130 protein-coding genes and 1 tRNA gene are annotated in these 110502 nt (G+C 65.5%); 63 read left to right on the forward strand and 68 right to left on the reverse strand.

The annotated features are described in order from the left end of the window. Window positions 1–517: 517 nt before the first annotated feature. Window positions 518–1483, forward strand: a complete 966-nt coding sequence (locus VKF82_08265) for a S8 family serine peptidase (GenBank protein HME82054.1) — start codon at window positions 518–520, stop codon at window positions 1481–1483. On the opposite strand, the gene VKF82_08270 is transcribed toward VKF82_08265, so the two are convergent. Next, a complete protein-coding gene (locus VKF82_08270) occupies window positions 1480–1815 on the reverse strand; it encodes a hypothetical protein (GenBank protein ID HME82055.1) in 336 nt (111 codons plus the stop codon). The genes VKF82_08265 and VKF82_08270 overlap by 4 nt on opposite strands. Window positions 1816–1938: 123 nt before the next feature. On the opposite strand from VKF82_08270, the gene VKF82_08275 reads away from it, so the two are divergent. Then, window positions 1939–2913 (forward strand): hypothetical protein, encoded by a 975-nt coding sequence (locus tag VKF82_08275; GenBank protein ID HME82056.1) that lies wholly within the window; start codon window positions 1939–1941, stop codon window positions 2911–2913. Window positions 2914–2925: 12 nt separating this feature from the next. Here the strand turns inward: VKF82_08275 and VKF82_08280 are convergent, their stop codons facing one another. Further along, window positions 2926–4437: an AMP-binding protein gene (locus VKF82_08280; protein ID HME82057.1), complete on the reverse strand. Its 1512-nt coding sequence runs from the start codon at window positions 4435–4437 to the stop codon at window positions 2926–2928. A 65-nt stretch (window positions 4438–4502) separates the two neighbouring features. On the opposite strand from VKF82_08280, the gene VKF82_08285 reads away from it, so the two are divergent. The 8 genes from VKF82_08285 to VKF82_08320 are packed head-to-tail and all read left to right on the forward strand — an operon-like array spanning window position 4503 to window position 11060. Beyond that, entirely contained in the window at window positions 4503–4961 is a 459-nt protein-coding gene (locus VKF82_08285; GenBank protein ID HME82058.1) for a PadR family transcriptional regulator, read from the forward strand. After that, window positions 4958–6166 carry a thiolase family protein gene (locus tag VKF82_08290; protein HME82059.1) on the forward strand — a complete coding sequence of 403 codons (1209 nt, stop codon included), beginning with the start codon at window positions 4958–4960 and terminating at the stop codon, window positions 6164–6166. The genes VKF82_08285 and VKF82_08290 overlap by 4 nt, the downstream gene beginning before the upstream one ends. Before the next feature lie 4 nt (window positions 6167–6170). Then, complete coding sequence (locus VKF82_08295) at window positions 6171–7031, forward strand: 3-hydroxyacyl-CoA dehydrogenase family protein (protein HME82060.1); 861 nt, start codon at window positions 6171–6173, stop codon at window positions 7029–7031. A 6-nt stretch (window positions 7032–7037) separates the two neighbouring features. After that, window positions 7038–7355, forward strand: a complete 318-nt coding sequence (locus VKF82_08300) for a 3-hydroxyacyl-CoA dehydrogenase family protein (GenBank protein HME82061.1) — start codon at window positions 7038–7040, stop codon at window positions 7353–7355. Next, window positions 7355–8152, forward strand: coding sequence for an enoyl-CoA hydratase-related protein (locus VKF82_08305; GenBank protein ID HME82062.1), 798 nt, complete (start codon window positions 7355–7357; stop codon window positions 8150–8152). The genes VKF82_08300 and VKF82_08305 overlap by 1 nt, the downstream gene beginning before the upstream one ends. Before the next feature lie 14 nt (window positions 8153–8166). Beyond that, window positions 8167–9336 carry an acyl-CoA dehydrogenase family protein gene (locus VKF82_08310; protein HME82063.1) on the forward strand — a complete coding sequence of 390 codons (1170 nt, stop codon included), beginning with the start codon at window positions 8167–8169 and terminating at the stop codon, window positions 9334–9336. Window position 9337: 1 nt separating this feature from the next. Continuing rightward, the gene (locus VKF82_08315) at window positions 9338–10102 is read left to right on the forward strand and encodes a hypothetical protein (GenBank protein HME82064.1); all 765 of its coding nucleotides are present in this window, start codon (window positions 9338–9340) and stop codon (window positions 10100–10102) included. Window position 10103: 1 nt separating this feature from the next. After that, complete coding sequence (locus VKF82_08320) at window positions 10104–11060, forward strand: 4Fe-4S binding protein (protein ID HME82065.1); 957 nt, start codon at window positions 10104–10106, stop codon at window positions 11058–11060. On the opposite strand, the gene VKF82_08325 is transcribed toward VKF82_08320, so the two are convergent. Together VKF82_08325 and VKF82_08330 are read right to left on the reverse strand one after the other, a co-directional pair. Continuing rightward, on the reverse strand, window positions 11057–11614 hold the full coding sequence (locus VKF82_08325) for a hypothetical protein (GenBank protein ID HME82066.1): 558 nt from the start codon (window positions 11612–11614) through the stop codon (window positions 11057–11059). The genes VKF82_08320 and VKF82_08325 overlap by 4 nt on opposite strands. Next, entirely contained in the window at window positions 11611–12852 is a 1242-nt protein-coding gene (locus VKF82_08330; GenBank protein HME82067.1) for an acyltransferase, read from the reverse strand. Before VKF82_08330 ends, VKF82_08325 begins: the two co-directional genes overlap by 4 nt. A 76-nt stretch (window positions 12853–12928) precedes the next feature. Between VKF82_08330 and VKF82_08335 the strand changes: the two genes are divergently transcribed. After that, window positions 12929–13858, forward strand: coding sequence for a hypothetical protein (locus tag VKF82_08335; protein ID HME82068.1), 930 nt, complete (start codon window positions 12929–12931; stop codon window positions 13856–13858). Between the two features lie 11 nt (window positions 13859–13869). Here the strand turns inward: VKF82_08335 and VKF82_08340 are convergent, their stop codons facing one another. The 9 genes from VKF82_08340 to tsaE form a co-directional block, all read right to left on the reverse strand. Further along, window positions 13870–14796 (reverse strand): metallophosphoesterase, encoded by a 927-nt coding sequence (locus tag VKF82_08340; GenBank protein ID HME82069.1) that lies wholly within the window; start codon window positions 14794–14796, stop codon window positions 13870–13872. Further along, the gene (locus VKF82_08345) at window positions 14793–15155 is read right to left on the reverse strand and encodes a cupredoxin family copper-binding protein (GenBank protein HME82070.1); all 363 of its coding nucleotides are present in this window, start codon (window positions 15153–15155) and stop codon (window positions 14793–14795) included. Before VKF82_08345 ends, VKF82_08340 begins: the two co-directional genes overlap by 4 nt. A 201-nt stretch (window positions 15156–15356) precedes the next feature. Then, entirely contained in the window at window positions 15357–15926 is a 570-nt protein-coding gene (locus tag VKF82_08350) for a TPM domain-containing protein (protein ID HME82071.1), read from the reverse strand. Window positions 15927–15943: 17 nt separating this feature from the next. Further along, window positions 15944–16081: a hypothetical protein gene (locus VKF82_08355; protein HME82072.1), complete on the reverse strand. Its 138-nt coding sequence runs from the start codon at window positions 16079–16081 to the stop codon at window positions 15944–15946. Then, window positions 16078–16617 carry a ribosome silencing factor gene (rsfS, locus tag VKF82_08360; GenBank protein HME82073.1) on the reverse strand — a complete coding sequence of 180 codons (540 nt, stop codon included), beginning with the start codon at window positions 16615–16617 and terminating at the stop codon, window positions 16078–16080. Before rsfS ends, VKF82_08355 begins: the two co-directional genes overlap by 4 nt. Beyond that, complete coding sequence (gene yqeK, locus VKF82_08365) at window positions 16601–17149, reverse strand: bis(5'-nucleosyl)-tetraphosphatase (symmetrical) YqeK (protein ID HME82074.1); 549 nt, start codon at window positions 17147–17149, stop codon at window positions 16601–16603. The genes rsfS and yqeK overlap by 17 nt, the downstream gene beginning before the upstream one ends. 74 nt (window positions 17150–17223) lie before the next feature. Beyond that, window positions 17224–17736, reverse strand: a complete 513-nt coding sequence (gene rimI / locus VKF82_08370; protein ID HME82075.1) for a ribosomal protein S18-alanine N-acetyltransferase — start codon at window positions 17734–17736, stop codon at window positions 17224–17226. A 36-nt stretch (window positions 17737–17772) separates the two neighbouring features. Then, entirely contained in the window at window positions 17773–18453 is a 681-nt protein-coding gene (tsaB, locus tag VKF82_08375; GenBank protein HME82076.1) for a tRNA (adenosine(37)-N6)-threonylcarbamoyltransferase complex dimerization subunit type 1 TsaB, read from the reverse strand. Beyond that, the gene (gene tsaE / locus VKF82_08380; GenBank protein ID HME82077.1) at window positions 18450–18908 is read right to left on the reverse strand and encodes a tRNA (adenosine(37)-N6)-threonylcarbamoyltransferase complex ATPase subunit type 1 TsaE; all 459 of its coding nucleotides are present in this window, start codon (window positions 18906–18908) and stop codon (window positions 18450–18452) included. Before tsaE ends, tsaB begins: the two co-directional genes overlap by 4 nt. A 180-nt stretch (window positions 18909–19088) precedes the next feature. Between tsaE and gyrA the strand changes: the two genes are divergently transcribed. Genes gyrA through selB form a run of 4 tightly spaced genes read left to right on the forward strand, consistent with a single transcriptional unit; the run spans window position 19089 to window position 25197 of the window. After that, complete coding sequence (gyrA, locus tag VKF82_08385; protein HME82078.1) at window positions 19089–21557, forward strand: DNA gyrase subunit A; 2469 nt, start codon at window positions 19089–19091, stop codon at window positions 21555–21557. A gap of 52 nt (window positions 21558–21609) precedes the next feature. Beyond that, a complete protein-coding gene (gene trxA / locus VKF82_08390; GenBank protein ID HME82079.1) occupies window positions 21610–21942 on the forward strand; it encodes a thioredoxin in 333 nt (110 codons plus the stop codon). 13 nt (window positions 21943–21955) lie between these two features. Then, window positions 21956–23311, forward strand: coding sequence for an L-seryl-tRNA(Sec) selenium transferase (gene selA, locus VKF82_08395; GenBank protein HME82080.1), 1356 nt, complete (start codon window positions 21956–21958; stop codon window positions 23309–23311). Next, entirely contained in the window at window positions 23299–25197 is a 1899-nt protein-coding gene (gene selB / locus VKF82_08400) for a selenocysteine-specific translation elongation factor (protein ID HME82081.1), read from the forward strand. The genes selA and selB overlap by 13 nt, the downstream gene beginning before the upstream one ends. On the opposite strand, the gene VKF82_08405 is transcribed toward selB, so the two are convergent. Then, the gene (locus tag VKF82_08405; GenBank protein HME82082.1) at window positions 25172–26422 is read right to left on the reverse strand and encodes an FAD-dependent oxidoreductase; all 1251 of its coding nucleotides are present in this window, start codon (window positions 26420–26422) and stop codon (window positions 25172–25174) included. The two genes, selB and VKF82_08405, sit on opposite strands and share 26 nt — an antisense overlap. A gap of 109 nt (window positions 26423–26531) precedes the next feature. On the opposite strand from VKF82_08405, the gene msrA (VKF82_08410) reads away from it, so the two are divergent. From msrA (VKF82_08410) to VKF82_08430, 5 genes are all read left to right on the forward strand, one after another. Next, on the forward strand, window positions 26532–27017 hold the full coding sequence (gene msrA / locus VKF82_08410) for a peptide-methionine (S)-S-oxide reductase MsrA (protein HME82083.1): 486 nt from the start codon (window positions 26532–26534) through the stop codon (window positions 27015–27017). Between the two features lie 4 nt (window positions 27018–27021). Continuing rightward, window positions 27022–27966, forward strand: coding sequence for a glutathione S-transferase family protein (locus tag VKF82_08415; protein ID HME82084.1), 945 nt, complete (start codon window positions 27022–27024; stop codon window positions 27964–27966). Window positions 27967–28031: 65 nt separating this feature from the next. Further along, a complete protein-coding gene (gene msrA, locus VKF82_08420) occupies window positions 28032–28694 on the forward strand; it encodes a peptide-methionine (S)-S-oxide reductase MsrA (GenBank protein HME82085.1) in 663 nt (220 codons plus the stop codon). A 39-nt stretch (window positions 28695–28733) separates the two neighbouring features. Next, a tRNA-Sec gene (locus tag VKF82_08425) sits at window positions 28734–28827 on the forward strand. A 29-nt stretch (window positions 28828–28856) separates the two neighbouring features. Further along, entirely contained in the window at window positions 28857–29618 is a 762-nt protein-coding gene (locus tag VKF82_08430) for a hypothetical protein (protein ID HME82086.1), read from the forward strand. On the opposite strand, the gene VKF82_08435 is transcribed toward VKF82_08430, so the two are convergent. Continuing rightward, window positions 29595–30194, reverse strand: a complete 600-nt coding sequence (locus VKF82_08435; GenBank protein ID HME82087.1) for a GNAT family protein — start codon at window positions 30192–30194, stop codon at window positions 29595–29597. The genes VKF82_08430 and VKF82_08435 overlap by 24 nt on opposite strands. Between VKF82_08435 and VKF82_08440 the strand changes: the two genes are divergently transcribed. Further along, window positions 30193–31818, forward strand: a complete 1626-nt coding sequence (locus tag VKF82_08440) for a retropepsin-like aspartic protease (protein HME82088.1) — start codon at window positions 30193–30195, stop codon at window positions 31816–31818. The genes VKF82_08435 and VKF82_08440 overlap by 2 nt on opposite strands. Here VKF82_08440 and VKF82_08445 read toward each other — a convergent pair. The 15 genes from VKF82_08445 to speD all read right to left on the reverse strand — a co-directional run bounded on the left by VKF82_08445 (window position 31807) and on the right by speD (window position 44777). Beyond that, entirely contained in the window at window positions 31807–32151 is a 345-nt protein-coding gene (locus VKF82_08445) for a PilZ domain-containing protein (GenBank protein HME82089.1), read from the reverse strand. The genes VKF82_08440 and VKF82_08445 overlap by 12 nt on opposite strands. Continuing rightward, on the reverse strand, window positions 32148–33095 hold the full coding sequence (locus VKF82_08450) for a TIM44-like domain-containing protein (GenBank protein HME82090.1): 948 nt from the start codon (window positions 33093–33095) through the stop codon (window positions 32148–32150). Before VKF82_08450 ends, VKF82_08445 begins: the two co-directional genes overlap by 4 nt. A gap of 47 nt (window positions 33096–33142) precedes the next feature. Then, window positions 33143–34003: a deoxyribonuclease IV gene (locus VKF82_08455; protein ID HME82091.1), complete on the reverse strand. Its 861-nt coding sequence runs from the start codon at window positions 34001–34003 to the stop codon at window positions 33143–33145. Further along, window positions 34000–34794 carry a methyltransferase domain-containing protein gene (locus tag VKF82_08460; protein ID HME82092.1) on the reverse strand — a complete coding sequence of 265 codons (795 nt, stop codon included), beginning with the start codon at window positions 34792–34794 and terminating at the stop codon, window positions 34000–34002. Before VKF82_08460 ends, VKF82_08455 begins: the two co-directional genes overlap by 4 nt. Next, window positions 34791–35462: an SMC-Scp complex subunit ScpB gene (scpB, locus tag VKF82_08465; protein ID HME82093.1), complete on the reverse strand. Its 672-nt coding sequence runs from the start codon at window positions 35460–35462 to the stop codon at window positions 34791–34793. The genes VKF82_08460 and scpB overlap by 4 nt, the downstream gene beginning before the upstream one ends. Beyond that, entirely contained in the window at window positions 35446–36123 is a 678-nt protein-coding gene (locus VKF82_08470) for a segregation/condensation protein A (protein ID HME82094.1), read from the reverse strand. The genes scpB and VKF82_08470 overlap by 17 nt, the downstream gene beginning before the upstream one ends. A gap of 162 nt (window positions 36124–36285) precedes the next feature. Next, window positions 36286–37356, reverse strand: coding sequence for a DUF3048 domain-containing protein (locus VKF82_08475; GenBank protein HME82095.1), 1071 nt, complete (start codon window positions 37354–37356; stop codon window positions 36286–36288). After that, window positions 37353–37817: an NUDIX domain-containing protein gene (locus VKF82_08480; GenBank protein ID HME82096.1), complete on the reverse strand. Its 465-nt coding sequence runs from the start codon at window positions 37815–37817 to the stop codon at window positions 37353–37355. Before VKF82_08480 ends, VKF82_08475 begins: the two co-directional genes overlap by 4 nt. A 6-nt stretch (window positions 37818–37823) precedes the next feature. Next, entirely contained in the window at window positions 37824–39290 is a 1467-nt protein-coding gene (gene gcvPB / locus VKF82_08485) for an aminomethyl-transferring glycine dehydrogenase subunit GcvPB (GenBank protein ID HME82097.1), read from the reverse strand. Next, window positions 39271–40620: an aminomethyl-transferring glycine dehydrogenase subunit GcvPA gene (gene gcvPA, locus VKF82_08490; protein HME82098.1), complete on the reverse strand. Its 1350-nt coding sequence runs from the start codon at window positions 40618–40620 to the stop codon at window positions 39271–39273. The genes gcvPB and gcvPA overlap by 20 nt, the downstream gene beginning before the upstream one ends. Before the next feature lie 2 nt (window positions 40621–40622). Then, window positions 40623–41012, reverse strand: coding sequence for a glycine cleavage system protein GcvH (gcvH, locus tag VKF82_08495; GenBank protein HME82099.1), 390 nt, complete (start codon window positions 41010–41012; stop codon window positions 40623–40625). A 20-nt stretch (window positions 41013–41032) separates the two neighbouring features. Beyond that, complete coding sequence (gene gcvT, locus VKF82_08500; GenBank protein HME82100.1) at window positions 41033–42136, reverse strand: glycine cleavage system aminomethyltransferase GcvT; 1104 nt, start codon at window positions 42134–42136, stop codon at window positions 41033–41035. A 56-nt stretch (window positions 42137–42192) separates the two neighbouring features. Beyond that, a complete protein-coding gene (locus VKF82_08505) occupies window positions 42193–43440 on the reverse strand; it encodes a serpin family protein (GenBank protein HME82101.1) in 1248 nt (415 codons plus the stop codon). A gap of 25 nt (window positions 43441–43465) precedes the next feature. After that, on the reverse strand, window positions 43466–44365 hold the full coding sequence (locus VKF82_08510) for a hypothetical protein (protein ID HME82102.1): 900 nt from the start codon (window positions 44363–44365) through the stop codon (window positions 43466–43468). Next, on the reverse strand, window positions 44331–44777 hold the full coding sequence (gene speD / locus VKF82_08515; protein ID HME82103.1) for an adenosylmethionine decarboxylase: 447 nt from the start codon (window positions 44775–44777) through the stop codon (window positions 44331–44333). Before speD ends, VKF82_08510 begins: the two co-directional genes overlap by 35 nt. 230 nt (window positions 44778–45007) lie before the next feature. Between speD and rplU the strand changes: the two genes are divergently transcribed. The 4 genes from rplU (at window position 45008) to VKF82_08535 (ending at window position 46647) form a co-directional block, all read left to right on the forward strand. Continuing rightward, window positions 45008–45319: a 50S ribosomal protein L21 gene (gene rplU, locus VKF82_08520; protein ID HME82104.1), complete on the forward strand. Its 312-nt coding sequence runs from the start codon at window positions 45008–45010 to the stop codon at window positions 45317–45319. After that, complete coding sequence (locus tag VKF82_08525; GenBank protein HME82105.1) at window positions 45300–45692, forward strand: ribosomal-processing cysteine protease Prp; 393 nt, start codon at window positions 45300–45302, stop codon at window positions 45690–45692. The genes rplU and VKF82_08525 overlap by 20 nt, the downstream gene beginning before the upstream one ends. A gap of 7 nt (window positions 45693–45699) precedes the next feature. After that, window positions 45700–45954 carry a hypothetical protein gene (locus VKF82_08530; protein ID HME82106.1) on the forward strand — a complete coding sequence of 85 codons (255 nt, stop codon included), beginning with the start codon at window positions 45700–45702 and terminating at the stop codon, window positions 45952–45954. Window positions 45955–46050: 96 nt separating this feature from the next. After that, a complete protein-coding gene (locus VKF82_08535) occupies window positions 46051–46647 on the forward strand; it encodes a lytic transglycosylase domain-containing protein (GenBank protein ID HME82107.1) in 597 nt (198 codons plus the stop codon). Here VKF82_08535 and VKF82_08540 read toward each other — a convergent pair. Continuing rightward, a complete protein-coding gene (locus tag VKF82_08540) occupies window positions 46644–47003 on the reverse strand; it encodes a twin-arginine translocase TatA/TatE family subunit (protein HME82108.1) in 360 nt (119 codons plus the stop codon). The genes VKF82_08535 and VKF82_08540 overlap by 4 nt on opposite strands. 110 nt (window positions 47004–47113) lie before the next feature. On the opposite strand from VKF82_08540, the gene VKF82_08545 reads away from it, so the two are divergent. Further along, on the forward strand, window positions 47114–47593 hold the full coding sequence (locus tag VKF82_08545) for a hypothetical protein (GenBank protein HME82109.1): 480 nt from the start codon (window positions 47114–47116) through the stop codon (window positions 47591–47593). On the opposite strand, the gene VKF82_08550 is transcribed toward VKF82_08545, so the two are convergent. Next, window positions 47590–48075 carry a tetratricopeptide repeat protein gene (locus tag VKF82_08550; GenBank protein ID HME82110.1) on the reverse strand — a complete coding sequence of 162 codons (486 nt, stop codon included), beginning with the start codon at window positions 48073–48075 and terminating at the stop codon, window positions 47590–47592. The genes VKF82_08545 and VKF82_08550 overlap by 4 nt on opposite strands. Between VKF82_08550 and trmD the strand changes: the two genes are divergently transcribed. The 4 genes from trmD (at window position 48062) to VKF82_08570 (ending at window position 50330) form a co-directional block, all read left to right on the forward strand. Further along, window positions 48062–48775: a tRNA (guanosine(37)-N1)-methyltransferase TrmD gene (gene trmD, locus VKF82_08555; protein HME82111.1), complete on the forward strand. Its 714-nt coding sequence runs from the start codon at window positions 48062–48064 to the stop codon at window positions 48773–48775. The genes VKF82_08550 and trmD overlap by 14 nt on opposite strands. 133 nt (window positions 48776–48908) lie before the next feature. Next, window positions 48909–49265: a 50S ribosomal protein L19 gene (rplS, locus tag VKF82_08560; protein ID HME82112.1), complete on the forward strand. Its 357-nt coding sequence runs from the start codon at window positions 48909–48911 to the stop codon at window positions 49263–49265. Then, the gene (lepB, locus tag VKF82_08565; protein ID HME82113.1) at window positions 49262–49954 is read left to right on the forward strand and encodes a signal peptidase I; all 693 of its coding nucleotides are present in this window, start codon (window positions 49262–49264) and stop codon (window positions 49952–49954) included. Before rplS ends, lepB (VKF82_08565) begins: the two co-directional genes overlap by 4 nt. Window positions 49955–50015: 61 nt before the next feature. Beyond that, the gene (locus VKF82_08570) at window positions 50016–50330 is read left to right on the forward strand and encodes a hypothetical protein (protein HME82114.1); all 315 of its coding nucleotides are present in this window, start codon (window positions 50016–50018) and stop codon (window positions 50328–50330) included. A 2-nt stretch (window positions 50331–50332) separates the two neighbouring features. On the opposite strand, the gene VKF82_08575 is transcribed toward VKF82_08570, so the two are convergent. Continuing rightward, window positions 50333–50623 (reverse strand): hypothetical protein, encoded by a 291-nt coding sequence (locus VKF82_08575; GenBank protein HME82115.1) that lies wholly within the window; start codon window positions 50621–50623, stop codon window positions 50333–50335. Window positions 50624–50945: 322 nt separating this feature from the next. On the opposite strand from VKF82_08575, the gene VKF82_08580 reads away from it, so the two are divergent. Together VKF82_08580 and VKF82_08585 are read left to right on the forward strand one after the other, a co-directional pair. Next, window positions 50946–51488 (forward strand): GIY-YIG nuclease family protein, encoded by a 543-nt coding sequence (locus VKF82_08580; protein HME82116.1) that lies wholly within the window; start codon window positions 50946–50948, stop codon window positions 51486–51488. Window positions 51489–51514: 26 nt separating this feature from the next. Next, window positions 51515–51694, forward strand: coding sequence for a hypothetical protein (locus VKF82_08585; protein ID HME82117.1), 180 nt, complete (start codon window positions 51515–51517; stop codon window positions 51692–51694). A gap of 714 nt (window positions 51695–52408) precedes the next feature. On the opposite strand, the gene VKF82_08590 is transcribed toward VKF82_08585, so the two are convergent. Both VKF82_08590 and VKF82_08595 read right to left on the reverse strand, forming a co-directional pair. Then, window positions 52409–52543 (reverse strand): hypothetical protein, encoded by a 135-nt coding sequence (locus VKF82_08590; GenBank protein HME82118.1) that lies wholly within the window; start codon window positions 52541–52543, stop codon window positions 52409–52411. Between the two features lie 276 nt (window positions 52544–52819). Next, window positions 52820–54073 (reverse strand): MFS transporter, encoded by a 1254-nt coding sequence (locus VKF82_08595; protein ID HME82119.1) that lies wholly within the window; start codon window positions 54071–54073, stop codon window positions 52820–52822. 63 nt (window positions 54074–54136) lie between these two features. Between VKF82_08595 and lepB (VKF82_08600) the strand changes: the two genes are divergently transcribed. From lepB (VKF82_08600) to VKF82_08635, 8 genes are read left to right on the forward strand one after another with little or no spacing between them, the layout of a single operon-like run. Continuing rightward, window positions 54137–54814 carry a signal peptidase I gene (lepB, locus tag VKF82_08600; protein ID HME82120.1) on the forward strand — a complete coding sequence of 226 codons (678 nt, stop codon included), beginning with the start codon at window positions 54137–54139 and terminating at the stop codon, window positions 54812–54814. Continuing rightward, window positions 54795–55607: a YlqF/YawG family GTPase gene (locus VKF82_08605; protein ID HME82121.1), complete on the forward strand. Its 813-nt coding sequence runs from the start codon at window positions 54795–54797 to the stop codon at window positions 55605–55607. The genes lepB (VKF82_08600) and VKF82_08605 overlap by 20 nt, the downstream gene beginning before the upstream one ends. Next, a complete protein-coding gene (locus VKF82_08610) occupies window positions 55604–56263 on the forward strand; it encodes a ribonuclease HII (protein HME82122.1) in 660 nt (219 codons plus the stop codon). The genes VKF82_08605 and VKF82_08610 overlap by 4 nt, the downstream gene beginning before the upstream one ends. Continuing rightward, complete coding sequence (locus VKF82_08615) at window positions 56260–56637, forward strand: YraN family protein (protein ID HME82123.1); 378 nt, start codon at window positions 56260–56262, stop codon at window positions 56635–56637. The genes VKF82_08610 and VKF82_08615 overlap by 4 nt, the downstream gene beginning before the upstream one ends. Continuing rightward, window positions 56637–57647 carry a protein kinase gene (locus VKF82_08620; protein HME82124.1) on the forward strand — a complete coding sequence of 337 codons (1011 nt, stop codon included), beginning with the start codon at window positions 56637–56639 and terminating at the stop codon, window positions 57645–57647. Before VKF82_08615 ends, VKF82_08620 begins: the two co-directional genes overlap by 1 nt. Before the next feature lies 1 nt (window position 57648). After that, window positions 57649–57858 carry a hypothetical protein gene (locus VKF82_08625; protein ID HME82125.1) on the forward strand — a complete coding sequence of 70 codons (210 nt, stop codon included), beginning with the start codon at window positions 57649–57651 and terminating at the stop codon, window positions 57856–57858. Window positions 57859–57865: 7 nt separating this feature from the next. After that, the gene (locus VKF82_08630; GenBank protein HME82126.1) at window positions 57866–58483 is read left to right on the forward strand and encodes a universal stress protein; all 618 of its coding nucleotides are present in this window, start codon (window positions 57866–57868) and stop codon (window positions 58481–58483) included. 5 nt (window positions 58484–58488) lie between these two features. Beyond that, window positions 58489–59178: a hypothetical protein gene (locus VKF82_08635; protein ID HME82127.1), complete on the forward strand. Its 690-nt coding sequence runs from the start codon at window positions 58489–58491 to the stop codon at window positions 59176–59178. Window positions 59179–59198: 20 nt separating this feature from the next. Here the strand turns inward: VKF82_08635 and VKF82_08640 are convergent, their stop codons facing one another. From VKF82_08640 to VKF82_08675, 8 genes are all read right to left on the reverse strand, one after another. Beyond that, the gene (locus VKF82_08640; protein HME82128.1) at window positions 59199–59537 is read right to left on the reverse strand and encodes a hypothetical protein; all 339 of its coding nucleotides are present in this window, start codon (window positions 59535–59537) and stop codon (window positions 59199–59201) included. Window positions 59538–59543: 6 nt separating this feature from the next. Continuing rightward, window positions 59544–60602, reverse strand: a complete 1059-nt coding sequence (locus VKF82_08645) for an ABC transporter permease (GenBank protein HME82129.1) — start codon at window positions 60600–60602, stop codon at window positions 59544–59546. Beyond that, a complete protein-coding gene (locus VKF82_08650; GenBank protein ID HME82130.1) occupies window positions 60599–62116 on the reverse strand; it encodes a sugar ABC transporter ATP-binding protein in 1518 nt (505 codons plus the stop codon). The genes VKF82_08645 and VKF82_08650 overlap by 4 nt, the downstream gene beginning before the upstream one ends. A 5-nt stretch (window positions 62117–62121) precedes the next feature. Next, window positions 62122–63096, reverse strand: coding sequence for a substrate-binding domain-containing protein (locus VKF82_08655; protein ID HME82131.1), 975 nt, complete (start codon window positions 63094–63096; stop codon window positions 62122–62124). 253 nt (window positions 63097–63349) lie between these two features. Then, the gene (locus VKF82_08660) at window positions 63350–63793 is read right to left on the reverse strand and encodes a hypothetical protein (GenBank protein ID HME82132.1); all 444 of its coding nucleotides are present in this window, start codon (window positions 63791–63793) and stop codon (window positions 63350–63352) included. Then, a complete protein-coding gene (locus VKF82_08665) occupies window positions 63790–64269 on the reverse strand; it encodes a hypothetical protein (protein HME82133.1) in 480 nt (159 codons plus the stop codon). The genes VKF82_08660 and VKF82_08665 overlap by 4 nt, the downstream gene beginning before the upstream one ends. Window positions 64270–64353: 84 nt before the next feature. Beyond that, window positions 64354–64986 (reverse strand): hypothetical protein, encoded by a 633-nt coding sequence (locus tag VKF82_08670; GenBank protein ID HME82134.1) that lies wholly within the window; start codon window positions 64984–64986, stop codon window positions 64354–64356. Window positions 64987–65118: 132 nt separating this feature from the next. After that, complete coding sequence (locus tag VKF82_08675) at window positions 65119–65595, reverse strand: nuclear transport factor 2 family protein (GenBank protein ID HME82135.1); 477 nt, start codon at window positions 65593–65595, stop codon at window positions 65119–65121. A gap of 142 nt (window positions 65596–65737) precedes the next feature. Here VKF82_08675 and VKF82_08680 point away from each other — a divergent pair, with 142 nt between their 5' ends. Beyond that, a complete protein-coding gene (locus VKF82_08680) occupies window positions 65738–67276 on the forward strand; it encodes a YifB family Mg chelatase-like AAA ATPase (protein ID HME82136.1) in 1539 nt (512 codons plus the stop codon). Here VKF82_08680 and VKF82_08685 read toward each other — a convergent pair. Further along, window positions 67240–67806: a hypothetical protein gene (locus tag VKF82_08685; protein HME82137.1), complete on the reverse strand. Its 567-nt coding sequence runs from the start codon at window positions 67804–67806 to the stop codon at window positions 67240–67242. The genes VKF82_08680 and VKF82_08685 overlap by 37 nt on opposite strands. A 154-nt stretch (window positions 67807–67960) precedes the next feature. On the opposite strand from VKF82_08685, the gene VKF82_08690 reads away from it, so the two are divergent. The 3 genes from VKF82_08690 to metX all read left to right on the forward strand — a co-directional run bounded on the left by VKF82_08690 (window position 67961) and on the right by metX (window position 71054). After that, on the forward strand, window positions 67961–68770 hold the full coding sequence (locus tag VKF82_08690) for a hypothetical protein (GenBank protein HME82138.1): 810 nt from the start codon (window positions 67961–67963) through the stop codon (window positions 68768–68770). A gap of 256 nt (window positions 68771–69026) precedes the next feature. Next, window positions 69027–70013, forward strand: a complete 987-nt coding sequence (locus VKF82_08695; protein HME82139.1) for a homoserine dehydrogenase — start codon at window positions 69027–69029, stop codon at window positions 70011–70013. Between the two features lie 6 nt (window positions 70014–70019). Next, window positions 70020–71054, forward strand: coding sequence for a homoserine O-acetyltransferase (gene metX / locus VKF82_08700; GenBank protein HME82140.1), 1035 nt, complete (start codon window positions 70020–70022; stop codon window positions 71052–71054). 1 nt (window position 71055) lies between these two features. Here the strand turns inward: metX and VKF82_08705 are convergent, their stop codons facing one another. Further along, on the reverse strand, window positions 71056–71457 hold the full coding sequence (locus VKF82_08705) for a hypothetical protein (protein HME82141.1): 402 nt from the start codon (window positions 71455–71457) through the stop codon (window positions 71056–71058). 14 nt (window positions 71458–71471) lie between these two features. Then, window positions 71472–72125 carry a DsbA family protein gene (locus tag VKF82_08710; protein HME82142.1) on the reverse strand — a complete coding sequence of 218 codons (654 nt, stop codon included), beginning with the start codon at window positions 72123–72125 and terminating at the stop codon, window positions 71472–71474. Between VKF82_08710 and VKF82_08715 the strand changes: the two genes are divergently transcribed. The 3 genes from VKF82_08715 (at window position 72118) to VKF82_08725 (ending at window position 74604) form a co-directional block, all read left to right on the forward strand. Next, the gene (locus VKF82_08715; protein ID HME82143.1) at window positions 72118–72699 is read left to right on the forward strand and encodes a hypothetical protein; all 582 of its coding nucleotides are present in this window, start codon (window positions 72118–72120) and stop codon (window positions 72697–72699) included. The genes VKF82_08710 and VKF82_08715 overlap by 8 nt on opposite strands. A gap of 57 nt (window positions 72700–72756) precedes the next feature. Beyond that, on the forward strand, window positions 72757–74013 hold the full coding sequence (locus tag VKF82_08720) for a DNA-3-methyladenine glycosylase I (GenBank protein ID HME82144.1): 1257 nt from the start codon (window positions 72757–72759) through the stop codon (window positions 74011–74013). 147 nt (window positions 74014–74160) lie between these two features. Then, a complete protein-coding gene (locus VKF82_08725; GenBank protein ID HME82145.1) occupies window positions 74161–74604 on the forward strand; it encodes a hypothetical protein in 444 nt (147 codons plus the stop codon). A gap of 7 nt (window positions 74605–74611) precedes the next feature. On the opposite strand, the gene VKF82_08730 is transcribed toward VKF82_08725, so the two are convergent. The 4 genes from VKF82_08730 to VKF82_08745 are packed head-to-tail and all read right to left on the reverse strand — an operon-like array spanning window position 74612 to window position 76719. After that, window positions 74612–75646, reverse strand: coding sequence for a 2-dehydropantoate 2-reductase (locus VKF82_08730; protein ID HME82146.1), 1035 nt, complete (start codon window positions 75644–75646; stop codon window positions 74612–74614). Between the two features lie 6 nt (window positions 75647–75652). Next, window positions 75653–76105, reverse strand: a complete 453-nt coding sequence (gene dut / locus VKF82_08735) for a dUTP diphosphatase (GenBank protein ID HME82147.1) — start codon at window positions 76103–76105, stop codon at window positions 75653–75655. Beyond that, complete coding sequence (gene nrdR / locus VKF82_08740) at window positions 76105–76557, reverse strand: transcriptional regulator NrdR (protein ID HME82148.1); 453 nt, start codon at window positions 76555–76557, stop codon at window positions 76105–76107. The genes dut and nrdR overlap by 1 nt, the downstream gene beginning before the upstream one ends. A gap of 33 nt (window positions 76558–76590) precedes the next feature. Next, the gene (locus VKF82_08745) at window positions 76591–76719 is read right to left on the reverse strand and encodes a DUF5679 domain-containing protein (protein HME82149.1); all 129 of its coding nucleotides are present in this window, start codon (window positions 76717–76719) and stop codon (window positions 76591–76593) included. A 94-nt stretch (window positions 76720–76813) separates the two neighbouring features. On the opposite strand from VKF82_08745, the gene VKF82_08750 reads away from it, so the two are divergent. The 4 genes from VKF82_08750 to argS are packed head-to-tail and all read left to right on the forward strand — an operon-like array spanning window position 76814 to window position 80874. Continuing rightward, on the forward strand, window positions 76814–77518 hold the full coding sequence (locus VKF82_08750) for an HAD-IA family hydrolase (protein ID HME82150.1): 705 nt from the start codon (window positions 76814–76816) through the stop codon (window positions 77516–77518). Window positions 77519–77578: 60 nt separating this feature from the next. Continuing rightward, complete coding sequence (dprA, locus tag VKF82_08755; protein ID HME82151.1) at window positions 77579–78664, forward strand: DNA-processing protein DprA; 1086 nt, start codon at window positions 77579–77581, stop codon at window positions 78662–78664. A 23-nt stretch (window positions 78665–78687) separates the two neighbouring features. Beyond that, window positions 78688–79128: a 23S rRNA (pseudouridine(1915)-N(3))-methyltransferase RlmH gene (locus tag VKF82_08760; GenBank protein ID HME82152.1), complete on the forward strand. Its 441-nt coding sequence runs from the start codon at window positions 78688–78690 to the stop codon at window positions 79126–79128. Window positions 79129–79182: 54 nt separating this feature from the next. Continuing rightward, entirely contained in the window at window positions 79183–80874 is a 1692-nt protein-coding gene (gene argS / locus VKF82_08765) for an arginine--tRNA ligase (protein HME82153.1), read from the forward strand. 10 nt (window positions 80875–80884) lie between these two features. Here the strand turns inward: argS and VKF82_08770 are convergent, their stop codons facing one another. From VKF82_08770 to VKF82_08815, 10 genes are all read right to left on the reverse strand, one after another. After that, entirely contained in the window at window positions 80885–82045 is a 1161-nt protein-coding gene (locus tag VKF82_08770) for an AI-2E family transporter (GenBank protein ID HME82154.1), read from the reverse strand. Continuing rightward, window positions 82042–82518, reverse strand: coding sequence for a GNAT family N-acetyltransferase (locus tag VKF82_08775; protein ID HME82155.1), 477 nt, complete (start codon window positions 82516–82518; stop codon window positions 82042–82044). Before VKF82_08775 ends, VKF82_08770 begins: the two co-directional genes overlap by 4 nt. Then, window positions 82518–83918 (reverse strand): diguanylate cyclase, encoded by a 1401-nt coding sequence (locus tag VKF82_08780; protein HME82156.1) that lies wholly within the window; start codon window positions 83916–83918, stop codon window positions 82518–82520. Before VKF82_08780 ends, VKF82_08775 begins: the two co-directional genes overlap by 1 nt. 66 nt (window positions 83919–83984) lie before the next feature. After that, the gene (locus VKF82_08785; GenBank protein HME82157.1) at window positions 83985–84803 is read right to left on the reverse strand and encodes an IclR family transcriptional regulator; all 819 of its coding nucleotides are present in this window, start codon (window positions 84801–84803) and stop codon (window positions 83985–83987) included. A 106-nt stretch (window positions 84804–84909) separates the two neighbouring features. Further along, entirely contained in the window at window positions 84910–85611 is a 702-nt protein-coding gene (locus VKF82_08790) for an ABC transporter ATP-binding protein (GenBank protein HME82158.1), read from the reverse strand. Beyond that, entirely contained in the window at window positions 85604–86380 is a 777-nt protein-coding gene (locus VKF82_08795; protein ID HME82159.1) for an ABC transporter ATP-binding protein, read from the reverse strand. Before VKF82_08795 ends, VKF82_08790 begins: the two co-directional genes overlap by 8 nt. Further along, window positions 86377–87336, reverse strand: a complete 960-nt coding sequence (locus tag VKF82_08800) for a branched-chain amino acid ABC transporter permease (protein ID HME82160.1) — start codon at window positions 87334–87336, stop codon at window positions 86377–86379. Before VKF82_08800 ends, VKF82_08795 begins: the two co-directional genes overlap by 4 nt. Window positions 87337–87338: 2 nt before the next feature. Continuing rightward, window positions 87339–88244: a branched-chain amino acid ABC transporter permease gene (locus tag VKF82_08805; GenBank protein ID HME82161.1), complete on the reverse strand. Its 906-nt coding sequence runs from the start codon at window positions 88242–88244 to the stop codon at window positions 87339–87341. Next, window positions 88216–89466 (reverse strand): amino acid ABC transporter substrate-binding protein, encoded by a 1251-nt coding sequence (locus VKF82_08810; protein ID HME82162.1) that lies wholly within the window; start codon window positions 89464–89466, stop codon window positions 88216–88218. Before VKF82_08810 ends, VKF82_08805 begins: the two co-directional genes overlap by 29 nt. A 67-nt stretch (window positions 89467–89533) precedes the next feature. Next, a complete protein-coding gene (locus tag VKF82_08815) occupies window positions 89534–90748 on the reverse strand; it encodes a M48 family metallopeptidase (GenBank protein HME82163.1) in 1215 nt (404 codons plus the stop codon). Window positions 90749–90754: 6 nt separating this feature from the next. Between VKF82_08815 and VKF82_08820 the strand changes: the two genes are divergently transcribed. Further along, a complete protein-coding gene (locus tag VKF82_08820; GenBank protein HME82164.1) occupies window positions 90755–91168 on the forward strand; it encodes a secondary thiamine-phosphate synthase enzyme YjbQ in 414 nt (137 codons plus the stop codon). Between the two features lie 2 nt (window positions 91169–91170). Here the strand turns inward: VKF82_08820 and VKF82_08825 are convergent, their stop codons facing one another. Beyond that, window positions 91171–94284 carry a hypothetical protein gene (locus tag VKF82_08825; GenBank protein ID HME82165.1) on the reverse strand — a complete coding sequence of 1038 codons (3114 nt, stop codon included), beginning with the start codon at window positions 94282–94284 and terminating at the stop codon, window positions 91171–91173. Window positions 94285–94396: 112 nt separating this feature from the next. On the opposite strand from VKF82_08825, the gene VKF82_08830 reads away from it, so the two are divergent. From VKF82_08830 to VKF82_08840, 3 genes are all read left to right on the forward strand, one after another. Continuing rightward, a complete protein-coding gene (locus VKF82_08830; protein ID HME82166.1) occupies window positions 94397–94528 on the forward strand; it encodes a hypothetical protein in 132 nt (43 codons plus the stop codon). Between the two features lie 101 nt (window positions 94529–94629). After that, entirely contained in the window at window positions 94630–94851 is a 222-nt protein-coding gene (locus VKF82_08835; protein HME82167.1) for a hypothetical protein, read from the forward strand. Window positions 94852–95004: 153 nt separating this feature from the next. Next, window positions 95005–95553 carry a DUF1203 domain-containing protein gene (locus VKF82_08840; GenBank protein ID HME82168.1) on the forward strand — a complete coding sequence of 183 codons (549 nt, stop codon included), beginning with the start codon at window positions 95005–95007 and terminating at the stop codon, window positions 95551–95553. On the opposite strand, the gene VKF82_08845 is transcribed toward VKF82_08840, so the two are convergent. The 6 genes from VKF82_08845 to VKF82_08870 are packed head-to-tail and all read right to left on the reverse strand — an operon-like array spanning window position 95518 to window position 102673. Then, window positions 95518–96429 (reverse strand): hypothetical protein, encoded by a 912-nt coding sequence (locus VKF82_08845; protein HME82169.1) that lies wholly within the window; start codon window positions 96427–96429, stop codon window positions 95518–95520. The two genes, VKF82_08840 and VKF82_08845, sit on opposite strands and share 36 nt — an antisense overlap. 9 nt (window positions 96430–96438) lie before the next feature. After that, window positions 96439–97674 carry a sensor domain-containing diguanylate cyclase gene (locus VKF82_08850; protein ID HME82170.1) on the reverse strand — a complete coding sequence of 412 codons (1236 nt, stop codon included), beginning with the start codon at window positions 97672–97674 and terminating at the stop codon, window positions 96439–96441. Between the two features lie 5 nt (window positions 97675–97679). After that, on the reverse strand, window positions 97680–99041 hold the full coding sequence (gene glmU, locus VKF82_08855) for a bifunctional UDP-N-acetylglucosamine diphosphorylase/glucosamine-1-phosphate N-acetyltransferase GlmU (protein ID HME82171.1): 1362 nt from the start codon (window positions 99039–99041) through the stop codon (window positions 97680–97682). Beyond that, a complete protein-coding gene (gltX, locus tag VKF82_08860) occupies window positions 99038–100558 on the reverse strand; it encodes a glutamate--tRNA ligase (GenBank protein HME82172.1) in 1521 nt (506 codons plus the stop codon). Before gltX ends, glmU begins: the two co-directional genes overlap by 4 nt. A 14-nt stretch (window positions 100559–100572) precedes the next feature. Beyond that, window positions 100573–100980: a cobalamin B12-binding domain-containing protein gene (locus VKF82_08865; protein HME82173.1), complete on the reverse strand. Its 408-nt coding sequence runs from the start codon at window positions 100978–100980 to the stop codon at window positions 100573–100575. A gap of 1 nt (window position 100981) precedes the next feature. After that, window positions 100982–102673 (reverse strand): methylmalonyl-CoA mutase family protein, encoded by a 1692-nt coding sequence (locus VKF82_08870; GenBank protein ID HME82174.1) that lies wholly within the window; start codon window positions 102671–102673, stop codon window positions 100982–100984. Between the two features lie 112 nt (window positions 102674–102785). Between VKF82_08870 and VKF82_08875 the strand changes: the two genes are divergently transcribed. The 8 genes from VKF82_08875 to VKF82_08910 all read left to right on the forward strand — a co-directional run bounded on the left by VKF82_08875 (window position 102786) and on the right by VKF82_08910 (window position 109747). After that, window positions 102786–103112 (forward strand): cupin domain-containing protein, encoded by a 327-nt coding sequence (locus tag VKF82_08875; protein ID HME82175.1) that lies wholly within the window; start codon window positions 102786–102788, stop codon window positions 103110–103112. 259 nt (window positions 103113–103371) lie between these two features. Next, the gene (gene infC / locus VKF82_08880; GenBank protein ID HME82176.1) at window positions 103372–103974 is read left to right on the forward strand and encodes a translation initiation factor IF-3; all 603 of its coding nucleotides are present in this window, start codon (window positions 103372–103374) and stop codon (window positions 103972–103974) included. Next, window positions 103967–104170 (forward strand): 50S ribosomal protein L35, encoded by a 204-nt coding sequence (gene rpmI, locus VKF82_08885; protein HME82177.1) that lies wholly within the window; start codon window positions 103967–103969, stop codon window positions 104168–104170. The genes infC and rpmI overlap by 8 nt, the downstream gene beginning before the upstream one ends. 62 nt (window positions 104171–104232) lie before the next feature. Beyond that, window positions 104233–104604 (forward strand): 50S ribosomal protein L20, encoded by a 372-nt coding sequence (rplT, locus tag VKF82_08890; GenBank protein ID HME82178.1) that lies wholly within the window; start codon window positions 104233–104235, stop codon window positions 104602–104604. A 5-nt stretch (window positions 104605–104609) separates the two neighbouring features. Then, window positions 104610–105428 (forward strand): RNA methyltransferase, encoded by an 819-nt coding sequence (locus VKF82_08895; protein ID HME82179.1) that lies wholly within the window; start codon window positions 104610–104612, stop codon window positions 105426–105428. Window positions 105429–105717: 289 nt separating this feature from the next. Next, complete coding sequence (locus VKF82_08900; protein HME82180.1) at window positions 105718–106740, forward strand: phenylalanine--tRNA ligase subunit alpha; 1023 nt, start codon at window positions 105718–105720, stop codon at window positions 106738–106740. Continuing rightward, the gene (gene pheT / locus VKF82_08905; GenBank protein ID HME82181.1) at window positions 106740–109220 is read left to right on the forward strand and encodes a phenylalanine--tRNA ligase subunit beta; all 2481 of its coding nucleotides are present in this window, start codon (window positions 106740–106742) and stop codon (window positions 109218–109220) included. The genes VKF82_08900 and pheT overlap by 1 nt, the downstream gene beginning before the upstream one ends. Beyond that, window positions 109217–109747, forward strand: coding sequence for a CvpA family protein (locus VKF82_08910; GenBank protein HME82182.1), 531 nt, complete (start codon window positions 109217–109219; stop codon window positions 109745–109747). The genes pheT and VKF82_08910 overlap by 4 nt, the downstream gene beginning before the upstream one ends. A gap of 58 nt (window positions 109748–109805) precedes the next feature. Here the strand turns inward: VKF82_08910 and VKF82_08915 are convergent. Then, a partial coding sequence (locus tag VKF82_08915; protein ID HME82183.1) for a hypothetical protein occupies window positions 109806–110502 on the reverse strand: 697 nt, incomplete at its 5' end.

Genomic DNA, 110502 nt, shown 5'->3' on the forward strand with positions numbered 1-110502 from the left:
CTACGGACGATGAATGTTTGAGAGAGGCGACAGTCGTATGCTCCCGAAGTTCCGGCCGATGGTTCCGCGCCTGATCGCGATGCGATTTGGTATCACCATGGGTTCCTTGGTGTTACTCGCGATTCTTATTGTCTCGTGCGCGGGCGGCGGCGGCTCAAGCCCCGCTGCTGTTGGTCCTCAGCAGGTCGTGCCGACGCCAACACCGCATCCAACGCCGACTCCCTCCGGACCCGCCGACTGCACGACGTCAAAGGCCGTCCGGTACGCGCACGCGATGGCACGCCTTATGGAGGCGGCCCGTATCCCGGCGCGTCGGCTTATGACCGCTCGCGTAGGCCGCGGACCGGCGTCGCGCGTTTGCCCGGATCAGGCCGTCGGTCGCATGAGTTGCCGGTCTTGGGTCCGCACCGATCTTTCGCCGAGACTCCCCATGGGTTACGGGCCGAATGAGCTACAGTCGGCTTATAATCTTACCTCTGCGTCAAGCTCTAAAGGCGTGGGTCAAGTCGTCGCGATCGTGGACGCCTTCGACGATGTCAATGCCGAAAGCGACCTCACGTTTTACAGATCAGCCGCCGGATTGCCCGCGTGCACGACAGCTAACGGCTGCTTCATCAAGGTGAATCAAATTGGAATCGCTAGCAACTACCCGTCTGGAAATGGGGGATGGGCGCTAGAAGAATCTCTTGACCTCGACATGGTGTCTGCCGTGTGTCCGAAATGTGACATCATCCTCGTCGAAGCGAATACGAACAACAACTCGGATCTCTACACAGCTGAGGACACGGCTGCGACGACGTGTGGAGCAAATGTCATTTCCAACAGTTGGGGCGGCGGAGAGTATCCCTCAGAGACAAGTGATGAACTCCACTTCAATCGTCCGGGAATCATGATCACCTTTGCAAGCGGCGACAATCAGGCGCAAGCGAGCTATCCGCCGGCTTCCCAGTACGTGACATCTGTTGGTGGAACGACCTTGAATCTTGGCCCATACAGCGAAACAGTTTGGCCGGACTCTGGAAGTTGGTGCAGCCAATATATCGCGCAACCGTCATGGCAGGCGTTACTTGGTTCGTCATATACCAGCGTTTGTAGCGGGCGGATGTATAACGATGTCGCCGCGGTCGCAGATCCCGGCACCCCTGTAGCTGTGTATGACACCGCACCCGGCGGTTGCGGGGGCTGGTGTGGCGTGGGTGGCACTAGTGCGGCGACTCCGATCATTGCAGGCGTGTACGCTCTAGCTGAAAACGAAGGCTCGATCACATCCGGGTCATATTCATACAGCCACGCCGGCTCGCTGAACGCAATCACGATGGGGAATAACGGTCCCGAAACCCCCACGCCACCGACCCCGACTCCACCGGGAACCCCGCCACCGAACGGTTGCCCGCCGTATACCGGAACATTCATATGCAATGCCGGACCCGGCTACAATGGGCCCGCAGGCAATGGCTCGCCGAACGGGATCGGCGGGTTCTAGCTCCCCGAACAGGACATCTTGGTGTTGATGGTGCTCGCGCTCTCGGGCCAGCGAGCATAGAGCGTCGTCGAACCCTTGGGCTTGATCGGCCCGATTACCAATCTTGGGCCCTCGCTGCTCGTGCCGTTGTCATTGACGTAGGTCAATTGTAGGCTCGCTTTGGGCGACGGCGCATTGTCACTCGTGTTCTTCACGACGATCTCGACCGTGCCGGCGCCGGTCGGCTTCATGCTTGCAACTTGGGGGTTAGTGCAGACCGCATCGTCTGCGAAGGCCACGTTCGAGAGTCCCAGCAAAAGCGCGGCGAGCAACAAGCCCATAAGTACTTTCATGGTCCATCCTTTGAGCCGTTTCGACGAAGTCCTGGTGATCGGTCACCGCTTGGCGGGTGACTAAGGCGGCAAGCTTGGAACGCCGATATCCAAGCCATATCACTTGTAACGTTGGAGAAGGATATGATCGTTTCGCGCTCCCGCATTGCCTTCGTGCTCGTCATCGCTGCCGCAACGCTCGTTCAGGCCTGCAGCTCCTCGTCGACGTCTCCCTCTGCGACGGCCCCACCGGGAGCGACGACGATCTACGTCGCCAACCGCAACGGCGCTGACGTTCTTGAGTTTCCCATCACCGGAAACGGCAACATTCCGCCGACCGCCACGATCTCAGGCGCGAATACGCTGCTCACCGATCCCGATTCGCTGGCCGTGGACAGCAATGGGCTCGTCTACGTCCAAAATGACAGCGGCACGGATATCATGATCTTCAATGCGACAGGCAACGTCGCGCCGAGCGCTCAGATCGCAGGATCAAATACGGGGTTGGCCGCCTCGGTGGGATTGGCGGTTGACAGCGCGCTCAACATCTACGCGACGTCATACACGGCCAACACGCTCACGGAGTTCCCGCCCGGATCAAACGGCAACGTCGCGTTCTCCCACCAAGCCGTCGGGGCTGCGACCGGGCTCACGGGTGCGACGACGGTCGCCATATTCCAAGGCACTGCATACGTGACGAACCCGTCCACCGATACAGTGGTGGGGCTCACCGTTCCCGCGAGCGGCAATCAGGCGTACGTGTCCCTGCTCAGCGGGGCTGCCACGGGTTTGAACCAGCCATTCGGGATCGCGTTCGACACGTCTGGCAATATGTACGTCGCGAACGAGTCGGGCAACAGCATCACGGTCTTTGCACCGCCGTACAACGGCAATGCCGCGCCGATCCGAACGATTTCGGGTGCGGCCACTGGGCTCAATGCGCCGGACGCGGTGGTCCTGGACATTTCAAACAAACTCTACGTCGGCAACTACCCAGGGGCGGGCAACAGCTCGATCACGGTGTACGCGCCCGGCGCGACGGGCAACGCCGCACCGATCGCGACGATCAGCGGTTCGAACACGACGCTCGCCGGCCCATCGGGTATCGCACTGCACTAGGGTCCGCGGCCACTAAGCTTGTTTGGCATGGCCACGCAGGTCGCGTATTCTTAGCTCTTTCATCTGCGTGTCTAAGCCGAGACGCTCTTCGAGCTGCTCGAGCGGCAGCACTTCAATCCGGTTGGGCGACACCTCCGTATCGTTGAGGACCTTGCGGGCGACCTTCTCCTTGATCGCCGTGTGATCGACGTGCGCCGCGACCGCGATGTACAGATCGAGCTCGTCAAGATCGTTCGGATCGTCGTTGTGTTTCTTGACGATGAGCTGCCACTCCAGCACTTCCGGTATGCCGGCCATCGCGGGCAAAAAGTTGTTGAGATCGACCAGCGTGCCGCGGATCTTGGTGAGGTTCAGCTCGCCCATGTCGCTGCGCCGCGACAGCGTGGTTGACACCCGCGGCACCACGCGCCCGCAGCCAGGGCACGGGTCGTACACGACGCCGGTCTCGGCGATATCGCCGGTGCGATAGCGCAGCACGCACGAGCCTCGACCCTCAAGGTTCGTGTACACGATCTCGCCGCGCTCTCCCGGCTTGACCGGTTCTCCCGTGTCCGGATTGACGATCTCGAAGACGTCCAGCTCAGGATAGGTGTGGAAGCCGTACGACCTGTCGTAGTCGGGCGGCGGGCACTCGGCCCAGCATTGACGCGCCTCAGTAAAACCGTAGATGCTGTGCACCCGCACGCCCGGGCGGCCCATCTGCGCGCACATCTCGCCCAGCCGGGCGCGCAGCGGAGCGGGCACGCGCTCGCCGCCCAGCGCAATGCACTCCAAGTTCTGCAGCTTCAGGCCGTCGCTTGATGCTTGACGCAACATGTGATAGACGTATCCGGGGACGCCGATAAGCACGTTCGGCTGCATGCGCATCAGCGCGGTGATGTTGCCCGCGGTGCCGAGCACCTTGCCGCCGCCGGTGTGCAGCATCAGGCTGCCGCCAGCCGTACCCACGGCGTAGGTCTGCCAGAACGCGAGGTGCGGCGCAAACGGGAAGACGTTGAGCGATCGTCCGTCTTCAGCGATGCCCACGACGTCTTGAATGCGCCGGCCGACCCGGTAGAAGCGATCCATATCGCCGCCGGCATAGACGAACTGCGTCGGCAGCGCCGTGCGACCAGTCGTGAAGATGATCTGCACCGGCGCATATTCCGAGCGCACCTTGTGGGTCATGGCGGCCTCGCCGCGCATCAGCCGGGTCAGCGCGAGATCGAGCACTTTCATCTTCGGCGCGTAGCGGCGGATCTTCTCGGCGTCGGGCTGCAGGATCAGATCGAGGTGGCGCGTCGGATTTTCGGCGGTCGGCGCTATGTCCATTTTGGTGGTGAACGGGATGCGCCGCAGGTCTTCGAGCGAGCGGATGCTGCGCGGGTCGATCTTATTGGCGTCGAACAGCCGACGGTAAAACGGGCTGTAGGGATAGAGCTGCTCGTTGATGTGCCGGTGCAGGCGCGCGTTGCGTTCCGCCTGCCAGTCTGTCCATGGCCGCGTCGGCTTCCAGAGCGGCGCGTCGCGGATCTCGTCGAGCATATCGAATCGCTGTTCGCCCTTGACCCGGGCGACCCTGGGAGCTATACTCGCATCGTGCTATTTGTATGATTATTAAAAGTAATAGTGTCCCGGCCCAAGACGCCGTCTTCGGCTCGGCGATTTTCCGCGGCCCGGTCAAGACCAAGACCATCGTGCCGCTGCTGATCCTGCATCTGCTCTCCAAGGGGCCCGACCACGGCTACGGCCTCATCGAGCGCATCGACCGCATGACGGCCTCGGTCATGCCGGTGAATCCCAACACGATGTACCCCTTGTTGCGCCGCCTTGAAGAGCGCGGCTTCGTCATCGGGACATGGGAGCACCCTGACCGCCGCAGCCGGCGCATCTACCGCATCACCCGCGCGGGCCTGGAGCGCTACGAACAGATAAAAATCCGCACCCGTCCCCATTTGGACGCCCTTATTGAAGCCATGCTGCGGCTGCGCAGCGAAGTGCTTAACTCTCCCCCGCCAAAGACGGCGCGCCGGCGCAAGGTCCGTGCCGCCTCGGAGTCAGCATCGTGAAGAACGGAACCCTCAAAGACCGCGACGTCGTCGTCCTCAGCGCCGCGCGCACCCCAGTCGGCAATTTCGGCGGCGCGTACCGCGAATACGACGCGTTGCAGCTGGGCACGACTGCGGCCAAAGCCGCGATCGAGCGCGCCGGCATCGCTCCCGAGCAGATCGACGAAGTCATCATCGGCAGCGGCGGCCAGCCGATCGAGTTCGCCAACATCGCGCGCCAGATCTCGCTCGAAGCCGGCATCCCGATCGGCACGCCCGCATACAGCGTGCAGCGCAACTGCGCGAGCGGCGTGCAGTCGATCGCCAACGCGATGCAGGCAATTGCGTCAGGCGACGGCGACGTGTATCTCGTCGGCGGCACCGAGAACCAGTCGATGGCACCATATGTCATCCCGTCGGCGCGTTGGGGCGCGCGCCTACGTCCGGCAGAGATGCTCGATCCGATCTGGACCGGGCTGACCGACCATCACACCGGCATGCTCATGGGCGCCACCGCCGAGTTGCTCGCCGACGAGTTCGGCATCACGCGCGAACAACAGGACCAACTCGCGGTCGAAAGCCACAACAAGGCGTTTCGCGCCCAGCGCACGGGCAAGTTCAACGACGAGCTCGTGCACGTCCAAGTCCCAAAGAAGCACGGCGAACCCGAGACGGTGGCCAAAGACGAGGGCCCGCAAGCCGGACTCTCGGTGCAAAAGCTTGCGCTCTATCCCGCCGTTTTCAAGAAAGGCGGCACGGTCACGCCGGGCAATTCGTGCCCCATCAACGATGCGGGCGCGGCGCTGATCGTGTCGAGCTACGCCAAAGCGCGCGAGCTCGGCAAGACGCCGCTTGCCGTCATCCGCTCGTATGCATTCTCGGGCTGCGATCCGCGCACCATGGGCCTGGGCCCGACCGTCGCCACGCCCAAGGCGCTGGCGCGTGCGGGCATCACGCTCGACGACATCCAACTCGTCGAGTTCAACGAAGCGTTTGCCGCCCAATACCTCGCCTGCGAGAAGATCATGGAGCTTGACCGCAGCATCGTCAACGTCAATGGCGGGGCGATCGCTCTTGGCCATCCGATCGGAGCCACGGGCTCGCGCCTGACCACGACGCTGGTCTTCGAGATGCGCCGCTCCGGCAAGCGCTACGGCCTGGTGACCATGTGCGTCGGCGGCGGTCAAGGCGGTTCACTGGTCATCGAGAACACGGAGGCCGCGTAGTCAGATGTACATCTTCAAGTGCGCCGTCGTCGGCGCCGGCGCCATGGGCGGCGAAATCGCGCAAGTCGTCTCGTGGGCCGGCTTGCCGGTGCTGCTCAAAGACGTCGACCAAAAAGCGCTCGACCACGGCATCGCGACCGCGCGCGCGGTCTACGAGCGGCGCGTCAAAGCGGGCAAGCTCACCCAGGCCGAGATGGACGAGAAGATGGCGCTCATCACGCCGACGCTCAGCTACGATGAGTTCGGCGACGTCGACTTCGTCATCGAAGCGGTACCCGAGAAACTCTCCATCAAGCAAGCGGTCTTCGGCGAGCTCGATAAGGTCTGTCAAAGCACCGCGATCCTGGCCAGCAACACCTCAGCGCTCTCGATCACCGCGCTGGGCGCCGCCACCAAACGTCCGGGGCAAGTCGTCGGCTTCCACTTCTTCAATCCGGCGTCGGTGATGAAACTGATCGAAGTCGTCGCGGGCCAGCAGACGAGCAAGGACACGATGGACACCGCGGTGTCGTTCGCCGAAGAGCTGCGCAAGATCCCGGTCAAGGTCAAAGAGTGCGCGGGCTTCGTGGTCAACCGCGTGCTGATGGCGTCGATGGTCGAGATCATCAAGGCGCGCGAGGAGCTGGGCGTGGATCACGAGGCGGTCGACAAGATCGTCGTCGAGCGCGGCGGCGTGCCGATGGGCCCGTTCCTGTTGTCCGATATGTTGGGACTCGACATCGCGGCCGACGTCGCGTCGACGCTCGAAAAGGCGTACGGGCCGCGCTTTGCGGCTCCCAAGGAGTTGGCCGACCTCGTCGCCGCGGGCGATCTCGGCGTCAAGACCGGCAAGGGCTTCTACACGCACACCAAGGCGGAGGTCTAGGGGACCATGGCGATCACACAAGACAAAGAGACGGCGCTGGTCGAGCGTTTCAGTTACGCGGCAATCGCGGAAGCGGGCCGGCTGCTCGACGAGCAGATCGCTAGCGCTAAGGACATCGATCTGGCGATGCGCGCCGGCGCAGGCTTTGCGACCGGTCCTCTCGAGCAGGCCGACACCATCGGGCTCGATACGGTGCTCGAGACGCTGCGCCGCCTACACGCGCAGTACGGCGACAACTACAAGCCGAGCGCGACGCTCGAGGGACTCGTCGCCAAAGGCGCGCTCGGCAAGAAGACCGGCCGCGGCTTTTTGGAGTATTCGTGATGGCTGATACCGCGACGGCGACCTATTCGAACATCCTGGTCGACATCCAAGGCGGCGTCGCGCTCATCACCATCAACCGGCCGCCGGCCAACGCGCTCTCCAAGGCGACGCTCGAGGAGCTCAAAGCCGCGTTCGATGCGCTCGAGGGCGACGCCAATGTCCGCGCGATCGTGATCACGGGCGCGGGCCAGTACGTCTTCATCGGCGGCGCGGACATCACCGAGTTCGTGGGGCTCGACGAAGCCGGTGCGCGTGCATCGGTGCAGCGCGGCCACGACCTGTTCAACAAGATCGAGCATTATCCGAAGCCGGTCATCGCCGCGATCAACGGCGTGTGCGTCGGCGGCGGCAACGAGCTGGCGATGGCGTGCGACATCCGCATCGCCGCCGAGAGCGCGAAGTTCGGCCAGCCAGAAGTCAACTTGGGCATCATCCCGGGTTGGGGCGGCAGCCAGCGTCTGCCGCGCTTGGTCGGCAAGGGCCGCGCGCTCGAGATGATGCTGACCGGCGACCTCGTGAAGGCCGATGACGCCGCGCGCTACGGCCTGGTCAACAAGGTCGTGCCCGACAACGAAGTCCTCACCCACGCGCGCAACCTCGCGCGCAAACTCGCCATGGGCGCACCGCTGGCGATGAAATACATCAAGGCCTCGACCAACATCGGACTCGAGCAGGGCACCGCGGCGGGCCTCAAGGCCGAATCCGAGGCCGTGGGCACCATCTTCGCAAGCAATGACGCCAAGGAAGGCGTCGCGGCGTTCCTCGGCAAGCGCCGGCCCAAATTCACCGGCACATAAGGAAAGGCATCATCATGGCTATCGCCACCAAACCCGAAGGTCTCAACTACGAACTGCCTGAGGATCTCAAGCTGCTGCGCCGCTCGATCCGCGAGTTCGTCGAAAAAGAGCTGTGGCCGGTCGGCCAGCAGGTCGAGGACACCGACGAGATACCGAAGGCGACCATCGACAAACTCAAAGAGATGGGCATGTTCGGCTTGCCGTTCTCCGAGGAGTACGGCGGCGCCGGCGTCGGCGAACTCGGGTATTGCATCGCGCTCGAAGAGCTGGGTCGCGCCAACGCGTGCTTCTCCAACCTCATCGGCGCGCATTGCAGCATCGGCGCGATGGCGCTGTATCTCGACGGCAGCAAAGAGCTCAAGGACAAGTATTTCCCAGATCTGTGCGCCGGCGAGAAGATCGCGTGTTTCGCGCTGTCCGAACCCGCCGCCGGTTCGGATGCCGCCAACATCCAGACGAGCGCCGTGCGACAAGGCGACGCCTTTGTGCTCAACGGCGTCAAGCATTTCATCACCAACGGCGACCTGGCGGATTTCGCGACGGTGTTCGCCGTCACCGACAAGAGCCTAGGCGCGCGCGGCGGCATCACCGCGTTCTGGGTCGATCTCAATCAGCCGGGCGTCAAGCGCGGACCCAACGATAAGAAGATGGGCCTGTACGGCAGCCATACGTGCGAGTTGATCTTCACCGATGCCAAGGTGCCGGCCGATCACGTCATCGGTCAGGTCGGGATGGGCTTCATCACCGCGATGAAAACGCTCGACATGGGACGGCTTTCGTTGGGTGCCGGCTGCGTCGGCGCGTCGCAGTTCGCGCTCGAGCGCGCGATCGGGCACGCGAAGGAGCGCGTGCAGTTCGGCAAGCCGATCGCCAAGCAGCAAGCGGTGCAGTTCATGCTCGCGGACATCGCGACCGAGATCTACGCCGCGCGCAACATGGTGTATAACGGCGCGTGGAAGGCCGATCGGGGCGAGCGCTTCTCGATGGAAGCCGCGATGGTCAAACGCTACTGCTCCGACATGGCGATCCACGTGGTCGACCGCGTGCTGCAGATCTTCGGGGGCATGGGCTTCATGAAAGAGACGGGCATCGAGCGCGGCTATCGCGATGCGCGCATCCTCGCCATCTACGAAGGTACGAACGAGATCCAACGCATGATCATCGCCGAGGAACTGCTCAAGTAGCGTGCGCCTCGCGGTCTGCGTCGCAGCGGTCCCAAATCCCGCAAAGGTGAAATGGGATCGCTTTCGTCAGTTGCTCGACGTCCAAGACGCCGAGCCGGTGCTCAACCCGGCCGATCGCAACGCGCTCGAACTGGCTGCGTCGCTTGCCAAAGCGACAGGCACGACCTTTGATGTCTATTGCGCCGGGCTGGGCGCGTCGGCAGCGCTGCGCGAGGCTGCGGTGTTCGGCGCTGACCGCTTGGTCGCGATCGGCGACCCGCGCCTCGAAAGCGCCGATGAAGCCGGGATCGCGGCTGCACTGTCCGACTCGATACGGCACGATGGCGGTGCGGACGTCGTCTTCTGCGGCGCTGCGACTGCGTCGCTCGGCAGCGGCGCCGTGCCCGGCTACTTGAGTTCGTCGCTTGAGGCCGGCCTGCGGTCAGATGTCGTGGACGTGCGCGCCGAAAGCGATGCGTTAAGCGTGGTGCTCATCGATGGTCCTTCGCTCGTGCGTTCGGACGCCGCGACCCCGCTGGTCATCGCTGCGGCGCGATACGGCATCCAGGTGCGTGCCGTGTCGCCGATCCTGCTGATGCGCGCGTCGAAGAAGCCGATCGAAGAGGTCTTGCTCGACTACCCCGCTCCGTTGCCCAGCACGGGCGCGACCGATGGACCGCTCGAATCCAATCGCAAGCGCCGCTTGAATGAGACCGTCGACGGCCCCGACGTTACCGCCCGCGCGATCACGCTCGTCTCCGCACTGCGCGAGCGCCAACTGGTCTGATATGCCGGTCACCGTCGACCTCGAGAAATGCATCGGTTCGCGCGACTGCCTCAACGCCTGCGCGTTCAACGCGATCGACGTCATCGACGGCAAGGCGGTCATCTACGAGAACTGCGTCGACTGCGACGCGTGCGTGCGCGCCTGCCCGACGCACGCCATCATCTCGGCCACGCCCGCAGAAGCGGCCGGCGGCGCCATCCTCGTCGTCGACTTCGCCGAGCGTTCCGGCATCAATCCGATCGTCGACCGGACCGCAAGACGAGCGAACGCAAACGCGGCGGGTGTGCGCGTCGACCCGACGGATGCGGGCGCAGCCAGCACGGCGATCATCCAAGAAGCGCAGACCAACGAAACGGGTCTGATCGTCTTGCCGCACGATGGTGCCGGCTCTGCCGTCGCGGCCCGCGTGGCGGCCGGTTTGAACGCTGCGCTGCTCAGCGGCTGCAGCGATTTCACGGTCGATGATGCCGGCGGCGTGCGAGCGACTCGGCTGCGCTACGGCGGCATCGTCAAGACTTCAAGCCGCACCGGCCCAGGCAAGACCGTCGTCACGTTGGTGCCTCGAGGACCCGCGCAATTTGCTGGGCGCCCGCTTGACGCCGGCGCCCCGGCGGAACGGATCGGCGACGCACCGAGTCCGCCGGTAGAGCTGGCTCGCATCGTCGTCGCGCTCAGTCCGGATCTTCCGCCAGAAGCGCTTGAAGCAGGCCGCGCGATCGCGCGTGCGCTCGGCGCGGAGACGATCGATGCAACCGCGCTTCCCGGGAACGCGCTCTCACCCGAACTGTATGTCGCGATTGGCGTCGCCGGCTCCACTGAGCATAACGCGGCGATCAGCGGCGCGGGCACCGTGGTCGCGCTGGTCGCAGACGCGAACGCTCCCATCGCCCAAGCGGCCGACTACCTACTGGTCGGCGACGTGAGCGCGCAGGCCAAGGCGTTGTTGTCCGCGCTTTAGCGCTGATCGGCTTTGAGCCACACGTCCTCGAGCGGCATGTGGGCAACGCCCGCCGGGTAGTCTCCTTGGGGATGGTTGACCGTCCATTCCTGGCAGATGCGTGCGAGATATTCGAACTGATCCCATAACGCTGGACCGTCGACGCGCCGCATGATCGCGAGCGCCGGGCCCAAGGCTTGCCAATTGCGCACCACGACGGCCGCCCACAGCGATGTGCAGATCTCGCGGTCGATGATGCCGTGGCGGACGAACGTTCCCAAGGATTCGAAGAAATTGCCGACGACCGTCACCGGGCGCAGCTGCTCGTCGATCGGGCTTTTCAAGAGCCGGTGGCGCACCTCGGGGTCCTTGAGCAGCTCGGGCAGATCGTAGGCCACGAAGCGCTGCGCCTCGGCGAACTCGGGCGACTCGAGCACCTCGCGGCTTTCCGTCAACGCGGAAATAGAGTTCGAACCGCTCAGATGGCGCAGCTGCACGAACGCAGCCACAGCGGTCGCCGCGATGACCAAGAGCGTGCCGATCGATGCAAGCGTCGTGATGAGTTCGAGACTCACGTCTTCACCTCGACGCCCGGTTTTGCCCTCACCGCCGGCTTCGCCTTGAGCCGGAACGGCGTTCTAAGAACCGCCCAACCATGGTCCAAGAACGGACGCTCGATCAAGTACGTCGTCGCGATCGCTACCAGAATGGCGGCGCACAGCGGCAAGAGATTGGCGATGAGCGTCGAGTGCGGCCACGCACGGAAAAACGGCAGCACGTGGACCGCGACCCAGACGATGACGAACTTATTCCACAGATACAAATTGTACGAGATGAACGCGAAGTAGACGAACACGGGATTGGCGATGATGCGTTGCCACGCGGACGCACCGAGCATGCCGCTGACCGCGAAGACGGCCAGCAGAAGGCCGAAGATCGATCGGTACGTGTTCTGCCACTGCCACGCGGCCGGCCCTGCGCCGGTGTGGATCAGGTTCGCGAACATCGCGTTGATCCCGAAAGCCGCAAGCAGCGAGATCGCGGTGAAGAGCGGCCACCAGCGGTGCAGCTGCGGAAAATGGGAGCGGAACATGACGATGAGGTACGAGCTGCCCATGCCGAACGCGAAGAGATCGAGGAAGCCCGGCAGTTGATACACATAGAACGAATCGCCCGCACCGCCGTGCAGCGCCAAATGCAGGCGATACGCCTGCGCCGCGGCGATCAACGAGAGCGGCGTGGCCAGCGGCCAGCGACGGAACGCCCATGCGATCGCTGGGAAGAGCACGTAAAATTGGATCTCGACCGCAAGCGACCAGAGCGGGCCGTTGATCGCGAAGAACGTGCTCTTGTAAATCGAATGCGCGAAGACGAGATGTAAGCCGTAGCTCTGCAGCAGCTTGAGGGCCGCGTCCATCGCCGCGGGCCTGGGAAGCTCCAATGCCAGCACGGCGGTCATGAACGTCAGCGAAAAAAGGTAGCTTGGCAAGATCTTGAGCGCCCGGCGGTCCACGAAATGCGCCACCGTCTGAAGCGGCTTGCCCTCGAACAGCGTGCGCGCATACGGATAGAACAGCACGAAGCCGCTGATGAAGAAAAACACCTCGACGCCGAGGAAGCCCGCGCCCGCAAACGTGTTGATTCCAAAGGACACCGCGCCGAGGCGCAGGTGGAGATCGGTCGCCAGCGCTTCCTTGAGATGGTAGATCAGCACCATGAGCACGGCAACGCCGCGCATGCCGTCCATGAAGGCGATGTGCTGCGTGCCCTGACCCCCACGCGGCAATGCAGCGGCTTGAGATGACGCCATCATTGAAGATATCGGCAGAAAGGCCGCTTGCCGCCCCTAGGAATCGGCGTGCGCCGCGACGCACAGGGTCCATATGCTGGTGCGTCGCTTCATACCGATCATCGCGCTCGCGCTGCTCGTCGGCTGCAGCCAAAACTCGACGAGCCCGCTGCCGCAGGCACCGTCGAACCTGTACGTGGCGGATTTCTTCGACGGTTTCGCCGTGTACGCGACGCCGTTCTCCGCCGCATCGATGCCGTCCGCAAAGCAGACGATCACGGGCGGCGGAGGCGACGTGGCGCTCGATGCCAACGGCGATTTCTATGTCACGGCGCCATCGTCGGTGGAGATGTTCGTGCCGCCGGTCTCGAGCACGAGCACGCCGTCGCTGACCATCGGGCCGATCGCCGGCGCGCTCAACGTCATCGGACTGGCATTCGACTCAGCGGGCGGCCTGTACGTCGCGGACGCCTTTTCGAAACAGATCTTCTATTTCGCGCGGCCGCTCGGCTCGGCGATCCCGACGACGACGTTCACGGCCACGCAGCCATTCGATCCCACGTATCTCACCTTTGACGCCGCCGGCAGCCTGTACGTGTCCAACTTCACCGGCAGCGCGATCGACGTGTTCCACCCGCCGTTCACCGGCGGCGTCAACGCGCCGGCCGCGATCATCGCGATCACCAAGTCACCGCCGTTCGGCGTCAAGCTCGACAACGCTGGACAGCTCGTCGTCGGTCTTGTCGACGGCGAGCTTGCGGTTTTCAATCCGCCGTTTGCCACCGGCTCGACGCCGGCGTTCTACATCGCGGCGCCCACGATCAATGGCGCCGCCGCGGCCGAGGCCGGCGGTGAGACGATCGACTCGTTCGGCAACTTCTACGTGCCGTATGGCTCGAACGGCGGAGCGAACTCTGGCGCGAACGCGGGTGTGGGCGTGTTCGCCGCGCCCCTGAGCCCGGCCAGCACGCCGTCTCTGGTCATCAGATCAGGTCTGATCCAGCCGACCGGCACCGCCTTCGGGCGTTAGCGTCCGCCGAACTACACGAGCGAAGCGTCGGCGACCGCGATCGAACCGTCGATCTGGTGCACCGTCACGTCGCGGATCCCGAGGTAGCTCGCGAGCTGACCGGCAGGCACCGTCAGCGGTCCAGGTTTGGGCCGGCTGCCGGGCGTGGGCTGGGGGAACGCGGTCGACGCGGCGGTGTAGAACTGCACCTTGCCATCGTTCTTCTGGAAGACCTGATGGATGTGGCCGTTGAGCACGGTGACCGACTCGAAGCGCTGCAGATGCGCGAGCAGCTCCGCGTAGTCGTCCGTCGTCCAGCCCCAGTCAGGATAGACCGCGGCAAGCGGGATGTGCGCGAAGACCACGATCGGAGTTGACGGCTTCTGCGCGGCTAGATCGGCTCTAGCCCACTCGAGCTGATCGCGTCCGAGAAAGCCGCCGGCCGTGATGTCGATGACGTTGGTCAGCGCCAGCGCGTGCACGCCGGCCATGTCGAACGAGTACCATGGCGTCGGCGACCCGGCTTGGAACATCGAGAAGTACATCTTGCCTTTGTCGTTGATGACGTCGTGCTCGCCCGGCACGCTGAAGAACGAGCCGGTCCTGATCGTTCCGAGCATCTGCTTGACCGTGTCGAACTCCTCGGGCTTGGACAAGTGGCTCAAATCGCCGGTGTGCATGACGAAGTCCGGCCGGCGCGGCAGTGCATTGATCTTGTCGATCGCCGCTTGGAATGTGCCGATCACATCGCCGTTGGCCTCGCCGTGAAAACCGATGTGCGTGTCGCTGATCTGCACGAAGGTCGCCGTCGAGCCCGGGATGTCCGCGGCGGCTGCGACGTCCACGGCGCCGAACGGTTTGCCCACCAGCCCAGCCGCGGTCAACCCGTAGACCACGCCCGTGCCGCACCAGGCCATGCACTCGAGGAATTTGCTGCGATCGATCGTCGGCTCGCTCATTTGGACGTCTCCACGATGACGACGCCCTTCATGTACGGATGCGCCGAGCAGTGATACGGGTACGTGCCGGGCTTGACGAACACGTAGCGGAACGTATCGCCTTGCCCAAGTCCTTTGGAATCGAACGATCCATCGTCCGCGGTGACCGTGTGCGGATCGTCGTCTTGATTTTTCCACACGACGGCGGTGCCCGCGACGATCGTCACCTTCGGCGCTTTGAACGCGTAGCCGTCGATCACGACATGCGTATCGGCGGCGGCGGTGGTGCTCGCGCCGTCTGCCAGGGCTGAGTTGCAGGCGAGCCCGACTCCGGCGATCAGCGCTCCGAGCGCGACCACGATGAATGTATTTCTGCGCATGAACATCTCCATGACGACCGGCTAAAGGTGGCCGCCATGTGATGTATGCCGCCGGCGCCCCGGCGGTTCACATCAAGAGGAGAGGTTAAGCGTCCTCGCCAGGCTCGGAGTCCGGCGGAAGCGGTACGAATACGAGCGCGATCGCGTACGCGATCACGATGAAAGCGATGAGCGAAATGGCGATGATCGCAAATGAGTCCATCAGGCGGCACCTCGACGAGCAAAGACGATGCGCAAGAGCACGATGACGACGATGAACCCGAGGATCCACCAGATCCAGCTCACGTCGGCCCCATCCGCGTCGAAGCGCCGCTGCGCGGCCGCCACTTGCGCAGGTGCGGGGCCGTGGCCGCCTGACGGACCGCCTTCGATGACGTCGGCGATCGTGCTGACGGCCTCGATGACGCCGCCGTCGACATCCCCCGACTTGATCGCGGATCGCAAGGAGCGCCGTACGGCCCCTGGGAGCGCGGGCGGCACGAGCCCAGCGGTCTGCGGATCGAACAGGATAGCTTGATCGCCGTCCTGCACGATATAGACAAGCGCGCCTTTGGGCGCGCGCAGGTGTGCCTCCCGTAGCACCGTCTCGATCGCAAGCACGCCACCATGAGACCTGACCGTCACGACCGCGACGCTCTTGCCGGTTCTTGCCGCGAGCGCGTCGTCGATCGAGTCGATGCGCACGATCGCAGTTTGACTTAGCATGTGCGCGCCGTCGTCGACGTGACTCGCCGCCGCGGCGAGCGCCAGCACGGCGCCAAAGACGCGCATGCACGTGAGCACGGGGATCAGCGCGTTGTGACCGGTTGGAAGATCATCACGGCGGCCGCTGCGACGACCGACAGCACGAACGCGACCAAGAACACGAGCGTGAACCCGCGGTAGATCTTCTCACGCGTGCTCTTCTTGAACTTGCCGAATATCATGAGGCGGCTCGCTTCGCCGCCGAAGCCGGCTTGCCCCACAACCGTTCCAGATTGTAGAACTCGCGCGTCTGCGGCAAGAACACGTGCACGATGACCGGTCCGTAGTCGACGAGGATCCAACCGCCATCGGCGTAGCCTTCGGTGCGGATCGGCGAACCGAAGCGGTCCTCGCACGCTTCGACGACCGCGTCGGCGACCGCGCGGGCCTGGATGAGCGAGCGGCCGGTCGCGAGCACGAAATAATCGGCGAAGTTGGCAAGCTTGCGGATATCGAGCATGACGACATCCTCGGCCTTCTTGCCCTGCGCGGCGTCGCGGCACAGGCGCGCCAGCACGAGCACATCGGCATCGTCAAGCAAGCCGATGGTCGCGCGCGTGCTCGCGATGCCGTTGCGCTGCGGCGCGAGCAATGCAGCGGGTACCGCCGCGCGCGCGACGGGTTTGTGCTTGGCGCCGATCGCCGTGCGCGGGCGCCCGGCTTTGGTTCGACCCGGCTTGGCTCGGCCGGGCTTGCCGCGCTTAACTCGTTTGGCCATGTAGTCGTACCAAGTCGTTATAAACCTCCAGCGTTTGCGGCGCGATCGGGACTCCGCGCGCGAGCAGATATTCCATGGATGCTTTCACGCACGCAAGCATGCCCTCGTCGAGCGAGCGCATGGCGGCAGCTTCGAGCGAGGCGCGGCCGGCGAAGGTGCGCGACGGCTCGAACGAATCGGCCAAGAAGACGACCTTCTGCAACGGCGACATGCCGGGCACGGCGACGGTGTGTGTCGCGATGGCGGCGAGCACGTCCTCGTCCATCACGCCGAACTCGCGACGAGCGATATCGGCGCCGACCGCAGCGTGCAGCAGCACCGGAGCGGCGGCCTCGATTTCGCTGATGGCGATTCGGTGTTCGCGCGCGTATGCGAGCAGATCGTCTGCGGTCCATTCACGCGCAAGATCGTGCAGCATGCCGGCGGTGCGAGCCGCTTGCATGGACAGTCCGTGGCGGCGCGCGAGCTTCTCGCCCATACGCGCGACGCCGAGCACGTGTTTGTAGCGTGCACCGGCCAGCCGCGAGCGCACGATCGCGCATAGACGGATGAAGCGGATACCGGCTCCGGCGGTCTGCGTCGTGGCACGCGGTTCCAGGTGGGCCGTCAGCGCAAGCTCTCTTTCAGCGTGGCCAGCCGGTTCCGATAGATCGTGCCTTTGAGATTGCCCGCCCACATGACGAGCGCGTTCTCGTCGTTATCCGAATAATAGCCGCGGCGCGTGTTCACGACGGTGAAACCGTACTTCTTGTAGAGCTTCTGCGCGGTCAGATTCGATTCGCGCACCTCGAGCGTGACCCACGACGCGCCGCGATCGATCGCTTCGTCGAGCAGCCATACGAGCATGCGCTCGCCGTAGCCGCGTCCTTGGAACGCCGGATCCACGGCGACGGTCGTGATGTGCGCGTCTTCGAGGATGACCCAGAGGCCGCCGTAGGACACGATGGCGTCCTCGAAGCGGCCGACGAAGTAGTGCGCGAGCTTGTTCTCGGTCAATTCGTTCTGAAACGCGTTCCGCGGCCACGTCGTGGAGAAGCACTGCGCTTCCACGCGCAGGACCTCGCCGACGTCCTCGACCCGCATCGCCGTGATGTCGAGGGTCCGGGATAGCGATTTCATGGGGTCAGGTTCGCGCCCGCGTACACCCCTCCATTCTTAAGGGCGCGCCCGGGTCGCTTCCCAGTTGATGACGGCGTTGGGACGCTGGCCGTAGTCGATGGCGATGCGCCGCCAGTCGGCATCGGCGCCGTCGCGCAGGCGTGCCGCACCGAGGCGCGCGACCGCCCGCGCTCGGTCGCCTGGGCCGCGCGATGCGAAGCTGCCCGCGGTGACGGCATCGCGCCGCGACGAGACCGCGTCGCACTCGCCGTGGAGCATGACCGGCCGGCCGCTCTCGCGCGCGAGCGCTTCGACCGCCTGCGAAATCGCGGGCGCGTCGCCGCGCGCGAAAATCGTTTCAGCCTCTTCGCCGGCGCGCAGCCGAGCATAGTAGTAGCCCTTCTTGCCGGTCACGATCGCCGCACGCGGATAGAGCGCCCGGCTGCCGGCCTCCGCCACGTCGTACGCAGACACGCCGATGCATGGCAGATCCCGCGCCTGCGCGAGCCCCTTCGCGAACGCGACGCCGATGCGCAAACCGGTGAACGATCCCGGGCCGGCGCACACCGCGATTGCGCCGACGTCTGCAAGCGCGGTCTCCGCCTCGCCGAGCGCGGCGGTGATGCAATCGAGCAGCGATGAAAGCGCCTGACCTGCACCGGCGATCGCGGACGAGCGCTCATCGCCGACGATCGCCGCCTCGACCGGCCCGGAGGTCGTGATGCCGAGGACGATCATACCGACACCGCGTCCGCGTGCACGCCGAATCCTTCGATGTGCGCCACGCGGGCCTCGCCGTCGATCTGCAACTCGACCTCGATGCGATCGGCAGGCCACGCAGCGGGCGCGCGCTCGGGCCACTCGACCAGCGTGATGCCGTCCGCCGGCACGTACTGCGACAGCTCCAGATCTTCGACGTCGCGCGGATCTTCAAGCCGGTACAGATCGAGATGCGAGACCGGCATGGTTCCGCCGGCATAGTAATGGGCGATCACGAACGTGGGGCTGGCAGCACGACCGGCGCCCAGCGCCTCAACGACGCCCTCCACCAATGTGGTCTTGCCGGCGCCAAGCGGGCCTCGCAGCAAGACAAGCGTGCCGGGCGTGCTCGAGGCCGCAAGGCGAGCTCCGAGCGCTCTTGTCGCGGCGGCGTCGGATAGTGATAGTGTCAGATGTCCCAAAGCAAGGCTCATCTTCACCGACCATCCAGCGCGCCCTGCGGGAGGGTTTGGGGCCCAAATCGAACCCTGTCGTGTTGATCCTTTGCGCGTCGAAACCACGCGCTACTACAGAAAAGGCGCACTCTATCCTTGTGTCCAGCTGACGACGACGCCCGCTCCAAAGACGGCGGCGGTAGGAAACCGCGCGCCGACATGAGCTTCGAAGAATACCGGCACACCACGCCCTCGGATCGCGTCCTGACGGTCAATATCGAGGACGAGATGCGCAGCTCGTATCTCGATTACGCCATGAGCGTGATCGTGGCGCGCGCGCTGCCCGACGTCCGCGATGGCCTCAAACCGGTCCACCGGCGCATCTTATACGCCATGTCGCAGCTCGGGCTCAACCCCGATAAGCCGCACCGTAAATCCGCCGGCACGGTGGGCGAGGTGCTCAAGAACTATCACCCGCACGGCGACGTCTCCGTGTACGACGCGCTGGTGCGCATGGCGCAAGATTTCAGCCTGCGCTATCCATTGATCAACGGCCACGGCAATTTCGGTTCGATCGACGGCGACCCGCCGGCCGCCATGCGCTACACCGAGTCGCGCCTCGCGCCGCTCGCGCTGGAGATGCTCGCCGACATCGATCGCGAGACGGTCGACTTCGTCCCGAACTACGACTCGTCGTCGCGCGAGCCGTCGCTGCTGCCCGCGCGCCTGCCCAATCTGCTGGTCAACGGATCGTCGGGCATCGCCGTCGGCATGGCGACCAACATCCCGCCGCACAACTTGGGCGAGATCTGCGATGCTGCGATCGCGATCATCGAGGACCGCGAGCTTGACGACGAAGCGCTGCTCAAGATCGTCACCGGCCCGGACTTCCCGACCGGCGCGCTCATCTTGGGGCGCGAAGGCATCCGTCAGAGCTATCTGACCGGCCGCGGTTCGATCGTTCTGCGCTCCAAACACGAATTCGAAGAGCTGCGCGGCGGCCGCCAAGCGATCATCGTCAACGAGATCCCGTATCAGGTCAACAAGTCGCGCCTGCTCGAGTCGATCGCCGAGATGGTGACGCTCAAGAAGACCGCCGGCATCGCCGACCTGCGCGACGAGAGCGACCGCAAAGGCATGCGCATCGTCATCGAGCTCAAGCGCGACGCCTCGGCCCAGCTCGTGCTCAACCAGCTCTACAAGCACACGCCGCTGCAGACGAGTTTCGGCGTGAACAATGTGGCGCTCGTGGACGGCCAGCCGCGCACGCTGACGCTGCGCGAGATGGTCGTCGAATACGTCGAGCACCGCAAGGTCGTCATCACGCGCCGCGCGCAGTACGATCTGCGCAAGGCCAAAGAGCGCGCGCACATCTTAGAAGGTTACCGCATCGCGCTCGAGCATCTCGACGCGGTCATCAAGCTCATCCGCGCGTCGCAGACCACCGATGAAGCGCGCACCGGCCTGATGAAGAAGTTCGAGCTGACCGAGATCCAGGCCAACGCGATCCTCGACCTGCGCCTGCAGCGCCTGGTCGCACTCGAACGTCAGAAGATCGAAGACGAGTACGTCCAGCTGCTCAAGACGATCGCGGGCCTTGAAGAGCTGCTGCGCAGCCAGCGCCGCATCTATGGCGTGGTCAAAGAAGAGATCAACGCGCTCAAAAAGCGCTTCGCCGACAAACGGCGCACGCAGATCGTCGAAGCCGAAGGTGAATTCGCGATCGAGGACCTCATCCCCGATCAGCCGGTCGTCCTCACCGCGACCGCTGGCGGCTACATCAAACGCCAGAACGTCGATGTGTTCCGCGCGCAAAACCGCGGCGGCCGCGGCATCTCCGGACTGGCGTTGAAGAAGGAAGACGTCGTCAGATTCTTGTTCTCGGCGACGACCCACCAGCACGTGCTCTTCTTCTCCAACCGCGGGCGCGTGTACCGGTTGCGCGCGCACGAGATCCCCGACGCGTCGCGCCAGGCACGCGGTACGGCGCTCGTCAATCTGCTGACGCTGCCGCCGGGCGAGATCATCACCGCCGTCATGCCGGTGCGCCAGCTCAAGACCGAAGAATTCTTGGTGATGGTCACCAAGAAGGGCTTCATCAAGAAGACGCACTTGTCCGAATTCGGCAACGTGCGGCGCAGCGGACTCATCGCCATCAATCTCATGCCGGGCGACGAGCTGCTCTCGGTCGCGCTCACCAACGGCAAAGCGGAGATGCTGCTCGCGACGACCGCCGGCTTTGCGATCCGCTTCGACGAAAGCAAAGTACGTCCGATGGGTCGCGCCAGCCGCGGCGTGCGCGCAGTGCGTTTGGGATCGCGCGATCTCGTGCGGGCCATGGACGTGGTCTCCAAAGATCGCCGCGAGGTGCTGGTCATCACGACCAAAGGCTACGGCAAGCGCACCAAGATCGATCTGTATCGAAAGACCAATCGCGGCGGCAAGGGCATCAAAGCGTTTGCCAAGACCGCCAAGAACGGCGACATCGTCGAGCAGCTGCTCGTCAAGCCCGACGATGAGATCATGCTCATATCGTCAAAAGGTGTGGTCATCCGGACCAAGGTGTTCCAGATCCGCGAGACCGGGCGTGCCGCGCAAGGCGTGCGCGTCATGAAGCTCGATGAGGGAGACGTCGTGACCGGCGCGGCCAACATAGGCCAGCGCACGGAGGAGATGGAACGTCTCTAACATTAAGACAGTGGCGCGTTTTTCGAAACGCGCTGAGTAAGGAGAAACCACGTTGAGTTCCGCACAAGCCGTCAACCAAGGCAATTTCGATGCCGAAGTCCTCAAGTCGTCCGAACCGGTCCTCGTAGATTTCTGGGCGGACTGGTGCGGACCGTGCAAGATGATCGCGCCGATCGTCGACAAGGTCGCCGACCAGTACAAGGGCCGCCTCAAAGTCGTCAAGCTCGACACCGATGACAATCCGAACCTCGCCGCGCAGTACGATGTGTCCGGCATCCCATGCCTCATCCTGTTCAAGGGCGGAGCGCCGGTCGACCGCATCGTCGGCTACGTGCCGGAGAAACATCTCTCCGCGATGGTCGAAAAACACCTAGCCGCGGCTTAACCGCGCGCGGACGATGCGAGAGATCCCGGCCGTCCATCGTCTTACCACCGACCCTGCGATCGCGACGTACGCGCCGCTCCTCGGACGCGGCGCCGTGCGCGAACACGTCCAAGCGGTGCTCGACCAGGCGCGCGAGGGTACCGATGTCCCTGCGTTTGATGCGTTGCGGGCCGGCGTGCTCGCGCGGCTGGCGGCCGCACAAGCCGAAGGTCTCATCGGCGTCATCAACGGCACGGGCGTGCTTCTGCACACCAATTTCGGCCGTGCGCCCTTAGCGGCCGGCGCGCTCGCAGCGGTCAGCGCACTTGGCGCGGGCTATACCAATCTCGAGTATGATGTCACCACGGGCGAACGCGGCAGCCGTCACGATCGCGTGTCGTCATTGCTGCGCGAGGTCTCGGGCGCGCAGGCGACGCTGGTCGTCAACAACTGCGCCGCCGCGGTGCTGCTCGTACTCGACACGTTCGCACGCGGCCGCAACGTCGTCGTCAGCCGCGGCGAGCTGATCGAGATCGGGGGCGGGTTCCGTCTGCCCGAGGTGCTCGCCAAGAGCGGCGCGACCTTGGTCGAGGTCGGCACGACCAACAAGACCTACGCGCGCGACTATCGCGACGCCTGGACTTCAAACACCGCGCTGTTCATGCGCTCACATCCGAGCAATTATCGCGTCACAGGCTTCACCGCCAGCGTGCCGGCGCCGGCGTTGGCCGCGCTCGCGCGCGAGCTCGACGTCATCTCGTTCGAAGATCTCGGCTCCGGCGCGTTGGTCGATCTGTCGCAGTTCGGTCTGCCGGCCGAGCCCACGCTCGCGCAGACGATCGCAGCGGGGCTCGACCTGGTCAGCGTTTCGGGCGACAAGCTGCTGGGCGGGCCGCAGTGCGGCATCATCGCCGGGCGCGCGGACCTCATCGCGACACTCAAGCGCAATCCCCTGCTGCGCGCGTTGCGCGTCGACAAGATGACGCTGGCCGCATTGGGCGCCACGCTCGCGGCGTATGTGGACGGGCGTCTCACGGATATTCCATTGTTCGCGATGCTCGCGCTCGCGCAGGATACGTTGCTCGAGCGCGCGCAGCGTTTGTGCTCGGCGGTCACCACGCGTACACCGGCCGCTCGGATCGAAAGCGTACGCACCTGCGCGACCACCGGCGGCGGCACGCTGCCTGACGTCGAGATCCCGTCGGCCGGGGTCAGCGTGCGCAGCGGCGACGGACCTGACGCATATGCCGCGCGCCTGCGCGCGGCTCGGCCGCCCGTCGTGGGCCGCGTCGAAAACGACCGCTTCGTCGTCGACTTGCGAACGGTACGGGAGTCCGAGCTCGAGGTGCTAGCCGCCGCGCTGGCGAGCGCCTTCACATGCACATCGTAGGCACTGCCGGACACGTCGATCACGGCAAGAGCTCGCTCGTCATCGCGCTGACCGGCCACGATCCGGACCGGCTCATCGAGGAACGCGAGCGCGGCATGACGCTCGACCTCGGCTTTGCTCCGCTGCACCTGCCCGACGGCGCGGAGGCCGGCATCATCGACGTGCCCGGCCACGAGCGTTTCTTGCACAACATGCTGGCCGGCGCGGCAGGGATGGAACTGCTGTTGCTGGTCATCGACGCCGCGGAAGGGCCTCGGCCGCAGACCTTCGACCACCTGCGCATCCTCGATTTCCTCAACGTCCGGCGTGCGATCATCGTCTTGACCAAGCGCGACCTCGTCGATGCCGAAAGTCTCGCGATAGCCGAAGCGCTCTCGCGCGAAGCGGTCGCGGGTACGGTCGCACAGGACGCGCCCGTCGTGGCGGTCTCCAGCCTGACCGGCGAAGGCATCGAACAGCTCAAGACATTGATAGGCCAGGCGTTGGCCACATTGCCCTCTCGCGGTCCGGACGCGCCTGCGTATCTGCCGGTCGACCGCGTCTTCGCGCTGCCGGGTCACGGCACGATCGTCACCGGTACGCTGATGCAAGGCACGATCAAGGCCGGCGACATGTTGATGCTGCAACCCAGCGGGCTCGAGGTGCGGGCGCGCAGCATCCAGACCTTCGGACGCAAGGTCGAGTCGGCGAGCGGCGGCGCGCGCGTCGCGGTCAACCTGCCGGGCGTCGAAGTCCACGCCATACGTCGCGGCGAAGCGCTCGTCGCTCCGCGTGAGTTCGTGCCGTCGTCCGAGCTGCACGTCGAATTCACGCCGCTGCCGCAAGCCATCCGCCTGCTCAAACGGCGCACGCCGGTGCGCGCGCACATCGGTTCCGATGAGATTCCCGGCGTCCTCATCTTCGAGGGATCGGCGCCGACCGACACGACGCCGGTCGCCGCCCGTCTCGTGCTCACGCGCCCGACGGTGTTCTATCCAGGCAGCCGCCTCATCGTGCGCCGGATGAGCCCGAAAGATCTGTTGGGTGGCGCGGTGGCGCGATCGCCCGGCGCACGTACGCCGGACGATAGACACGAGGTGCGAGATGGTGACGGCGCAGCCGGACCGAGCCGCGCGCTTGGCGCGATCGAAGCGGCCGGCCTCGCGCCTCTCGATAGCGCGCACATCGCCGCGGCCCTCAACGTGGTGCTCGCCAAAGCCCAGGATGAGATCGACGAGCTCGTCGCCGCAGGCAGCGTCGTCGCGCTCTCCAAACCGAGCGCGTATGTCAGCCGAGCAGCAAGCGATCGCGCATTTGAGCGCGCCGCGCGTTTGCTCGAGGAACGCCGTCGCCGAGCGTCGTGGGTGCTGGGCGCCAGCGCCTCTGACATCGCGCACGATCTTGCCATACCCGAACCGCTCGCGGCCCGGCTGTTGGCGGCGTGGCATGACGACGGCCGGCTTGCGTTGACCGGACGGTTCTGGCATCTGCCGGATGCGTCAGTCACGTTGACTGGAGAGCAGCGCGACTTCTTCCTGCGCGAACTGCGCGAGGATGCCGCCAACCCGCTCGTCCCCACCTCCTTCGATTCATTGATGGACCGCTCGCGCGCTGCGCGGATCGATGGTCTGCCCGAAGCGATCGAGACGCTGCTCGCAACCGGTGCGCTGGTGCGCATCGGCGACGACGTCTACCGGCGCGCGCAGATCCAACGCGCTCGCGCGCTGCTCGCAGACGTATTGAAGGATGGCGCGGGCGCCACCATGGCGCAGGTGCGCGATGCTTTCGGCACTTCGCGCCGCTACGCGTTGCCGCTGATGGAGTACTTCGACGGCGTCGGGCTCACCATCCGTGATGGCGACATCCGACGCCTGCGCAAAGTCACGCCGGTGAAGGCGGGCGGTTGACGTCGGGTGTCCGGATGTGCTCGGGCCGCACCCCGATGCCGACGAACGCGGCCGGGAGCCGGCGCAGCAGAGGCCAGCGGCCCAACAAGCGGATGGGCCACGGCGGTGACATCGGCTGGTCGACTCCGAGTACTCGGCGGATGACGTTGTTCTGGATGAGCACTTGTACCCGCTGAGTGACGCGCGTAGGGAACTCGCGGCGGCGCTGGACCTGCTCGAGCAGTTGCGCGGGCACACGCCGCTCGAGCAACGGCCGCCATAGCTCGTTCGCGGCAGCGACAGCGTCTTGAATCGCTAGATTGATCCCGACGCCGCCGATCGGCGACATCGCATGCGCAGCATCGCCGATGCACAGCAGACCGGGCCGATACCAGGTGCGAAGTCTGTCGACCGCCACGGTCAGCAGGCTCACGCCGCTCCAGTCGCGGACTTCCACCATCCGCTCGCGCAGGAACGGCACCAAGCTCACGACATCATCGCGAAAAGCCGCCACTCCGCGCGCCACGATCTCCTCGAACGCTCCCTTGCGTATCAAGAAACCGCACTGGTAGTAGTCGCCGCGATCGATCATGATGATCACTTTGCCGCGATCCATCCGTCCGAGGACCTGGCCCGGATCGCCGGGGGAGCGCGCGACGCGGAACCACACCACGTCCATCGGCGCGCCGAAGTCATCCGCGGTAAGGCCTGCTTTGGCGCGCACGGTCGAATGCCGGCCGTCGGCGCCGATCACGAGATCGGCGCGCACCTCGAACGCGCCGCCGGCGCCGGAGCCGCGCACGCCGGCCACCCGGCCATCTTCGATGATGAGATCGTCGACCTCGGCCTGCATGCGCAGCGTGAACACGCCGTACGATCGTGCTTGGGCCGCGAGGAAGTCCAAGAAATCCCACTGCGGCATGAACATGAGGAACTTGCAATGCGTCGGCAGATGCGTGAAATCGCCGACCGGCGAATACATCGGCCCTATCCAGGCTCCGATCTCGCGCACTTCCTGGTGCGGCAGCGCCAAGAACTGATCCAGCAGGCCGAGCTCGTAGATGAGCTCAAGGGTCGACGGATGGATCGTGTCGCCGCGGAAATCGCGGAAGAAATCGGCGTGTTTTTCTAGGACGGTCACGCGCACGCCCGCGCGCGCCAGCAAGAACGCCAGCATCATGCCTGCGGGGCCGCCCCCGGCGACGCAGCATGCCGTCTCGATCTGCTGGGCGCCCGTCTGGGACATCACGCCGAGCCTGTTGTGCGCGCGGCCCAGGGTAGACCTTCCCCCAAGGTCCGGCATCCGAAAACGCCGTACCCGACGTATCTATAGATGGAGTAGGAGACCACACGACATGCCAGACGGACTGCAGACAGCCACCTTCGGCGCCGGATGTTTCTGGGGCGTCGAATCCAATTTTCGCCAGATCCCCGGCGTCGTCGACGCGCGCGTCGGCTACCTCGGCGGCACGCTGGAGAATCCGACCTACGAAGACGTGTGCACGGATCGTACCGGGCACGCTGAAGTCGTGCAAGTGACGTACGACCCGCGGCATTTGACGTACGAGCAGCTGCTCGACGCGTTCTGGAAGATGCACGACCCGACGCAGCTCAACCGCCAGGGGCCTGATTTCGGGCGGCAGTACCGCTCGGCGATCTTCTTCTACACGCCCGAGCAAGAGGCCGCCGCCAAGCGTTCCAAGGAAGAGCTTGAGAAGTCAGGCCGTTTCCGCAAGCCGATCGTCACCGAGATCGCGCCGGCATCGAAGTTCTATGAGGCTGAGGACTATCATCAGCGCTACTTCGAAAAGCGCGGCATCGCCCCGACCTGCCATATCTGATCGCATGACGATCGCGCCGCAGTTCCCAGACGAGCAGGCGGAGGACGGCAGTTTCGTACGGCAACAGGACATGTTCCGGGACTGCGTCACCGCGGACGGCCGTTCGGGCTATCCGGCGGAAGCCGGCCGATATCACCTCTACGTCTCGCTCGCCTGCCCGTGGGCCTCTCGCATGGTGATTCTGCGCAAGCTGCTCGGTCTGGAAGATATCGTCGGCATGACGGTCGTCGATCCGGTGCGCGATGAGCGCGGTTGGGCCTTTCGCGACGGCCCCGGCTATTCGAAAGACCCCATCAACGGCTTCGCGTACCTAAGCGAAGCGTATTTCGCCACCGATCCGGGCTATCGCGGTCGCTTCACGGTGCCGGTGCTTTGGGACACGAAGACCAAGCGCATCGTCTGCAACTCCGACGACGACATGATGCGCATGTTCGAGCTCGAGTTCTCGGCCTTTGTGAAACACGATCTCGATCTCTATCCGGCGGAGCACCGCGCCGAGATCGACGCGCTCAACGTCTGGATCTACGAGACGTTCAATGACGGCGTCTATCGCGCGGGGTTCGCCACCGCACAAGGACCGTACGAACGAGCCGCGCGCAGCGTCTTCGAAACCCTCGATGCGCTCGAAGATCGTCTCGCCAAACGCCGGTACCTCTTCGGCCCGCGCCCGCTCGAGACCGATTGGCGGCTTTTCGTCACGCTGGTGCGCTTCGACCCGGTCTACTACGTCCATTTCAAGTGCAACATGCGGCTCGTCGCCCAGTATCCGAACCTTTTCGGGTACCTGCGCGACCTCTACCAGATCGACGGCGTCGCCGACACGGTGAACTTCGACCACATCAAGCGCCACTATTACATCACGCACGACGACATCAACCCGACCCGGCTCGTGCCGATCGGTCCGGCGCAAGACCTCAACGCCCCGCACGGACGGGAGCGGCTGGCGTAGGCGCGGCGTTGAGCTGGCGCCCGCTCGGGCGCATCCATTTCAGCGCCTGGCCCGTATCAAGAGACATGCTACGCAAAGACTTTATCCGACCCGTTCTCGCCCTCGCGCTCGCCGCCTCATGCTTTGCCTCTGGCGGTCTCGCCGCGCGCGCAGCAGCCGCGCCGGCGCACCCCGCGCCTGCCCCGGCGACCCAGAAAGTCGTCCTCGCGGGCGGATGCTTCTGGGGAATGGAGTGGGTCTTCGAATCGCTCAAAGGCGTGACCGGCGTTGTCTCCGGCTATTCGGGCGGCAGCAAAGAGACCGCGCACTACGACATCGTGAGCACCGGCACGACGGGCCACGCGGAGTCGGTGGAAGTCACGTACGACCCGGCGCAGGTCTCGTTCCAGCAGCTCCTCGAGGTGTATTTTCTCGTGGCGCACGATCCGACCCAGCTCAATCGTCAAGGGCCGGATGACGGTACGCAATACCGTTCCGCGATCTTCTATGCCACCGACGATCAGAAGCGCGAAGCGCAAGCGTACATCGCACAGCTGACGCAACAGAAGGTCTTCAGTGCGCCGATCGTCACACAGGTCGTGCCGCTCGTCGCCTTTTATCCTGCGGAGGCGTACCATCAGCACTTCGCGGCGAAGAACCCGTACTATCCGTACATCCTCTTCAACGACAAGCCGAAACTGGTCCATCTGCAACAGCAATTCCCGACGCTGGTCAAGACCCAGTCCTAGGGGAATTCCGCCCGGGCGATAATAATGGCCATCCACGCTGGGAGAAGCATGGGGCTGGTGCCCCTGCTGGTCTTCAAAACCAGATGGTCTTCGCAAGGGGACCGGTAGGTTCGATTCCTATCTTCTCCCGCCAGATCGAGCCAACACGTCGTGGGGGACCGCATGCGAAATCTCCTCGCCCTGATCGGAGCCGTTCTTGCCGCCGGTGCTGCCGTTGTGGCGCTCACCCCGGCGCCCACCATGTCGGCGTCGTCGGCGGTGTCTGCGCCCGCAGACGAGTATTTCGGCAAGATGAAGCTGAGCTATCTGGGCATCAACAACTCGCTAAAAGACGCGACGATCATGGCCGGCGACCATACGGATTTCGGCGGCGTGATCCAAAAGGTCCAGTTCGCCGAGAACGCCTTCCTCGATTGGCAGTCGAAATATCCCAAGGATCCGCAGCTTCCGCGCTCGATGTTCTTGATGGCCCGCGCATACGCGAAGATCTGGACCGCAGACGGCCAGCAGAAAGCGGCGCTCTACTATTTCACCTTGCGCGACCAGTATGCGGCGACGTACTTCGGCAAGCAAGCGAAGGCAGATACGAGCAAAGGTCTGACGCTGCACGTCTACTCGGCCATACAGCCCTGCTATCCGGTGCCTGGACAGCCCACGCCGACACCCGCGCCGGTGCCGACGGCTGATCCGAAGCGGAATATCAGCGTGCAGATCGAGCCCTACCCGAGCTGCTCGACGCCTGCGCCGACGCCGGCCGTGTCCATCCCGACCGTCGCGCCGCTCTCGACGTCCGCGCCCGCGACGCACGCAACTCCGACCGCCGTGCCTGTGCCCACATCGGCGCCCGCGACACCGGCCACACCGGCCGCTCCGTCGGCGGCCCCGCCGGCGGCCAGTGCGTCAGCGACGCCGGCGCACACCTGACGAGCGCGGCCGCTTGCCTGCTCGGCGGGTAGCGGCCCACTCCTCGTGCAGCACGCTCATGAGCACGACGTCTGCATAGGACCCGTTCTGGTAGATGTAGCGCCGCATCACGCCCTCGCGCGCGAACCCGGCCCGCTCGTAGCAGCGGATAGCCCGCGCATTTTCAGGTAGCACGGTCAGCTCGATGCGCACGAGCGGCCGCGCGCGGAACGCTCCGTCCACTAGCGTCCGCACCGCGTCGGTGCCCAGGCCGCGGTTCCAGTAGCGTTCTTCGTGGATCGCGATGCCCAGCGTGGCGCGCGCGCCTTCGATCTTCAGCGCGGTCGTGCCGATATCGATGCCGTCGAGCGTCTGGATCACGTAGCAGGGCGTGTTGGGGTTGACCGCTGCGTTCGCGGCCCAGTCGCGCTCGGCTTCGAGCGACATCGGCATGCGCGTCAATATGAAATCACGCGCCGGACCCGCGTTGATCCAACGCTGCAGCATGTCCACGTCTGCGGGCTCGATCGGACGCAGGCGCACTTTATCGCCGACGAGCCAGGTCGGGGCCGCTTCGCGCGGCGAACGTTTGCGCATGATAGCCGTCTGGATTGGCGGCGGCCTTGCAGCGTCCATGCTGGCCGTTGCGACGCCGGCTCCGACGGCGTCGCCTCCGGCTCCGCCGCCGACGGCCGTCCGCTCCCCGCAACTCGACGCCCTCCTCGAGCGCCACAGGCGCGCGCTCGGCCATATGCAGTCGGAAAGCGCCTCGTGGAGCGGCGTGATCACCCAAGACGGCGCGGACACCCCGTTCAGCGAGAGCGCCGACGGCGACGGGCGCTGGAAATCCAGCCTCACGCTCCCCTTCGGGCAGCACGTCGACGGCAACGACCTCGCCGTCCAGTGGGTCCAAGACCTTAACGGCAACGTCACGTTCATCCCGATCACGCGCCGGCGTTCGCTGCTCGCGCGCCTGCTCGGCTTCAACGCGGTGCTGCTGGACCCCGACATCGCCTGGGTGATCGACGGCCCGCTCACGATCGACGGGCGCCCGGTCATCCGGCTGCACGCGAAGCTCGGCACAGCCGATGCGGTGGTCTATCTCGATTCGCAGACCGCGCTGGTCAACGGCGCCCAGCTCGGCGATCGCGCCATCCGCTACGTCCAATATCAGACCTTCGACCAGCTGGTCGTGCCGACGAAAATCGTCGAGACGCAGCAAGACGAACAGGTGGCGACCACGATCAGATCGGTCACCTTCCCGCCGCTGGCTGCTGCGGACTTCGCACCCCCGCCGCCGCGCAGGCCGCAGTTCCCGTCTGGGGCTACCGAAGTCGGACTGGACTTCGAGTCGCCGCACTCGTTGATCGTCGTGCACGCCAAGGTCAACGGCACGCTGGTCAACTTCTTGCTCGACTCAGGCAGCTCGGCGTCGCTGATCGACCAGGACGAAGCGCGCGTGCTCAAACTGCCCACCGCGGGCAGCGTGCGGGTCGTCGGCGCGACCGTGCTGCGGGGCACCGTCGCACGCGCCGACGTGCTCGAGCTGGGCGGAGTGCGCTTCACGCCGTTCGTGCTCGAAGCGGTGCCGCTAGGGCTGCCGGCATCTCTGCGCGGCTTCGGCATCACGGGCATCTTAGGGTACGACGTATTCGCCCAAGTCGTGGCGCGCATCGACTATGGACGCGCGCACATCAGGCTCATCCAGCCGAGTACGTTCAGCTACAACGGCACCGGCGCGGTGCTGGCGCTGGATGCTTCATCGCGTTTACCGCGCGTGCCGGCCACGCTTGGCGAGCAGGACCCGACGACCTTCACGGTCGACACCGGCAGCGATTCGGGCCTCACCCTATATCAGGATTTCGCGCAGTCGCACGCGCGCGATTTCCTGCGCCCGGGCGATCTCGCCTCGGAAGAGTCCTCCTATCCGCAATCCCCTCAGAATCCCCAACCGCCGAGCACGCCGGATCCGGCTAGCTTCTTCGGCGATCTGATGCAGGCCAGCGGCGCGGGCGGCGCGATCCACGTCAAGACCGCGTACATAACGCGCCTCAACCTGGGCAAGTTCTCGGTCGACCGCGTCTTCACGGAGATCGTGCTCAATCCGAGCGGCGCGTTCACCCCGGCCACATCGGACGGGTTGCTGGGCGCCTCGGTCCTATCGAAGTTCGGCGCGGTGTTCTTGGATTATCCGGGCGGGCGTTTCATCTTAGAGCGCTGAGCGCGCTTCCACCAAAGCCGTCACGCGTTCGAGCTCGTCTTCGGTCATCGAGACGAATGCGACGCCGAACTCGCCGACCACCGACGTGCGCACGATCTGCGCGTTGACGTCGAGCCAGCCCCCGCCGCGCGCCGGCAAGTGCACGACGACGCGCGTGCCCTGCGCGAGCGCTTCGTCGGTCAGCAAGAGCACGCCGGCTAAGCTGATGTTATCGACCATCGCGCGGCAACGCCGCGACTCGTCCACGACTGTGAACTCGACGGGCAGCTTGATGTTGAAGCGCGGGTAACGGCGCCGGTCTACGTGCAGCTCGCCCGCGTCGCCATCGCTCAAAACGACTGCTCGATCTGGTCGACGACCCATTCCGAGGACGAGGTGCGCACCGGTGCGCTGCAGTACGAACACGCGCCGTTGACGAGCTTGAGCGGCGCACCGCACGATGGGCAGGTCGACGCAAGGCCGGTCTGGCCGACCGCGGTCTTGGCGTCGGCGCGGCGGATGAACGACCAGAATTCGGTGAACGTGGTCGGCACGCGCTGCCCGTCGACGAGCTGCTTGGTGTTCTCGTCGATCGTATAATCGGTCATGCTGGCCGTGAAAGCGACGACGATCGTGTCGTACGGGGTCGCTGCGGTCACATCGACCACTTTGGCGTGCCCGATGACGATGTTCTCGAGCATGTCGATCTGGTGCGCGGCGATGAGCTGGTCGGTCTGCATCTTGTGGCGCTCGTAGAGCGCGTCGCTCATGACGTCGCGCGCAAGGTCTTGGTTGCGCGCCATCCACGCCTGTTGGATCTTGAAGAACGCGGTCTGAGCGCGGTCGAGGAACGAGCGCTCGTCGAAGCCGGGGTCGCGCGCCTTGATGGCCGCCTCGCCGGTCGCGATGACTTGGGGATCCACCGTTCGGGTAGGTTGGTCCATGTACTGCGTCGTGGCGGCGGGTTGGAACAGGGTTTGTGTGGCGGCCTGGCCGCCCATCTGCGATTGCGCGTTGGTTTGCGCGCGATTCCATAGGTAATAGATCACGACCAGCGCGATGATGACCCAAAAGCCTGTGCCGTGGCCCAAGAACAGCAGGGGCCAGAAGCTGAACCCGCCGCCAAAGCCGCCGCCGCCGTAATTGCCGCCGCTGCTGCCGCCGTGATATCCGCCGCCGCCATAGTGGCTGCCGCCGCCGGCGCGCGCAAATGCCTCCAGCGGCCCAGCCAAGACCAGAGCCGCGCCAGCAAGCGCAGACGCCGCAGCCGGAAGAGATGACGTCTTGAGAGCGTTCATACAGGAGCCTCTACTTCTGATATGCCCAAAAGGTCGCGTCCCGGCGTCTACGCTTTGGTTTTGCCCTGCCGGACACCCGCGAGGCGGCGGGCGGTTGCTATGTTCATGCGATCGTCCTCCGGGGTCTTGGGCGTCTCGCAGATCACCGCGACGTGCGAGAATTCGGGACGGCGCAAGAGCGCGCGAAAGCCGGCTTCGCCGATCCGGCCTTGGGCGACGTGCCAGTGCAGATCGCGCTTGGCGCCGAGCGCGACCTTCGTGTCGTTGAGATGCAGCGCGCGCACGCGCGCGAAGCCGATGTGCGTGTCCACCGCCGCCATGAATGCGTCGACGCCCTTGCGGTCGTGGATATCGTATCCCGACGCCCACGCGTGCGCAGTGTCCAGACACACGCCGACCCGCTTGTCGCCGACCGCCTTGAGGATCGCGCCCAGCTCCTCCATCGTGCCGCCGCACAGGTTGCCGGCGCCGGCCGAGTTCTCCATCAGCAGCATCGGACCGGGTTTGGCGGCGGCGATGAGCTTGCCGATGGTGGCGCTCACGCGCGAGAGGCCCTTCGTGCGCGTCTGCGCGCCGTAACTTCCCAGATGCGTGTTGACGTACTCGATGCCGCCGCGCGCCGCCACCTCGAGGTCGTTGGCGACAAGCGTCGTGCTGTTCTTATGCAGGACGCGGTTCGTGGTCGTCAGGTTGACCAAATACGAGCTGTGGATGACCACGGGTTGGATGTCGTGCTCCTTGCGCAGCACCCGGAACTCTTGCCATGCGCGCGCGTCGTAGGGCGTGCGCCGCCAACCGCGCGGGTTGCCGGCGAAGATCTGGATGCACTGGCAGCCGGCTTCAAGCGCTTGTTCGATCGTCTTCTTCGGGAAGTTGCCGCCGATGCCGACGTGGACGCCGAATCTCACGGCTTGCGCGCGCAGTACAAGAACTGATCTTGTTCGACTTCGAATTCGTGCGACGGCGGCGCGAGCTCGATGATGCGCTCGCGCGCTGCGGCGAGGAACGCCTCTCGCTGGTCACCGAGCGCGATGCGCAGGTTCTCGCGCGAACGATGATAGCCGACGTATGAATCGACGGTGTAGTGCAGACCGAACCGCAGCATGCGCAATTCGCCGTCGCGGAACAGCGCGTCGGGAGGCTGTTCCGCGCCGCGTTCGACCTGCGACCAGAAGCCCGCGAGCGAGTCGCGAAAACTGCTCTCGAGCGGCGCTTCGGCGCGGCCGGTCCATTCGGTGAACAGCGTGCGCACCGCGCGCGCGTAGGGATCGTCCGGACGCGCGTGCTTCCAGAAGATGGCGAGCGCACCGCCGCTGACCAGGACGCGCGAGAACTCCGCGAGCGCAGCGGCCTCGTCGAACCAGTGGAAGGCCTGGGCGCAGATGATGCCGGCGAACGCGTTATCGGCGAACGGCAGCGCCTCGGCGCGGCCGACGTAGAATGCTGCGTCGGCTCCTGCCGGCAGACTCGAGCGCGCCACTTCCAACATCCGTTGCGCGACGTCGATGCCGGTCACGGCGAACCCGCGCTTGAGCATGCCGACCGCCGAGAGCCCGGTGCCGCAGGCGGCATCGAGGATGCGCTTGGCGCTCGGCGGCCCGATGAAGGCGGCCAGCGCGTCGAACAGCTCGTCTGAGTAGGAGGTGCGGTAGCGCGCGTAGTCTTCGACCAGCGTGTCGAAGTCCGAGGGATGTCTCACTCTTCGAGCGCGTGGGCGAGTTCGTCTGCGACGCTGTGCTCGAGTTTGGACTGGGAGTGCGGCACTTGATCGCCCTCGTGGCCCTCGACCGATTCGTGGATCTGGCCCAGCGATTCTTCGCGTGCGGCGCTCAGCGGCAGCGGGATGACCTGTCCGTTCACGCGCCGCGGCGCGCCTTCGGGCAGCGGCGGCAGCTCCGCAAGCGCGCGCAGCCCGAATGATTCGAGGAAGCGATCGGTCGTGCCGTAGATGATCGGCCGGCCCACGGTGTCCTTGCGGCCGAGCTCTTTGATGAGCCGGCGATCTTCGAGCGTCTGCATCACGCCGTCGACGTTGACGCCGCGCAGGCTTTCGACTTCGGCGCGCGTGACCGGCTGGAGATAGGCGACGATCGAAAGCGTTTCGAGCGCGGCTTGCGACATGTATGTCTTGGGCGGCAGCAAGAAACGCTCGACGTCTTCACGGCACTGCGGATCGGTCGACAGGCGCCAACCGCCCGCGACCTCGCGCAGCACGATACCGCGCCCTTCGAAAGACGCGGCGATCTCGCGCAGCGCCGCACGGACTTCCGCCGGCGGCGCCTTCGCCGCCTCGCAGATGTCGCGCTCGCTGGCCGGCTTGTCCGCGACCAGCAAGATCGCCTCGACGCGGTTACGCAGACTTGCCAAGTTGATCCGTGGCTCCCTTGGGCGCGGGCGTGACGACGATGTCGGAGAACAATGTGGGCTGCGCGCAGATCACCTTGCGCGTGCGCACGAGCTCGAGCAGCGCCAAGAACGTGACCACGACTTCGAGCCTGCGGCAGCCCGCGATCAACTCGGAGAAGGCGATGGTCGCGCGGTCGCGCACGAGGCGCAACACGTAGTTCATCTTGACGACCATCGAAAACGTCTCGCGCTTGACCACCGCCGGTCGCGCTTCCGCGTTGGCGAACGCGCGCGCCAGCGCGATCGCGAGGCTGGGCGCCTCGAGCCGGTAGTGCTGCACGAGGCCGTCTTCGCGTGCGGGCGCGCCCGGATAATACGCCGCATTCTCGTCGAGGCGGATACGGAGCTGCTCGCCCAAACGCTTGAAGTGCGCATACGCGATCAGCCGCTGGCGCAGCGACTCCTCGGCCAGCGCCGCCTCATCTTCGAGGTCATCGGAGAACGGCGGCGGCGGCGGCGGGAGCAGCTTCTTGGACTTGATGAACAGCAGGGTCGCGGCGATCACCAGATACTCGCTGGCGACGTCGATGTCCAGGCTCTCCATGACGGAGAGATACGCGACGTACTGGTCGCAGACGGCGGCCAAGCTGACGTTGGTGATATCGAGGTCTTGCTCGACCACCAGGTGGAGCAGCAGATCGAGGGGGCCGTCGAAGACGTCGAGTTTGACCAGCAGCTTGGTGCGGTCGTGCGCTTGAGCGGCCGTCGCGGCCGCGGTCGCCGCGCTTGCGGTTATTGCGTTAGCCCCCTTCGAACCCGAGCCGTGCCCAGGCGCTCCACGTGGTCAATGCGTGAAGCTCTGTTTCCCGATTTTCAAACTGCTGCCCTGCGGCATGATCTCGACGTAGATCTGGCCCGGCGTCAGACGCATCGGCGAACCCGAATCGTCTTCGAGTCGCGGCAGCGACGTTGCACCGCCCGCGACCCATTTGCCCGCGGTCGCGTGGCCGTCTTGCACCAAGACGGCAGGATAGGAGCCGTAGACGTCCATGCTCAGATCGCCGATCGAGTCGAGCACCTTAGCGGGGATCCAGACCACGACGATGTCGCTGACCTCATACGGACGGTCGTCGTCGCGATCGTGCTGCGCCTGGCCGTCGATGAAGCGCTGATATGCCACGCCGTCCCAGACGAAATGGACGTCGTATTCCAGCCAGAACGACACGATCGCCTCAGGCACAAGGCCCGGCGTCGCGCTGGGCGACGGCTGCGGCGAGTCCACGGCGGACGGCGATGCGGTCGGTGTGCGGTCGGCGTACGAGAATTGATCCTCAAAGTGCGGTTTGTCGGCGTATCCGTACGTGGGCCCGACCTTGCGGATGCGCACGACGCTGGTGTACAAGTTATGCGGCATGTCGCGCGTGTCGTCGCGCCAAAACGCTTCAGGCGTGTGTTGGATCTCGTCCATGTCGGCGAAGCCGGCGGCGCGCAAGCCGGCCAGGAACTCGATCACGTCGTCGTTCTGACCGGCGTGCGCGAAGAACGGGTCGTACGGTCGCGCGAGGTCGACGAAATACGTGCGGGCGCTGCGCACCGGGCCGACCTCGGACGCGGGCGTGCCCAAGAACAGCGCGAGGTAGCGCGTGATGCCGCCCTCGGCCTCCACCTCGTACACGACGTCGGCGTCGTGCAGGCCGCTCTGCGGGCGCGCGTCGGGGAAATTGTCGATCATGACCGCCGCGATGCGGTGCGCGACCGCTGCCGGCGGCACGAGCGTGCCGTTGAGCGGATCCGCGACGGCGGGCGTCGGGACCGGCGAAGGCGACGCTGAGGGCGCTGGCGCGGCCGCATGTCGCGCGCAGCCGGCGCACAGCGCCATAAGCGCGACGAGCGCGCAAAGTCTGCGCGGGGTCAAAAGCCGAGTTCGGCGGCGGATTTCTCTTGGACGATCTTTTCCACGAGGCCCACGAGGCGCCGTTCGTTGAGATGGGTCATGCGCTTGCCCATTTCGGCGAGCGGCACCCACACCACTTCGTCGACCTCACCCTCCTGCGGCACCGGCGTACCGCGCTTGTAGCGCATGAGATAGAAATGCACGATCTTGCTGTGCTTGAGCCGGCTGCTGTAGAACCAGTACTTGATGTCGGCGAGTTTGTCGATGATCACACCCTCGACGCTTGTCTCTTCGAGCACCTCGCGCGTGGCGGTGTCCTCGACGCGTTCGCCGGGTTCGACGTGCCCTTTGGGCAGCGACCAGATGCGCGGCGTCGCGCGCCCGATCACCAAGCCGCAATACGACGCACCGTTGCGCTTGAGCACGAAACCGCCCGCCGAGCGCTCGTGTTTGATCCTCGTCGGGCGGCGGCGCGGCTTCACGGCGGGCTAGCTCTGGGCGTCCGAGGGCGGCGACCAGCGCAAGCCGATGCCTTTGTTCGCAAGCCTGCCGACCTGCGCTTCGTCCACCCGGCGCACCGGCGTGTGCAGCGGCATCTGCTGCACCGCGGCTGGATCCTCGTGCGCCCGTGCGACCAGCGCGCGCAGCGTTTCGACGAAGGCGTCGAGCGTGTAGCGGCTCTCGGTCTCGGTCGGTTCGATCATCAGACATTCGGGCACGACGTGCGGCCAGTACATGGTGGGCGCATGGACGCCCGCATCGAGCAATCCCTTGGCGAGATCGAGCGCGCGCACGCCGGTCTCTTTCTTGAGCTCCTCAGCGGAGCAGACGAACTCGTGGCGGCAGTAGTCCGCATACGGCACGGTGAGGAATTCTTTGACCTTGGCACGCAGATAGTTCGCGTTGAGCACGGCGAGCCGGCTGTTGGAGCGCAGCCCCTCTGCGCCATGGACGATGACGTACGCGTACGCGCGCACGATCGCGAGGAAGTGCGCAGGGAATGCGCGCACCGCGCCGATGCTCTTGGGCCGGTCTTCATCCCAGAAATACGTGCCCGACGCATCGCGCGCCATCAGCGGCGCAGGCAGATACGGCGACAGCCGCGCGCTCGCACCGACCGGACCAGAACCTGGGCCGCCGCCCCCATGTGGTACCGAGAACGTCTTGTGCAGGTTGAGATGCATGAGATCGAACCCCATATCGCCGGGGCGCGTCAGGCCGACGATCGCGTTCGCGTTGGCGCCGTCGTAGTACATAAGCCCGCCGGCGTCGTGCACGGCGCGCGTCATGTCGACGATCTCGTCTTCGAACAGACCGAGCGTGTTGGGATTGGTCATCATGCACACCGCGGCCGTACCGTCGAGCTTGGCCCGCAGCGTGGCAAGATCCGTGCGCCCGCGCGCGGTGGAGGGGATCGAGACCACCTTGTAGCCCACCATCGCGGCGCTGGCCGGATTCGTGCCGTGCGCGGTGTCGGGCACGAAGCACGTGAGCCGTTCGTGCTCGCCGCGGTCTTTGAAGTACTTCTTGGCCATGAGCATGGCGGTGATCTCGCCGTGCGCACCGGCGGCCGGCATGAGCGAGAACGCGTCCATCCCGAACAGACTCGACAGCGTGCGCTCCATGTGCCACAGCAGCCGGATGGCGCCTTGCGCCCCGTGGTCGGGCGCGAACGGATGCAGATCCGTGAAGCCGGCGAAACCCGACACCGCCTCGTTGAGCTTGGGATTGTACTTCATCGTGCACGAACCGAGCGGATAGAAATTCGTGTCTACCGAGAAGTTGCGATGCGACAGCTCGGTGAAATGGCGCGCGACCTCGAGCTCGGTGAGATCCGGCAGCGGCAGGTCGGCGCGCAGCGCGTCCGGCTCCAAGAATTGCTTCGGAGCGCCTGCGTCGCGCACGAAGTCGCTGCCGCGCCCGGGCGCGCCTTGTTCAAACAGCAGCGACGGCATGCGTATGTTCCTCGGTCAGGGCGCGCGCGAAATCGGCGATCTGCGCGGTGGTGGTCAGCTCGGTCGCGCATACGAGCAGCGCGTCGGTGAGCTCGGGGTAGAACTTGGACAGCGGCAGGCCGGCGAGGATGCCGCGCTTTTCGAGCCGCTCGGCAAGTTCGGCTGCCGGCAGCGGCGTGCGCACGACGAATTCGTTGAAGAACGGCGCGCGATCCGCGACGCCGAAGCCCGGCACCGCGGCGATGGCGGACGCAAGCGCTCGCGCGTTGGCCATGTTGGCGCACGCGATCGAGGTGAGGCCCTTGCGGCCTACGGTCGCGAGATAGATCGTCGCGATGAGCGCGCACAACGCTTGGTTGGTACAGATGTTCGAGCTTGCAAGCTCGCGCCTGATATGCTGTTCCCGACCCTGCAGCGTCAGCACGTATGCCTTGCGCCCGTCGACGTCGTGCGTCTGGCCGACCAGCCTGCCCGGCAGCCGGCGCACGTGCTCTTTGGTGGTCGCCACGAAGCCCACGTACGGGCCGCCGTAGCCGACCGGCAGGCCGAACGATTGCGCGTCGCCGACCGCGATGTCGGCGCCCAACTCGCGCGGCGTCTTGAGCACCGCCAACGAGAGGGCCTCGGCGGTCACGTGCACTGTCAGGGCGCCGCTCGCATGCCCGGCCTGGGCCGCCGGCGCGACGGCGTCGATCGCGCCGAAGAAGTTGGGGCTTTGCACGATCGCAGCCGCGATGTCATCATCGAATCTAGCCGGTACCACGGTCAAACCGTCGCGGTCCAGCGGCAGCTCGACGATGCTGATGCCCATGCCCTCGGCGTAGGTCGCCAGCACGCGGCGATAGAGCGGGTGCACGCCGCGGCTGATCGCGACGCGCCGCCGGCCGGTCGCCTGCGCCGCCATGATGACGCTTTCGACCAGCGCGGTCGAGCCATCGTACACGGACGCATTGCTCACGTCCATGCCGGTGAGCAGACAGATGTAGGTCTGCCACTCGAAGATGGCTTGCAGGCTGCCTTGGCTCGCCTCGGCCTGATACGGCGTGTATGCCGTCAGGAACTCAGAACGGAAAGCGAAGTACGGGACCGCGGGAGGCTGGTAGTGGCGATAGGCGCCGGCGCCGAGGAACGACGTCATGCGCGCCGCGCCATTCTCGTCGGCCATCGCGCGGATGTGCGCGAACGCCTCGGCCTCCGGCAGCGCCGGGGCGACGTCGATGTCTCCTTTGATCTTCAGACCCGCGGGCGGATCGGTCAGCGCTTCGAGCGAGGGCGCGCCGATGACGTCGAGCATCGCGCGGATGTCCTGCGGCGTGTGCGGGGTGTACATCGCTAGCCTGCCGCCGCGTCGACGACCTTTTGGTATGCCGCGGCATCCAGCAGATTCTTGGCCTGGCCCGCATCGGCAAGCGTCATCTTCACCAGCCAGCCGCCGCCGTAGGGCTCGCTGTTGACCTTCGCCGGATCGTTCTCGACATCGCCATTCACGTGCGTGATGGTGCCCGAGAGCGGCGCGAAGATATCCGACACCGCTTTCACCGACTCGATGACGCCCATCTGTTTGAACTGCTCGACCGTGACGCCGGCCTTGGGCATCTCGACGTACACGATATCGCCGAGCGACGACTGCGCGTAGTCGGTGATACCGATGATGGCGCTGGTGCCGTCAAGCTTCACCCATTCGTGCTCTTTGGTGTACAGCAGGTCTTGCGGTAGCTCCACGCTCGTATCGCTTCCTTCTCTTATCGGGGGCGTTTGTAGAAGGGCAGCGACACCACGCTCGCGCGATGGCGCTGTCCGCGGATCTCGACCTCAAGCACGGTGCCCGGCGCGCTCGCATCGGCGCGCACCAGTGCGGTGGCTATGTTCTTGCCGCCGAGCGCCGGTGCCGGGGAGCCGCTGCGGATCTCGCCGACGCGCTCATCGCCGCGCCACACGGAGTAACCCGCGCGCGCAGGCGCGCGACCGTCCATGGTCATGCCGACGATGCGGTCGTAGCCGCCGCCGGCGCGCTGGCGCGCCAGCGCCTCCTTGCCGACAAACCCTGGCTTGTCAAGTTTGACGAACGGATCGAGTCCGGCTTGCAGCGGCGTGATGTCTTCTTCCAACTCATGGCCGTACAGCGGCATGCCCGCTTCCAGACGCAATACGTCGCGCGCTCCCAGACCTGCGGGCTGCAAGCCGACGCGCGCGCCCTCGCGCGTCAATGTCTCCCACAACTGCTGCGCGGCGCCTGCCGCGATGAACAGCTCGAAACCGTCTTCGCCCGTATACCCGGTGCGCGCGATCTCCGCCGGCACGCCGGCGACCGTGCCTTCGGTCGCGTAATAGTACTTGAGGGCCGAGAGGTCGGCGTCGGTGAGCGGCTGGAGCAGTTCGAGCGAGCGCGGGCCTTGGATCGCGACGAGCGCGAAATCGGCGGTGCGGTCCACCAGCGTCACGTCGGCCGGCAGCCGGCTGATCAGCCAGCGCCACATCTTCTCGGAGTTGGCGGCGTTGACGACGATCAGCCAGCGTCCGTTCAGGCGGTAGATGATCGCGTCGTCGCGCGCCCCGCCGTGTTCGTTGGTGAAGATGTTGTAGCGCGCTTGGTTCGGCTTCATCGTCTCGACCGCGTTGACGGTGAGACCGTCAAGCCAGCGCGCGACGCCCTCGCCCGTGGCGACGAACTGGCCCATATGCGACAGGTCGAACATGCCGGCGGCGGTCCTCACGGCGCGATGCTCGTCGAGGATGCCGGCGTACTGGATCGGCATCAGAAAGCCCCCGAACGGGGACATCTTCGCGCCGAGCCTTTCATGGACTGCGAACAGCGGAGTCCGCAACAGGCTTTGGGTCGTGGTCACGACTCGCTTTTCGCGTTCCGGCGCAAACCGCCCTGGGCTGGTCTACGCCATAGGTCCTAGCCGGAACTCTCCGGATCGTAGATGGCGCCGACGAACAGCAATGCGTGGCTGCGGCGGTCTTCGATGGCGCAGAAGAACGGGCGGTCGACGATCATGCGAAACGGCGGAGGCTCGGGACGCACGGCCGTCATGGTGATTCCGATCGAGGTCACTGCGGCGGCCTCCGAGCCCTCCTCATCCACCTTCAGATAGGTCGCTTGCAGCACGCTTGAGATGAAGAAATTCGGACCCGCGCTTTGCCCAGGAGCGGGCTCGAACAGCTCTTGGAACTGCGCCGCTCCGGCCTCGAACGCGCGCTTCATGCCGAGCGCCTGCAGCGGACCGTTGAGCACGTACTGCGCTTTGAGCTCGAATCGAGGCAGCGCGATCTCGCCGCGGCGTTCGGCGAACTGTCCCTGCCAAGTCTTCCAGTTCGGCGGCGAGAGCTCGGCTTCAAGTGCGGCTAGGTTCGACGTGGGCGCCGGCAGCAGGACCACCATCGCGAGGTCGCCCGTGCCGTACGGCAGGCGGATCGCTTGCATGTCCTTCGTCTCGAAGTAGTCGAACTTGGCGGACTGGTCCATGAGCGGCACTTTCTTCACCGAACCGTCCGCCAGCGTGAAGTCATGCGGCTGCGTCTTGGTCGCGTCGAACTTGGTGCTCCATTGGCCTTTGAAGTACAATGCGTTGAGCAGCAGCGCGACGTCTGCCGGGTTGATGCGGTCGATGATCTTGGGGATCTTGCCCTGCGTCTTCTTCTGGACCCAGGCGTTGATGCGCGCCGGCGTCGCGTCGCTGCCGAAATCGACGTCGGCGACTTCGGCGCCATAGAAGTGCTGCATCTGCTCGACGTACGCTTTGCGCAACGCCATGCGCCGGCTGTCGGCCCACAGCGAATCGGCGACCGAGAGCGTCACGTCTTTGACCGGCGCCGCCAACGTCTGGACCAGTTGGGCATTGGCCGAGTTGATGGCGCTAAGATCCGAGCCGTCGAACGCGAGAAGCGCCTTCATCTGTTGCGCGGTCTCGCCCGAGGCGCCGTTGAGCGCCATCGAGAGGTCGAGGCTGGCGCTGACGGGAGAGAGGACGACGTTCTCGCGCGGGTGCTCTTCTTGCACCGCGTTGAGCAGACGAAAACCGAAATCGTTGCCGGCCGCGCCGACGTCGAGCGGCTGCGGGGGCTGCGAACCGCGCGCCGTTCCGCCGCCGACCAGCGCGAGGCAAGCGAGCAGTGCGGCAAGTGCCATCGGGCCTGACATGCTCATGAGTCGGTCCGCCTTTCGCGACGGTTCAGGTGAGCGGTGCGGCCGCGCCATACGCGTCGCGTAGGTAGCGCGGCAGGTTGAAAAGCCCGCAGTGCGATTCGGCGTCGTAGAAGCGCAGTCCGCCGCACGCGCGGGCGTGCTCGCCTGCCCGCACGGCGGCCGTCGACGCGCGAGGGTCGTCGTTCGCGCGCGCCTGTGCGCGGCACAGCGCGAATCCCCACACCGTGTCGAATGCGGGCACGTAGGCGCAATACGGCGCGACGCTCGGGAAAGCCAAGCGCAGCGTCGCGATCATGCGCGCGTGCAGATGGAAGTTGTGCGGACCCGCCATCGACGTCTGCAGCGCGTACGCGCCGCCCGGCGCCAAGCGTGCCCGGATCGCCTCGTACATCGCGACCGAATGCAGCTCGTACGATGGCGAGTCTTCGAGCGGCTCGGTCAGATCGCCGATGATCACGTCGAACGACTCAGCCGAGCGTTCGACGTATGCTTTCGCGTCGCCGATGATGAGCTCGGCGCGCGCGTCTTCGAACGCGCCGGCGCTCCATTCGGGCATGTGCGTGCGGCACGCGTCGACCACGACGCCGTCGATATCGACCATCGTCACCTTGCGCATCGAGGGCACGCGAAGCAGCTCGCGCAAGCTGGCGCCCTCGCCGCCGCCGAGGATCAAGGCGCGTTTCGGTTCGCCCACATCCGCGCACGCGGGATGGACCAGCGCCTCATGGTAGATGAACTCATCCAGCGCGGCGCTTTGGGTATCGCCGTCGAGAACCAGCATCTTGCCGAAGAGCTGACTGGTGACGATCGCGTAGCGTTGGAATTCTGATTGGCCAGAGGCGAGGGTGGCGGTAATGGCGTGGCCGTGGGTCTCGCCCGGGGCTACTTGCTCAACGTACCACTGAAAGTTTTCGGTTTTTGGCAACGGGTTCAACTCCGGTCGTCTTATGCCCGACGCTGTGGCTATAGACGCCGTCTTCGTTGGTCATCCCGCGGCGCACTTCCGTGGTGAGCATCTGCTTGGCCTGGAACTCGGCGGCCGCGTAGCGGCAGGCCTTCCAAGGATCGGTCTTGTCGCCGCACGTGTAGATGTCCATGGCGGCGTAGCCGTATTCCGGCCAGGTATGGATGGAAAGATGTGACTCGGCTATGACGACGACACCGCTGACGCCTTGAGGCGTGAAGCGGTGAAACGCGGTCTGCAGGACTTCCGCATTGGCCTCTTTGGCCGCTGCGACGAGGATATTCGCTACTTTGTCGACGTCGGCGAGGATCTTCGGATTACAGTCCGACAACTCGACGATGATGTGCGTTCCGAGAGCTCCGGGTGCTTTCAATAATCTGACCCCCCACAGGGTGAACGAGCAGGGAGATCCCACCTCCTAATGGTTGGGCTTTCACGCGGGTTGTCCCACGTACCAAGTACGAATATTAGGCCATTTAACATCCTTTGTAAATAGTTTTCGGAACCCGTGATACGGGACACGTGCGTTTGACGGCATTGAGAGGCCTGTGATACGATTCTCGCTTGTCATAAAGCCACTCCCGAACACCAAGAAAGGTCCGAATGTACGCCGTCATCGAGGCCAACGGCCGGCAACTCAAAGTCAGCGAAGGCGACGTGATCCGCGTCGACAGCATCGCAGGTGCACCCGACTCGCAGATCGTCTTCGAGCGCGTGCTGCTCGCACACGACGGCGTGGAGCTGCGCATCGGCGCGCCGCTGGTCGAACGCGCGAAAGTCACTGCAACCATCGTGCGCCAGGGCAAAGACCGCAAGATCATGGTCTTCCACTATAAACCGAAGAAGCGCATCCGCAAGCGCCGAGGGCACCGGCAGCCGATCACCGAGCTGCGCATTGAGAAGATCTCGCTCTAAGGACGGATTAGCGGTCCGCGCGCAGCGCCGCGCGGGCCGGATCGTGCGCCTGCAGGTCAGCGGGCACGCGGGTTTCGCCCATCCCGGAGAGGACATCGTCTGCGCGGGCGTGAGCGCGCTCGTGCAATCGGCTGCGCACGGGCTATCGGCGCATTGCGCAGCGGCCGCCACGGTGCGCGACGACCCGGAGGGCGATTTTGTGATCGAGCTGCTTGAACCCGCCAACGCCCGGGCACAAGCGGTGCTGGAGACGGCGCTGAGCGGCCTGCGCGCGATCGCCCGCGAATATCCGGACCACCTCGCCGTGCGCGTGGAGCGCACAGGGGCCCGCCGCTCGCGGACGGAACACACTCGACCCCGAAAAGGAGCCTAGGAAAACGATGGAATCGCCAGCTGATCGCGAGGCACTCACCAACGGCGCAAGCCAGAACCCGGGCGGCGGCATCCAGCCGGACGACGGTTCGGGCGAGCTGCGCGGCGCGCTCGTGGCCGGTCTGATCGGCGCGGTGGTCGCAACCGCCGGCTTCGTCATCTACAACCGGCTCGAAGAAGAGCACCGCGAGGCCCTGCGCAAATCGGTGACCAAATTCGTCGAGGAGCGCGTCGCGGAAGTACGGTCGCAGCTCAAGTTCTGATGGGCCTGCCGACCGGCGTGCCCTGTGCGGTGAGCGCCGCCCCGACGTGGGCGGCCTCTTCATTTCCGGGGCGCCAGCCGCCGATATAAAGCACAGATGCAGCAAACGCCGCACCGCTTTTCCATGTCCCTCGCCGCGCTCGCTCTGGTCGCCGCCTTATGGCCCGGCCGGCCGGCGCTGGCGGCCACGCATGCGCTGCGCCCGCTCCAACCCGCCGAGGCTATGCACGCTTACGTCTCAGCCATCCGCTATTTCAATCCGGGCATCGACGAGCCCGAAGCGGAGCAGATCGTCGACGCCATCTTGCGCGAGTCCTGGGATCAGAAAGTCGATCCGCGCCTCGTCGTCGCCATCGTCGCCACCGAGAGCTCCTTCGACCGCACGGCGCGCAGCAGCGCCGGCGCGCGCGGCCTGGGCCAGCTCATGCCTGGCACAGCGTCGCTCGACGGCGTGACCGACATCGAAGACATAGACCAGAACATCCACGGCACCGTGCTCACGCTCAAGGGCAACCTGGCGCATTACGCCTACCTGGACCCGCAGGACCGGTTCGAGCGAGCGATCGCGGCGTATAACGCCGGCACCGGCGCGGTCGACCGTTACGGCGGCATTCCGCCGTACGACGAGACGGTGAACTACGTCTACAGAGTGATCTCGCTGTGGCGCCGTTTTGTGGGGCTTGACTCCAACTAGTCCGTGGTTTCCGGTTTCGGTTCCATCTGCGGGAGCTCGAGCGCATCGTCGGCATGCAGCGGCGCGTCGTCGGCGTGCAGCTCCGCGCCCGGCAGTTCGACCGCGATCGACTCTTCGATCGAGCGCTCGCGCAGCTGGTCCGGCGGCTGCGACCACGGCGGCGGCGCTTGCGACGGATGCGGCGCGACGTCGGCCGCGGCCGCGGCGCGATCCATCTCCGCCATGAACGAATTCGTCGTGTTCTGGACATGACGCATCGCATCGCCGAGCTGGCGCGCGATCTTCGGCAGATGCTCGGGGCCGAAGAGCAGCAGCGCGACCACGAAGATCAGGATGGTGTCGGACGGGCTCAGCATGGTTTTCTCACGCGTGCGGACAAAGTTCGTCCAGCCCGTTTCATCGTCCCTCGTCCGCCGCACGAATGGACGCCCATTCTCTCGAATCTTTCACCTTCCGGACGGTCCCGTTGAAGATCTTCTACACCAAGGGTCAGCGTGAGGATCCGGTCGCTTCGCTCGCGACCTTGAAGAAGATCCTCGCCCGTTTCGTGCGGCGCTACGTCTTCTATGAGATGTCGGCGCGGCATAGGACCACGCGCCAGCTCTTCTCGGTCAAGAACGTCTTCTTGCTGGGCCAAGTGGACGTCAGCGGCCAGAACGAGCTCATCGTGACGCTGTTCGACGCCGAGCATCCGGCGCACTCGATCGAGATCGTCAATCCCCACGCCATGCGCATCTATGACGAGGGCAAGGGCTACGCGGTCGCGTTCTACACCGAAGAGCACGGCGACTTCGACGTGCGCTACTACATGCGCGATGAAGGCGAAGAAGGCAAGTCGCCCAGGCACACCGCGCTCGAACGCATCTCGCTGCCGCAACTGTTCGAGTATCTGGAAGACATCAAGAAGGCCGAGGTGGTCGAGGTGCTCGAGCCCTCAAAGCACTAGGCGCGCCGGCGGCGGCCGGATAGGAAATCCCAGAACGAACCGTTCTCGAGCTTGGCGGCGCGGCGCAGCTCGCGCACGGATTCGCCGATGCGGCCTTCGCGTTTGAGCAGCACGGCATAGTTGTGATGGGCGAGCGGGTAGTCGGGATCGGCGGCGATGGCGGCTTCGTAGCGCGCTCGTGCTTCGTCTAAGCGTCCAGCCTCGAGCGCGAGGTTGCCGAGATTGGTCAACGCCGGGGCGTGCTTCGGGTCCGCGCGCAGCGCGGCCTCAAAATCCGCCGCGGCGGCCTGCGTATCGTTGAGACGCAGGTGGCACACGCCGCGCTTTGACAGCGCTTCTGCGGGGCGATCCGTGCCGCCGGCAGCGGCGCTGAACAATCCGATCGCGAGGTCGTATTGACGTTCGGCAAGCGCTTGCAAACCGCGTTCGAAGGGCGTCGCAGGTTCCTTGCGAAAGCCGCTGGACCCAATGCGCATCGACATCGTGACGCTGTTTCGTGGCTTTTTCGAGCCTATCATCTCCGGCAGCATCCTCGGCCGTGCGCAGGCCAAGAGCGCGGTCGACATCCGCGTGCACGATTTGTGGCAGCACGTGCCGGCGGGCGAGCGCGCCGATGACGCGCCGTACGGCGGCGGGGCGGGCATGGTCATGCGCTTGGGTCCGCTGATCGCGTGCCTCGAGGACGTGCTCGGCGGCGACTTGCGCCCGCCGGCCGGCGCGCGCGTCATCGTGCCGTCGCCGGCCGGTGCGCGTTTCGACCATGCGATGGCCGCGGACTGGTCGAGGCTGGCGCGCCTCGTCATCGTGTGCGGTCACTACGAGGGGATCGACGAGCGCTTCTTCGATCTCGTGCCGGCGGTCGAGGTCTCGCTCGGCGACTTCGTGCTCACCGGCGGAGAGATCCCCGCGCTGGCCTTCGTGGATGCCTGCGTGCGCCTGCTGCCGGGCGTGATAGCGGCGCAAAGCGCCGCGCAGGACTCGTTCGCCGAGGGCGCGCTGGATTGGCCGCACTACACGCGGCCTGCGGTCTTCCGCGGCATCGCGGTCCCTGAGGTGCTGATCAGCGGCGACCATGCCAAGATCGGCGCTTGGCGCCGCGAACAGTCGCGCGAGCGCACGCAAGCGCGCCGGCCGGACCTCGGCGTCCCAGAAGCCCACCTGAAGGGGCCTCCTGCAACCTGAAGGCTTGTCGCGCTCGCAAGCCTCGTGTTATACTGGTTTGCGTTCGCATTCAGGCATCCAGTTATGGCTGCGGCGTCGAGCCTCGAACGTGAGGACGGCGCCTTTTTCACGGCCCTAGAGGAACATTGGTATCATGAATCTCGCCAGCCTCGTGAGTCCGGGCAGCGCGACTAAGCGCACCGTAGATTTCGCTCCCGGCGACACGATCAAAGTGCACACGCGCGTCACCGAAGGCAATAAAGAGCGCATCCAAGCGTTCGAGGGCGTCGTGGTGGAGCGCCGCCTCGGCGGCCACAGCGCCAGCTTCACGGTGCGCCGCCTGTCGCATGGCGTCGGCGTCGAACGCTCGTTTTTGGTGCAATCGCCCAGGATCGAGAAGATCGAAGTCGTGCGCCGCGGCAGCGTGCGCCGCGCCAAGCTCTTCTACTTGCAAGAGCGCGTCGGCAGCAAAGCCACACGGATCAAAGAGCAGAAGCAAACCACGCAGTGAGCCCAGGAGCTCTTTTCCTCATCATCGGGCTGCTGCTCGTCGCCCGTGTCGTCATCGGCTTGCGTCCGGCGACGATCCCCGACGACAAGCAGCGCGTGGCTATCCGCGAGTACCTCGACGCGTTCATCGTCGCAGGTATCGTCGCACTGGTCTTGATGCAATTCGTCGTGCGCACGTTTTGGATCCCGTCCGGATCCATGGAGCCGACGCTCGACGTCAACGACGTTCTGCTGGCGAACGAAGTCCAATATCATCTGTCGAATCCCAAGGACGGTCAGATCGCGGTGTTCGCGCCGCCCCCGCAGCTCGGCACGACCGATTTCATCAAACGCGTCATGGCGGTGCCCGGCGACACGTTCAAGGTCAAAGACGGCGATGTCTATCGCAACGGCGTCAAGCTCGACGAACCGTATCTGCCCAAAGGCCAGCGCCCCAACTACGATCTCGAGATCAAAGATTACAGCATCTACGTGGACGGCATGCCGCTGGATCCGCAGCGCTCGCAGCTTCCGCCCAAGTCGGCCTGGCAGGCGCCTGATCGAGTGCCTAACGGCTACTATCTCATGTTGGGCGATAACCGCAACGATTCGGACGACAGCCATTTGTGGGGATTCTTGCGGCGCGATCAATTCGTGGGCCACGCGTTCTTCGTGTTCTGGCCGCCCAAACACGTAGGCGCGCTCCGCTAACCCCGCGAACCTCCTCGGCAACCCGGGGTTCCGGTGCTCGACCGGCCGAGGAGGACCGCCAATGCGCCCTATCGCCTTTGTCGTATGCGCGCTCATACTCGTCACTGCCGCTGTCTCGTTTTCCACCGCGCCTGCCCTCGCGGACACCTATAGCGGCACTGTGACGCATGTCTCCACCAACAACATCAAGGTCAAGAACAGCGCCGGCATGGAGCTCAGCTTCCTGCTCGCGCCGTCGTTCGACCAGGTCTTCTCGACCGATGGGAAGACGACATATCAGATGAAGGACGTCAAGCCCGGCCGGCACGTCAAGATCGTGTACCACCAGCAGCTGGGCATCCGCTATGCGGACAAGATCATCTTCTTAAGTTCGTAGGCTTAGGTCTTGCGCAGCTTCCAGATGTGCTCCGCCGGCCAGCGGCGCGCCCAGCCTAGGGGCACGTAGTCCCCGTACGTGGATTCGGCGTCATCCGGCGGCTGGATCTCGATGAGGTCCTCAGCCGTCAAGCCGCAATGCCGGAACAGCCGGATCCACTCCCCGTAGGGCAATTGGAACACGACGGTCTCCTCGTCTTCGCCGCCGCGCATGCCGAAGTAGGTGCGCTGCAGCGACTCTTGCACTTCGTCGGCCTCGTCGCTCCAGCACAGCTCGAGGATCGGCGTCGCCATGTTGAACGCGAATAGGCCCCCGGGCCGCAGCAAAGGGCCAGCGGATCTCGATGTGATGCGCGTTCAAGTTCTCAAACGTATGCCGCGCGATTCAGAATTCTTTGTCGTTCGGCTCGTCTCGCACATCTGAGAACATGTTCACCCACTCGATGCTCACGGAAAGAAGGTCCAGCGTGACAGATGGATCTGGCGCAGAACCTCGCCCGTGTGTTCAGCGTCACATGGTTCCACGAACGTGGAGATGACGCCGGCGTGCTTCTCGTAGGCCAAGGAAGGCGGCCCGCTGCACTCAACGGTGCGGCGGGCCGATATTCTGATTACCGTGTCAGCCGATTCAACCTACTGCATCATCAACCCGAACCGACTCATCGCGAAGATAGGTCGCGCCAAGAACGTCCTGCGCCGGCTCGAGACCTTGCAAACCGATAGCGCGGATCAGTTGTATCTGGCCGAGGTCATCGGACCCCTTCCGGGCATCAACGTCGAGCACTCGTTGCACAAGGCGTTGGAGCCGTGGCGCGTTTACGGCGAGTGGTTCGATGGGCCGATTGCGCTGTCGGTCTTCCAGCAAGTCAAAGCCCAACTCACGCACTCGCCAGTCGCCGCGACCATACGCCGCCAGAACGCATGGCTTCTCGCCGCCGTGATCATCGCCGCATTGGCCGCCGCTCTCAGCGCGTTCGTGGGCGACTACCGAAACACCGCATGGCTGACGCTCGGCGTCATAGTCGTCGCAGTTCTTGCGTTCGGCCAGCGCGATAAGGTCCTCGCCATTGCGCCCAGTGCGCCGACACCGACCATGCCGCCTGTGCCGAGCGTCGTCCGCGACGAGGTCGAGGAGGCCCGAGAGCGGCGGGGTCCGTAGCCAAGACAAAGAAGCAGAGAGAGATCATGGTTATGGATGATGGGGAAATGGATGAAATAAGACTTGCAATAAACGATATACAACGATCCAGGGCGGAAGTGCTAGAGTTTGCCTACCTCAGGCTGGGCAAGACGCTGGAGGGCGCACTCGCCGACGCAGACGCCAAGCTACGAGAACTCATCGCGAAGTGGCGTGTCCGGAAATAGAATCCGGCGAATCTTACGAATCCTGGACCATTCGAACCATCTTCGCGGAACAGATGCGGAGATGCGCCGACGAACTCGAAGTCCGGATACTACCGGAGCAATTCGGCGGGCGACGAGTTCGGCGCGCGCCACCCGGGGGAGAGGCCCGCCTCAGCGAGATCCCCATTGAGACTCTCGATCACTGTAATACACCGGCGGAAGAATAAGTGGCTTGCTACGTGCCGCCTGCGCCGAGCGTCGTCCGCGATGAGGTCGAGGAAGCGCGAGAGCGCCGCAGTTCGTAGCAAGACAATGGAAAGCCAGTGAAATTATGGATGCTAGGGATGCTGAGCAAATGGGGCTAGATTCATCAAGGAGAACACGGCGCGCTTGGAGCTCATCGTCGCCGATGATTCCGCTCCCGAGGCCCACCGGGCCATCGCGCGCGCTACGCCGGCATTGTGTTTCATTTCTTGCCCGCTCCCTACATAACGCCAGCGGATCGGTAGGGGCGGGCCACGATTTGGAACGCCCAGGTAAACCCGAGCATCATACGGCGCGAACGCTGAAGGACCGCGCGGGGTTTCTTGTATGCATGACGATTGTGGGCGTCGGGATTCTATTGTTGCATTTGTATCGTCCAATGGGCGCGGATCTCGCCATGCTTGGTCTGTTCATTCTCGCGATACTCGCGGCCGAAGTGGCGGGTCGATGGCCCAGTGGATGAAGGCTAACCTAGGCTATATTGACGATGTCCTCGATGCGGATGTCCGCCAACAGACCTCCTTGCACGACGCCCGAGAGGTCCGGTTGCGGCATGACATTGTAGATGCCCTCATCCGCTCGGGATAGCGCGCCGTCGAGAACCACGCCGCTCTTTAGCGTGACCTTCCTGCGTGTCGTGCCGTCAGCTAGTTTTCTAGCGTCTTCGTCTCTCATAGTACACCTCGTCTGACCGGATCGCCGGTAAGCGGCTGCGCGATCGCGGCACCTCTTCGGCGCTCGCGTGAACGAGCGGAACATCTGCGCCGCGCCGCAGCCGAATTCCGGGATGTCCTCGCCGGCTTGGCTTGATACTGGGCGCTTGTCCGGTCCCAGAATTGCCGGTTCTTGAGCTCGTGATCGCGCAGCGTCATCAAGGTCCTCCTAACGCCGATCGTTTCGCAGAGCGGGCACGGCGGCGGCGCCCAGCGCGATGATGAGAAAACCAAAGGTCGAGACGATGATCGCTGCGCGAGGCCCGTGCAGCTGCGCCAGCGCGCCGCCGATCAGCGTGCCCGGCACGACGCCGATCAGCGCGATCAGGCGCACCGCCGCGAAGACGCGCCCTATCTTCTCGTGCGGGGTCACGCGCATGCGCCAGCTGATGATCTGCGTCACCTCGAACGAACCGCCGGCGCTGGCGAACATCCAGAAGATGACCGCGAACCACAAGGTGTGCGCGAAGATGACCGGCACGAAGATCAATCCGTCGATCGCGTACGCGATCAGCAAGGCCGGACCGAACGGCCATTTGCCGACCGTGGCGCCGCCGAGCAGCGAGCCGGAGATCGAGCCGAGCGCCAGCACCCCGTAGCTCAGGCCGACTTGCGCATCGCTGGCGTGGAACTCCAGTTTGATGAACGGGATGTACACTACCATCGCCATCATGCCGAACAGGTTGAGCAAGAGGCTGCAGTACGCAGCGGCCAGCATCGCGCGATCGTCGTGCATGAGGCGGAAGCCCTCGGCGATGTCGGCCCAGATCTCGCGCATCGAAGGCAGCGAGCCGGGGTTGTCCGGCCCCATGCTGGGCACCAGCAGCAGTGAGATCTGCGATGTCAGATAGGTGAATGCGTTGACGATGAGCGCCGGCAGCGCGCCGCCCAGGGCGAACAGCAAGCCGCCCAAGGGCGGCGAGATGAGGTTCGAGGTCTGCTCGGCGGCGATAAGCGCCGCCACCGCTCTCCCCGATCGCTCTCCGCCGACCAGATACGGGATGCTGGTGGATTGCCCGCCCAAGAAGATGGCGGCCGCGATCGAGACGATGACGATGCCGACGTACAGCACGGGCAGCGTCAGCGCGTGGCGCCAGAACAGCACCGCGAAGAGCGCGATGATGGCGAAGCGCACGAAGTCGCAGCCGATCATGAGCCGGCGCCGGTCCAGCCGATCGGCCAGCGATCCGCCGACCAATCCGAACAGCGAGAACGGCAAGAACTCGAGCGCGTAGGTGACGCCGAGCGTGAGCGCCGACCCGGTGAGATTGAAGACCAGCAACGGGATGGCAAGCGCGCGCAATCCATCGCCGAAATAGCTCAACAGCTGCCCCGCATAGTAGAGCGAAAAGCTTCGTTCGGCGAAAATGCTGCGTGCCGGGTTCGAAACCGCCATCCGCGGGATGTTTGCCGCCACCCGCACGCGCGCCCTTCGCTGCGCGCCGCGACAAGGGCGCGCGGCCGCGCGCACGGAACACGTCATTCCGTGCGACAGCCGGCTCCTCGATGGCACGGTGGCGGTCAACTCGATCCGACCGCTGCGTATGCCATCGTCGCGGACGCCAATGCCGTTCCCCAGCCGCTGCCGGGCGAGCTTGCAACCCCCTCTCCGTTCATCCGCGCGCTGGTCCGCGCCGCGAAACTCGCGGCAGAAGCGGCTGCGTTGCTCATCTTGCTCGCGCTGTTCTTCGTTCGCCTGCCGCAGGTCAGCGGGCACTCCATGGAACCGCAGTTGCGCGCCGGCGAACACGTCGTCATCAACACGCTCGCGTACGATCTGCGCGTGGGCGGCGGCGATCGCCCGCTGTTCGACCACGCGCTCTACCCGATCGAGCGCGGCGACGTCGTCGCATTCATCCACGCAGGCGCCGACGGAGAAGAAGTCTATCTCAAACGCGTCATCGGTGTGCCCAACGAGACGGTCGCGATCACACGCGGCGCAGTCATCGTGAACGGCCTGCAGCTGCCCGAACCGTACCTATCCAAGCCCGATGCCGCGAATTCGCCCGCGCTGCGCGTGCCGGCAGGCTCGTATTTCGTGCTCGGCGACAATCGCGCCGAGTCCGACGACTCGCGCGCGTTCGGCGCCGTGCCGCGCACGGCGATCATCGGCCGGGCCCAGCTGGTCGTATGGCCGCTCAACCGTGCCGCGCTCATCCGCTAAGGACAAGGCCGCCGCGAGCTGGTTCCCCGGCCATATGGCCGCGGGCATGCGCGCACTCGATGAGTTCGCCGGTCTTATCGACCTGGTCGTCGAGGTGCGCGACGCGCGCGTGCCCGCCGCCACGGCCGTCGCAGGATTGCACCCCAAGCTGCGCGCCAAGCCTCGTCTCATCGTGCTCAACCGCGAGGATCTCGCCGATCCGCGTGCGACCACGGCGTGGGTGCGCGCCTTGCGCGCGCAGTGGCCGGCGTACGCGACGATGGGCACCAATGCGGCGACGCTGCGCGCCGTGCGCACCGCTATCGCGAGCGCGCCGCGGCGCCGCGCCGTGCTGCACGTGGCGGTCGTCGGCGCTCCCAATACCGGCAAGTCGTCGGTCATCAACGGGCTGAGCCGGCGCAAGCGCGCGCGCGCGCAGGACCGGCCTGGCGTGACGCGCCACGCTCAGTGGCTCGCGCTTGTGCCGGGCACCGAGCTGCTTGATACGCCGGGCGTGCTGCCGCCCAAGATCGTCGATCGCGATGCGGCGTGGCAGCTCGCCGCGTGCGGATGTCTGCCGGAGACCGCGTACGATCCCGAAGCGGTCGTCGAACGTCTGGGCGCGTGGCTGAAAGAGCATGGGCCCGCTCACGCCGCTGCGCGCGTTTCGATCGAAGAATTCGCGCGCGCGCGCGGGATGCTGCGCAAAGGCGGCGAAGTCGACCGCGCCGGGGCTGCCCGCACGCTGCTCGTCGAATTCCGCGCAGGCACGCTCGGCCGCTTCACGTTCGAACTTCCGAGAGAGGCTTCGTGACCCCCAAAGAACGTCAGCGTCTTCGTCGGTTGCACGCCTACGAACGCGCCGCTTGGGAGAGCGGCGCTCGCTACATCTGCGGCGTGGACGAGGTCGGGCGAGGTCCCCTGGCCGGGCCGGTGGTCGCGGGCGCGGTGATCATCTCGGCGCCGCTGCGCTTGGAATTCCTCAACGACAGCAAGCAGGTGACCGAGCTGCGCCGCGTCGATCTCGACGCGGCCATCCGCGCGCAGGCGGTATGCGTCTCGCTTGGCTGGGTCGAGCCCGACGAGATCGACCGCATCAACATCTTGGCGGCGACCAAAGTGGCGATGAACCGAGCGCTGGCGGGCTTGAGCCAAGCGCCATGCCGCGTCTTCGTCGACGCGCTGTCGATCCCGGGCTGCCCGTTTCCCCAATCGCCGATCATCGGCGGCGACCGCAAGTCCGCCGCCATCGCCGCGGCGAGCATCGTCGCGAAAGTCGCGCGCGACGCCTTCATGTCGCGCATGGAGGCCGAGTATCCGGGTTACGGTTTCGCCGAGCACAAGGGCTACAGCACGGCATCGCACTTCGACGCGCTCGACCGGCTGGGTCCGTGCGCCATCCATCGCCGCTCGTTCATGCCGGTGGTCTCGCCGCGGCTCAAGTTCATGTACGAGAGCGATGCCTTGTGACGCGCGGCAAGGCTGTCTCGACCGTTGCCGCCGGCAGCGCAGCCGAAGCGGCCGCTGCGACGTTCCTGCGCGACCGCGGCTATCACGTGCTCGAGCGCAATTTCCGCTGCCGCGGCGGCGAGATCGATCTGATCGCGCTTGACGGCGGCACGCTGGTCTTCATCGAGGTCAAGATGCGGCGCACCCTGAGCCGCGGCGCGCCGATCGAGGCCGTCACGCCGCTCAAACAGGCGCGCGTCGCGCGCGCCGCGCAATCGTACCTCGCGTTCTCGGGGCGCGTCTTCCCGCGCATCCGGTTCGACGTCATCAGCGTCATGCGCACCTCGGCCCGGACCGAGATCACGCACTTCAAAGCGGCGTTCGAAGCGATCTGATGCAGCTGCAGCCCGGCGCGGTCTTGGCCGACCGCTATCGCATCGTCGAACGCATCGGCTCGGGCGGGATGGGCGAGGTCTACCGCGGCTACGACCACGGGCTCGAGCGCGAAGTTGCCATCAAGGTGCTCGCGGCGCACTCGGACGACGTCAATCGCCGGTTTCTCGCCGAGGCGCAGGCGATGGCTCGGCTCAACCATCCGAACATCGTCGCGGTCTATGACGTCGGCATGGACTCGCACATCTCGTACATCATCATGGAGTGCGTGCATGGCGCGACGATCCGCGACATCGACCGCAGCGCCTGCACCGTCGCGCGCGCGGTCGACCTCGTGCTGCAGGTCGTCGGCGCGCTCGCGTTCGCGCACGAGCACGACGTGGTGCATCGCGACATCAAGCCGGGCAACGTCATCGTCGGCGAGGACGGCGTCGTCAAAGTGACCGATTTCGGGCTTGCGCGGCGCATGTCCGACGTCGGCAATCTGTCGCAAAGCTCCGAGATCGTCGGCACGGTCGCGTACCTGCCGCCGGAGCGCTTCATGGGCAAGACCGGGGACCGCTCGAGCGATCTCTACTCGGTCGGCGTGCTGATCTACGAGCTGGTGACCGGATCGCTGCCGTTCGCCGAATCATCCGAGGATCTCGTCTCGACGATGATTGCGCACGTGAACGAAGTGCCGCGGCCGCCGCGCCTGCTCAACCCGGCCATCCCGCCCGAGCTCGACCGCATCGTCGTGCGCCTGCTGGAGAGCGAACCCCAACGCCGCTTCCCGGACGCACCATCGCTGCGCGCCGCGCTCGAGGCAGCGCGCGAACGCGGCGGTCCCGGCTGGTCGACGACCTTGCCGCAGGCGACGTCGTCGCAGAACGCGCTCTCGCGCAGCACGTACGCGGAAGCGCTGGCGCTGATGGAACGCGGCATCCTGGCGGGGCGCGGCGGCGATGCGGACGGCGCGCAGCGCTCCTATCGCGAAGCGATCGACATCGTCATCGAAGAGCGCGAGCGCTGACATGCTCGCGTCCGGCCGCCTGCGCTTCAAGATCTTCACCTCGTTCGCCATCGCCGCGCTGGGCATCATCGCGCTGGTGCGCTTGACCGTCATCGCACCGCCTTCGAGCGATACCGCCTTCGCCTATCTGGTCCTGGCCTTGCTCATCGCGGCCGCGCTGTGGCGTGGGCTCATCTACCTGCGCGCAGCGCGCGGACCGGCGCGCCCGTGAGGCTCTCGTGATCACGCCGGACCCGCTCGGCATCGTCATCGCGCTGGTCGTCGTCGGCGCAGTGAGCTCGACGCTGTATTGGATGTTGCATCCGGCGCTGAGCCGCTCGGCGCTCATCGCGCAGACCGCGTCCACGCAGGCCAGTGAGATCTCAGGCAAGGTGCTGGTCGTCTTCTCGACCGACATCAACTCGCTCGTGCTGATGGCGCTTGCCGCCCGCATGGCCAAGCGGCAGCAGGCGACCGTGGTCGCCATCTACGTGATCGAAGTGCCGTACACGCTGCCGATCGAGGCCGATCTGCCCCAAGCCGAGCGGCGTGCGCTCGCTTCGTTGAACGCCGCCGAGGAGGTCGCCCGCAAGGCGGGAGTCGACATCGAAACGCGCATGATTCGCGACCGCCAGACGGGAACTGCCATCCTCCGGGCGGCGCAGGAAGAGAGCGCTAGCCTTATCGTCATGGGCACGTATCGCGAACACGGCTATGCGGGCGCGCCGCTCGCCAAAGCGATCGAGTTCGTGACCACGCATACGACGACCGACGTGCTGATCGGCGTATCCAGCATCGACGCGAAAAGCATACTGAGCGTCGCGCCGGCCGACATGGTCGCGGATAAGGGGAAATGATGGCGATGAGACCTTTGGGCGTGATCGACGCTGCGGCCGGCCTGATGGCCGCTTCGGTCGTCCTCATGGGCGCCGCGTCGCCCGCGCCCTCACCCGCCGGTTCGCCCGGCGCGCCGATGACCTCAGAACAGTGGATCGCGAAGTACCAAACCGCCTGGGATGCGCTCAAGACGTATCAGTGCACGATCACGTCGCGCGAGTACCTCAACGGCCGCGTCCAGGACCGGGTCTACGTCATCAAAGTCCAAAAGCCGACGTCGGTGCGGCTCGACATCGTCGGCGGCGACGGCAAAGGCAGCGCGGCCGTATGGCAGGGCGGCGACACGGTGAACGGGCATCAGGGCGGCTTCCTCTCGATCATCCATCTGAACCTGAACATCCACAACAAGATCGCCACCACTATGCGCGGGCGCACGATCGCTCAGGCCAGCTTCGGCGCGGACCTCGACGAGATCAAGTCGATCAAATGGAAATCGACCGACGTCACGGTCGCCGGAGAGCGGTTCACGATGACGGGCGTACCGCAGGACCCTGCGCAGGACGACGGCATCGCCAAAGAGGTCATGACTCTTGGCGCGAACGGCCTGCCCGTCGAGCTCACCGAATACGACACCGCCGGGATGGTCGCGCGGCACGAAGTGTATACCGACGTGCAAGTGGACATCACGCTGCCGGACTCGACCTGGCACACCTGATCCGCTAGGTTCGGCGCTGCCTAGACCTCGCCGGTCGCCGTGCGGTCGTCGAGCTCCGCGCCCGCGTCGCTGTACGCCTGGCGCAGCGCGAGCAGCGATTGGTGGCGCGTCACATCTTTGGGATCGGGCGTTGCGTCCGCGCCGAGATCGCCGGTCTCGAACACGCCGTATTTCTTCTCCAGCGCGCTGACATAGGAGTCGATGTCGGTGCACACCTCGTCGAACTCTTTGAGCAGGCGCTGCAGCTCGGGCGTGAGCGAGTGCTCGACCGCCGCGAGGCGTTCGGCGTCGTCCGGACCGGTGAATTTCTTCCAGCGCGCTACCATCGGGTCCAACCGCTCCCAGATATGTTCCGCCATGTCTCCTTATCCTGACGCGAAGTAGCGCTTGCGCAGCTCGTCGAGCAGTACCGCTGCCAATATCACCGCGCCCAGCACGACTTCCTGCGCGTACGACTGGACGTTCAGCAGATTCATGAGATTATACAGCATGCCGATGAGCAGCGCGCCGACGAACGTGCCTACCAGCGATCCGCGCCCGCCCATCAGCGACGTGCCCCCGACAACAACGGCGGCGATCGACTGGAGCTCGTAGCCCTGGCCCGATTGCGGGATGCCCGAGTTCAGGCGCGCGGCGAGCAGCAGGCTGGCGACGCCGGCGAGCGCCCCGGAGATGATGTAGACGGACAGTTTGACGCCGAACACGTTGACGCCCGACAGCCGGGCGGCTTCTTCGTTGCCGCCGATCGCATAGACGTAACGCCCGAAGCGCGTGCGCGTGAGCACGAAGTTGCCGGCCAGCACGACGACCAGCATGATGATGACCGGCACCGGGATGCCCGGGATATTGAAGATGTGTCCGATACCGATCAGTCCGCTGCCGATGAAGTTGAAGGCTTGATTGTCGATCTCGATCGGCCGGCCGCCCGTGAACAAGAACGCGGCGCCGCGCGCCATCAGCATCATCGCCAACGTCGTGATGAACGGCGGGAGGTTGAAGCGCACGACCGGCAGGCCGTTGATGGAGCCGGCGGCACCGCCGACGCCGACGCCGACGAGCGTCGCCAGCACGACGCCGAGCGCAGCCGATGATTCTCCCGCCAGCACGCCCGCCATCAGCACGCCGGTGAGCGCGATGAGCGAGCCGACCGAGAGGTCGATGCCTGCGGTGATGATGACGAATGTCTGGCCGGAAGCCAGGATCGCGTTCACCGATATCTGGCGCAGCACGTTGATGACATTGCCGGGCGCGAGGAAGTCGCCGTGGGTCAGCGCGTTCAGCAGGCCCAGCAGCACCGCGAGGCCGGCGATGAGGCCGGCGGCGCGCCACGCCGCGTTGCGCCGGTTGACGGCCGCCGCTTTGGCAGCCGCTGTTTCGGCGGCTTGCGCGCTGGGCGGAGTTATCGGCGCAAGCGGTGTGCTCATGCGGCGCCCGTCGCCAGGCGGATCACCGTCTCGGGCGTGGCTTCGCCGCGCGCGAACTCGCGCACCAGCCGGCCGCCTCGCATGACGCCGATGCGCATCGACATGCCCAGGACTTCAGGCAGCTCGGACGAGACCATGATGATGCCGGTCCCCGATCGCGCAAGCGAGACCATCAGCTCGTAGATCTCGGCTTTAGCGCCGACGTCGATGCCGCGCGTCGGTTCGTCGAAGCAGATGACGGTCGCCCGTTCCAACAGCCACTTCGCGAGCACGACTTTTTGTTGATTCCCGCCCGAAAGCGAACGCACGGCCTGTTCGATCGACCGCGCGCGCACGCGTAATTCAGCCGCCAGGCCTGCGACGGCGGCCGTCTCCTTTCCTCGCTCGATGACGCCGAACTCGGAGAAGTCCGCTAGATGCGGCAAGGTGACGTTCTCGCGGATCGACATGCCCAGCACCAAGCCTTGCGTCTTGCGATCCTCGGTGACCAGCGCGAGTCCGGCGGCGATGCCGTCGTGCGGACTTTTCAGGTGCAGCGTCTTGCCCGCAAGCGTCAGCGTGCCCGAAGCGAAGCGGTCGGCGCCGCAGATCGCGCGCAGCAGCGAGGTGCGGCCCGATCCGACCAAGCCTGCGATGCCGTAGATCTCACCGGCATAGACGTCGAGGTCGACATCGGCGATGCGCCCAGGCATCGTCAGCCCGCGCACCGACAGCAGCGGCGTGTCGTGCGGCGGATCCGGCGGCAGCGCCGGGTAATGCGCGTCCAGCGCGCGCCCGACCATGAGCCTGATGACGTCGTCTTGCGTGAAGTCGGCACGCGGCCTGGTCTCGATAAGCCGGCCGTCGCGGAACACCGTGATGCGATCGGCGATCTGGAACACCTCTTCGAGCCGATGCGAGATGTAGACGATGCCGACGCCGTGCGCCGTGAGCGTGCGGATGATGGCGAAGAGGCGATCCACCTCCTGGCCGGTCAGCGCCGCCGACGGCTCGTCCATGAAGATCACGCGCGCTTCGACCGAGAGCGCCTTGGCGATCTCGATCATCTGCTGCTGCGCGACCGACAGCGTGCGGATGGGTGCGTCGAGCGGCACGTCGACGCCCAGGCGTGCGAGCGCGGCCGCGGCCAGCGCGCGCGCTGCGCGGACGTCGATCGCGATGCCGCGCACCGGCTCGTGACCTAAGATGATGTTCTGCGCCGCGGTGAGCTGCGGCACCAGGTTGAACTCCTGATGGATCACCGCGATGCCGAGCGCCTCTGATTGGCGCGGATCGGTGATGGTCACGTCGCGGCCGGCGACTTCGATGCTGCCGGCGTCCGCGCGCACCGCGCCCGACAGGACGTTGACCAGCGTGGACTTGCCGGCGCCGTTCTCGCCGACCAGTGCATGCACTTCGCCGGCGCGCACGTCGAAATCGATGCCGTCGAGCGCGCGCACGCCCGGATAGCTCTTCGAGATCCCGCGCAGGACCAGGTACGGCGGCGCCGCTGCGGAGGCGTCCGTTGTCGGCATGTCGCCTATTTCGCCGTGCTTGGCCCCGTGTACGAACCGACGGCGACCGGTATCTTCGCCGGCGGCGTCTTGCCGGAGAAATAATCGTGGATCGCGTCGATCGTCAGCTTGCCGATCTGATCGGGATGCTGTTCGGGGTCGCCCACCATCTGGCCGGCGTCGATCGCGGTCCTGGCTTCGGGGTTGGCGTCGTATCCGACGATCTTGATCGTGCCGACTTTGCCGGCAGATTTCACCGCGGCCAGCGCCCCGAGCGCCGAATCGTCGTTGATGCCGAAGATGCCGGCGAGACTCGGAAAACGCTGCAGCAGGTTGTCGGTGACCGACGCCGCCATCGCGCGTTCTCCGCCTGCGGGCTGGTCGGCGACGATATGCACGTTGGGATACTTCGCGGCGAGCTCATCTTTGAAGCCTTTCACGCGATCTTGCACCGATGTGACTTCGGGCTCGTCGATGATCGCGATGGTTCCGCTTCCGTTGAGCGCCGCGCCGAGCAGATCTGCCGCGACTTGGCCGCCTTGGATGTTGTCGGACGCGATGTGCGAGACCACCGTGCCGCGCGACGCCGTGCTCGCGATGTCGGCGGTGAACACCGGCACCTTTGCGTTGTTCGCCTCGACGATCGCGGGTCCGACCGCTTTGGAGTCCGCGGGGGAGAGAATGATGACGTCGACGTGCTTGCTGAGGAAGTCCTCGACTTGCGACGTCTGCTTGGCCTGGTCGTGATTGGCGTCGGTGAAGACGATCGTGTAGCCGTACTTGCCCGCCTCGTCCTTCATGCCTTGCTCCATCGCTTGATAGAACTGGGCTTGCAGGTCGAGCAGGGAAACGCCGATGCTCTTCGAGCCGGACACGTTGCCGGCGGCGCTCGCCGTCGTGCCGGGGCTTTGCGCGGCCGTGGGCGACGAGCTCTTAGAGCAGCTCGCCAACGTCAGGATCGCCGCGGCGATCGCCAGAATCCGAAGGCCACGCTGTTTCAAATCAACCTCCTGAGGCGGCCGCGTTCGTCCTGCCGAACGATACGGGTCGCATGCGCGTTCGAGAAAGCCGCGGCGCTCCTATCCACACGCTTCGCTCCGGTTTGTGTGGATATGTGGATAGAGAACGCGGGGATAGTTAAGCCCGCCTAAAGCCATTAAGGACACGTGCGCGAGCACCATCAGCGTGCGATTACGAGGCGCGGTGCTGCAATTCCCGGGAACCGGCCTTTCGAAAAAACCGCAAAAATCGGATTCAACCCCGGGCGCGCAGGCGAGCGATCAGCCGGCGCGCCCGAGCTCTCTCCGCCGGGCTGCCACCTGCAAGCGCCTTGCTCACATGTCGGAGCGCTGCCGCCCGAAATCGCGCGTCGACGTCCGCCAACCCGCACAACGCCTGGAGCGCGCACACGCGCACGATCGCGCTTGGATCGGTATTGCACCAGCGCATGAGGACCCGCGCCGCATCGCGCCGTTCGGCCGCAGACAATGACAGCCGTGGCAGCATTTGCGCAAGGTGCCAACGCACTTCTTTGCGCTGCTCGCGCGCGAGCAGTCGGAGCAGCGCCCGTTTGTGGCGCGCGAGCAGCTCGGGCCGTTTCGAGCTCGCCTTTTCAGCGGCGTCCGCGCTTCGGGCCCGTTGCACATCGTCGCCAAACGATAGCTTCTCGACGAGCCGGTCAAACGTCCGGGCTGTCACCGGCGGCGCGTCGGGAGCGCGATCGCCAGGGCCAGCATCGTCTTGAACACGATGAAGTTCGGATTGGCGGCCGTCTGCACCAATGCGAGGCCGCTTGCCAGCCAGACGGGCTGGCCCTGGAAATAGATCACTCTGACGGACTGGCCGGACTGTGACTGTTGCCACGCCGCCGCCGAGCTCAAGCCGAGCGCCACGTCGCGCGAGATCCCCGTCTGCGCAAACGTGACATGCAGGTCGGATCTCCCGCGGCCAAGGTCGCGCCGGTATTTTCCGGTGACCAACGCCGGCACCGAGGTGCAGCTCCCCTCTGCAGCAGGCTTCGCGCTCCTCGGCGTCACGTCCGAACACGACGCGTCAGCCATGAACCGTCCGCGCGCCGCAAGAGCTGGGAATAGGAACGCGCTCCCAATCACCAGGGTGAGCGCAAGGACGATGAAGGTGCCGACTATGAGCTTTTGCAGTGGAGCCATCTTCATATGTTATGCGTTGCGCGCGAGAAAACCAGCCGCGGCTCGTACGCCGCGGCTGGCTGGATGTCCGTGCTTTACGGTGCGACGATGCTAGTGGTCCCGCCCCTGGCCATTCCAGTTGTTGTTCTGCCACGCCCAGTTGCCACGCTGGCCGACCGTGCGCTGGCCGTTCCACTGCGGGTTGCCGTTGCGATAGCGATTCGCGTCAGATGTGTTGTAGTAGTGGTAGTTGCGCGTGTCGTCGCGGTCGTAGCGGTCATCGGCGTCGGACCGGCCGTTGGTGCGGACGTACTGATAGTTGTTATTGTAGACCGGTGTCGGCTGATAATTGTAACCGTTGTTCTGATAGCCATAGCCGCTGTTCGGGTAGTAGACCGCGGGCGTGCTGCCGCAGTATTGCTGCGACCCATCCCACGAGCACGGCGTGCCGTTGTTGCCGGCGTAGAGCACAGTGCCGTTCGGATACACGATGCGGCCGTCCGCGTACACGGTCCCCCCGTCGCGCGTGTAGCCGACGATCGTGTTCGCGGCGACCTGTTTGTGATGGACGTTGTCGGAGATGACGATGCCTGCCACGACTGCCGCTGCACCGAGGATGATGTTGCGCGTCGATGCTGCGCCGTCGGCGAGGACGGGTCGAGTCATCGAAGCCGCGACGATCAGCGCCAAGGTGGCGGCGACGAACGAGCGGGCGATCGGTTGGAAGGTCTTGCTGTGTGTCATGGTATCAACCTCCACTGTGGTTACGTCAAGCGGAGGCGTGTCGTTGCGTTCTCAGAGAAACCCCAAGCTCAGGAAAAACTAAGGCGGAAGCATCGTTCGATGCTTCCGCCGCGAGAACTCGAAGCCGATCGTCTAGTAGTTCTTGACGGCCGCCGCTACCGGCACGACGCCGGCGACTCGCCAGCCGTCAGCCGTCTTGATGCACATCGTCACCACGACTGACTTCGCGGTATACGGAGTGCCGCCAACCGTTGCGGTGATGTTGACCGGCGCGATGACGTCGGCCGTCGTCGCGGTGCGCATCACGATGTTCGTGTTGGTGTAGTCCGGGCTGGCGCTCCAGACGCCCGAGAACAGCTGCTTCAGGTGATTGGTCACGGCCGTCATACCGAAAATCGGGCCGCCGACGGTCAGCCACACAAGATTCGGATTATCCCAGAGAAACTTCTGCGTGCCGGGCAGATCGTGCTGGTTCTGGGCACCCATGAACGCCGTATACAGCGCACGCACGTCCTGCTGGTCTTTGGTCAGCGTGTCGGCTCGCGTGGGGACGCTGGCCGAGAGGAGCACCAATGCCGCAACGGCGACAAACGTAAGGCGAGTCAACATCGGACTGTCTTTCCTTTCCTCGGAGCGGGTTGTGGCCCGGGCCTTCACCCGCGCCCGCGCTTTCTCCCGCGTCGTGGCGGGGTAGGGCGTCCCGGCGCGACGCATGCTTGACGTCCTGCCTACCATCTGTGATAGGACGGTTGTGCTCGCCATCGGCTACTGCGCGGCGGTGCGCGGCATCGACGCGTACGTCGTCCGGGTCGAAGTCGTCGGCATTCCCACCACCGACGTCGGCATCCACATCGTCGGTCTCGCCGACCGCTCGATCCAAGAATCGAAAGAGCGCGTCAACGCCGCCATCCGTTCGTCCGGCTTCCTTTTCCCTACCTATAAGGTAGTGGTGAACCTCGCGCCGGCCGACGTTCGCAAGGAGGGCGCGGCGTTCGATGTCGCCCTCGCGCTGACGATCCTCGGCATGGACCAGCAGATCGACGCGCGCCGCTTGCGCGACGTCGTGGCCGTCGGCGAACTCGCGCTCGACGGTGCCGTCAAGCCGGTGCGCGGCGTCCTGCCGATCGCGGTCGCGTTGCGGCGTTCGAGCCACCGGCGCCTCATCGTGCCGGCCGACAATATGGCTGAGGCCGCGCTCGTCGACGGTCTCACGCTGTATCCGGTGCGAACGCTCGCGCAAGCGGTCGACGTCGTGCTCGGACGCGGCGCGCCGGGCGTGCCCTCGAATGGCCGCGCCCACATGGTTGCGGACGAAGGCGTCCGCGCCGTTGAAGAAGATCTCGAAGACGTGAAAGGCCAAGAGCGCGCCAAGCGTGCGATGGAAGTCGCGGCCGCCGGCGGCCACAATCTGCTGTTCGTCGGTCCGCCCGGCAGCGGCAAGACGATGCTCGCGCGCCGCATGCCCTCGATATTGCCGGCGATGACCTCCGATGAAGCGCTCGAGGTCACGACCCTATACAGCGTGAGCGGATTGCTGCGCGACCGCTCGAAGCTCGTGCGTTCGCGGCCGTTTCGCGCGCCGCATCACACGGTCAGCGCGATTGCGTTGGCCGGCGGTGGCTCGAGTCCGCGGCCCGGCGAGGTGTCGCTCGCGCATCGCGGCGTCTTGTTCCTGGACGAGCTGCCCGAATTTCCGCGCTCGGCGCTCGAGGTGCTGCGCCAGCCGTTGGAGGACGCCGTCGTCAGCATCAGCCGCGCCGGACGCGCGATAACTTTTCCGGCCGCGTTCATGCTGCTCGCCAGTCTCAATCCGTGTCCATGCGGTTACAGCGGCGATCCGCTGCACGGCTGTTCGTGCTCTCCGGTCGCTATCTCGCGTTATCTGTCGAAGATCTCCGGCCCGCTGCTCGACCGCATCGACCTGCACGTCGAAGTGCCGCGTCTGCCGTACGACGACATGTCGCGCACGTTCAGAGCTGAGCCGTCAGCCACAGTTCGCGCGCGGGTTGAGTCGGCACGGCGCCTCCAACGTTCGCGCTTAGGCAGCACCGGCGCAAATGCGGCAATGCCTGCGAAACTGCTGCGCGATCATTGCGCGCTGGACGATCGCTGCCGAGCACTGCTCGCCGCCGCTGTCTCCAAACTTCATCTCTCGGCCCGCGCGCACGATCGGATCCTGCGTGTGGCGCGCACCATCGCGGATCTTTCGAACGCACCGGTGATCGCACCGGAACACGTGGCTGAGGCGATCGGTTATCGGTCGCTGGACCGCTCGCCATTTTCGACATAGCGCGCGTTATTGACATCTATTTTCATCGGGGCCTCGTCCACGAGCGCCCATCCCTGGGCGTCGATGCGCCAGCCCTGAGCGGCCTGGATCTCCGACACGGTCCAATACAAATGTTGTAAGTACGTCCGGCCCTTTGCTTGGAATGTGAGCTTGGTCGCGATGACGACGAATGCGTGGTTCCCCTCCTGCCGAACCGTTGCAAGCGCACCGAGTGTCAAGACCTGGTGCTCGGCGAGGAACTGCTGATAGTCCGATTCCTTGTCGCAGCTGGTCGTGGCCGCGTACCACGTGCGCGCCGCCCTCGGCCCCTGCCACGAGAAGGGCGCAAATTCATCGATCGTCGTCGCGTCGTCTGTGTAGGCGTCTGCGGGAAACGTGCAATCGGCACGATTGTAGGCCGCCGCGAATACTTGCAACGGCTGCAAGAGACTCGCAGTGTCTGGCTCTGCCGCCGCAGCGCGATCCGCGCAGAAGGACGTCAGCGCCATCGACGTCAGCGCAATGAGCAGGAAGCGATCGGTTTGTCTCATCTTTTCTCTCCGAGCGTCGGCGGCAGTTCGGTTCTTAGGCGATGTGCCGGATTCCCCGCAGGAACTGGGCGACCGCACGCTGCACGATTGCCGCATGAGGCTCGCCCGCTTTTGGACGCGCGCACAAGCGCAATCGGTTTCGCGAAAGGGCAAGGTGTTCAAAGTCTCCGCGCGCGGATGGTCTGATGACAGCGTCGAGGCGGCGTATCAGTGCGCCCTCGACCTCGCGAGCAAAGTCGCGGATCGCGTCGCGTCGGGTCTTACGACGAAACACCGGTATCCCTACGCCGAAAAACCCCTGCCCGAACCTGTCGTGCAACGGCTCGGGGCAGACGGCGGCGGCGCGTCTGCGATCGTGACGCGAAACGCATACGGCGCGCTCGTGCTCAACACCGACCAGCTCATGTTCGTCGACATCGATCGCCCCGGATATCAGGGCAGCGCCCCCACGCTCGGCACGATATTCTCGTCGCTGTTCAGCAAGCCGAAGGCGCAAGAGCAGCCCGCCGATGATGCGGCGACGCTCGACGCGGTGAAGAACGTCGTGCAGCGGCACGATCTGTCTGCGCGGGTGTACGAGACCGCCGGCGGCCATCGCCTCATCGTGACCAACGCGCCGTTCAAAGCCGGCGATCCCGATGCCGAGTCGCTGCTCGCCGAGTTCGGCTCCGATCCTTTATACGTGCGCTTGTGCCGTTCGCAGGATTCGTTCCGTGCGCGCCTCACCCCAAAACCCTGGCGCTGCCGCATGTCCAACCCGCCGGTCGAATTCCCATTCGAGACGCCCCAAGTCCAAGAGCGCTACGATCGCTGGCTGGCTGGTTATGAAGCGAAGATCGCGTTGTTGGCGACCTGCCGCTTCGTCAAGACTATCGGCGTGGAAAGCGTCGCTCCGGGGTTCGACGAGCTTATCCGCTACCACGATGAGCAGACGAAAGCGACCTCGGGCCTTAAGCTAGCCTGACGACTGCCCCCATTGCGTTGACACCACACACGTGCTGTGCTATCATGGGCCGCACTATGAAACGCCGCCGCACGTGCTGCACCATGATGACGGGGACTCGCCGAGAGTTCCGGTCGCGGTGCATGCGCGAAGAGTAGAGCGGACTAACACAAACGCCTTGCGCAGCCCCTCACCGGAAAAGCGAGGGGCTGTTTCGTTTCTGCCGCCATTGCAGGCGGCGATCGGGGAATGATAATTGGAAGAAGACGGATCGGCTTTGGTCGGGTTGCTGGGATGCGGGGTCGTCGGCGGCGGTGTCGCGGAGCGCTTGCTCGCCGGATTTTCAGCGTGCGAGACGCACGCGCGCCTCGGCGCGGTGCTCGTGCGCGATCTCGCCAAGCCGCGCCGGCCTGAAAGCGTCTATCCGCGTCTGACGACTCACGCACAACGCGTGCTCGACGACCCGCGACACGACGTCGTCATCGAATGTTTGGGCGGCGTCGAGCCTGCCGCCGGCTATGTCGAGGCGGTGCTGCGCCGTGGCGTGCCCGTGATCACGGCCAACAAGGCGCTCATCGCCGCTCACGGCGCGCGCCTGGCGGACATCGCGCGCGAACATCAGACGACTCTGACCTATGAAGCGGCAGTCGGAGGCGCGATCCCGGTCATCCGCACGTTGCGGCATCTTGCCGCTCATGACCAGATACTCGAGGTCGGCGGCGTGGTCAACGGCTCGACCAACTTCGTGCTGTCAGCCATGGAAGAGGGCCTCTCGATGGACGATGCGGTGCTCGCCGCGCAGCGCGCCGGATTCGCCGAGGCGGACCCGAGCACCGATATCGACGGCATCGACGCGGCGCACAAGCTCGCCATTCTGATCGCGACCGCGTTCGGGCAGTGGCCGCGCTGGGAGTCTATTCCGCGGCGCGGCATCCGGCAGATCACGCCGGACGACATCGCGCAGGCGCGCCGCCGCGGCAACCGCATCAAGCTCAAAGCGTGGGCGCGCCGGCATGGCACCGAGGTCGAGGCCGCGGTCGCGCCGGCCGAATTGCCTCTCGCGCACCCCTTCGCGTCGCCACGCGGCGCGGAAAACGCGTTTCTCATCGTCGCTCGCCATGCCGGGCCGGTCTTGCTCGGAGGTCTCGGCGCTGGACGCGAGGCGACGGCATCGGCGATCGTCGGCGACCTGCACGACGCGCTCGCTGCGCGATCCGGCGTGGCGGGTGTTCGCCGGCAGCGAGCGCTCATCTCGACCACGTAAAGAGCCGTGACCAAGACGGCGATGCCGGCATTGAAACACCACGACGCGTTTGCGACGCTCGCGCCGGCCGGTGGCTTTCGCCTCAAACACGGCGGCGTGCTTTCGTCGGTGCGCATCGCTGCCACGTTCTACGGCCAGCCCCACGAGCGGGCGCCGGTCATCCTCGTCTGTCACGCGCTCACCGGCAGCTCGCGCGTGGCCGAATGGTGGGGCGATATCATCGGTCCGGGCAGGCTGCTGGACACCGAACGGTATTGCGTCGTCGGCACCAACGCGCTCGGCGGTTGTTACGGCTCGACCGGCCCTGCAAGCGCGGCGCCGGACGGCGACGCGTTCGGCGCTCGCTTTCCCGTCGTCACGGTGGAAGACATCGTGCGCGCGCAGCACGATGCGCTCGCGCTGCTCGGCGTGCGCCGCGTGGCGTTGGCGATCGGCGGTTCGCTAGGCGGTCAGCAAGCGCTGCAGTGGGCGGCTGTGTATCCCGACGCGGTCGACGGCGTCGTCGCCATCGGCGCAACCGGAAAGCTCTCACCGATGGGCATCGGGCTCAACTCCATCGCTCGTGAAGCCATCAAGCTTGATCCCGCCGGCGGCCTGCGCATCGCGCGCATGATCGGCATGCTCTCGTACAAGAGCGCGGCGCTCCTGTGGCAGCGGCATGGCCGCCGCGGCGATCGCGATATCGAAAATCCGGGGCAAACGCTGCACGCCCGTTTCGATGTGGAAGGGTATCTCCAACATCAAGGCGACAAGCTGGTCGCTCGAATGGATCCGCTTTCGTTCGCCTATCTGACCAAAGCCATGGACCTGTACGAGCTCGATCCAAGGGGTTGGCGCGTGCCCGCACTGTTGGTCGGCATCGAGTCGGACTGGTTGTATCCGCCGGACGAGGTTGAGGAGACCTCGCGGCAGCTCGGTCCGGCTGCCCGCTTCGCCTTGCTGGCAAGCGATCACGGCCACGACGGCTTTCTAGCGGACGCCGGTCAGCTCACGTCGATCGTGCGGCCCTTCTTCGACGAGGTGGCCGCGGGAACGGCGTAGTCTAGCGCCGGATCATCGCCGCGGTCACGACACCCAGGATCAGCTTGCTGACCAGCTCGTAGGCGAGCTGCTTGACGACCAGGCTCTCGGGAACAGGCTGCGTCGCGTACTCGATCAGAAATGACGCCACCGGCCAGACCAACCACATCGCCAGACCGAAACGCAAACCTTGGCCGAACCACGGTTTGTCTTCGACGCCGCGCGAATAGAGCCACACCGATCCGACCGCGAACGCGAGGTACCCGATGAAGATCGTTATGAAATGGGTGTCGGTCGCCGGGCGATAGAGCTGTGCCACCTGGCCGTAGTCTTGCGCGAGCAAGAAGCCGTGGATGAGCGAGCCGAGGCCGATCGACAGGATCCAGACGACCAGCATGGTGAGGATCAGACGCCATTGACTCATCGCATTCTCCGATCTCAAGCCGGCTGCGGGTGGGCCGCGCCGTACGCGGCGTACCCATCGGCGGCGGCGAGCATTTCGTCGGCACAGCTCGCCAGTGATTCGTAACGGAACAGGCCTGATAGCACCGCTTTGTCGCCGATATCGTTCGTGAAGACGAACGCCGGCCGAACCTCCACCCCGAGCGCTTTGAAGCTCGCAGTCGACTCTTGTAAGCGAGCGATCGTCCGAGCGTCGCCCATCTCCCGTTCGAGCGCTTCGGCCGGGACCCCGGCTGCCGCCGCGGCGACTTCGATTGCCACCTCGCGTCTTGCGAGATGCTTTCCGTCGACGAACGCGGCGTGCGTGAGCGCGAGACGGACGCGATCGTCGGTGATGCCCAATCCGCGCGCTGCTTCGGCCGCGACGTCGGCGTGCCAGGTCGCGTCGTCTGACGAGTCGCGCCACGCCGGGTTGACCTTGACGCCGCTGACCGACTCGAGCCGGCGATACTGCCACGCCCCGAGCTGCGGCGTGTAGCCCATCGGCCCCCCGCCGAACAAATACGCGATGCGCCACTCGTAGGCGAGCCTATCGCCGAGCCGTTCCCGCAGCTTTGCCAACGGGCCCTCGGCGGCGAAGCACCACGACGAGAGGAGATCCATGTAATAGGTGAGCGCAAGCTTGGTCATCGCGGCGAGCGACTTCGGAGGCCGCGGGGCCGCCGCCTGGGCGCAGACCGCGTGGCGCGCAGTTGTCAGAAAAAGGGCCTGGCCGGATACGAGCGCGAACCCGCGGGTTCTTCGAAGAAAGGGAGCCTGTATGCCGGTCGTCGTGGGAATCTTCCAGAACCTTGCCGCAGTTTCCAAGCTCAACGATGCGCTTAAAGCCGCGGGATTCAGCGCCGCCGACCTGATCGTCATCGCCGACGAGTCGCCGGACCCGGAGCTCATTGACGATGGCGTGCAGTTCAGACTGACCGGCGAACCCGATACAGGACTTTTGGGCTCTGGGCGAGGCATGATCACAAGCTCCGGCGGCACCGAGGTGCCCGGTCTGGGCGGCAGCCCATCGCATACGGTGATCGGCGGAGAGAACGCCTCGGAGGATATGCTCGCGGATCTCAACGTTCCCGATGGGCGCACCGACGACTATGAAGAGGCGCTCGATGCAGGTCGCGCTGTGGCCGGCTATCAGACGGCGGACGTCGACAAGGTCAAGGGCATTTTCTCCACCGCCGGCGCCAACCCGATCGAGGTCTTCTAAAGGACCCAACGTCCTCTTGACCGCTCCACCTCCTCGCGTGACTGAAGGGCGAGGGTGGTGCGATTTTATTTCGTTTCAATCGACACCGAACGGCTGCGACAGCGCCTGAACGGCCGATCCGCGAGCTCCGCGCTCGCTGCGCTCGGTCCGGCTGCCTCCGACGTCGGCATCCGCGTGCTTGACGCATGCGTCGTGCCCGTCGGCCTGCGGGCGCTCCTCGTCGCTGCGCAACCTCGCGACGTGCGTGCCCTTGGCCGTCGCTACGTCGCACGCGCAGCGGGCGCGCTTCGCATCCCAGGCGTTGTGTGGCGGCCGACGATCCGCGTCGCTCGCGTTGCGCCGGGCGATGCGACCGCCTGGCGCGGCTTTATAACTCGTTGCCGGATGGCTTTCCTGGAGCGCTCAACAATGCCCACACCATCGACCATCGACCAGCCGACGTGCGAAGCCGCGCGCCCGAAGCGACGCAAGACCACGAACGCGACGGTGCGCAGCGGGGCTGCGACGATGCGGGTGATCGACCGCGTCGTCGACGCGCAGCTCGGCGCCGACGAAAGCGCCGCGCGTGTGCGGCGCTACGTAGCAGACCACGATGCGCCGGCGAATGACGCCACCGCCTTTGCCAGGTTGTGCGAGGTGATCTTCGCGCAGGGTATCGGCTTCACGATCGTGGCCCGCAAGCGTGCTGCGCTTGCCCGAGCGTTTGCTAATTTCGGGCCTTCCGTCCTGGCCGGGTTCGGGGAGTCCGACATCATGCGATTGCTCGGCGAGCCGATCATCCGCAACAGGTCGAAGATCGTCGCCTGCATCGAGAACGCGCGCCGCTGGTGCGCGATCGTCGAATCCCACGGCAGTTATCTGGCACGCGTGGCCGAGGTCGCGGCGCAGGACGATCCGGCGAGCGGCTGGCCGGCGCTCGCGGCGCTGCTCGCGGCAGACTTCGAGCGCATCAATGAGGTCGGCGCTCGGCAGACGCTCAAGCGCTGGGGCTTCTTCACAGCGTTCGGCCATCCGGGATCGCGCCGCGTCATCGAGCGGTTGGGCTTGGTGGACGCGAGATGTGCTCCGACGGCCGGACAGTTGATGATCGGCGCCATTTCCCAAGCGCTCTCGCGCGACGCGTACTCGGTCGAAGCGACCCTTGCGTTGTTCGCGGCGCTTGGGCCGTGCAATCCTGCGCCTCAGTGTCCCACGTGCGAGTTATGCGACCGCTGTCCGACAGGTGTTCGTAGACGCGTCGAGCTTGAATCAGGGGCGCCATCGCCGGCCGGAGAACCCAGTTCCGGCCGAGCATCACTGGCGGTCAATACATAATCCCGACGTTTGGAGGCTCCCATGCCCGACGAGATTCGCTGGCTCTCCTCACTTGACGAAGCCATCGCTCAATCGAAGAAATCCGGCAAACTGGTGCTGCTCGACTTCTTCAGCCCGACCTGAGGGGGTTGCAAAGCGCTGGATACCGTGACGTATCCTCAAACCTTCGTGCAAACAATCATCTCTGACTACTGCATCCCCATCCAGGTGAACAACACGCTCGATGAGAGCAAACCAATGGTGGCCGGTTTCCGGCACGTCTGGACGCCGGACTTGCGCGTCCTCGACGCGGACGGCTACGAGTTGTACCGGTGGAACGGATACCTGCCGCCCGCCGAATTCGCTGCGCAACTGCTTGCGGCGCTCGCCCATGCGCGCCTTCGCCTACGGCAGTTCGATGCCGCGGAGGTGCTCTACGCGGATGCGCTCAAGCGCTTCCCGACGGCGTTGGCGGCGCCAGAGGCGCAATACTTCAGCGGCGTGACCGGATACCGCAAGACCGGCGAATCCAACGCGCTGCTCCACGGTTGGCATGAGCTGGAAAAGACTTACCCGGGTTCAGAGTGGACGGTGAAGCAGAACTTCGATTGACGGCGCGCTAGGCACGCGCCGATAGGATCGCGGCGGCGAGCGCGGACGGCTTGGCGCGAAAATCGTCCCAAGGTATCGTGCCGGCAGTGATGCCGTCGAGCACTCGCGCCACCATGGCGTTCGCGGGCGCAGCGATCCCGCTGGCGGCAGCACGCGCCGCGACGGCGCCGTTGAGTGCGTCGACTTCCGTCTGCGCACGCCGGGCGCGCGCGTCGATAAGCAGCGAGGGCAGTTTGTCTCCACGCGCGCGCGCCACGCGGGATGCAAGCACGACACGCAGCATGCCCGGCGGAAGCGAGCGTGCGGCGGCCACGAGCAATGGGACCGGAAAATCGATCAGTGAGATGGGCGCAAGACCAAGTTTGTCCATCGTCGCGATCGCTTCGAGCAGACAGCGGCGCTCGACATCGAATGCCGTCGTGTCCGCGTAGACCTGCGCCGGCGTCCAATCGAGAATCGCGCACACCGCGTTGGCGAGCAGGTTGGTGCACAGCTTCGACCATTTGAGCGCGCGCCAGTCTGCCGCGGCCGCAACCTTGATAGCGCTCAGCTCGAACGCGGCGATGATCCAGTTGTGCGCGGGCGCGCCGACGGGCGCGATGGTCACGCCGCCCTTCTTGGCGGCGATCACTCCGGGCTCGGGCGCCCTATCCACAGCCGTGGTCAGCGCGCCGGCGACGACGCGGTCGTCCCCGAAGGCGGCGGCGCACAGCTCTTCGTTGCCAAGCCCGTTCTGCAATACGAGGATCGCCGCGCGATCGCACGCCGGCAAGGCTCGGATCGACTCGATCGCGCTTGCGGTGGCGAACGACTTCACCGCTGTGACGACGAGGTCGAAGTCGCCGCGCGCGCCGTCGTCCGGCCCGGTGATCACCGGAACGACGACGCGTTGAGTCTTGTCGCCGACGACGAGCACGTACCCTTCGCGCAACCGCGCCGCGGCGTCCGCTTTGGCCAGCAGCACCGAGTCGTGCCCGGCGAGCTTGAGCTGCGCCGCGACGTATTGGCCGATCGCCCCCGCGCCGACGATCAGCGCGCGCACGGCCGGCTACGAACCTCGCCCGGTGGACCCGAACCCGCCGCCGGCGCGCTCGGTCGGCGCGAGCTCCTCGCGCTGCTCGAAGCGCGCGCGCGCAACTGGCGCGATGATCATCTGCGCGATGCGGTCGCCGCGGCGGATCGGAAAAGGCTCGCTGCCGTGGTTGACCAGGATGACGCTGACAGGCCCGCGATAGTCGGCGTCGATCGTCCCCGGCGAGTTCAACAGCGTCACACCGTGTTTGAGCGCCAAGCCGCTGCGCGGACGCACTTGCGCCTCGAAGCCCGGCGGCAGCGCCATCGCAAAGCCGGCCGACACGAGCGTGCGCCCGCCCGGCACGAGCGGGATCTCTTCGTGCACCGCCGCGAGCAGGTCGCAGCCCGCCGCGTCGGCGCTCATATAGCGCGGCAGCGGCAAGCCTTCGCCTTCGGGCAGGACGGTGATCTCGACGACGATCTCCACTATTCGTTCTTGGTCTGCAATTGGGCGAGCTCTTCTTGGAACGAGTTGAGGTCGGTGAACGAGCGGTAGACGGAGGCGAAGCGGATGTAGGCGACCTTGTCGAGCGTTCGCAGCGCGCTCATCACCAGCTCGCCGACCGTGCCCGAGGGCACTTCGCTTTCGCCGCGCGCGTAGAGCTCACGCTCGACGTTGTCGGCGATCTCTTGCATCTGGCTCTCGGAGATCGGACGTTTCTCGCACGCCCGGCGCAGACCGGCGAGCACTTTGTCGCGGTTATACGGCTCGCGCCGCCCATCTTTTTTGACGATGAAGAGGCGAGCCGCTTCGGTGCGCTCGTAGGTGGTGAAGCGATGGCGGCACGATTGGCATTCGCGCCGGCGGCGAACAGCGTTCTCGTCATCGCGGCTGTCGATGACACGCGTATCGCCGTTGCGGCAAGCCGGACACACCATGGCGTCAGCGAGTCCGGCTCGCCGGAGCGATGGTTACTTCGAAGCCCCGATCTTGAACAGCTTCGTGCCGCAGACCGGGCATTCGCCCTGCACCGCTGGTCGGCCGTTCTTCATGGTGATCTGCGTCGGGTTCTTGATCTCTCTTTTGGACTTGCATTTCACGCAATACGCTTCGGGCATCTATCTTGCTCCCTCAGATGGCCGGCCCGCTGACATGCGAAGGACCGCCCGGCTGGAGTTCGAAGGCCCCTCCAGCATGGACCGAACCACACGGGCAGTCTTTTTCGACGCGGGCTACACGCTCCTTTGCATGGAACCTGACCAAAAGACCAACTTTTTGCGTTCGTGTGCCGATTTGGGCGTCGAAATCGACCATTCGAGGTTGCGCGAAGGCATCAAAGCCGCCTCCGAAATGCTCGCGCCGCGCACCCCGGCCGCGCAGAAACAGCCGTTTTCGATGGCTGCCGTCGACCGCTTCTGGACCGAGTATCATCGCGTGCTGCTGGCGATCTGCGCCGCGCATCCCGAGGATGCGGATCGCGCCGAAGCCGTCTATCGGCGCTTCACCGCGCACTTGAGCTGGCGCGTCTACGACGAAGTGCGTCCTGTTTTGCAGCGGTTGCGCGATCGCGGCGTCACATTGGGGATCATCTCGAACTGGACCGGCGATCTCGAAGACGTGCTGCGCGGCGTCGAGCTGCATCACCATTTCGATTTCGTGCTCGATTCAGCGCATCTGGGGTGGGAGAAGCCCCATCCCGAGATATTCCTGGAGGCGCTGCGCCGTGCCGGCGTCGCGCCCGAACACGCGCTGCACGTCGGCGATTCGCCGGGGCATGACGTCGACGGCGCGCTCGCGGCAGGTTTGCGCGCCGCGCTGCTCGATCGCGACGACGCGCACCCGGAATTCGAACGGGCGCCGCGCGTCTCGTCGCTCGACGAGCTGCTCACCCTGGTCTAGCTCTTCCCCTGCGATCGTGGGTTGACGGCGCGTGCGCCGCGCGTGATTGCACGCGGTTGAGTGGATGAACTCGATCTTGGCTATGTGCTAGCCGTGGCGAGCGCCGGGCTCTGGTCGCCTCGCGCGCTGACCGCGTGGCTGCGTGCGCTTGGATCGCCGCGCGCGCTTGTCGCGCATGTCCAGGATTCGCAGTGCAGCCCGCCGCCAGGCGTCGAGAAGCTGTCGGACACCACGCGGATTCGCCTCGCGCTCGTCGACGATAACGCCGCTCGCGCCGCGCTAGAAGCAGCTCAAACGTCCGGGGCGCGCGTCGTCACTCGCGACGACGACCACTATCCATCGGCGCTTCACGACCTGTGCGATGCTCCGCTCGTGCTCTACGTGCGCGGCGACCTGGAATGTCTGAAAGGGCGTACGGTGGCGATCGTCGGCAGCCGTGCGGCGACTTCGTATGGCCGCTCGATCGCGACGGCGATGGCAGCCGATTTCGGCGCGTTCGGAGCGACGGTCGTCTCAGGTCTGGCGCGCGGGGTTGACGCGGCAGCGCACAAAGGTGCGGTCGATGCAGGCGTGCCGACCGTCGCCGTGCTGGGCTCGGGCATCCGCGCGCTGTATCCACGTTATCACGCATTGCTCGCCGACGAGATCGTCGCAGGCGGCGGCGCGGTACTATCGGAGTTTCCGCCGGACGAGTGCGCGCGAGCGTTCCAGTTCCCGATGCGCAATCGCGTCGTCGCCGCCCTTGCGGCGGCGACCGTCGTCATCGAGGCCAGCACGCGCAGCGGCGCGCTGATCACGGCGCGCCTTGCGGACGAGCTCGGCCGCGCGGCGTTCGCGTTGCCCGGCGACGTCGGCCGCCAGACCAGCAAGGGCACGAACGCATTGATCGCCGATGGCGTGCCGCTCGTCACCTCGGCCGCTGATGTCGCCGCGCTGATGAGCTGGGATCGGGCACTTCCCATCGCCGGACGGATCGCGCGAGCCGGCGACCCGCTGTTGCAGCTGCTCGACGAGGCGCGCAGCGTGGACGAGTTGGCGGCGCGCTGCGGAGAGAGTGCCGCAGCGATCTCGGCCAAGCTGATGCTGCTCGAACTTCAAGGCGCGGTCGAGCTGCGCCCCGGCGGCCGGTACGCGGCGGTACCCTAGGGGACGGCGGCGAACGCGAAGGCATGAACCTGACGATCATCGCCGTGGACAAGCTGCGCGAAGCGTACGTGCGCGACGGTTGCGACCGCTTCGCCACCAAGCTCGCGCCCTATCTTCCGGTGAACGTCATCGAGATCAAGCCGGCGGCGATGGAGGCCGAGGGCAACGCGATGTTGGGGCGCGTCGATCCCGACAGCGTGGTATGGGCGCTCGACCGCGAGGGCGACATGCTTTCGTCGCCTGGGTTGGCGCAACGTCTCGCGGCGGCCGAGCGCTCCGGCCGGCGAAGATTGACCCTGTTGATCGGCGGTGCGGAAGGTCTCGCGGCGGCCTGCCTCGAGCGCGCAGATTTCCGCTGGTCGCTGTCTCCGCTGACGTTCTTGCACGAGATGGCTCGTCTGATCGCGCTCGAGCAATTGTTCCGAGCGGTGAAGATCAATCGCTGCGAGCCCTATCACCGCTGACCAGGCATCGATAGCGCGAAGGGCGCTTTGCCGTCTTCTGCCAATGAGGCGCACATGAGCCGTTATGCGCAGTCGCTTGACGCGTTGAGTGCGGAACTGCGCGCGCGTTTCGAACGTGCGGCGGCGCGGGCCGGCGCGGATGCCGGCACATTGCCCGACGTGGCGCTCGGGCCGGCGCGCGATCCGGCGCACGGCGACTTCGCGACCGCAGCCGCGCTGGCCGCGGGCAAGCGCTGGAAACGCAATCCGCTCGAGCTCGCCCAGACCGTGGCGGCGGACGGCATCGCGCGCATGCCCGGCGTGGCCGCGCTGGAAGTCAAACCGCCGGGATTCATCAACCTGCGCATGGCGCCGTCGTTCTGGGCGGACGCCGTGCGCGAGGCGCTCGAACGCGGTCGCGACTATGGACGCTCCGACGCGCTCGCGCAGCCGAGTCCGATCCTGCTCGAATTCGTCTCCGCCAATCCGACCGGCCCGCTCAACGTCGTGCAAGGCCGCTCGAGCTCGCTCGGCGCCACACTCGCCGCGATGCTGCGCTTCGCCGGCGCGCACGTCCATACGGAGACGTATGTCAACGATGCGGGAGCGCAGCTCGACCTGCTTTCCGACTCGCTCTTCGCCCGCTACGCGACGCTCTGCGGCGTGCCGACGCCGGTGCCTGAAGACGGCTATATGGGCGAAGATCTGGTCGAAATCGCTGCGGCGCTGCGCGCGCGCGATGGCGAGCGCTGGCTGCAAGCGCCCGTGCCCGAGCGGCGCGCCGCGCTCGCCCGCTTCGCGCGCGACACGATCGTCGCCCAACAGCGCGAGGACCTCGAGCGCTTCGGCGTCGTCTTCGACCGCTGGTTCTCCGAGGCGTCGCTGTACGATGCCGGCAAGGTCGATGAGGTCGTCGAGTGGCTGCTCAAGCGCGGCGTCGCCTACGAAAAAGACGGCGCGGTCTGGCTGCGCTCGACCGATTTCGGCGACGACAAGGACCGAGTGCTGCGGCGCAGCGACGGCCGGCCGACGTATCTCGCGCCGGACGCCGCCTACCACCGCGACAAATTCGAGCGCGGCAACCGCTACCTCATCGACATCTTAGGCCCCGATCACCACGGCTACGTCGCGCGCATCAAGGCGGTCGCGGCGGCGCTGGGACACCCGGGCGCGCTCGAAGTCGTGATCGCGCAGCAGGTCACCCTCAAGCGCGGCGCCGAGACCGTCGCGATGAGCAAGCGCGCCGGCCACGTGATCACGCTGCGCGAAGTCGTCGACGAGGTCGGAAAGGACGCTGCGCGATTCTTCTTCATCAATCGCGCGCCGGAGTCGCAGTTGATCTTCGACCTTGCGCTCGCCGTCGAGCAATCGGCCAGCAATCCGGTCTACTACGTCCAGTACGGCCATGCGCGCATCGCCTCGATCCTGCGCAAGGCGCAACAGACCGGGCGGACCGTGCCGCTCGAGCGGGCGCACGCGGGCGCCGACGTCGAACTGCTCGGACATCCGGCAGAGATCGCGCTCACCCGGCGCTTGGCTGATTTCAGCCGCACCGTCGCCGAAGCGGCGCGCGCCCGTGCTCCGCATCGCCTCGCCGAGTACGCGCGCGACGTGGCGACCGACTTTCATAGCTTCTATACGGAGTGCGTCGTCCTCGGCGACGACGACGCGCTGGCGAGCGCGCGGCTTTCGCTGTGCATGGCGGGCATGACCGTGCTCGCGAACGCGCTGGGGCTGCTCGGGGTATCGGCTCCCGACGCCATGTGATGGCGTGCCGTCAAGCGGTCGGCGAGACGGCTGAACGCGCGGGTACGCTCGGCTGGTCCACGGTCGCCGCAGCTACGGGCTCGGCCGGCTCATCCGGGATCGCCACCGGCCTGCCGGTCAGCCATGGATGCAGCCACAAAGTCCAGATCACTTTGAACAACGCTGCGGCCGGTATTGCCAGCAGCAACCCCCACAGTCCGAACAGCTCGCCGCCGGCGAACACGGCGAAGATGATGGCGATCGGCGAGACGCCGACGCTGTCGCCCATCACCTTGGGGACGAGGAAGTCCGTGATCTTGCTTGCGCCCATGATGATCAACGCGACGACGATGCCGACCTTCCACGAGGTGAGAGCGCCCAGCAGAAAGCCCGCCGCCGAAGCCACGACGACGCCGATGTACGGAATCGCGTAGCACACACCGGCGATGACCGACAGCAGCAACGCGAACGGCGAGCGGATCACGAGCAACGCGAGATACGTCAGCGCGAACGCGATCGCCACCAGGATGAGCTGGCCGACGATGAACCCGCCGACGACGCGGCCGACCTCGCGCGCGAAGTAGCGGGCTTGCGCTTGCAGGCGGTCCGGGAACAGGCTTTGGAAGGAATCGCGGATCGCCTCGCTGTTGGCGAGCAAGAAGTACGACAGCACGACGCCGAAAATAAGCACGACCAGCGTGCCGCCGATCCCGACCAGCACCGCGCTGATCGAACCGAACGCTCCCTCAAGCGTCGTCGACAGCCTGCCCATGTTGGTGGCCTCGATCTGCGAGATCTGGTTCGTCGCCACGAGCGAACCTAGATGGTGCTTGAGCCACAGCTGCACCGCATCGATGAAGCCGCGTGCCAGGTCGATATAGGCCGGCGTATTGGCGAACACCACCTGGAACTGGTCGAGCGTGGCGGGGATGATGAGCAGGAAGAAGATGGCCGCGACCAGCGTGAGCGCCGTATAGACGACGACGATCGCGACGGCTCTGGGCATGCGGCGCGAGAGCCGGCGCACGATCGGGTTCAGTCCATACGCGATCAGGATCGCGACGACGAACACTTCGACCGTCTTCGGGATCAGACTGAGCACGTAGAGCACGATCGCCAGCGAAATGGCGATCGCCGCGAAACGGCCGACGACGCGCCAATTTATGGCGCCTCCGCCCTGCGCAGAGATCATCGAGCGGCGCGCACCGACTTGGTCATCTGCACGCGCTCATCGAGGAAGCCGGCCTGCTCGTACAGCGCCTTGGCGGGCGCGTTGGCCTGCGTGACCATCAAGCTAATGTGCGACGCTCCGCGCGCGCGTGCCTCTTCTTCCGCCGCTGCGAGCAGCGCCCGGGCCACGCCGCTGCGCCGGTGCGCCGGCGCCACCGCCATATAGACGATGAACGCCTGGTGCTGCAGCGTGACGTCGTCAGTGAGCTCGAACAGCAGCATCAAGAACCCGGCGCGCTGGCCGCCACGCTGCGCGATCAGCGTCAAGCCGTCGGCGCGGTCGGCGCAAAACTCCGCAGCGCGCCGAAACGCGGTGGCCGCCGCATCTGGGCTCGCCGGACGGATCGGCGAAAGGCTCGTGCTGGCGCTTTGCTTGCCGAGGCTATCGATGAACTCGCGGTCATCGGGCTGCGCGCGGCGGATCGAGATCGCCATCAACCCGCGGCGATCGACCGGTTGCGCCCCGCGCGTTTGGCTTCCAGCAGACACGCATCCGCCGCCGCCAGCAATTGCGCCGGCGTCTGGCGGTTTTCGTCAAGCCCCGCGACGCCGCACGAGATCGCGGTCGCGACCGGCACGCCCGTCTGGGTGACGTGGCGCAGGCGCGCGATGGCGATGCGCACCCGCTCGGCGATCGCCAGCCCATCGGCGACGTTGGTGCCCGGCAGGATGACGGCGAACTCCTCGCCGCCCAGACGCGCCACCAGATCGATGTCGCGCACCGTGCGCATCGCGAGGGCCGCGATCTCCTTGAGCATGCGATCGCCCTCGGGGTGGCCGTAGCGGTCGTTGACGTCTTTGAAGTGATCGATGTCGAAGATGAACACGGACAACGGCGTGCCGCTCTGGCGCGAGCGGGTGATCTCCTCTGCCAGGCGGCGGAACAGATAGCGCCGGTTGTGCGCACCGGTGAGCTCGTCGGTCGAGCCGATCGAGACGCTTTGCGTGAAGATCTCGGCGTTGTCGAGGCTGCGGCCCGCCATCTCGGCCAGCTGCATCAAGACGCGCAGGTCATCGCTGCCCAAACCCTCGTCCGAGATGTCGGTGATGGCGATGCAGCCGTGGCCTCGCCCGGCCGCGCCGCTGGAGAGCGGCAGCACGACGAACGGCGGCTCGGGCGTGCGCCCGACGCGTCCCTGGCGCGGCATCGAGATCAACGAGCCTTTCTCGATCGCGGCGTCGATGAGCGCGGCATGACGCGTCAGGAACGCTTCGGCGGCGCGTTTGTCGATGTTGAGCCCGCCCTGGAACGTCAGCATGCCTTGCTCGACAAGCGCCACGAAGTACGCTCGCGCCTTCAGGTTCGTCGCCGCGCCGACCGCGTCGAGCACCCCTTGCGCCAACGTCATCGGCTCGATCGAGCTCGCGAGCAGCATGCTCGCGTTATACAAGAAGGAAAGCTCGAGGTTCTTGCGCTGCAGCAGCGTGTTCGCGGTCTCGAGACTCGCCACGCGCGCGCGCAACGCGCGCACCGTGGCGAGCTCCGCGACGGCTTCACCGCTCGAGAGCAGCGCGCGCTCGGGCGAGATGGCGACCGATTCGAGCTGCTCGGTGTAGAAGCGCGTGAGCCGCTCGAGCACGTCGAGGAAGCTGTCTGCCAGCCGGAACTGATACGCGACGCCGCCGTCGTGCATTGTGCGCGCCTGCGCGATGCCCAGCCGCGCGAGCGTGTCGAGCGCCTCGGCCGTTCCCGCGGCCGATGCGCCGAGCATGCGCGCGGTCTCGTCGACGGCCAGCGTGGTCATCGGCTCTGCGACGAACAGTTCGATCGCGCCGGCGAGCAGCCGTTCTGCCTCGCCGCGGAGGCTGGACAGCGCATGGCCCGTGCGCGGCATCGCGGATGCCGGATCTTCCGGAATGGCGGTCCCCCTTGTCAGATGGAGCCTAGCGCGCTCGCCCTCTTAGCGCGTGGCGACGGCTTCAGGCACGTAGCCGAGCCGGCTGGACAGCTGTATGCCGCAGTCGACCACCTCGGCGGCCATGTCGCGGATCTGCTGATCACCCAGGCGCGTGACCGGTCCGGACACGCTCAAGCTTGCGACCACCTGGCCGGACCCGTCGCGGACCGGCACCGCCAGACAACGCACGCCTTCTTCGTGCTCCTCGTCGTCGAGCGCGTAGCCCTGCACACGGATGCGCGCGAGCTCCTCGCGGAATGAGCCCGGATCGATGATGGTGTGCGGCGTGCGGCGCGGCATGCCGTAGCGGCGCAAGACACCGTCGGCGGCGTCGGGAGCGCCGAACGCGAGCATGACTTTGCCGCTGCCGGTCGAGTGCGCGGGCACGCGGTTGCCGAGCTGCGTGAACATGCGCAGGATCTTCGATGACTGCGCCTGATCGATGTACACGACCTCGCCGTCGTCGAGCACCGCGAGGTTGGCGCTTTCACCGATGCGCTCCATCAGGCGCTGCAAGAACGGGCGTGCCTCCAAGCGCAAGCTGAAGCGCTGGCGCATGTCGTTGCCCATCTGGAGCGCGCGGAAGCCCAGCGAGTACTTGCGGTTTTGCCGGTTCTGCTTGACGTAGCCGCGGCGGATGAGGGTGCCGAGCAGGCGGTGCACGGTCGCCAGGGGCAGCGTGACGGCTTGGCTGATCTCGACCAACCCGACCTCCGAGGCGAAATCCACCAGCGATTCGAGGATGTCCAGGGTGCGCTCGACCGACTGGACCCCCGCTCGCTCGCGGCGGGTGTGTTCTCCGTTTTGCCCGGGGTCGGCCATCGGAAACCTACTCCACCGGGCCATGCCCGGTTTTTGGATTGTGGAAATAGCCTATCACTCTTTTGGAAATAGTGTCAAGGCCGCCTGGGTCGTGTCCCGGGCCCGGCTAGAGCCCGAGGTAGGCGTTCTTGACGTGCGGGTCGGCGAGGATGTCGGCAGCCTTGCCGCTCAGGCTGACGCGGCCGTTCTCGATGACGTATCCGCGATCCGCGGTCTCCAGCGCGACGAGCACGTCTTGTTCGACGAGCACGATGGTCATGCCGTCGCGGCGCAGCGCAGCGAGCACGGCCAGCAATTGCTCGACGATGATGGGCGCCAAACCGAGCGACAGCTCGTCGACCAACAGCAGCTTCGGACGGGCCATCAAGCCGCGGCCGATCGCGCACATCTGCTGCTCGCCGCCGGAGAGCGTGCCCGCGAGCTGTTCGGCGCGCTCGCGCAGTCGCGGAAACTGCGCGTACACGCGCTCGACGTCGGATCCGACCTCGTCATCGCTGCGGTGGAAGGCGCCCATGAGAAGATTGTCGTGCACCGTGAGTCCGCCGAACAGGCGGCGGCCCTGCGGCACGTGGCTGATGCCCGCGGCGACGATGCGCTCGGCTCTCCACCCGGCGATGTCCACGCCGTTGAAGACGATCGAGCCGCTCGTCGGCGCGAGCAGGCCGGAGATCGTGGCGAGCAGCGTGCTCTTCCCCGCGCCGTTGGCCCCGACGAGCGCGACGATCTCGCCCGCGCTGACCTCGAGGTCGATGCCCCACAGCACTTGCGCCTCGCCGTAGCCGGCGTCGACGCCGCTCAGCTTAAGCACGCGGACGGCCTTCCGCATACCGCGCGCCCAGGTACGCTTCGATGACCAACGCATCGGCGACCACCAGCGCGGGCGGCCCCTGCGCGATCAGGCGCCCTTGGTGCAGCACGGCGACGCGTTGCGAGATCCCCATGATGGCTTTCATCACGTGCTCGACCACGATGAGCGTGACGCCGGCCGCGTTGACGCTGCGCAGCAGATCCATCGCCTGATCGGTCTCGTGCGGGGTGAGCCCCGCCATCACTTCATCGAGCAGCAGCACTTGCGGATCGGTCGCCAGCGCTTTGGCGATCTCGAGCCGTTTGCGGCCCGCGAGCGTCAGCTCCGCTGCCGGACGGTCGGCCTCACTCGCCAAGCCGACGCGTTCGAGCACCTCGTCGGCGGCCGCGAAAGCGGCGCGCGACGGGCGATCCAAACCGTGGCGCCCATAGAGCGCCCCGACCGCGACGTTCTCGCGCACGCTCAGGTTGGCGAATGGCTTGACGACCTGGAACGTGCGCGCCACGCCGAACTTGACGATTTGATAGGTCGGCACGCGTGCGATGTCGTGGCCGAGCACGCTGACGCCGCCAGACGTCGGGCGCTGCGAACCGGCCATGACCGACAGTAGCGTCGTCTTGCCGGCGCCATTGGGGCCGATGAGACCGAGTATCTCGCCGCGCGCGACGGACAGCGTGACGCCGTCGAGGGCCACCAAACCGCCGAAGCGCACCACGACACCGCGCGCCTCGACGGCAGGCGACCTGGCGGGCGCGGTCATGGCGCTCATATGCGGCTCGCGCGCAACTGGGCGCGCAACGCGTTGAGATTCCACGCGCGCAAGCCGCCGGTGAGATACGGCATGATGCCGCGCGGCAGCACGATGACGACGATGACGATGATGGCGCCGAGCACGACCGTATGCCACGGTGAGACCGACTGCGCGCCGAGGTATTCCCCGATCGAGCTCAAGATGAACGATCCGATCGTCGGCCCGACGACGGTGCCCGCGCCGCCGAGCAACACCATGATGATCATGAGCACGTTGAAGTTGAGGTCGAAGACGGTCGGCGGGTCGATGAAGCTCGTCCAGTACGCGTACGTCGCGCCGGCGGCGGCGGTGATCGCGGCCGACACCGCCCACGCGGCGACCTTCGTGCGCGCGGCGTTGATGCCGAGCGCGGCTGCGGCCTCTTCATTCTCGCGGATCGCGACGAGCGCGTAGCCGAAGCGCGAGCGCGCGATGTACGCGGTGAGCAGGATGCTGACGATCAGGATCGACAGCATCACCCAATAGAAGAAATGGAAGTTGCTGTTGATCGGCAGCGTCATGCCGCTGCCTTTGCCCAGCACGGGCACTTCGGCGACCAGGGCCTGCATGCCGATGGCGATGCCCAGCGTCGCGATCGCGAAATAGTGGCCGCGCAGGCGCAGGATCGGCCAGCCGAGCAAGGCGGCGAGCGCGGCGCCGAGGATGACGGCGCACGCGGTCGCGCCGAAGAACGGCCAGTGCAGCTCGTTCATGCAATACGCACACGCGTAGGCGCCGACGCCGAAGAACGTGACGTTGCCGAAACTGGCGTAACCGGCGAAACCGCCGATGAGATTCCAGCCCTGCGCCAGGCACGACATCATGAAGAACAGCGTGAGCACGTGGACCCAGTTGCCGTTGAGGTGCGGCGGCAACAGCGCCGACAGCGCGAGCAGGACGAGGATGACGACGGTGACGGTACGGCCGCGTTGCATCGTTATGCGGTCGCGCGACCGATGAGGCCGTAGGGGCGGAGCAAGAGCACAAGCAGCAGCGCGACCATGGCCACGACGTCCTTGAAGCCTTCGCCGAACCAGAGCGCGCCGAACGATTCGATGATGCCGTAGACCAAGCCGCCGACGAGCGCGCCGGTCACATTGCCCAGACCGCCGAGCACCGCCACCACGAACGCGCGCACGAGGAACGAGTCGCCCATGTTCGGGGTGATCGCGTACGAGACGCTGACCAGCGACCCCGCCGCGCCCGCGAGCGCGCCGCCGATGCCGAAGGTCAGCGCGTAGATGTTCGCGACGCCGACGCCCGACAGGCGCGCGGCATCGACGTCCATGCTGGTCGCGCGGATCGCGCGGCCTATCTTCGTGCGCGCCATGAACATGGTGAGGCCAAACGTGAGCGCGCAGGCGATGAGCAGCGTCCACAAGCGCACCCATGGGATCGTCAAGCCGCCTAGCGTCAGGCTGGTGCCCGAATAGGCGGTGGTGATCGAGCGGATGTCCGAGGACCAGAAGATCTGGGCCATATTGGCGATCATGATCGACAACCCGAACGTCAACAGGAAGGTCGCCAGCATCGGCGCGCGGATCACCTGGTTGACCACGAAGCGCTGGAGGAGATAGGCGAAGACGAACATCGTCAGCATCGCGAGCGGAATGGACAAGAACGGGTCGAGGTGCATCGGCCCGACGAACAGCCAGTACGTCAAATACGCGCCGAGCATGATGAAGGCACCATGCGCGATGTTGATCACGTTCATGATGCCCCACACCAGCGAAAAACCGAGCGCCGCGGCGGCATAGATGCCGCCGATGAGCAGCCCGTTGATGAGGACCTGAAGGTAGAGCGTGGCTAGGCCGTTACCGCTTGCCCCACGGCGGCAGCGGATACACGGCTTTCGCGTTGGCCGCGTCCGCGGGCCAGACCGTTTCGTGGACGCCCTTTTGGATCTGCTCCACCGCCATCGGTTTGTAGATGTTCACGCCGCGGCTGTCGAATTTGATCTTTCCGTAGAACGTGTCGGCATCCAACGCCGCGAGCGCGTCGCGCACTTTGTCGGGGTCGAGGCTGCCCGCCTTGGCCATCGCGAGCTGGAACGTCTCGCCTGCCGCCGTCGATTCGGCGTTATGGTAGTCGGGCAAGTGATTGTACTTGGCCTGGAACAGCCGCGTGTAGCGTTGCGAGCTGCCGAAGATCGCGTCGGTGTAGGTCAACGCGGTCGTCCACTGCGCGCCGCCCATGACGCCGTTAGCGTCAGGACCGAGGCTGGTGATGAAGTCGGGCGTCGAGGGGCCGACCGAGAAGCCGATGATCTTCGATTCCACGTTTTGGTCCTTGGCCGCGCGCATGATCAGCAGCGAGTCCTGCAGGTGGCCCGAACCTAAGATGATGTCGGGGTTCTTCTCTTTGACCTGGGTCAGCAGCGTCGCGACGTCTTTGGTGTCGGGCGGGTACTCCGAGTAGAACACTTCGTTGAAGCCGTTCTGCTTGGCGTAGTCGCGGATGCCGCCGGCGACTTCGATCGAGAACGCGTCGTTGGCCGCAAGCACTGCGACGGTCGTCGGACGCGGATGCAAGGTCTGCGCGAGCTCGAGGATGCCTTGCAGATATTTCTTGGCCGGGCTCAGGATCGCGAACGTGTAATGGTACCCGCGGTTGAAGATCACTTCGGCCGCACCGTTGGGATCGACCATCGGCACCTGATATTTCTCGACGATCGCGGCCGCGGCGGCCGTGGCGCTCGAGCCATACGGGGCCAGGATGAACTTGATGTTGTCCTGGGTGATGAGGCGCTCGACGAGTTTGGCCGATGTCGTCGGGTCGCTCGTATCGTCGTAGTACTTGATGGCGACTTTGTACATCTTGCCGCCGACCTTGATGCCGCCCTGTGCGTTGACGTAATCGGCCCAGAAGTCATAGCCTTCTTTTGTGAGCGCGCCTTCGCGGGCGTCACGGCCGGTCGCCGAGAGCGCGGCGCCGAAGGTGATGACGTCGTCCGCCACCGCCGGTTGCGGCGCGACGGCAGCGCCCGTCACTGCTAAGAGCGCAGTGGCGGCGATGCCGCCTAGAAATGCGAAGAGACGATGATGCCTATCGTTTGCAAAGCCCACGATGCTCGTGCCTCCATCTACAGCTCCCGAAATGGCGGCTCGCGCCTGCGACTCGGGGGCCACAAGGTTAGTTCCGGGCTTCCTGACTCCCTGTAACGAGCCCGGCCCGGCGGGCGGCATAGTCGATGCGCTCGTCGAGCGGCGGATGCGTGTAGAAGTACCAGACGACGAGCGGCGCCGGGTGCAGCGTCGAGAGCCCCTGCGAACCCAGCCGTGCGAACGCTCTCACGCCGGCTGAGCCCAGGTGCGTGTTCGCGGCGGCGAACGCGTCGGCGTTGTGCTCGATCTGGCGGGAGAGCGCGTTGCCGAGCGGCTGTGCCGCCAAGCCGAGCAGCAGCAGCGCAGCGAGCAGCAGCGGCGTCACGGCTGGATCGCGCAGCCCGTCGCTGCGCGCAGGCGAGCGGCGTGCGAGCGGGCCCACCACGAAATAGATGAACGCGATCGCGGCGAGCGCTCCCACCCAGCCGTAGAACGCGCCGCGCCACAGATCGCCGTGCACGTAGTGTCCGAGCTCATGCGCCGTCACGTAGAGTGCCTCGTCGGGAGCAAACGTCTTGAGCAGCGTGTCGGAGAGCGCGATGCGTTCGACGGAGCCGATGCCGGAGACGAATGCGTTGGCCGACGTCTCCTGTTTTGAGAGATCGAAGACGTAGACCGATGTCGCGTGCACGCCGTGCTGCGCGGCCAGATCGAGGATCGAGCTCGTGAGCGCGGATGGCGGCAGCGGCGTGTAGGTGTTGAACAGCGGCTCGATCAGCACGGGGAGCACGACTGAGCTCAGCAAGATCAACGGAATAGCGACCGCGGCAGCGATCAGCGGCCATGCGCGTTCGGAACGCCGCACGAGTTCGAAGAGCCCAGCACCGGCGAACGCCGCAATCCCGACGCCGAGCGCGAGGCTGACCGCCCAATCGTGGAACCAGTCCGCCGGCGTCTCGCGGCTCAAATCGTAACGGTGCAGGATCGTGAACGAATCGTACCAGGTCAGCGGCAGCATGAGCAGCGCCGACGCGATCAAAACGGCGGCGATCACGATCGCGGCCGTCAGCATGCGTGTGAGCTTGGTCGATGATGCGCCGCGGCTCAGCGCCTGCTCGACGCGCGCGCGCAGCGCCGCGGTCACGCCGGAATAATACAGCGTTGCCAAGATGGCGAGCTGGAGCGCGGAACCGATCCAGAAGAGGCGCCGGCCGACGGCCGAAACCTCAAGCGCGAGCGCTTGGCGCGCGGGCGGGTAGATTGCATCGACGAGGTGTTCGATGTTCGGCGGAAAAGGCACCACCTATCCATGGTTATTCACACCGAGTATCTGACCTTCAACACCAAGCAGCGGCGCGAGATCATCGACATTACGGACGAGGTCGAGCGCGTGCGGGCCAAAGCAGGGCTCGTGGACGGATTCATCCTGGTCAGCGCCATGCACATCACGGCGAGCGTGTTCGTCAACGATCACGAGTCGGGACTGTGGTCCGATATCATGCGCTGGTTAGAGGACCTCGCGCCCGCCAAGCCCGAGTACGAGCACCATCGCACGGGAGAGGACAATGCCGACGCTCACCTCAAGCGCATGCTGCTCGGGCACCAGGTCGTCGTGCCGGTGACGGCCGCCAAGCTGGACCTAGGGCCGTGGGAGCGCGTGCACTACGGCGAGTTCGATGGCCGCCGTCCCAAGCGCGTGATCCTCAAAGCGTTCGGCGTCTAGCGTCACGGCTTCAGCGGCGCTAGGCCGGCGGCGCGCAACGCCGCGTTGAACGCCGCTATGGCCTGGGCGGTCAACGCCTGATATTCGCCGAGCACGTGCTCGACTTCCGCGTGAACGCGCGCAGCCTGCTCTTTATGCGCGTCGAACGGCGGCTGCTGCGACTCGCTGAACAGGATCTGCAGCGTGAGGATCTCCTCGCGCACCTTATCCGGATAGATGACGCTGTCTTCGTTGTTGCGCTGGTCCGACGTGATCTCGGCTTTCAAGTTCTCCATGCGCGCGAGCAGCGCATCGCCTTGTGCGACGAGCGCCGGCTGCGGCGTCTGGGCTTGCAGCGGTTTGAGCCGCGCCGCCATCTGCGTGCGCAGCGACGCGAGCGAGTTGAGCACGACGTCGATCTGCGACAGCTCCGTATTCAGCGCAACGTCGTACTCGTGGCGCGCGACGTAATCTGCCTGCGTCCACGGCGCGCGCGGATCCGGCTTGATCTCGACGCTGCGCGAGTAGCGATGGCCGTCCACGTCGAGCGCGATCGTATAGCGCCCCGGCACAACGGTCGCACCGCCATCGGGACCGCGGAAGAGCGGCGGGCCGGTCAGATATTTCACCGGCGGGTTCTCGGTGAAATCCCACGTGATCCGATCGATACCGGCCTTATTGGTGACGTAGTACTTGGGGCTGTCGTCGACGAGATGCGTGCCTTCCAGGCGACGGACGATCTTGCCGTTGGCATCCACGATGTCGATCGTAGGGCGCCTGGCGGCCGGCTTGTCCAGATAGTAGTTGATCATGACGCCGACGTCGGGTTGGTCGCCCACGAAGACATTCGCCGGTTCGAGATTGTCTTGCAGATCTTCGCGATTCCACTGCCAATACAGATATGACGTGCGCGGTTGGAACAAGAACGTGCCCGCAGCTTGCGCCTGCGCCAGCTCTTGAATCGGCGTGAGATCGTCTAGGATGTAGAGCGAGCGTCCGTGGGTGCCGACGATGAGATCGTCCGCGACGGGCTGCACGTGCAGATCGCGCACCGCGGCGACCGGCAGATCGAGCTGGAACGGTTTCCACGTCGCCCCGCGGTCGAACGAGATCCATAGACTCTGCTCGAGCCCGGCGTAGAGGATACTCGGATTGCGCGGGTCCTGGCGGATGACGCGAACCGGCTGATCCACAGGCAGGCCGGACGAGATGGAGCGCCAGCTCGCGCCGAAATCCTCGGTGACAAACGCGTACGGCGCGTAGTCGCCCATCAGATGACGGTCAATCGCTGCGAACGCGGTGCCCGCGGCATACGGCGATGCGTCGACGTCTTGCACGTTGCCGTAGGATCCGATGCCCGTCATCGTGACGTTCTTCCAATGCTCGCCGCCGTCGGTCGTCAGATGGATGAGCCCATCGTCGGTTCCGACCCAGAGCACGCCCGCTTGCACCGGCGACGGTCCGATGTCTGTGATCGTGTTGAAGAACTCGGTGCCCGCCACATCGGGCGTGATCGGCCCGCCCGAGATCTGCTGATGCTCGGCTTCGTTGCGCGTGAGATCGGGACTGATGACGCTCCAATGACGGCCTCGGTCGGACGTTTTGAAAACGACGTTCGCGCCGGTGTACGCGACGTGGCCGTCTTGGGGCGAGAACACGACCGGCGCCGTCCAGTTCCAACGGTAGGGCAGGCCAGCGAGCGCAATGCCATTGGTGTCGCGCGGATATGGCGAGACGTCGACGTTCTGCTGCGAGCGCATGTCGAAGATGCCGAGTTGTCCGTTCTCGACCTCGTCCCAGATGAGATCCGGGTCGAGCGGGTCGGGCCACACGAACGAACCGTCGCCGCCGTTGATGCTCAACCAATCGCGGTTGAGCACGCCCGCGACGTCGTTGGCGTCGGACGGCCCGCACATAGTCGTGTTGTCCTGTAGTCCGCCGCACACGTGATACGGCACGCGCAGATCGTAGCCGATCTTGTACACCTGCCCGACCGGCACGTTGCCCATGTAGATCCAGGTCGTGCCGCCGTCGAACGACGTCGCGACACCGCCGTCGTTGGCGGAGACGATGCGCTTCCCGTCGCGCGACCACCACATGTCGTGGTTGTCTTCGTGGATCGGCTTGCCGACACGCTTGAACGTGCGCGCGCCGTCTGTGCTCTTCATCGTGAACTGCGACAGCACGAGCAGCGTGTTCGCATTCGACGGATCGATGCCGAGCCGGCTGAAATAGTACGGACGTTGGTTGAGGATCGTGTCGGCGGACATCATGCGCCAGGTGTTGCCGTCGTCGTCCGAGCGCCACAGCACGCCCTCTTTGGACTGGATGATCGCATACACGCGTCCGCCCCTGCCGACGGCGACGCCGATGCGGCCCGTCAAACCACTCGGCAATCCGTTGCCGGTCAGCTTCGTCCATGTCTTGCCGCCATCGGTTGAACGGTAGAGACCGCCGTCGGGTCCACCGCTGACCTGCTCCCACGGACGGCGCCGGTACTGCCACATGCCGGCGAACACGACGTTGGGCCGGGTCGGATCCCACGCCATATCGGACACGCCGGTCTGCGGTCCGACATACAACGTCTTGGTCCAGGTCTTGCCGCCGTCGGTCGTGCGATAGACGCCGCGATCTTCACTATCATTGAAGAGATCGCCGAGCGCGCCGACGAGCGCGATATTCGCGTCGTGCGGATCGACGAGGATGCGCGAGATGTGTTTGCTGCGCTCGAGGCCGCGGTGGGTCCACGTGGTTCCGCCATCGGTCGACAGCCACACGCCGTCGCCCCACGAGACGTCTGAGCGCGGGTTGGACTCGCCCGTTCCGACCCACACGACGTTCTTGTTCGAAGCCGCGATCGCGATGGCGCCGATCGCGTTGACATCGATCGAATCGCCGACCGATTCCCAGGTCGTACCGGCGTCGTGCGAACGCCAGACGCCGCCGCCCGCCGCGCCCGCGTAATAGAGGAACGGGTCCGCGTCGGTGCCTGCCACCGCGGCCATCCGCCCGCCGGACAGCGCGGGACCGATCGCTCGCCATTTGAGATTCGCGTAGGGCGACGTATCCCCAGCCGCCGGGACAGCTGCCTGCAACACGAACATGCACGCGATAAACGTTTCGATATATCGACGCATCGGACCGCAATTCGTGCGCGCGCGTTTGACAACCTCGCGATGGCATGTTACCATACCTATCTAGTTGTAGCGGCCGAATCTTGTTCGGCCAAGACATCGGAGGAGACGTTTTTTGAGCAAGTTCACGACGCCGCAAACGGTGACCGCGACCCTGACCGGGATCGCGTCGCTGTGCGTCATGCTTCGCGACGATGCGGGCATGAACGGCGTTGGAGTGTGCGGGGATTTGCCTAACGGCGTGTGACCGGGTCGAAAGACCCCGATCGATGCCGACGAGGCCCCCGCACACTGCGGGGGCCTCGTTGTTTATTCCATCTCGCGCCGGTTGAGAGGGGAGGTGAGATCATGGATCGGGATTGGTTGCGAGCCGTACGCGAGCGGCAGGACGAGGTGCGCGAAGAAATCGTGCGCCATCGTCTGGGTGTCACGCTGCGCGTGGGCCGCGCGCCTGCGAGCGGCATCGCCGGCCGCTGGCGTCGGTCGCTGGGGCGAATCGTCATCGGGCTGGGTCAGCTCATCCACGGTGACGAGCGCTCGGGCGAGCACGCGTCGCTGCCGTGCAACTGACGGCGATGACGGACGCAAGAATCGGATGGCGGGCACGGCGCACGGCGCACTCTACTGCGCGTCGTGACGCCATTCGATCGGGACAGTGAGAGCAGGTGTGAGTCAAGCAAGACCGGATAGAATGCTAATGCCTGTGGGCGCTATGATGAGCACATGGCACACAGCTCATTTCGAGTGATCGCTCTGCCGACCACCGTCGCACAACTCGTGCGCGAGACCATGCGTTCGCCCGGCTACGGACACCCGGCATCCGATGATGTGGCCCAAGGGTACGGGCCCTGCCGGCATTGTCTGCGGGCGTTCGCCGTCGGACGCGAGCATCGCATCCTGTTCACATACGACCCATTTTCGGGTAATGAGACTTTGCCGCTTCCCGGCCCCGTCTTCGTCCACTCAGATGTTTGCGCACGCTATCCTGAAGAAGCGGGCTTTCCGGATGATCTGCGCGCGCACGCGCTCACGCTCAACGCCTACGCGCGCGGACGCAAGCTCATCGAGCAAGCATACGTCACGAACGGCGCGGTCGAGGAAATGGTTGAGCGGCTCCTGGCGCGCACGGATGTCGACTACATCCACGTGCGCGATACCGGTGCGGGATGCTACGATTTCCGCATAGAGCGAACAGCGCTTAGGCCGTCGCAGTCCGCACTCGTGACGGCTAGGAACCTACCGGACGTCCAACGTCAGGATGTTGGACCGTAGCTGCTGACCGAGGGTCGCGAAGAAATAGAACGTGTACCGCCCGGGCTTATGGAAATCATAGAACTGGCTTAAGTCAGCCGTGTTTTTCAACGTTTCACCCGTACCTATGTTTGTACCGGGAGGAATGCTACCTGAGAACGGGACTTCGTGCGTCTGCGCGATCCAGGTTCCATCCGGTCCAGTACCGCGCAATGCATAGTCAATGAGCGAGCCTGTGCGATAGGGTGACCCGAAGTTCTTCAACGCTAATGTCGCCGTGATCGGCTCGCCGACGTCGACCTCATGTTGATCAAGCCTCACAGCGAGAGCCAAGTTGTTTTCCGCGGGGCCGAAGGTGAATTCGGTCGGCCCTGCTTCAACGACGTCTAGCGTCTGAATGTTGGACTTCAGAATAGCATAAATCGGAGCTTCATAGCCCAGCGTGAGGGCGGTTTCGCATACGAATGTGTATCTTCCGGGGGTCCGAAAATCATACACCATACCGAGATCGGTGACGGGATTCACATACGTCGAGCCGTTGCGCAAATCCATACCTGTGGAGATGCTGCCAGAAAATCCTTGCCCGCGATCGTCTTTCTCGATCGGCATACCTCCCGGTCCGGTCCCTGTCACCGTGTATTCCAGAACTGAGCCGATACGGAAAATGCGTATCGGGGCGCCGAAGTTTGTTATCGCAAACTTGATCGCTATCGCCCCCCCCGCATTTACAACGTGCTGTTCAAGCTTGGCGCCTAGCGCCAGATTTTTCACAGTTGGACCGAACGTGTAATCGCCCCGTCCTTCCTCTATTGTATGCGCATTTGCCAATTGCATGGTTATTGCCGCAAGGACCAAAGCGCTTGCAATGGCCGCTGCTCTTCGCCGTACGACAATCATATCAATATCCTATGCTCGCATGCGGGCGCGTGAGAATGCCACTTGGTTTCGGCCCGCGTGTTTGGCTTCGTACATGCGCTGATCCGCGGACTCGAGCAGCCTCTCGGTGGGTTGGCGTTCGTCGGTCGCGACGTCCATCGGGAAGTGCGCAACGCCGATGCTCACCGTGATATGCACGCCCGGTAGATCGGGTCGCGATGCCAGGGCGCTGAAGTCTTCTGCAGCCACGCGCGCGCACAAGGTGCGCGCAAGCTCGATCGAGGCGTCTTTGCTTCGGTCGAGCAGCGCGATGCAGAACTCGTCACCGCCGTTGCGCCCGGCAAAGCCATGGGCTTGCTCCGCTGTGTGCGCGAACATCGCAGCTAGCCGGCGCAGCAGCTGATCGCCGGCAGCATGTCCGAATGTATCGTTCCAATCCTTAAAGCGGTCGGTATCGATGAAGCACAGCGCGACATCCCGCGTCGCCCCTGGGCGCGTTTCCGTGCGGCGGGCTTCCATCTCATCGCGCAGCCGCTTCCGGAATCCGGCTGGCGTCAACAGACCAGTAAGCTGGTCGCGTGTCGCCTCGCGGCGCACGCGGTCGGCGAACAGCGCCCGTGCCAGCGCGTCGCCGGCGAGCGAAGCGATCGTCAGGAACGTCATCGCGTCGTCGTCTGTGAAGGGCTGCGCGCGCGGCCGGTCGGCATACAGCACGCCGATCACTTCGGCGCGCTCGTTCGTGCCCGGTGGCCGCACGAGCGGCACCGCGAGACCCCACACCGTGTCGCGGCTGCCGGCGATCGGGCCCGCGTTGACGCGCTGCAGCGCAGCTTCTGCGGCCAGGTCGTACACGCCAAGCTCCGCCGGCAATCCACTGGTGCGTGGACCGACGATCGCCGGCTTGCCCTCGCGGCGCACCCAATCGGCGATGGTGTCGCCGTCGTAGGCCGCGCCTTCGCGCAAGAAGCCGACGTAGCCGACGCCCGATCGCGCCCCAAGCATCAAGCGCTGACCGTCGACGTATAGACAGAGCAGTGATTGCGTGTGTACGAGCGTAGCTGTGCGTTCGACGATGCGGGCGCACGTCTCGAGCGTCGATTCACCGGCACCCGTGAGCGTCGGTGCTATCTGCTGCAGCGTCTCAAAACGAAGTTCGGCTCGGCGCGCGCGGCGGCGTAGGCCGATGATGACCACGCATTGGGCGACGACCAGCGCCGCGGCGATGAGGAAAAACACCGTCGCGACGACGTACGAGCCGTTCGCCACCGGACTCAAGGCTTCTTGACGCGCTCCTTCTTCGGCATCGGCCGCGCCGGATTGCCGGCGACTCGCTCGCCGGCCGGCACGTCGTGCGTGACGACCGAGCCGGCTCCGGTCAGCGCTCCATCACCGATTTCCACCGGCGCGACAAGAGACGTGTTCGAGCCGATCGACGCGCGCGCGCCGACCACGGTCTTGTTCTTGCGCTCGCCGTCGTAGTTGCACGTGATCGTGCCCGCGCCGATGTTGGCCTCGTCGCCGATCTCCGCATCGCCCAAATAACTGAGATGACTGGCCTTCGCGCCGCGCCCCAAGCGCGAATTCTTGATCTCGACGAAATTGCCGACGCGCGCAGCTTCTTCGATCTGCGCGCCGTTCCGGATGTGAGCGAACGGACCTACGGTGGCTTTGCTGGCGACCGCGGAGTCGCGCACGACGGAATACGTGATGGTGACATCCCTGCCGATCGTCGCGTTGTGCAGGGTCGTGTTCGGACCGATCACAGAACCCGGGCCGACGACGCTCGTGCCGAGCACGTGCGTCTGCGGCAACAGGGTGACGTCTGCCGCAAGATCTACATCTGCATCCACGTACGTCGTCTGCGGATCGACGATCGAGACTCCCGCGAGCATGTGCTCGCGCAGTATGCGACGCTGCATCACGCGGCGCGCGATGGCCAGCTCCACGAGCGTGTTCACGCCGAGCACGCTGTGATGATCCTTGCTGACCACCGCCTCGACCAGCGCGCCCGAATCGACCGCCAGCTGGACGCAATCCGTCAGGTACAGCTCTTTTTGCGCGTTCTTGGTGTTCAGGCGCTTCAAGTAGTCGCGCAGGGCCGATGCCTTGAAGCAGTACGCGCCGGCGTTCACCTCGGTGATCAGCAGCTCATCAGGCGTCGCATCGGTGTGTTCGACGATGCGCGCGGGGCGACCCGATCGCCGCACCACGCGGCCGAAACTCGTCGCGCCGGGCATGTGCGTGGTGAGCATCGAGAGGGCGGCGCGGCCGCGCTCGCGCACGTCGACGACGGCGCCAAGTAGCGCCGGCGTCAGCAGCGGCATGTCGGCGTTGACGACCAGCACCGGATCGTCGCCGGGCAGTTCGTCCATCGCCAGCCGGGCTGCGTGACCCGTGCCGTTTTGGGGCTGCTGCACGACGGTGTGCGCGCCGAGCTTCTCGAGCGGCTCTTCGAGTTCTGGACTGACGACGACGACGATCCTCGCAGGATCGATGCCTGCCTTGACCACCGCGAGCAGCACGTGCTCGAACATCGTGCGCCCGCACAGCCGATGCAGCACTTTGGGCAAACTGCTCTTCATGCGCGTGCCCTTGCCGGCGGCCAGGATGATTGCGTTCGCACGCGGGCTCACACTGATTGCTCCGCGCCGACGGCATGCGGGCGTTGCAGACGCTCGAGCAGTGCGTCGATGCGCGCCAGCGTCACGTCGCGGCCCAAAATCGCGCAGACCTCGAAGATGCCGGGGCTGACCGCTTGGCCGGTGACCGCGACGCGCAAGGGATGGATAAAGGCTGCGGCCTTGAGCGCAGTGCGCTCGGCGAGTCCACGGATTGCCTTTTCGACCGCTTCCGGCGTGAAGCCATCCGACGAGGCAGCGCTTAGGGCTTCGCGAACTTCGCGCAGGCGCGCAACCGCTTCCGGCGACGCGCAGTATTTCGCCAGCGCCTCAGGCGCCGGCTCGATCGGTCCGCGCGTGAAGAAATACGCGCCTTGATCGGCGATCTCGGCCACCGTATAGGCGCGTTCTTGCAACAGCCCGACGACCCGCGCGACGTGGTCCGCGTCGATGCGATCGGGTACGGGCGTGCGCTGCTCGAGCAATTCGATGACCCGCCGCGCAAGCTCGTCCGGCGGCAGCTGCTTGAGGTATTCTTTATTCATCCAGGCGAGTTTGGCGTGGTCGAAGATCGCCGGGTGCTTGACGACGCCCTCGATCGTGAAGTCGCGCACCATCTCGGCGCGCGTCATCAGCTCGCGATTGCCGCCCGGCGACCAGCCCAGCAGCACCAAGAAGTTCACCAGCGCCTCGGGCAGATAGCCGAGCGCTTCGTATTCGTTCACGAAGGTCGCGCCGTCGCGTTTGCTCAGCTTGCGGCGCTGCTCGTTGAGGATGATCGGGATGTGTGCGAACCGCGGCGGCTGCCAGCCGAGCGCTTCATAGATAAGCAGCTGTTTCGGGGTGTTCGCCAGATGCTCTTCGCCGCGGATCACGTGCGTGATCTGCATCGCGTGATCGTCGACGACGGCGGCGAAGTTGTAGAGCGGCCCGCCATCGCTCTTGACGATGACGAAATCGCCGATCGTGCCCGCCGGGAACTCCACCCGGCCGCGCACGATGTCGTCGACCACAACTGCGCGCAGCGGATCGACGCGCATGCGAAGCGCGGGGCGCACGCCTTGGCCGATCAGCTCCTCGCGCATGCGAGGTGTGAGGCTTGCGCAGGTGCATTCGCCGCTGCGCTCGGCCGCAGGCGCTGATTCAGGATCAGATTCGTCATCCGGCTCCTCGGAACGCTCGTCCATTTTCTTGGGACCGCAAAAACATTCGTACACCGCGTTGCGTGCCAGCAGTTCTTTCGCCGCGGCGCGATGCAGTTCGACGCGCTCGCGCTGCCGGTACGGCCCGAACGGACCGCCGACGTCAGGACCCTCATCCCAATCAAGCTCGAGCCAGCGCAGCGCGCGGTAGATCGCGTCGACGTATTCGTCCGAATAGCGCGTGCTATCGGTGTCCTCGACCCGCAGCACGAACGTGCCGCCGTTGTGGCGCGCGAAGAGCCAGTTGAAGAGCGCGGTACGCGCGCCGCCCACATGCAAGAAGCCGGTCGGACTCGGTGCGAAACGCACCCGGACCGGCGCCGCGCCCACGAACGCGCTGTCCTTTACGCTTCGACCCGTTTGCCGCATTCGCGGCGCACGAAGTCGACGATGGTCGCGATAGGCGTGCCGGGGGTGAACACGGCGGCGACGCCTGCGTCGAGCAGCGGCTGGATGTCCTCGTTGGGAATCGTTCCGCCGCCGAAGAGCACGATGTCGCCGGCGTCCGCTTCGTCGAGCAGCTGCTTGATGCGCGGAAAGAGCGTCAGATGCGCGCCGGAAAGGATCGACAATCCGATGCCGTCCACGTCCTCTTGGATCGCCGCCTCGACGACTTGCTCGGGCGTCTGGTGCAGCCCGGTGTAGATCACTTCGAAGCCGGCATCGCGCAGCGCGCGCGCGATCACTTTGGCGCCGCGGTCGTGACCGTCGAGCCCTGCTTTGGCGACGAGGATACGGATCGGGCGTGCCACGCTAGATGAACGCCGGCTCGCGGTAGCGGCCGAAGATCGGCACGAGCGCCTCGGAGATCTCGCCCAGCGTCGCTTTGCTCTTCACGCAGTTCAGATAGTGGGGCATCAGGTTCTCGCCGCTCTCGGCGGCGCGTTTGAACGCGGCCAGCGCCGATTCGACCATCCCGGCGTCACGCGAGGCGCGATACGCCTGCACGCGCTCGCACTGCTCGAGCTCGATCGCCCGGTCGATCTTGAGCAGCGAGATCTGCTGCTCTTCTTCGACCACGAAATCGTTGACGCCGACGACGATGCGCTCGCCGTTCTCGAGCTCGCGCTGGTAGACGTACGCCGCGTCGGCGATCTCGCGCTGGAAGAACCCGTTGTGGATGGCGGGGATGACGCCGCCCTGCTCGTCGATGCGCCGGAAGTAGTCCTCTGCGGCCGCCTCGAGTTCGTTCGTCAGCTTCTCGACGAAATACGAGCCGCCCAGCGGGTCGATGACGTTGCCCGCGCCGGTCTCGTACGCGATGATCTGCTGCGTGCGCAGCGCGATCGCGACGTTCTTCTCGGTGGGCAGCGCGAGCACTTCGTCGAGCGAATTGGTGTGCAGCGATTGCGTGCCGCCAAGCACCGCCGCCAGCGCCTGGAACGCGGTGCGCATGATGTTGTTCTCGGGCTGCTGCGCGGTCGCCGAACAGCCCGCGGTCTGCGTGTGGAAGCGCAGCGCCCACGAGCGCGGATTCTTGGCGCCGTACTTCTCGCGCATGTGGCGCGCCCAGATGCGGCGCGCGGCGCGGAACTTGGCGATCTCTTCGAAGAAGTCCGAATGTGAGTTGAAGAAGAACGACAGACGCGGTGCGAAGTCGTCGACGTCCATTCCGGCGGCGACGCCGGCTTCGACGTATGCGAAGCCGTCCGCCAGCGTGAACGCGAGCTCTTGCGCGGCGGTCGAACCGGCTTCACGGATGTGATAACCGGAGATGGAGATCGTGTTCCACTTCGGCACGTTCTTGGCGCAATACGCCATCATGTCGGTGATGATGCGCATCGACGGTTCGGGCGGGTAGATCCACTCTTTCTGTGCGATGTACTCTTTGAGCATGTCGGCCTGCATGGTGCCGCCGAGCCGCTCCTGCGGCACGCCCTGCGCCTCGGCGGTCGCGATATACATCGCAAGCGCCACCGGCGCGGTGCAGTTGATCGTCATCGAGGTCGTGATCGAGCCCAGGTCGATGCCGGCGAACAGGTCTTGCATGTCCTGCAGCGTCGAGATCGCGACGCCGCATTTGCCGACTTCGCCGAGCGAGCGCGGGTGATCCGAATCGTAGCCCATGAGCGCGGGCATGTCGAAGGCGACCGACAGACCGGTTTGCCCTTGCTCGAGCAAGAACTTGTAGCGTTGGTTGGTCTGCTTGGCCGTGCCGAAGCCGGCGAACTGGCGCATCGTCCAGAGCCGGCCGCGATACATCGTCGGGTGGATGCCGCGCGTGTACGGATACTGGCCCGGATACGAAAGATCGCGATCGTAGTCGATGCCCGAGAGATCTTCAGGCCCGTACAACGGCTTGAGGGGATGATCGGAAAGCGTGCGGTCGTTCGCGCCCGGCAGCTTGGCCGAGGTGTCGAACTGGGCTTCCCAACGCGCTTTTGAAGCCTCCACGGCTCCGTTGCCGCTAGCGCTCTCGCCTTTGCCGTTTACCAGCTTTGCCACGAGGTTAATCGTCCTTTATCCTTATTATGGGCCGCTTCCACGTTTTTCGCGCTGCGGACAAGGCTCGCCTGCGCTCGGAGGCCAAAGCGGTGGCGTAGAGAGGCGAACCGCAATGGCACATGAGGGCATCCACGCCACCGTCAAAGCCGCAGCTGCGGCACCCAAGCTCGGACTCGCCGCATTGGTGCTCGCGCATGGCAGCATGGAGCTTGAGTATTACGCGCCGCACGGGCGCGATACGCAGATGCCGCACGATCGCGACGAGCTTTATGTCGTCATCTCGGGGCACGGGTGGTTTCGCAACGGCGATGCTCGCCACGAGTTCGGACCGAACGACGTGCTCTTCGTGCCCGCGAAGACCGAACATCGATTCGAGCAGTTCAGCGACGACTTCGCGACCTGGGTGATATTCTGGGGTCCGTCAGGCGGCGAGCGCTAAAGCGACGGTTCTCGCGCAACGAGGCCTTGACCAAGGCTGTCCCGGCTTGATATAATCCGGGGGCACTTACGACTACCCTTCGCACCGGACGGCGCCTCGGCTGCCAGTCCGGTCGGCAAAGACGAAGGCCGCAAAATCAAAAGCTCGCGCTTTGCTTTGAGGGTAGCCTGCACCAGCGGGCTTTTTTGTTTCCCGCGGTAACCATAAAGGAGGTCGCCAACGAATACCAGCGTGATGACGCGCGGCGAAGTCGCCAGCCATTAGCTCGAAAGCGCTACGCGTCAACGAACAGATCCGCGTCCCCCAAGTCCGCGTGATCGCGGACGACGGTGCCCAACTCGGCATCATGTCCACCTACGACGCCATCCGGCTCGCCCGGGAACGCGGCGTCGACCTGATCGAAGTCTCGCCGACCGCGGCGCCGCCGGTGTGCCGGCTTGACGACTACGGACGGCTCCGCTACGAGCAGGACAAGAAGGACCGAGAGACGCGCAAGAAATCGCACAAGATGGAGCTCAAGGAAGTCAAGCTCCGTCCGAAGATCGAGGAACACGACTACCAGACCAAGTTCCACACCGCCGAACGGCTGCTGCAAGACGGCGACAAGTTGAAGGTCACGATCATGTTCCGCGGTCGAGAGATATCGTATTCGCAGCACGGCAGACGGCTGCTCGATCGCATGGCGCAAGACACCGCGCCGATCGCGATCGTCGAACGCGAACCGCGGCTTGAGGGACGCAACATGTTCATGATCCTCTCGCCGAAGCCCGAAGTCGTCGCCGCGCACAGCGCGGCCAAAGCGGCGCATATCGCCGCCGAAGCCGCCAAACACCCGAAACCGGTTGAGGTCAAGAATGCCTAAATTGAAAACACATCGCGCGACCGCCAAGCGCGTCAAGAAGACGGGCACGGGCAAGTTCGTGCGCGAGCGGCAGTTCTCGGGATGCAGCCACATCCTGACCAAGAAGTCGCCGAAACGCATCCGCAAGTTCCGCAAGCAGACGTTGGTCGACAAGACGGATCTGAAGAAGCTGCAAGTCCATCTGCCGTACGCATAACGGTCGAATAGATTGACGGCCGAATAAATTCGGCCGCTACATTTAAGAGGAAAGAATAGATTATGGCACGCGTCAAACGCGGGATGATGTCGCTCAAGAAGCGACGCAAAGTTCTCAAGGCGGTCAAAGGGTTCCGGGGCGCCCGCGGCCGGACATACAAGGCCGCCAATGAGGCGCTGCTGCATTCGCTCACGTACGCGTTTCGCGACCGGCGCGTCCGCAAGCGCGATTTCCGAGCGCTGTGGATCGCGCGCATCAATGCGGCCGCACGGCGCGAGGGGCTGACGTACAGCCGCCTCATGAGCGGACTCAAGAAAGAGGGCCTGGCGATCAACCGTAAAGTGCTCGCAGACCTTGCGATCAACGATCAGGCCGCGTTCGCGCGCTTGCTCGAGATCGCGAAGAAGCACGCGCCGGCCGCCGCCGGAGCGTAACGCACATGGCTGTGGCGGCGGGCTTCCATAGCCCGCACGTCCGCGCAGCTCGTCTCCTCCACACGAAGAAGCATCGCGCCGAGGCGCGGTGCTTTCTCATCGAGGGCCCGGCGCTTATCGAAGCGGCGCTCGGCAACGACATCATTCCCAGTGCGGTCTTCTGCCTCTCGGAGGCCCGGCCCGAATCGGCGGCCTGCGTCGAGCTCGCACAACAGGCGGGCGTGCCGGTCTACGCGGTGGACGAGCGCACGCTTGAATCGCTCGCACAGACGCGGACGCCGCAAGGCGTCGTCGCGCAGGTAGGCTTCATCGATCGCGACGTCGCGGCGCTGCATAAGCTGGTGCCGCCTCAAGGCGCGGCGGTAGTGCTCGTCCTGGATGACCTCGATGATCCTGGCAACGCCGGCACGCTTGTCCGCAGCGCAGAAGCGTTCGGCGTGAGCGCGGTCTGCTTCGGCCCGGCTTCCGTCGAGCCGTACAATGATAAGCTGGTACGCGCAAGCATGGGAGCGCTCTTCCGCGTGCCCATCGTGCGCTACGCCGCGTGGTCGGAATTGGCCGGGGCGCTCGGCAAAGGGGAGCTCAGCGTGATGGGTGCCTCGGCCACCGGACCGGACATACGTTCGGTCGAGCTTCCCCAACGCAGCGCGCTCGTGCTGGGCAACGAACGCCATGGGCTTCGCGCGGTGCCGGCGGACGCATTCGCAATGGTGGTCGGCATTCCGCAGCGGCCGGCCGGCGAGTCCCTCAACGTCGCCGTCGCAGGCTCGATCGTGCTCTATGAATTGGCTCGCTGTGGATTGCGCTTAAGCACTGAACGATGAGAACAAAAGCCCATGAAATGTCAAGTCCTCGGCGCCCTTGTTATACCACCGGACGTATGTTATACTCAGGTCCGGCGAACAGGAGTACGAAGGAGGTCTTGCATCCCGGATGCTTTCTCCAGTGCTGTTTTGGAAATTGTTCATCACGACCGGGTCGGTCAAAGCATACCTCATCTACCGTCGAATGGCGCCATCAGCATCAAACTAGGATAATCGGGACTCTTCTATGTACGGTGGCCGCAGAGATGCGGCCATCTTTATATTTCGGGGCATATTTCGGGGCGTCGATGTGAGCGATCAGTTAGCAGGCCTCGTGGATGAGGCGCGCGCAGGTGCGGACGCTGCCGCCGATATGGAGCAGGTCGAGGCGCTGCGCACCGCGCTGCTGGGCCGCAAAGGCGGCAAGCTTTCCGCCGTCATGGCAAGCCTGGCCAAGATGCCCGCCGCCGACCGGGCCGCCTTCGGCAAAGCCGCGAACGAGGCGAAAGCGGCGATCGAGGCCGCACTGAACGCTGCCCAATCGCGTATCGAAGATGCCGCGCTCGCGGGCGACCTGTCGCGCCGCTATGACGTCACGCTGTCCGCCATCCCGCCGCGCACCGGCAGCCTGCACCCCCTGCGGCGCACGCTCGACGACATCGCCGGCTTTTTCCGCTCGCGCGGCTTCGCGGTGATCACGGGTCCCGAGGTCGAGACCGAGTTCTACGCGTTCGAAGCGATGAACATCCCAGCCGACCATCCGGCGCGCGAGGGCATGGACACGTTCTATCTGCCCCCCGGCACGCTGTTGCGCCCGCACACGTCGCCGGTGCAGATGCGCGCGATGCAGGCGTACCCGCCGCCGCTCGCGGTCATCGTGCCCGGCAAAGCGTATCGCCGCGACGCGCTCGACGCGAGCCACTCCTACATGTTCCATCAGGTCGAGGGACTGCACGTCGATCGCGGCGTGACGTTCGGCCATCTCAAAGGTTTCGCCGGCGACCTGTGCCGGCATCTGATGGGCAAGACCAGGCGCACGCGGTTTCGACCCTCGTACTTCCCATTCACCGAACCGTCGGCCGAGATCGATCTGTCGTGCGGCGTGTGCGACGGCGCCGGCTGTCGCGTCTGCAAGGGCTCCGGTTGGCTCGAGATGGGCGGCTGCGGCATGGTGCATCCCAACGTTTTGAAACTTGCGGGCTACGATCCGAATGAGTTCACCGGCTGGGCGTGGGGGCTGGGCATCGAGCGCATCGCCATGTTGCGTCACGGCATCGACGACATCCGCCTGTTCACCACGAACGATCCCGCGTTCTTAGAGCAGTTCACCTGATGCGCGTGCCGTTGCGTTGGCTCGCCGACTACGTCACCACGTCGGCCGATGCACAGACGGTCGCGAACGTCCTGACCGCGCGCGGCTTCGTGGTCGACGCGGTCGAGATCCAGCCCATGCCGGAGCGCATCGTCGTCGGCAAGATCGAGGCGCTGCAGCGGCATCCCAACGCCGATCGCTTGCTGGTCGGCACGGTTGATGTCGGTACGCAGAAACTGCAGATCGTCACCGGCGCGAGCAACGTCGCCGCGGGCAATCGCGTGCCGATCGCGCTGGTCGGCGCCCAGGTCTACGAGCACGGCGCAACCGATGGCGCAGCCGGCACGACGAAGACCATACGCGCAAGCGCATTGCGGGGCGTGCAGTCCGACGGCATGATGTGCTCGTCGACGGAACTGGCATTGCCAGGAGAGTTCGAAGACGGCATCCTCATCCTCGACGACGACGCGCCCGTCGGTGAAGAGTTCTGGAGCGCCGTGCGTTTCGGCGGCGCGGTCCTCGATCTCGAAGTGCCCTCGAACCGGCCCGACTGCCTTTCGATCATCGGTTTGGCGCGCGAGGTGGCGGCGGGGCTGAACGTGCCGTGGCATGAACCGCGCTTCGAAGAGACCCTCGGGAGCGCCGCGCCGGCGATCAGCGTCGCGATCGAAGACCAGTCGCTGTGCCGCCGTTTCGTGGGCCAAAGCTTCTCCGGCGTGAAAGCGCGGCGTTCACCGATGTGGATGACCCTGCGCCTGCACGCGGCCGGCATGCGCAGCATCGATCTGCTCGTCGACGTGTCCAACTACGCCATGCTCGAGACCGGCCAGCCGCTCCATTTCTATGACGCGGCGAAGATCCACGGCGCCGCGCTGACCGCACGGGCTGCGCGCGAGGGCGAGACGGTCGTGACCCTTGACGGCGTCGAGCGCATGCTGCCGCGCGGAGCGCCTGTCATCGCCGATGCCGATGGCATCGTCGGAGTCGCAGGCGTGTTCGGCGGACAAGACACCGGTGTCAGCGAGTCGACGACTCAGCTGTTCCTTGAGGCTGCGAATTTCTCCGGACCCGCCGTGCGCCGTGCCGCCGTCGCCCTCGGCTTGCGAACTGAAGCCAGCGCGCGGCACGAAAAGGATCTGCCGCTCGAGCTTCCGGAGCTGGGCCGGCGCGCAGCCGCGGCGCTGCTCGTCGCCGCCGGCGCGGCGCCGTCCCGTGTCGTCGATGTCGGCGTACGGGAGCGCGCGCCGCGGACTATCGCAGTGCGGCCGGCACGCGTGAATAGCGTCCTCGGCACACAGCTCTCGAGCGCGGCCATGGCCTCAGCGCTGAAAACGATCGGGTTCGGCGCCGTCGAAGCTGCCGAGCTATCGATCGCCCCGCCGTTTTGGCGCGGCGACGTCGCCGATGAGATCGACGTCGTCGAAGAGATCGCACGCTGCACCGGCTATGACTCGATTCCCGAACAGCGCGTCAACGCGTCACCGCAAGACGTCGACGAAGGCCTGTACGATCGTGAGACGCTGCTCGCGCGCAGATCGGCGGCGCTGGGCTATCACGAGCTGGTCACGCTCGCGCTACAGGGCTCGGCGGCGGTGGGCGCATGGGAGCGCTCGGGCCTGCCGTTCTGGAAAGAACCCGTACCAGTCGTCAATCCGCTCTCTGACGAGCAGCGTTTCTTGCGCCCGAGCCTGTTGCCGGGCGTGCTCGAAATCGCCGCACGTTGGTGGCCGCGCGCGGGCGGCGAGCTGCGCCTGTTCGAGATCGGCCATGTCTTCCGGGCGAGCGACGCGGAGCCCGAGCACGCACGCAGCCACGACCCGGCTGCGAGCGTTCCGCTGCCGCCATCGGGCGCATACGAGAGCGACGGAGTGCTGGAATGGCCGTCGTTGTGCGCGATCGCCGCGTTCGCCGACGACGGACCAGATGAAGCCGTCGATCGCCGCCTGCTGCAGATCAAGGGCGAGGTCGAGACGCTTGTGACGGCGCTGACCGGCACGCCGGGCACGACGAGCGCGCACGGACGCCTCTACCTGCACCCTGGCGCCGCCGGCACCATCGAGGTCGCTGACCGGCCGGTCGCCAAGTTCGGGCGCCTGCATCCGCGCTTGGCACGGGCTTACGAATTGCCGGAGCACACATACGCGTTCATGCTGTATCTGGAGAACCTGCCCAAGACGCCGCCGGTCCTCGCGTTCCGGCCGCTGCCCAGATTCCCCGGCACGCAGCGCGACATCGCCGTGGTCGTCGACGAGGCGGTCGAAGCGGGAGCCCTGATGGACGCGATCCGCGCTGCCGCTATCCCGGCGCTCGAAGATGTCAAAGCGTTCGACGAATACCGGGGTCCCCAAGTGGCTGCGGGCAAGAAGAGCATCGCCACGACGATCCGCTTGCGCAAGTCCGACGGCACGATCACGGACGAAGAAGCCGACGCGTCGATGAACCTCGTGTTGGCGACCCTGCGCGATCGCTTCGGCGCCGTATTGCGTGGCAGCGCGCGATGACCTGGATCGACGGAATGGTACTGCTGACGGTCGCGGTGGCGTTCTACTGCGGCTGGCGCGCCGGACTCGTCGCCGAATTCTTCGATCTTGGTTCGCTCGTGGTCGCCGCGCTGCTCGCCGGCACGTGGTCGGGCGGGTTTGCCAGCGGGCTACCGCCGACGTGGCCGCTGTCTGAGGCGGCGCGACACCTGATGGCGTTCTGGTTCGTTTTCCTCCTCGTGTACGGTTTGATGCGCGCGCTCGGCTGGTTCCTCGCGCGTTATCGCGAGTGGCCAGCGCGGTTCTGGGTCAGCGGGATCGGCGGCGGCCTGGTGGCATCGGTGAAGGTGCTCGCCGCGCTCTTCGTGCTGCTCTACCTCGCGCTCTTCGTGCCGATCGATGCGCAGGTGCGCGATACCTTGCGTCATTCGCCCATCGCGAGCTGGTTCGACACGTATTATCCGCCGATCAACGACGCCGTCATCGGCATGTCGCCGCGAGTCTACCGCTTTATCGTGCGCCCGTACATGCTCCACCACCGCCTCTAGAAAAGAAAAAGCCCCGGGCATTCGCCCGAGGCTGGGCCTCTGGCTTCTTTTCGCTTCTTTACCTTGGATTGCCGTGCGGCTGAGGCGCCTTCGGACCGCCGCCGTTGCCGTTCCCGTTCGCGCTGCCCCCATTATTACCTGATGCGCCGTTCGTCCCCGCACCCTGTTGGGGCGCGTGCGCCGCAGGTGAAGCCAGCGGCTTTGCGATGATCGACTGGATGACGCCGGAGCTCGGGTAGCGGAAGCTGATCGCGGTCAGCGCGGTCGCATCGGTCGCTGTGATTCCCGTGCTGAAGTTGATGAAATATGCGTGGGTAGACACGAGCTGCCCGAGCACCGAGCAGGTCAATACCATTCCCGTCCCATCGAACATGCAGTTCGCGGTCGCCCCGGCGAACACGCTCACCGCGGTCGTCGATATCGGCGGATTCGGCGGAATGGTGTCGGTCACGGAGATGAGCGAGACGTCGCCGAAGGCGAACGAAGCCGCGTTCTGCACCGGTTTGCTGAACGTGAACGTGAATACCGGCGATTTTGGATTGCCGGCCATGGTGTTCGTCAGTGCGACCGTGAAGCTGCCAGCACCGGTGCCGGTCGGCGACGCCGTCGCGCAGGACGATCCGGAGGGCGTCGGCGGCGGGCAATTCACCGAGGCCGCGCTGCCCTGATGGCCGATCGCCAGCAGCGCCGCGCCCACGCCCACCAACAGCGCGATCACGTCGAGCGCGCCGTTGCTGCTGTGATTCTCCGTGGCG

This window comes from Candidatus Eremiobacteraceae bacterium (assembly GCA_035314825.1).
Taxonomy (GTDB): Bacteria; Vulcanimicrobiota; Vulcanimicrobiia; order Eremiobacterales; family Eremiobacteraceae; genus JAFAHD01.

Bases quoted from the DNA above. Each gene is read 5' to 3' on its own strand.
- VKF82_08285 (HME82058.1), top strand. From the start codon at position 4,503: ATGATTATTAAAAGTAATAGTGTCCCGGCCCAAGACGCCGTCTTCGGC.
- pheT (HME82181.1), top strand. From the start codon at position 106,740: ATGCGCGTGCCGTTGCGTTGGCTCGCCGACTACGTCACCACGTCGGCC.
- VKF82_08625 (HME82125.1), top strand. From the start codon at position 57,649: ATGCTCGCGTCCGGCCGCCTGCGCTTCAAGATCTTCACCTCGTTCGCC.
- VKF82_08750 (HME82150.1), top strand. From the start codon at position 76,814: ATGGACCGAACCACACGGGCAGTCTTTTTCGACGCGGGCTACACGCTC.
- VKF82_08355 (HME82072.1), bottom strand. From the start codon at position 16,081: ATGATATTCGGCAAGTTCAAGAAGAGCACGCGTGAGAAGATCTACCGC.
- VKF82_08845 (HME82169.1), bottom strand. From the start codon at position 96,429: ATGATTGTCGTACGGCGAAGAGCAGCGGCCATTGCAAGCGCTTTGGTC.
- VKF82_08665 (HME82133.1), bottom strand. From the start codon at position 64,269: ATGAAGATGGCTCCACTGCAAAAGCTCATAGTCGGCACCTTCATCGTC.
- selB (HME82081.1), top strand. From the start codon at position 23,299: ATGCACATCGTAGGCACTGCCGGACACGTCGATCACGGCAAGAGCTCG.
- VKF82_08705 (HME82141.1), bottom strand. From the start codon at position 71,457: ATGAGTCAATGGCGTCTGATCCTCACCATGCTGGTCGTCTGGATCCTG.
- VKF82_08275 (HME82056.1), top strand. From the start codon at position 1,939: ATGATCGTTTCGCGCTCCCGCATTGCCTTCGTGCTCGTCATCGCTGCC.
- msrA (HME82085.1), top strand. From the start codon at position 28,032: ATGCTACGCAAAGACTTTATCCGACCCGTTCTCGCCCTCGCGCTCGCC.
- gyrA (HME82078.1), top strand. From the start codon at position 19,089: ATGAGCTTCGAAGAATACCGGCACACCACGCCCTCGGATCGCGTCCTG.
- VKF82_08670 (HME82134.1), bottom strand. From the start codon at position 64,986: ATGACACACAGCAAGACCTTCCAACCGATCGCCCGCTCGTTCGTCGCC.
- gcvPB (HME82097.1), bottom strand. From the start codon at position 39,290: ATGCCGTCGCTGCTGTTTGAACAAGGCGCGCCCGGGCGCGGCAGCGAC.
- VKF82_08875 (HME82175.1), top strand. From the start codon at position 102,786: ATGGCACATGAGGGCATCCACGCCACCGTCAAAGCCGCAGCTGCGGCA.
- VKF82_08415 (HME82084.1), top strand. From the start codon at position 27,022: ATGACGATCGCGCCGCAGTTCCCAGACGAGCAGGCGGAGGACGGCAGT.
- tsaE (HME82077.1), bottom strand. From the start codon at position 18,908: ATGAGCCTTGCTTTGGGACATCTGACACTATCACTATCCGACGCCGCC.
- VKF82_08910 (HME82182.1), top strand. From the start codon at position 109,217: ATGACCTGGATCGACGGAATGGTACTGCTGACGGTCGCGGTGGCGTTC.
- VKF82_08540 (HME82108.1), bottom strand. From the start codon at position 47,003: ATGCTGAGCCCGTCCGACACCATCCTGATCTTCGTGGTCGCGCTGCTG.
- VKF82_08820 (HME82164.1), top strand. From the start codon at position 90,755: ATGGTTATTCACACCGAGTATCTGACCTTCAACACCAAGCAGCGGCGC.
- VKF82_08320 (HME82065.1), top strand. From the start codon at position 10,104: ATGCCGGTCACCGTCGACCTCGAGAAATGCATCGGTTCGCGCGACTGC.
- VKF82_08675 (HME82135.1), bottom strand. From the start codon at position 65,595: ATGTTGACTCGCCTTACGTTTGTCGCCGTTGCGGCATTGGTGCTCCTC.
- rplT (HME82178.1), top strand. From the start codon at position 104,233: ATGGCACGCGTCAAACGCGGGATGATGTCGCTCAAGAAGCGACGCAAA.
- tsaB (HME82076.1), bottom strand. From the start codon at position 18,453: ATGATCGTCCTCGGCATCACGACCTCCGGGCCGGTCGAGGCGGCGATC.
- VKF82_08840 (HME82168.1), top strand. From the start codon at position 95,005: ATGGCACACAGCTCATTTCGAGTGATCGCTCTGCCGACCACCGTCGCA.
- VKF82_08295 (HME82060.1), top strand. From the start codon at position 6,171: ATGTACATCTTCAAGTGCGCCGTCGTCGGCGCCGGCGCCATGGGCGGC.
- VKF82_08835 (HME82167.1), top strand. From the start codon at position 94,630: ATGGATCGGGATTGGTTGCGAGCCGTACGCGAGCGGCAGGACGAGGTG.
- VKF82_08795 (HME82159.1), bottom strand. From the start codon at position 86,380: ATGAGCGCCATGACCGCGCCCGCCAGGTCGCCTGCCGTCGAGGCGCGC.
- gcvPA (HME82098.1), bottom strand. From the start codon at position 40,620: ATGTACACCCCGCACACGCCGCAGGACATCCGCGCGATGCTCGACGTC.
- VKF82_08780 (HME82156.1), bottom strand. From the start codon at position 83,918: ATGCCGCGCACGGGCCATGCGCTGTCCAGCCTCCGCGGCGAGGCAGAA.
- VKF82_08405 (HME82082.1), bottom strand. From the start codon at position 26,422: ATGTCCCAGACGGGCGCCCAGCAGATCGAGACGGCATGCTGCGTCGCC.
- VKF82_08650 (HME82130.1), bottom strand. From the start codon at position 62,116: ATGCCGACAACGGACGCCTCCGCAGCGGCGCCGCCGTACCTGGTCCTG.
- VKF82_08430 (HME82086.1), top strand. From the start codon at position 28,857: ATGCGAAATCTCCTCGCCCTGATCGGAGCCGTTCTTGCCGCCGGTGCT.
- VKF82_08710 (HME82142.1), bottom strand. From the start codon at position 72,125: ATGACCAAGCTTGCGCTCACCTATTACATGGATCTCCTCTCGTCGTGG.
- trmD (HME82111.1), top strand. From the start codon at position 48,062: ATGCGCATCGACATCGTGACGCTGTTTCGTGGCTTTTTCGAGCCTATC.
- VKF82_08305 (HME82062.1), top strand. From the start codon at position 7,355: ATGGCTGATACCGCGACGGCGACCTATTCGAACATCCTGGTCGACATC.
- VKF82_08450 (HME82090.1), bottom strand. From the start codon at position 33,095: ATGAACGCTCTCAAGACGTCATCTCTTCCGGCTGCGGCGTCTGCGCTT.
- VKF82_08685 (HME82137.1), bottom strand. From the start codon at position 67,806: ATGAGACAAACCGATCGCTTCCTGCTCATTGCGCTGACGTCGATGGCG.
- VKF82_08535 (HME82107.1), top strand. From the start codon at position 46,051: ATGCAGCAAACGCCGCACCGCTTTTCCATGTCCCTCGCCGCGCTCGCT.
- rplS (HME82112.1), top strand. From the start codon at position 48,909: ATGAATCTCGCCAGCCTCGTGAGTCCGGGCAGCGCGACTAAGCGCACC.
- VKF82_08505 (HME82101.1), bottom strand. From the start codon at position 43,440: ATGAGCATGTCAGGCCCGATGGCACTTGCCGCACTGCTCGCTTGCCTC.
- VKF82_08330 (HME82067.1), bottom strand. From the start codon at position 12,852: ATGATGGCGTCATCTCAAGCCGCTGCATTGCCGCGTGGGGGTCAGGGC.
- VKF82_08760 (HME82152.1), top strand. From the start codon at position 78,688: ATGAACCTGACGATCATCGCCGTGGACAAGCTGCGCGAAGCGTACGTG.
- VKF82_08640 (HME82128.1), bottom strand. From the start codon at position 59,537: ATGGCGGAACATATCTGGGAGCGGTTGGACCCGATGGTAGCGCGCTGG.
- VKF82_08575 (HME82115.1), bottom strand. From the start codon at position 50,623: ATGGCGACGCCGATCCTCGAGCTGTGCTGGAGCGACGAGGCCGACGAA.
- VKF82_08550 (HME82110.1), bottom strand. From the start codon at position 48,075: ATGTCGATGCGCATTGGGTCCAGCGGCTTTCGCAAGGAACCTGCGACG.
- selA (HME82080.1), top strand. From the start codon at position 21,956: ATGCGAGAGATCCCGGCCGTCCATCGTCTTACCACCGACCCTGCGATC.
- VKF82_08340 (HME82069.1), bottom strand. From the start codon at position 14,796: ATGAGCGAGCCGACGATCGATCGCAGCAAATTCCTCGAGTGCATGGCC.
- VKF82_08300 (HME82061.1), top strand. From the start codon at position 7,038: ATGGCGATCACACAAGACAAAGAGACGGCGCTGGTCGAGCGTTTCAGT.
- VKF82_08775 (HME82155.1), bottom strand. From the start codon at position 82,518: ATGGCGATCTCGATCCGCCGCGCGCAGCCCGATGACCGCGAGTTCATC.
- VKF82_08440 (HME82088.1), top strand. From the start codon at position 30,193: ATGATAGCCGTCTGGATTGGCGGCGGCCTTGCAGCGTCCATGCTGGCC.
- rsfS (HME82073.1), bottom strand. From the start codon at position 16,617: ATGGCCAAACGAGTTAAGCGCGGCAAGCCCGGCCGAGCCAAGCCGGGT.
- VKF82_08345 (HME82070.1), bottom strand. From the start codon at position 15,155: ATGCGCAGAAATACATTCATCGTGGTCGCGCTCGGAGCGCTGATCGCC.
- VKF82_08570 (HME82114.1), top strand. From the start codon at position 50,016: ATGCGCCCTATCGCCTTTGTCGTATGCGCGCTCATACTCGTCACTGCC.
- VKF82_08310 (HME82063.1), top strand. From the start codon at position 8,167: ATGGCTATCGCCACCAAACCCGAAGGTCTCAACTACGAACTGCCTGAG.
- VKF82_08585 (HME82117.1), top strand. From the start codon at position 51,515: ATGGTTATGGATGATGGGGAAATGGATGAAATAAGACTTGCAATAAAC.
- rpmI (HME82177.1), top strand. From the start codon at position 103,967: ATGCCTAAATTGAAAACACATCGCGCGACCGCCAAGCGCGTCAAGAAG.
- VKF82_08645 (HME82129.1), bottom strand. From the start codon at position 60,602: ATGAGCACACCGCTTGCGCCGATAACTCCGCCCAGCGCGCAAGCCGCC.
- VKF82_08825 (HME82165.1), bottom strand. From the start codon at position 94,284: ATGCGTCGATATATCGAAACGTTTATCGCGTGCATGTTCGTGTTGCAG.
- VKF82_08635 (HME82127.1), top strand. From the start codon at position 58,489: ATGAGACCTTTGGGCGTGATCGACGCTGCGGCCGGCCTGATGGCCGCT.
- VKF82_08280 (HME82057.1), bottom strand. From the start codon at position 4,437: ATGCTCGACGAGATCCGCGACGCGCCGCTCTGGAAGCCGACGCGGCCA.
- VKF82_08530 (HME82106.1), top strand. From the start codon at position 45,700: ATGGAATCGCCAGCTGATCGCGAGGCACTCACCAACGGCGCAAGCCAG.
- VKF82_08350 (HME82071.1), bottom strand. From the start codon at position 15,926: ATGCGCGTCTTTGGCGCCGTGCTGGCGCTCGCCGCGGCGGCGAGTCAC.
- VKF82_08895 (HME82179.1), top strand. From the start codon at position 104,610: ATGGCTGTGGCGGCGGGCTTCCATAGCCCGCACGTCCGCGCAGCTCGT.
- VKF82_08785 (HME82157.1), bottom strand. From the start codon at position 84,803: ATGGCCGACCCCGGGCAAAACGGAGAACACACCCGCCGCGAGCGAGCG.
- VKF82_08435 (HME82087.1), bottom strand. From the start codon at position 30,194: ATGCGCAAACGTTCGCCGCGCGAAGCGGCCCCGACCTGGCTCGTCGGC.
- VKF82_08620 (HME82124.1), top strand. From the start codon at position 56,637: ATGCAGCTGCAGCCCGGCGCGGTCTTGGCCGACCGCTATCGCATCGTC.
- msrA (HME82083.1), top strand. From the start codon at position 26,532: ATGCCAGACGGACTGCAGACAGCCACCTTCGGCGCCGGATGTTTCTGG.
- VKF82_08800 (HME82160.1), bottom strand. From the start codon at position 87,336: ATGCAACGCGGCCGTACCGTCACCGTCGTCATCCTCGTCCTGCTCGCG.
- VKF82_08770 (HME82154.1), bottom strand. From the start codon at position 82,045: ATGATCTCTGCGCAGGGCGGAGGCGCCATAAATTGGCGCGTCGTCGGC.
- rimI (HME82075.1), bottom strand. From the start codon at position 17,736: ATGAAATCGCTATCCCGGACCCTCGACATCACGGCGATGCGGGTCGAG.
- nrdR (HME82148.1), bottom strand. From the start codon at position 76,557: ATGGTGTGTCCGGCTTGCCGCAACGGCGATACGCGTGTCATCGACAGC.
- argS (HME82153.1), top strand. From the start codon at position 79,183: ATGAGCCGTTATGCGCAGTCGCTTGACGCGTTGAGTGCGGAACTGCGC.
- rplU (HME82104.1), top strand. From the start codon at position 45,008: ATGTACGCCGTCATCGAGGCCAACGGCCGGCAACTCAAAGTCAGCGAA.
- VKF82_08270 (HME82055.1), bottom strand. From the start codon at position 1,815: ATGAAAGTACTTATGGGCTTGTTGCTCGCCGCGCTTTTGCTGGGACTC.